Below are 111276 nucleotides of genomic sequence, written 5' to 3' on the forward strand. Positions count from 1 at the left end.
GTTCCCGGTGTCGTTTATTCGTACGACAACTACGCGGCCAACACGCGCACGACGGTTACCGCGACGGGCACTGTAACCAAAAGCGCGGTGCGCATCAGCCCCGATCACACCTATCAGTGGAATAGTGCCTGGGACGGTCGCCTCATACGTGGGCACTGGACCGAATGGGAGGGCGGCATTCGCCTGATCCATGCTCAGGAAGGTAAAGACTGGCTGATGCATGCGCTCAAGCCGCCGAGCGGAAAGGCGACTGTGGTCCTGTACACGGACTCAGTCCAGTACCACGGCACGCCCATAGACTAGCCGTTCACTAGACTTTCTCGAAGCGAACGGCCCGGTATCGACGCACATATAAGGCTACCCCGCCCTAGCAAAGCTAGCACGGGGTACCCTCAACAGTAGTTCTGCATCCCACACTTTAGCCTGGGCCACCCCACCAGAAAATTCCATATCAGGCTTGTAGTCTAAGAGCGATATCGGGATCACTCGCGACAGCAGATTTCGCCCAAAGTCTTTATCGGAGAGTTCGTACTTTGCCGCTCTTGGCTGTAGCAGTTCGGCACGACCAGGGACGTGACCAGCTTGCTGACAACATCCTTCGGGACCCGCAATTGCCTCTACCACTTCCTTCTGCGAGAGCCCCCAATACTGTATTAGCCATCCTTAGGACGAGAATAATCCGACCGGCGTTAGCGTCGGCGCTGTTTAGGCTTATTGGGTCGAATCTTGGTTGGAAGAGAAAGCAGTAGCAGTTAAAGCTCTGGTAAGTCTTTGAAAAGATTTGGTGGACCTGGTCGGGATCGAACCGACGACCTCTTCCATGCCATGGAAGCGCGCTCCCAGCTGCGCCACAGGCCCACTTTTAAAAGGAAGATCGCGAGCACACACTCGCGACGAGTTGTATTTTCTCGCACTTGCAACCATCAAGTCAAATGCGCTGTTGGAAGCATAGTGCTGAACTTGCTGAAACTCTCCACTTTGATTCCGCAGCCTCAGACCATCTGCGTTCCCCACAGATCGTGCAGATGCAGGATACCTTCCAGTCGATCGTCCTCGGACACTACTGCCAGTGATGTGATCTTTTTCTGCTCCATTACGTCGAGCGCCTGCGTTGCGAAGGCGTCCGGGGAGATCGTCTTCGGGTTGCGCGTCATGCATTCGCCCGCCGTGAGCTCCATAACGTCTTTGCCGCGGCGCTCCAGCAGCCTTCGCAAATCGCCATCGCTAATGATGCCGAGCAACCGGCCATCTTCTAAGACGGTCGTGATCCCCAGGCCTTTGCTGGACATTTCGAATACCACGTCGCTCATGCTTGTCGAAGCCGTGACGCGCGGCACCGCGCCGCCCGTGTGCATCAGCGCACTGACGCGAGCGAGTTTTTTTCCGAGCTTGCCTCCGGGATGCAGGTTCGCAAAATCTTCTTCACGGAAACCGCGCTTCTCGCTCAGCGCCACGGCCAGTGCGTCGCCTAGTGCGAGCATCGTCGTCGTTGACGCAGTCGGCGCCAACCCTAGCGAACACGCCTCCTTATCGATGGAGCAATCGAGCGCAATATCCGCGGCCTGCGCGAGCGAAGAAACGTATCCGTTGCGCGGATACAGTTGGTCGCCCGTGAAAGTAATGAGCGGAACTGCCAGGCGTTTGATTGTCGGAAGCAGCTCCAGTATCTCTGCCGTATCGCCGCTCGCAGAGAGTGCTACGACAACATCCCCTCGTGCGATCATGCCCAGATCGCCGTGCAAGGCTTCCGCCGGATGCAGGTACAGCGCGGGTGTGCCCGTAGAACTCAGCGTGGCAGCTATCTTTCGCGCGATCAGGCCGCTCTTGCCCATGCCCGTGACAACCGCTCGCCCAATACAGCAATAAAGCAACTCAAGTGCGCTGTTGAACGGCGCGCACATCGGCCCTGCAATACGGTCAGCAAGACGCCGAAGGGCCTCCGCTTCGATGCGTACAACGTTTTCGCCTGTGCGATTCATGGAAGAAGGTAATCGTAGCAGAAACAACGATCCGCTTCGCTTCTTTACCCCGCCCCTGTCGGAGCTTTAGCGCGGCTTGCACCGAGGCCGGGAGCACGTCCGGGCCTCGGTTGAATCTGCTATGCGCCTGTCGCGCTGGCCTTCGCCATGCTCGCAAGCTCGGCAGCGAAATCCTGAAACTTCCTCAGAGCGTGGCCCAAGGCTTTCTGCTGCTGGGCAAAATCCTCGGCGCTGGCGCGGAGGCCATGCTTCTGGAAGAAGTCGTACATGATTCGCAAGTCGTCCACAAGCCACTCTGGCATGAACTGTTTCGATTGCGCGGCGAAGGCGTCGAGATCGTCACCACCATAATGGACGGGAGTTCCGAAAGCTTCCGAATAAATCTCGGCCGTTGTCTCGCCCGTCAGCACATCCGGCCCCACAAGCGGATACGTTTGTCCCTCATGACCGCTGCCGGTCAGCACATTCACCGCTGCATCGGCAATGTCCCGCACATCGACGCGGTTCAGTCCCACACTTCCAAAAGGTTGCGGATACACTCCGTGCTTCGTGATCGGGTCCATGTACCAGAAATCATTTTGGTAGAAGTTATTGGCCGCCAGGATCGTGTACGAAAGCCCCGCGCGCTCGATCTCCGCCCTGATGTCGATTTTGGTCTTGAAGTGGGGAATGTGCGGCGCCTTGTCTACATTGTGAATGCCGAGAAATACGACCCGCCGCACACCTGCCTGCTTCATGGCCCGAATCACGTTCGTGCCCTCGTCCGCTTCCGACTGGCTCAGCGCTGTCAACAGGAACACAGCGTCCACACCCTGCACAGCAGCAGAAAGCGTTTCCGGTTTCAGCAAGTCAGCCATTACGGCAGTCGCGCCTGCGGGAAGGTTCCGAGCGCGTTCCGGCGAGCGCGTACCGACGCGCACATCAAGGTCCTCGGCAGCTAAGCCGGCCACTACTTTCGATCCAACCGTTCCCGTACCACCTAGCACCAGAACTTGCATAGCTATCTCCCCGCAAAGACTGAGTCGCAAAATATCCAGTGTTGGATGTAGCTCGACCTCCACCGGTCGCAATAGAAAAGCTCTCGCGATTGCGAAAGCTCTGACCTCAAACAAATTAGAGCGCCATGTCTACCGGAGCGCCGAGGCGCGAAGTGGAGACACCCTGCGTTTCGTGTGGCGTACGCTCACCCATGGTGCGTGTTCTGATTGGCTTTGTCAGCAGTCTCAGCCCTCGCGAGTGCGGGAGCTTTTGGGTAGGGAAGCCTTATTCACGAACGCGCAGAATCCAGAATAAAGCTATTCCGTCCGCATGTTCGCCGCTGCGTGCACGGCGATCAGTTGTTGCAATACGCCGCGTAGATTCTTCAGGTCAAGCGCGTTTGCCCCATCCGACTTCGCCTGCGCGGGGTTGTCATGAACTTCCATGAATATGCCGTCGATTCCGGCCGCAACCGCCGCCCGCGAAAGCACAGGGATGAACTGCGGCTGTCCACCACTCTGGGCTCCATCGCCCGCAGAGGGAAGTTGCACGCTATGGGTAGCGTCGAACACCACTGGCGCGAACTCACGCATGATTGCCAACGAACGCATATCAACAACGAGATTGTTGTAGCCGAAGCTCGATCCCCGCTCCGTCAGAAAAACGCGGTCATTGCCACTCTCGCGGATCTTGGCCACCGCGTGTTGCATATCCCACGGCGAAACGAACTGACCCTTCTTGATGTTCACCGCTCGCCCGGACTTTGCCGCCGCTACAAGCAAGTCGGTCTGTCGGCACAGGAACGCCGGAATTTGCAGCACATCCACCGCTTCCGCCACGCGCTCTACATCGTGCGCATCGTGGACATCGGTCAGCACGGGAACACCAACACTCTTCGCAACGCTGGCGAGAATCCGCAATCCATCATCCATGCCCGGTCCGCGAAAACTGCGAATGGAAGTGCGATTCGCTTTGTCGTACGAAGCTTTGAAGATGTAGGGCAGGTGCAGAGCCGTGCAAACGCCAGCAATAGAATTTGCCATCTTCAAAGCGTGCTCTTCGCTCTCAATAACGCACGGACCGGCAATGAGGAACAGTTCGCCGGAGCCGACAGTAACGTTTCCAACCTGGAAGTTTTCGATCATCTCAAACTCTTGAGTCTGTCACGCATTGCAACTCTTTACCCGTGTCAAGCTGAGCGCAGCGAAGCTCAGCTTTCCATCAGTACGCGAATACGAGAGCCTTACGCTTTTGCCGGCCTCAAGAACATGTCTTCGTGCGCCTGCGCCGTTTCGGTTATCCGCTTCTTGCGATTCTCATAGCTCGCCTTCACGAATGCCAGGAACAACGGGTGCGGCTCCAGCGGCTTCGACTTGAACTCGGGGTGGAACTGGCAGCCGAGGAAGTACGGGTGATCGGCCAACTCTACGATTTCGACGTACGTTCCGTCGGGCGTTGTTCCAGTGATTTTCAGCCCAGCGCCTGTGAGCAGCGCTTCGTACTCGCGGTTGAATTCATAGCGATGGCGATGGCGCTCGCTGATCTCGGTAGCGCCATAAGCGGCGTGCGCCTTGGAACCGGGTTCGAGCTTGCAAGTCCAGGCGCCCAGGCGCATCGTGCCGCCCAGTTCTTCCACGCCGCGCAGTTCGCGCAGCTTGTAGATGACACGATGCGGCGTTGCGGGATCGAACTCGCTCGAGTTCGCATCGTTCAGGCCGCAGACGTTGCGCGCAAACTCTATGCAGGCAGTCTGCATGCCAAGGCAGATACCGAAGAAGGGGACCTTGTACTCGCGCGCGTAGCGGATTCCGTTCAGCATTCCGCCGATGCCGCGCTTGCCGAATCCGCCCGGAACTAGGATCCCGTCATAGCCTTCCAGTTGTGCCCTGTAACTGTCGTCCTTGGTCTCGAGACCTTCAGCTTCGATCCATTGCACAACGAGTTTCAGGTTGTAGCTCAGCGCGGCGTGTACGAGCGCTTCCTTCAGCGACTTGTAGGAATCCTCATACTCAACGTACTTGCCGACAATTCCGATCTTCACTTCGTCTTTCGGGTTGTAAGCGCGGTGGACGAGGTCTTGCCAACTGGTCAAATCCGGCTCGCGCGATTCCATGTGCAGGTACTTGAGAACAAGCCTGTCCACGCCCTCCTGGGAGTAGACAAGCAGCAATTCGTAGATGCTTGCAACATCTTTTGCCGTGATTACGGCTTCGTCTTCCAGGTTGCAGAAGAGAGCGATCTTCGACTTGATGTCCTTCGACAGGAAGCGATCCGTGCGGCACAGAAGGATGTCAGGCTGGATCCCGACCGAAAGCAGTTCTTTCACGGAGTGCTGCGTCGGCTTGGTTTTCAACTCGGCCGCAGCGGCAATCCAGGGCACCAGCGTTACGTGGACGAAGCAAGTGTTCTCGCGTCCAAGTTCCTGGCGCATCTGGCGTATAGCCTCGATGAACGGCAGCGATTCGATGTCGCCGACGGTTCCGCCAATCTCGACGATGGTGACGTCAACGTCCTGGGCCACTTTCTTCATCGCGGCCTTGATCTCGTTCGTCACATGCGGGATGACCTGCACGGTTTTGCCGAGATAATCACCGCGTCGTTCTTTTGCGATGATCTGCTCGTAGATGCGGCCGGTTGTCAGGTTGTTATCGCGCGTGAGCTTTGCGTGCGTAAAGCGCTCGTAGTGGCCGAGGTCCAGGTCCGTCTCGGCACCATCGTCGGTTACGAACACCTCGCCGTGCTGAAAGGGCGACATGGTGCCGGGATCGACATTGAGGTAAGGGTCGAATTTCTGCAGCGTTACTTTAAGTCCGCGGCTTTCCAACAGCCCGCCAATTGAGGCAGCCGAGAGGCCCTTACCGAGCGACGACACAACACCGCCCGTTACAAAGATGTACTTTGGCGACATTCCGTCCTCATTAACAAGTTCTCGGTGGGATCGTGCGTGTAGGAGGGGTGCACGACCAATTATGACTAGAAATTTAGCTGGGCGCAAGGCCACTTCGCCACTTCTGTGCGATGGCCGGACAACCCGCATCTAAAATAGGCAGGAAGAGCAGGGCCTCTCATCTGCTATTTTCTTTTTGCTATGCGCAGGTTTCTCCAATTCGCACTGGCTCTGGCGCTGCTGTTGAGCAGCGTCCTGCTCTTGGCCGAGACCAGCAAACGCCTCGTCCTGAAGGACGGTTCGTACCAGCCGGTCAGCAAGTGGGAAGTGAAGGGCGAGCGTGTCCGCTACTTCAGCACGGAGCGCGCCGAGTGGGAGGAAGTCCCGGTCTCCCTGGTGGACTGGCCGGCTACGGAGAAGTGGAACTCGCAGCGCGCTGCGCTCAACGCCGATACGGCCGCCGCTACCGCAGAGGAAAAAGCAGAGCGAGAAGCCGAAGCTGCCAAGACTCCAACCATCGCTCCCGGCATAACACTGCCCGCTACCGGCGGTGTTTTCGTGCTGGACACCTACAGCGGACAGCAGCAGCTTTCAGAGCTGGTCCAGACCAGCGGAGCGATCAACAAGCAAACGGGCAAGAACATCCTCCGAGCTGCCATCAATCCTGTCGCTTCAGCCAAGCAAAGCATAGAGTTGAAGGGAGCGCGCGCGCGTGTGCAGGTTCACGTGCCGCAACCGGAAATCTATGTCGATATCGACACCGACACGCAGGCGCAACCGTTGGCGCTGACCGACCATTTTCGGCTGGTGCGCTTGGAGCAGAAGAAAGATATGCGCGTGCTCGGGAACGTGAAGATAGCCTTCTACGGCAAGGTGCGCCAGGAGCAAACTTTTATACCGACGCGCGCAGAGAAAGTCTCAGGCGACTGGGTGAAACTGCTTCCCACAAAGCCGCTCACGCTAGGAGAGTACGCCGTTGTCGAGATGCTTGGCGAAAAAGAAATGAACCTGTACGTATGGGATTTCGGCTTCAATCCTGCTGCGCCGGAGAATCCGAGCGCGTGGAAGCCTGAGCCTGCGAAGCAACGAACCTACGAATCTCCTGTCCTAATTCCGCAAAAGAAATAACTCGCACTTCGGCGCCGAGGTGGCGCTCGATCTTGCTTTTCTCCATCCTAACAATGCCTGATGTTGTTGCGCGATAGCTCTGCTCGGCTTCTAAGGAAGGCAGGAGTGATAACGATGAAAGGCTTCGCCGAAAAAGTTGCATTGATTACCGGCGGGAGCGCGGGAATTGGAAAAGCGGCGGCGCTGGCGTTTGCACGAGAAGGCGCAAAGGTCGTGCTGGCCGCTCGTCACGCAAGGCGAGGGAACGAGGTCGTGCGCGAGATTGAAGCTGCGGGCGGGCAGGCTTTGTTCGTGGCGTGCGATGTTTCGCGCGCTGATGAAGTTCGAGAGCTGGTGAGACGCACGGTGGGAAGCTATGGCCGCCTCGATTGCGCGTTCAACAATGCGGCTGCCATCGACGTAATCAAGATGCAGCGGACGGCGGACATCACAGAAGAGGACTTCGACCGCGAGATGGCGCTGAACATGAAGAGCGTCTGGCTCTGCATGAAGTTTGAACTCACGCAGATGCTGGCACAGACACCAACCGGCGGCGTCATCGTGAACACATCATCGGTAAATGGCCTGGGAGCGGCGTCGATGGCGGCACCATATTCGGCAGCGAAGTCAGCAATCCTGGCGCTGACAAAGGCGGCGGCGCAGGAATATGCGTCGGATGGCATCCGCGTGAATGCGCTGGTTCCGGGCGGATTCCGCACGCCTGGTTTGGAAGGCATGTTCGAACGGTTCTCCGGCGGGAATGCCGAAGCGATGCATGCGATCGAGCAACGTTACGCGGAGTTGAACCCGATGAAGAGACTTGGCGATGCGAGCGAAGCGGCAGAGGCTGTGCTGTGGCTATGCTCGGAAGGTGCATCGTATGTAACGGGGCACTCGCTGATTGTGGATGGTGGAATGACCGCTTGGGCGCGGTGAGCGCGGGAGAGGCACTTGCTTCCAGCTTAAACTCTAGGTGAGCATCCCTTGCTGGGCGACGGAAATATTGTCGCGAGTGCTGTTCTTGACTGCGTACATCATCTCGTCTGCCTGCTGGATGATTTCGTGCGCGGTCTTCGCGTCTTCCGGATAGGTGGCCACACCCATCGATGCGCGCACATTTAGATTGAGTCCGTCTTCTGCGAGGAAAAAAGTGTTGCGCAGCACGTCCCGCAGCCTGCGAGCGACAACGAGCGCGGATTCTTTTCCGGTCTGTGGCAGCAGTACGACGAATTCATCTCCGCCGTAACGGAAGGCATAGTCGATCAAGCGCAGATGCGACTTGATGGCGTACCCGATTTCGGCGAGCAACTTGCTACCGACGAGATGTCCGTGCGTGTCGTTGACCTGCTTGAAGCGATCGAGGTCGAGGAAGAGGATTGTGAACTCGTATCCGAAGCGAGCGGAACGGTAGACCTCGGACTCGAGGGTCTTATACAGATGGCGGGCATTGTAAAGCCCTGTGCAGTCGTCGGTGATGGTGAGTTCCTGAATCTTCTCAACCGATCGCGCGTTGTCGATGGCGATGGCGGCGTAGTCGGCGAGCGTCTGCAGGAGCAGGAGTTCGTTTTCGCCGAACCCCTTCATGTCCACATTGACCAGCTGAATGACGCCCAGGACACGGTGTTTGGAACTGAGCGGGATGCAGATGATGGAGCTCGTCTGCCACTTCGTCATCTCGTCGATGCGTTTGGCAAAACGCGGGTCGGTGTAGACATCCGGCACGATGACAGCCTCGTCGTGCTTGGCCACCCAGCCGGCAATGCCTTCGCCCATCTTCAGGCGTACGGTTTTGAGAGTATCGGAAGCGTCCCCGACGGCAATCGCGAAATACAATTCATCGCGTTCCTCGTCCACCATCAGCAGCGACCATGTGTCCGGCCGGAAGTACGCGGCCATCTTTTCCATGATCGTTTGCAGAATGGAGTCGAGATTCAACGACGAGGTGAGCGCCTTCGCGACGTCGTGGAATATCCCCAACTGTTGGACTTGCCGTTTGCTGGCGCCGTTCGACTCAGTCATTGCTCACAGTGTCCCATGTGCGCGTACAGTTAGGAGTGGTTCGAGAAGCCGTATTATAGGGCTCACTCCTTGTCGCGGCAACAAACGTTCGTAACGGCGATGCTATAGGAGGTGCCCGTCGAGCGTAACCTTAAACGGCTGATTACGTTGCTAGTTGCACTTGTTTTCGTTGACTTGGCTGCTGCGGAAACCTATGATGCGACTGGAATTCCCTTACTATAACGAATTGCAGGCTCGGCCTGGGGTTGGTGCCCGTGGGAACGTTTGGCGAAAAACTGCGGCGTGAACGAGAAATGCGTGCCATCACGCTGGATGAGATCGCCGAGGCGACCAAGATTGGAACGCGTTCGTTGAAGGCGCTGGAAGACGAACACTTCGACATCCTTCCGGGTGGAATTTTCAATCGCGGGTTCGTCCGCGCTTACGCGAAATACCTGGGGATTGACGAAGAGCAGGCGGTTTCCGATTACTTGAACGCGGCAGGTGAGCAGCAACCGGAAAAGGTTGTTTTGCCGAGTGAACCAATCACGGCGCAAGCCGAAGCCGTCAAGAGCCGGGAAGCCTTAGAGTCAGTTCGCGAAAAGGGATCGGCCGGAGCCTGGGTCGCCTTTGCGCTTTTTTTGCTGCTGATCACGGGTGGCAGCGCGGGTTGGAAGTATTACAAGCAGCGCCAGGACGCACCTAGACCGATTCCACAGCCGGAGGTGACGTCCACGCAGACAGCTACCCCGAGCGCGACTTCTGTCGCCACTGACCCGTCGGCGGTGGCACCGCAAGACGGCGCGATTGCAGGGCAATCTCCAGAGGGCGCGACGGGTTCTGTAGGCGAGCCTGCGCAAGGCACTGCCACAAATCCACTTACATCGCAACCTGCACCTGGCGCAACGCAAGCTGGCGCGAAAGATAAGGCGCCGATCGAGTTGCAGATCAGCGTAACGCAACCGACGTGGGTGTCGATCAAAGCAGATGGGCAAGCGGCGACGACGCAGACTCTGCGGGTTTCCGACCAGAAGCTCGTACTGGCGCAAGAGCGAGTCGTGGTTACCACGGGTAACGCTGTATTTGTGACCTGCAACGGGAAGTCGCTGGGTATGGTGGGCGAGAGTAACAGGCGCTCCGTGCTTCGCTTCACCTCTGAATGTGTTTTGCAGTAATGTGTGGTGCAGTAATGTTTGGCGCCATCATGATGGTGCAGTAAGAGCGGACAGTCCTACGGCTGCCATAATTTGCCGTTCAATGCAGCCTGCTGCCGTTCGAGCGTTTTCATTGCGGACGCCTGTAGTTCTCTGTAAACTTCCAGTGTTAAGTAGAACGACTGCAGCGGCTTGGCTGTGCCCCTCGCCAAATAGATCGAATGGGTACCCCACACGGGAACCCTACCGAGCGAAATTCGTTGGAATGGCTCCGAGCCCCGTACGTCCCGAATGAACTCCAAGGAGAAGCAACCTTGTCTCGCAACCCTTTTCTATTCACCTCCGAGTCGGTGACCGAAGGTCATCCGGACAAAATCGCCGACCAGATTTCTGATGCCATTCTCGACGCCTGCTTGCAGCAGGACGAGTACAGTCGTGTTGCTTGCGAAACTTTGACGGCAACCGGGTTGGTGGTGATCGCTGGCGAAATCACAACCAAGGCATACGTGGACTTCCAGTCGGTCGTGCGTGGCACGATCTCCGCAATTGGCTACGACAATGCTCTTTACGGCTTTGATTCGAATACCTGCGCCGTTATCTCCAGCATCAACAAACAGTCGGGCGATATCGCCATGGGCGTGGACACGGGTGGCGCGGGCGACCAGGGCATGATGTTCGGTTACGCCTGCGACGAGACAGAAGAACTGATGCCGATGCCGATCCACCTGGCCCACAGGCTGACGGAGCGCCTCTCAGAAGTTCGCAAGAACGGCACACTGCCTTACCTGCGTCCGGACGGAAAATCGCAGGTTACGGTGGAGTACGATGAAAACCTGAAGCCGGTCCGCGTGGATGCCGTTGTGATCTCGACGCAGCACGCAGAGACGGTTGGGAACGAACAACTGCGGGCGGATATCCTGAAGCACGTCATCCAGGCGGCAGTTCCGGCGAACCTGCTGGATGCGGACACGAAATACCACATCAATCCAACAGGCCGGTTCGTGATCGGCGGACCGATGGGCGACACCGGATTGACCGGTCGTAAGATCATCGTGGATACCTACGGCGGTTTGGGTCGTCACGGTGGCGGCGCTTTCAGCGGCAAGGACGCGACCAAAGTTGACCGTTCGGCTGCGTACATGGCGCGCTACATCGCGAAGAATATTGTTGCCGCCGGGCTGGCTGCACGCTGCGAAGTGCAGCTTGCTTATGCGATCGGCGTAGCGGAACCGGTCAGCGTCCTGGTGGATACGTTCGGTACGGGCAAAGTGGATCGCGAGACGTTGCAGGAACTCGTTCGCAAGAACTTCCAGTTGACCCCGAAGAGCATCATTGAGTCGCTGAAACTGCGTCGCCCGATCTTCAAGAAGACCGCGTCCTACGGTCACTTTGGCCGCAACGACAAGGACTTTACCTGGGAAAGCACCGATAAGGCCGCAGCGTTACGCGAGCAGGCTGGCATGGCGAAGGCTGTTTCGGCAAAGAAGTAAGTCAAGTCCGAACAGTGTAGGATTTCGATTATCGGTGGGGCTGAAAGGTCCCACCTTCTCTGTGTGCTGGGCAAAGTGGCAACCCCCGGTCTGGCGCGCACAACATCTTCTCGGCGATGTATCACCTCGCCCATCACATATCGCGCATTGCTCAAGAATTCACTTTGAACAGCACGGAAGCGCGCACACGGGAGAGTATGGCGACGACTGAAACGCAAGTGACTTCCGACGTAAAGAGTTTCGACCTGGCCGACCAAGGACGGAAACGCATCGACTGGGCGAACCAGTCAATGAAGGTTCTTCAAATCATCCGCAAGGAATTCATCAAGAACCAGCCACTGAAGGGGATTCGGATCTCGGCTTGCCTGCACGTAACGGCAGAGACGGCGAACCTGGCGATCACCCTGCGTGATGGCGGCGCGGACGTGGCGCTGTGCGCCTCTAACCCGCTCTCCACGCAGGACGATGTCGCGGCATGCCTGGTGCGCGACTTCAACATTCCGGTGTTTGCCATCAAGGGCGAGGACAACGATACCTATTACAAGCACATTATGGCCGCTCTGGACCACAAGCCGCACATCACCATGGACGACGGCGCTGACCTGGTGACGATCGCGCTGACGAAGCGTACGGACGTGGTCGATGAGATCATCGGCGGCACGGAAGAAACGACGACTGGCGTCATCCGCCTGCGCGCGATGGCGAAAGACGGCGTGTTGAAGTATCCGATCGTGGCCGTGAACGACGCCGATACCAAGCACATGTTCGACAACCGCTACGGAACGGGCCAGTCCACCATTGACGGTATCGTTCGTGCGACGAACTTCCTGCTGGCCGGTTCGAAATTCGTGGTGGCCGGCTACGGCTGGTGTGGCCGCGGATTGGCGAGCCGCGCGCGCGGTCTTGGCGCGGAAGTAATCGTGACGGAAATCGATCCGACGAAGGCGCTGGAAGCCGTGATGGATGGCTACCGCGTGATGTCGATGGAAGAAGCCGCCAGGATCGGTGACGTGTTCTGCACGGTGACGGGCAACAAGAGCGTGCTGCGCAAGGAACACTTCGAACTGATGAAGGATGGAGCCATTGTCTCGAACTCGGGACACTTCAACGTGGAAATCGATATCCCTGCACTGGAAAAGCTCTCGAGCGGCAAGCGCACCACGCGCGAATTCGTGCAGGAGTACTCGTTGAAGGACGGTCGCAAGATCAACCTGCTGGGCGAAGGCCGCCTGATCAACCTCTCGTCAGCCGAGGGACATCCGGCGTCGGTGATGGACATGAGCTTCGCCGACCAGGCGCTCTCGGTCGAATATGTCGTGAAGAACCACAAGAGCCTCGAAAAGAAGGTTTACAAGGTTCCCGACGAACTGGACAAGCGCGTGGCGAAGTTGAAGCTGGAGTCCATGGGAATCAAGATCGATCGTCTGACGCCGGAACAAGAAGAGTATCTGGCGGGATGGTCGGAAGGAACATAAGAGCAGACGTCGGGCGTCGGACAGCAGACGTCAGACATTACGTCGAGACAACAGCTAGACGGGCGGCCTTCGGGCTGCCCGTTTTGTTTGGTGTCGCCGTACAATGCGGGCGGGAGATATGCGATGGCGACGGGGAAGAAATCTTCAGTTTTGGATTACAAGCCGCTGGGACCCGCGACGTGGGCGGATTTTGAAGAGCTGTTTGGGAGTCGCGGAGCTTGTGGCGGGTGCTGGTGCATGTCGTGGCGGCTGTCGCGAGCAGATTTTAATTCAGGCAAGGGCGAGCGCAACAAGGCTCTTATGCGCGGCGCGGTGATCGCCGGCGAGAACCCCGGTATTCTGCTCTATGAAGATGGACAGGCGATAGGCTGGTGTTCGCTTGGGCCGCGCGAGACGTTTCCTGCGCTGGAGCGTTCGCGTGTGTGGAAGCCGGTGGATGACAAGCCGGTATGGTCGATCAGTTGTTTCTTCGTTCGCAAGGGTTATCGCACTCGTGGAGTGTCGGTGACGCTGCTGCAAGCGGCGATTGATTTTGCCCGTAAGTCGGGTGCGAAGATTCTGGAAGGGTATCCGCAGGAGTTGGAAGGGAAGAAGCTGCCGGATGTGTTTGTGTGGACAGGTTTGGCCGCAAGCTATCGTAAGGCTGGATTCGAAGAAGCTGCTCGGCGCTCGGCAGCCAAGCCGATCATGCGATATGAGTTGTAGCGATGCGGTTCTTGGAGTTCGAAGGTGTGCTGGCAAAAGGGATCCTTCGACTACGCGGCTTCGCCGCTCCGCTCAGGAAGACAAGCTTGTTATGTAGCTCAACTGGCGTCTGGCAACTGGCATCTGGCAACTGTTGTCTCAATCTCTGGGGTTACGCCGCGGCTGCTGATGATGGCGAGCACAAGGCTGACAATGGCGACGCTGACCAGCAAAGCTATGCAGGCCGGCCATCCGGCGGCGACCCACGTCCAGCCTGTCAGGGTGGCTCCTGCGCTTCCGCCGAGATAATAACAACTCATGTATAAGCCGGCGGCTGAGGACCGCGCGTGTCCGGCGATGACACCTGTTTGCACGGTCGCCGCAGCTTGCGAAATAAAAACACCAGAAGAGAAGACTGCGAGTCCGATGATGACTGGCGTGAGTGTATGCGCCAGGGTGAGTAGCAGTCCTGACGCGATCATCGTGAACGAGAGCAGCGCTGTCTTGCGGAATCCGTACAGATCGAGGTATTTGCCGGAGAGCGGAGTGATGAAGACGCCGAGCAGGTAAACGAAGAAGACACTGCCGAGCTGCGCGGACGTGAGATTGAAGGGCGCTTTTGCCAGGTAGAAGTTGGTGTAGGTGAACGTTCCAACGAGCGTGAAGAGCACGGCGAATCCCATACCAAACGTGGCAAGCAGGCGGGGATTGCGGAGATGAGTACGCACGCCTTCGAGAGCGTGGCCGAGATGAGGAGCGCGGACGAAGTTCTGTGCGCGCGGCAGCCAGCGACGGACGAGGACCGCTCCGATAAGGTTCAGCAGGCCGATCACAATAAAGGCGGCGCGCCAGTGCCAGTGCGACACGATTACCCCGGCGAGAAATCGTCCGAGGAAGCCGCCTATAACGGTGCCGGTGACGTAGAAGGACATGGCGCGGCCCACGCCTCGTCCGGACCACTCTTCATTGATGTAGGCATGGACGACGGCCACAACTCCGGGTACGAACAGTCCCTGCACAAATCGCCAGACGATCAAAGCGTGCAGGCTTCCGGCGGTGGCGCAGAGTAACGTGGCCAAGGTCAGCCCAAAGAGCGCCGGTACGATAACCTTCTTGCGGCCGATGCGTTCGGCCAGCATCCCGATGATTGGCGCTGTAAGGGCGATGGCAAAGGTTGTGGAGCTGACGGTAAGGCTGACCTCAAGTTCCGATGCATGAAAAAGGTCTTGCAGCAATGGAAGCAGCGGCTGGGTGCAGTACACGCTGAAGAATGTACACATGCCCGTCAGCATGACCGCCATTAGCCCTGTATATGTGACGTGGGTACGATTTTCCGTGGTATTCGATATCACTGCTGATTTGGTCCAGGGCGGAACTTGCAATTCCGCAACTCACCATCATCGCAATTTGCTGGCGCGAACGTCCAATTAATTAACCTGCTGAGTGCGCGAACTTCTGGTTGTTCAAAACGTATTTGCATTTGGCGGCTCGCATCTGACGGTCAGATCTTTGTTCTGGCTGGCAACTGGTATATGCCGTCTGCCTTGAACACAGGGTCCTTCGACTGCGCGGCTTCGCCGCTCCGCTCAGGAGACGAATCTGCATCTAGCTAAGGCCAGCAACTGGCAACTGGCGTCTGGCAACTGGTCGCAGGCACTATTATTATGATTTCCACGCGGGGTGAAATTTGGAACACATTGCTGAGTGGGCACTGAACGCTGCGCGAATGCGCGGCGCCAGTTACGCGGAAGCGCGCCTGGTAGACGACCGCAATCGTGCGCTGGCAACGAAGAACGGCAAGATCGGCAGCGCGTCGGATTCGGAGTCGATGGGCGTGGGCGTCCGCGTGATCGCCGCTGGCGGTTGGGGCTTCGCCGCCACGGAGGACCTGACACAAAGAGGCATAGAACTCTGCGCCTCACACGCGGTGGAAATTGCAAAGGCGTCGGCGCGTGTGAAGGAGCAGGAGCTTCGGCTGGTTGCCGAACCGCCGGCTTTGGTGACGTGGTCATCGCGCTATGAAGTCGACCCGTTCACGACCTCGGTGGAGGAGAACCTCGACCTGCTGCTGCGGGTTGATGCGGAACTGCGCAGCGTCTCCGGCATCACCCTCGCCGAGACGAACATGAATTTTCGCCGTTACGAGCAGTGGTTCTGGAACAGTGAAGGCTCGCGTATTCACCAGACGCGCATCACGAGCGGCGCCGGTTACGCTGCGTATTCCTTCGCAGGATCGGAGATTCAGAAGCGCTCGTATCCAAATTCTTTCGGCGGACAGTGGCAGAACAAAGGCTATGAACTTGTCCGCGAACTAAACCTGCTGGAAAACGCGCGCCGCATTGCGGAAGAGTGCGTGGCCCTGCACTCGGCTCCGCAATGTCCGCAGGGCAGGACGGCCGTCATTCTCGATTCGTCACAGCTTGGACTGCAGATTCACGAATCGGTGGGTCATCCGATCGAACTGGATCGCGTGCTCGGCATGGAGGCGAACTTTGCGGGGACTTCCTTTCTCACCCTGGAAAAGTTGAATGCGCTGCGCTACGGCAGCGAACTGGTGAACGTGGTTGCCGATGCCACCGAGGCGCACGGGCCGGGGCTGGGTACTTTCGCGTATGACGACGAGGGCGTGCAGGCACAATGCGTGCCGATCATCACCCGCGGACTGTTCACCGGATATCTTTCGTCGCGAGATACGGCGGAGAAGATCGGTCGCACGCGCAGCGGCGGACATATGCGGGCGGAGAACTGGAATCGCGTACCAATCGTTCGCATGACGAACGTGAGCATCCTTCCCGGAGAAAAGCCGCTGAGCTTGCAGCAACTGATCTCGGACACGGACGACGGCATTCTCATGCAGACGAACCGATCGTGGTCAATCGACGACAAGCGCTACAACTTTCAATTTGGATGCGAGATCGGTTGGGAAATCAAAGCCGGCAAGCTGGGACGCATGTTGAAGAATCCTTCTTACTCGGGCATTACTACGGAGTTCTGGAACTCCATGGACGCGATCTGCGGGCCCGAAGAGTGGGTGCTCTGGGGCACTCCCAACTGCGGCAAGGGGCAGCCGCAGCAGGTGATGGGCACCGGGCACGGCGCTAGTCCGGCGAGATTCCGTAATGTGCGGATAGGGTCGGCGTACTCAGGATCGTAGAGTTAACCGGGCGCGAAACAGCCCGAACTCCAGGCAAGGTGAGAATGTTCGATCAAAGCAAGGCACACGATGTATTCGATCGCATTAAGAAGCACTCCACCGCAGACGATGTGGAAGTGCTGATCGTTGGCGGAAGGAATGCGCTGACCCGGTTCGCCAACAACACCATCACGCAGAACGTGGCAGAAGAGAACTACGAGATTTCTGTGCGGACGGTGGTGGATGGGCGCACTGCGCGTGCGACAACGAACAAGTTCGACGATGAAAGTCTGCGTCGCGTGGTGCAGGCCAGTGAGCGACTTGCCAAGGTTCAGGATGCCGACCCCGATCTGCTTCCGATTGTGACCGTGGCAGAGGCTACGGGCGGGAATGCGCCAGCGGCGATACCGTCGCGACACTTCGCTCGTACGGTTGCCGTCGGGCCGCAGGAACGAGCTAGCGGTGTTGAGAGCATGGTGGCCGTGGCGCATAAGCACGGGCATACCAGCGCCGGCGTTTATGCCGTGTCGGAGCACGTAGAGGCGTTGCTCAACTCGCGTGGAGTATCGGCGTGGCACACGCAATCGCACGCGGAAGTTTCGGTGACGATGCTGGCGCGCGATTCTTCCGGGTGGCAGAAATCGAATTCGCCCGATGTGGATCAGATCGATCCGGCCCGGCTGGCTGAAGTGGCCGCAGAGAAAGCAAGCTCGTCGGCGGGGCCGAAAGAGATTCCGCCGGGGAAGTACACGGTTATTTTCGAGCCGTCTGCGGTGCAGGACATAGTCGGTTTCATGTTCTGGGACTTCAGCGGATTATCGCTTCTCGATCAGCGCTCGTTCCTGACCGATCGAGTCGGGAAGAAGCTTTTCGGCGACAACATCAGCGTATATGACGACGTTTACCACCCGCTGCAATCGGGCGCGCCGTTCGATGGCGAGGGCGTCAGGCGCGCACGGGTTGAACTAATTCGCAACGGCGTGGTGCGGAATCTTGTGTACTCGCGTGGAAGTGCGGCGAGGATGTGCAAGACAGAACTTGCCGCCCAGGCTGGCGATGTGCGAGCGACGGGACACGGCTTCCCACTGCCGAACGAAATGGGGGAAGCACCGCTGAACATTGTCTTCGCTGGCGACGGGGCGGCAAAGTCCGTGGACCAGATGGTCGCGGAAACCGAGCGGGGAATCCTGGTAACGCGCCTGTGGTACATCCGCGAAGTGGACCCGTACGAGAAGATCGTGACAGGAATGACGCGCGACGGCACGTTCCTCGTCGAGAACGGCAAGGTACGGAACGGGCTGCTCAATTTCCGTTTCAATCAGAGCCTGCCGGAGATGCTCTCGAATGTGGAAGCGATGGGCGAACCGGTCCGCGCAAGCGGAGAAGAGTCATTCGATATGGTGGTGCCGGCGATGAAAGTGCGGGATTTCAACTTCACGGAAGTGACAAAATTCTAGGCGGGCGTTTTCTGGATGAACCAGTCCGGATCGGATGGGAGCACTTTAGTAATTTGACGCGGTTTTTTGCGGCGGTATCCTGATTTTGCTGTGGCTATCTCTGCCTCCATCCCCGACATGCGGAGTTCGGTCCGCTTCCCACTGCGTTTGCCAATGTCCGTGTGGGCGGAGACGCACTGCTTTGAAGCTGAGACAAAAGACATCTCGGCTGGAGGCGTGCTGTTCCGCATCGAAAAGAACATTACGGTGGGCAGTACCATTGAGTTTACAATCTCGATGCCGGCCACCGTCATGGGCGCCTCAAAAGATGTTCTGGTGAACTGCATTGGCCGCGTGGTACGCTGCTGCCCGGACGATGATCGTTGCGCGGTTGCAGCCGTCATCGACGAGTACACGTTCGAACGATAGTTCGAACCGAGTTCGCTGCCGTTCCCCCAACGGCCGAATGCAGAGGGTTGGGCCATGACCGACCAGGCCAGAGATCGCGATCCTGAAGTCCCCGCCGACGAGTCCTCAACGCCGCATTCCATTCGTGTGATTGTTGCCGACACGGAGCCGATCTTCCGCGTCGGGATGCGAAAGATATTCGCGCTGGAAGACGATATCCGTGTCGTCGCACAGGCCGAATCGCTGGGCCAGACGATCTCAGCGGTAGAAAAGTTTACGGCGGACGTCCTGCTGTTTGAAGCTGCCATGTGCCAGAATCCGGGCGAAGCGATCTCGGAAATACTGAGACACGCGAAGCTCAGAATCATTCTGCTGTCGTCCGAGGTGGGCGAAGAGGAAACCGTGGAGTATCTGCGTCGCGGGGTCCACGGCATTGTGACGCGTTCGATCGCGCCGGACCTGATGGTGAAGTGCATTCGCAAGGTTGTCATAGGCGAGACCTGGCTGGACAATAAGGGCGTGAACTGGGTTATCGAGGCCTATCGCGCACAGGCATCGCAGTTGACGGCTCCACGTTCCCGCGCACGCCTGAGCGACAAGGAACTGCTCATCGTCTCCGGGGTGACGCAGGGTTTGAAGAACAAGGAAATTGCGCAGGATGTTGGCACTACAGAACAGGTAGTGAAGAATTACCTTCGCAAGGTGTACGACAAACTTGGCGTTTCAGACCGCCTTGAGCTTGCCCTGTACTGCATGCATCATCGCCTGCTGGAAGGCTTGAACAAACCAGCGGAGGCAGATGCCCCAGCGGGATCGGCGGGGCAGAAAGCGCAAGCGGCGGCTGCCGCGGCCAGCGCTGCGGTACCAGTGATTCCGCCCAAGCTCCAGAGAAACTGATCGAATCTGGTAGAATTACGGCTCCCAGGCACGCTGCTGAAGCGATTCAAGCCAGCGAGTATCCCTGTATTCCAGTCCCACTTGAGAGGCAAACGTGAAGGGCGACCCGAAAGTCATTGATCTGCTCAACCAGGTGCTGAAGGCGGAACTGACGGCCATCAACCAGTATTTTCTGCACGCCGAGATGTGCGAAAACTGGGGCTACGAGCGGCTGGCAAAAAAGATCCGCAAGGAATCCATCGAAGAGATGCAGCACGCCGAGAAGTTGATGGAGCGCATTCTGTACCTCGATGGCACTCCGAACATGAGCGACTACTTCAGAATCAATATCGGGCAGAGCGTGGAGCAGCAGTTCAAAAACGACTTGCAGGTTGAGTACGACGCCGTGAAGCGCCTGAACGACGGCATCAACATTTGCAACTCCGTGAATGACGGCGGTTCGCGTCAGCTTGTTGAAGATATTCTGCGGGATGAGGAAGAGCACATCGACTGGCTCGAAGCCCAGTTGCACGCAATCAGCGAAACTGGAATTCAGAATTACCTCACGGAGCAGTTGAAGGAAGACAAGTAGAAATCTGGAATCGGGGAATTGCGAATCGGGTAATTCAACTGCAAGGACTTCAAGGCTCGCTGCTGGCGGGCCTTTTGTCTTTAGAGCGGGCGACGACTTCCGGCGCGAAGAGCGTAGCTACGCCGGCTCCAAGCGGGATGGTACAATCGACGCAAGCGTTCGAAAACGACGCGGAGAGATGGCCGAGTGGCTGAAGGCGCACGCTTGGAAAGCGTGTATACTCGAAAGGGTATCCAGGGTTCGAATCCCTGTCTCTCCGCCATCATCCCCACCCGCAAACCGTATCCGCTCCTATCACTGTTTATCTTGCCACCGGCTTTTTTTTCTGACGTAAGGCCACACGCTGGGCTTTCCCTGAACCGTCGACGCCGAACAGCAGGTCGCGCCATTGCTTGTGGCCGAATCACCAGTCGAATCCGCAACTCTGAAAACGACCATCAACGTCGCAGTATGCCGTCGTGTCTGGGCAATAAAGCAGGTTTCTTCGCACCGGGTGTTGTCCAGATTGCGGTAAGCAGCATCGAAATTGAAGTCAGAGTTTGTGTGCGGCGGAGTCCTATAAGGCACGGGGTACCATCTATTCTCTTTCAAGTCATCCGTATTTGCATTCGCCTCCGCAGCACAGCCACACTCTGAGGTGGCGCATGGCCCTCTCGAAGAAGCCTCGAGCGTATTCAGCCGCAGATCGTGACCGCGCTGCGCGTGCTCTCTTGCACAAATATCAATTGATTATCGAAAACGCTCCGGAGATATTGGCGCTGATTGGCTCTCAAGGGATCATTCAGTACGCTAATCCACAAATGTCAAAGGTGCTTGGCTATACCGCGGGCGAGGTTGAAGGCCGCAACATCTTTGAGTTCATCCATCCGGAAGATGCGCCCCGCGCCGCCCAGGAGTATACCGATACGGTTCAGCATGAAGGCGAACGTGTTCCCTCGGTTTTGAGGCTCCGAGATAGTTCCGGTACCTGGATCCCATTTGAAATCATTGCGAACAATCGATTGGATGACCCGCATATTCAAGCCGTAATCTTCACAGCTCGCGACCTTAGATTTCGCAAAGACATTGTAGATGCCATCCGCCAGTCCAATGCTGATATAGAGAGAGAAGTGGAGCATCGCACCACAGAGTTAGCAAAGATAAATGCCGCGCTCAGGATTGAAGTTCAAGCTCGGCGTCAAGCCGAAAATGAGTTGCAGGGTAGCATCTCTCTGCTAAACGCCACACTGGACTCCACGGCCGACGGAATTCTGGTGGTTTCGAACGAGAGAAAGATTACGAGTTGTAATAGGAAATTCCTGGAGATGTGGCGTTTGGCTTGCGACACTTCCATCGGCCGCGATGATCAGAAATTGCTAGAGTACGTAACAGATCAATTACGGAGTCCGAACGACTTCCTCGACAAAGTGTGTGCGCTTTATGCCAACCCTTCCGTCAGCAGCTTCGATATTTTGTACCTCAAAGACGGGCGCATCTACGAGCGTTATTCCCAACCACAACTGCTCAACGACGAGATCGTGGGACGTGTGTGGAGTTTTCGTGATGTGACGCAGGCAAAAATAATAGAGCTAGAGTTGCGACAGTCCCAAAAGATGGAGGCACTTGGGAGGTTGGCGGGAGGTATTGCTCATGAGTTTAACAATCTCCTGATGCTTATCTCCGGTTACGCTACCGAGTTGATCGAAAACGCTGCTTTGGCTGAAGGCCGCGATACATGCGAGCAGATCCTTACAATTACGAAGCGGGCGACAGCAGTGACAAGACAGCTTCTCGCATTCAGTCGCAAGGGTCCGGACGCCCCGACAGTCGCGGACCTTAATCTCATCGTTCTGGGCATGGAACGAATGCTTCGGCGGTTACTCTCCGATCAAGTTCAGCTGCAAATTTCGGTGACAAGCGACCCTCACCCGGTCTATCTAGATGTTTCGCAAATCGAAGTCATGCTCATGAACCTGGTTATCAACGCTCAGGATGCGATGCCTGAAGGAGGACTGCTTTCGATAGCGACCACCAGCCAGGTGCAATCTTTCGGCACGCCAGAACGAGAAGACAAAAAGCTGACTTTTGCTGTTCTTCAAGTTAGTGACACCGGACAGGGTATCGCCCCGGATGTCCGCTCGCATATCTTTGACCCTTTTTTTACAACAAAACAGCTGGGCAAGGGCACAGGCCTTGGGCTATCGACTGTTTTCGGGATCACTGAAAGCGCTGGAGGGCATATCGAAGTTGATAGCGAGCCACACAACGGAGCGACTTTTCGAGTCTATTTACCGCAGGTAAGCGTCGCCCCCGCGGTGCCGTTTGACGAGCCGCCCGCACTACCGCCAAGAGGCGGGAATGAAACCATACTGCTCGCCGAAGATGAGAGTGGAATACGGACTATGACACGAGCATACCTGGAAAGTTTAGGTTACCAGGTGATCGAAGCTAAAGACGGTCCAGAGGCGATCAGGTATTCACATGAGTACGGCGGTGTGATTGATCTCGTGCTCAGTGACATCTTAATGCCTGGAATTCGTGGAGATATCGCTGTGAACGAAATACGAAAACACCGACCGGCGATTAAGTCGATGTTCATGTCCGGCTACTCGGATCAAGGCGGAGAGAGCGGCGCCGATAACATCTTGTACAAGCCGTTCGAGTTCCCGGAGCTTGGCCGGCGATTGCGCGCGATTCTGGACGCCGCCCCGAAAGCTGAGGACTCACTCGAATCTAACCGCGGAAGTAGTGCTGCGTAGTTGCGCAACCGGGGCAGTCGAAACCCTGCCCCAACCTGCGTGTCTTGTGCCTAGCTGCGCCTCTGAGGCAAAGTGCGAAAACCCTTGGGCGCTACCCCAATTTGGTCACGGCTTCCCTCACCAGCTTCCACGCAGTTTGCAGGTCCTCTCGCGTTGTTCCCAGGTTGCCAACTGCAACTCGCAGCACGTATTTCCCGTTCAGGGCCGTGTGCGAAATGTATATCTTTCCCGAGGCGTTTACGGCGTCGAGGATGGCTTTGTTCTCGTCGCCGGTGCCGCGATAGCGGAAGCAGACGACAGAGAAAAGGACAGGCGCGGAGAGTTCAAAACGTGGATCGGACTGTACCCAGTCGGCGAATTCACCGGCGAGGGCTATGTGCTTGCGGACGATCTGCTGGATGCCTTCGCGTCCGAAGTAGCGCAGGATGAACCAGAGCTTGAGCGAGCGGAAGCGGTGGCCGAGGGGGACGCCGTAGTCCATCAGGTTGACGGCGCGTGGGTCCTCGGAGGCGCGAAGATACTCGGGTACGAGCGAGAAGGCGCGGCGCAGGATGTCCGGACGCCGGCAGTAGAAGGCGCTGAGGTCCATGGGCGTGAGCAGCCATTTATGCGGGTTCATTACGAGCGAGTGCGCGCGCTCGGCTCCGGCGAGAATGTGGCGGTACTCGGGCAAGATGGCGGCAGTGCCTGCATAGGCGGCGTCAATGTGCAGCCAGAGGTTGTGCCGTTCGGCGATGTCCGCGATCTCCGCGACAGGGTCAATGCTGGTGGTCGATGTAGTGCCGACGGTCGCAACTATGCAAAAAGGCTTTTTCCCGGCAGCGATGTCGTCCTCGATCATGCGTGCGAGCACGTCTGTGCGCATGCGGAATTCGGCGTCGACCGGGGCCTTGCGAACGTTTCGCTGTCCGATGCCGACGGCGATGGCGCCCTTCTCGATGGAGGAATGCGACTGCTCGGAGGTGTACATGACGAGTTCCGAGCGTGAGCCATCTTCACGGGCGGCGGGGTCGGCAAGTTCGCGTGCGGCGGCGATGGCGTGCATGCTGCTGACGGACGCTGTGTCGTAGATGATGCCGAAGAATTCAGGCGGGAGTCCCAGCCACTGGCGCAGCCATCCCAGCGTGACCTCTTCCAGTTCGGCAACAGCGGGAGAGGTCTTCCAGTGCAGGCCGTTGGTGTTGAGAGCGGCGGCGATCATTTCGCCGAGAATGCCGGGCGTGGAGCCGGTGGTACCGAAGTAGGCGAGGAAGCCGGGATGGTTCCAATGCGTGACGGCCGGCATGACGATGCGGCGGAAATCGGCGAGCATGGCTTCGAGCGGCTCGCCCTTTTCGGGTGCCGAGGCAGGCAGCGCGTCGACAAGGTCGCCGGGACGCAGGTTAGGCACGACGGGGTACTGGCGCGTGTCCTTCAGGAACTCGCAAATCCAATCGACCGTGCTGTGGCCGGCGCTGCGGAATTCTTCAACATAGGCATTCCAGTCGCGCTGCTCGGGAACAGCGGTGAAATCTCTCGTTGGCTGCGGTGCGGGGCGGGACTGAGACGTATCGCGCATGAAGTTCTCCCAGAGTTATGAAAGAGAATTCTACTCGCCGTGCCAGTGTGTGTGCCTTCAACTTCCGCGCAGGAGCTAGTAAACTCGCTTCGCCATGAAAGCGATGTTGCTGCACAAAGCGAGGCCGATAGAGGAGCATCCGCTGCGGCTGGAAGATGTTGCCCTGCCGGACCCTGCCGATGAGCAGGTGCGAGTGCGCGTTTCCGTTTGCGGGTTGTGTCGTACGGACCTGCACACGGTGGAGGGCGACCTAGCGTTGCCGAAGCTGCCGGTCGTGCCCGGTCATCAGGTGGTGGGCGTCGTGGACGCGGTGGGCAAGCGCGTGCGCACGCATAAAGAAGGTGACCGCATAGGCGTGCCCTGGCTGTACTGGACGTGCGGCGAGTGCACGTTCTGCCGCTCCGGGCGGGAAAACCTGTGCGAGCGCGCGAAGTTCACGGGATTGCACGCAAACGGCGGATATGCTGACGCCCTGGTGGTGGATGAGCGATTCGCGTTTCGGCTGCCGGATGCCTTCACGGATGAGAACGTTGCGCCGCTGTTGTGCGCGGGAGTAATTGGGTATCGGTCGTACAAGTTGAGCGGGATTTCGTCGGGCGGGCGGTTAGGCTTGTTCGGCTTCGGCGCGTCGGCCCACATCGTTCTGCAACTGGCGCGATTTCACAAGTGCGAGGTGCACGTATTCACCCGGACTGAATCGCATCGAAAGCTGGCGCGGGAACTGGGAGCGGCGTGGGTGGGTGGTGCCGATGAATCCTCATCGGCGGAGCTGGACAGCGCGATCGTCTTCGCGCCGGCTGGAAAGGTCGTCCCCGAAGCTCTGCGCCATGTGCGAAAAGGTGGAACGGTGGCGCTGGCTGGAATCGCTATGACGGAAATTCCGCCGATGGCATATTCGCTGCTGTATTACGAGAAAGTGCTGCGAAGCGCGGCGAACAGCACTCGCGACGATGTTCGGGAGTTTCTGCAGCTTGCCACAGACATACCAATAAGAACCGCGGTGCAGAGCTTTGCCCTCGAGGACGCGAATGAAGCGCTATCGGCGATGAAGCACAGCAGAATCGAAGGAGCAGGAGTGTTGCGCGTGAACAGATAGTGGCGGTCGAAAGCATCGCCGCAATATTTGAAACCAGATCAAACGTTGGATACTGGCCCGACAGTCAGGGCAAACGGCAAACCGTACGAGCACGCCACATCGTGACCTCACGGTTTAGAATCAAGGCTTGGAGGCAGCGTGCACGAACTGAGCATTGCCACCTCGATTCTGGAGACGGTGGAAGCAGAGGCGGCAAAGCGCCCGGGATCGCGATTCGTCAAGCTCGGGCTCCGCATCGGCGAACTGGCGGGGATCGATCCCGACGCTCTGACCTTTGGCTGGGAAGCATTGACCCGCGATACCGAGTTCGCCAACCTCGCGCTCGCGATTGAGGGCACGCCGTGGAAGAACCGATGTCCCGTGTGCGCGTCGGAGTTCGTGGTGAAGGACTACCAGAGTCAGTGCCCGGCTTGTGGCGAGGCGAATACGCGCTGCATCGGCGGCGAAGAGCTGGACATTGCATATATAGAGGTAGATGAACCATGACCCAGATACAGGTTGAGAAGAAGGTACTGAATGAAAATCAGAGGCTAGCCGAAGAGTTACGCGCGAAATTCCGTGAGCATAACGTGCTGACGCTGAACATCATCAGCTCGCCTGGTTCTGGAAAAACCTCGATCCTGGAGCGTACGCTGGAGTCCTTCGACAAGAGCAAGCGTGTGGTCGTCCTGACAGGCGATATCCAGACGGAGAATGACGCGAAGCGGTTGGCGCGCTTCGGCTTTCCGGTGAAGCAGATCGTGACCGGCGGAACTTGCCACCTGGACGCGAAGATGATCGAGAAGCACCTTGCCGACTGGCCGCTGAAAAATATCGATCTGCTGTTCATCGAGAACGTCGGGAACCTCGTCTGCCCGTCTTCGTATGACCTTGGCGAGCACGCGAAGATCGTGATGCTGAGCGTGACGGAGGGGGAAGACAAGCCGCTGAAGTATCCGTCGATCTTCGCCAAGTCGGAGTTGATGATCCTGAACAAGGTCGATTTGCTCCCGTACGTGCCGTTCGATGCGGAGTTGGCGAAGCAGAATGCGCGTGCGGTGCATCCGGGCATGGAGATCGTGGAGGTTTCCTGCACGAAGGGTGACGGCCTGACACAGTGGATGGAATGGCTCGACCGCAAAGCGGCGGCCACGTTCAGAGCGCAGGAGACGACGGCGTAAGCAAGCGAGAGACTTTGGGGCCGGACAGGCGAAAGCTGTCCGGCCTTTGCTTTTTAGCCGAAACTTCAACTCGCTTCATCCTCGGGCTTGCACAATCCACGTTGCAGCAGATAGAAACGTACAGAGATGGTGCCGTGCGCCGGAGGAAAGCTTTGGTCTGGCTGAAGCGAACACGTTCTTATCTTCTTACTGTCGCACTTTTACTGGCGGCTACGCTGGGCAGCGTTGCTCAGCAGGCGGCCGTGTCTGCGACCGAACCGCTGCCGCAGGACAGCGGCGATGCAGGCCTTCGGCAGATGCTCTTACGCCTAAGCACGACCGGACGGCTGCTGCATATCACGGCGCATCCTGACGATGAAGATGGCGGAATGCTCACGCTGGAGTCGCGCGGCAAGGGCGTGACGGCCATGCTGCTCACGCTCAATCGCGGCGAGGGTGGACAGAACAAAACGGGCAGCAGCTTCTTCGACGAACTGGGTGCGCTGCGAACGCTTGAGTTGCTCGCCGCTGATCGTTACTACGGAGTGGAGCAGCGGTTTACGCGAGTGGCTGACTTCGGCTTCTCGAAAAGCGCGGCGGAGACATTCGAGAAATGGCGCGGGCACGATGTGGCGCTCGCGGACATAGTGCGCGTCATTCGAACCTTCCGTCCGGACGTGATCGTAAGCCGATTCCAGGGATCGACGCGAGACGGGCACGGACATCACGAGGCGGCCGGCATCCTCTCGCGCGAGGCGTTCGATGCGGCGGGTGATCCGAAGCGATTTCCCGAGCAGATCAGCGAAGGTCTCAGGCCGTGGCAGGCCAAGAAGCTGTACGTGGACAACGTCCGCGAGAGCGAAGACTGGACGGTGCGCTTCGATACGGGCGAAATGTCTCCGGCGCTGGGAATGAGCTATCGACAGTTCGCAATGCAGGGGTTGCGACATCAGCTGTCGCAAGGTGCGGATGCGTGGCGCGCCACGGCGGGCCCGCACATGACCTTCTACAAACTTGTCGCTTCAACGCTCCCATCCACGACTGGCCCGGATGGACATGAGCGCGATCTGTTCGATGGCATCGATACCAGCGTGAAGGGCCTCGCATCGGCTGCGGGACCGGAAGCTGCGCGGGTTGCGAATCTTTCGAGGACGCTGCAGCAAATCGACGACTTAGTACGACAAGCGTCGTCGGCAGGGGACCAGGTGAGTGCCGCCTCGCACTTGCTCACGGGATTGAAGCTGACGAATGAACTTATGGACGGCGTGCGGAATTCGGCGGTGTCGGTGGGCGTCCGCCGCGAGCTCCTGACAGAATTGGCAACGAAGCAGTATCAGTTCGAAGAGGCTGCGCAGTTGGCACTGGGGATTTCGTTGCGAGCGATGCTTGACCCCACGCGCGGGACGGAAATCGTCGTTCCCGGCGAGACGTTCACGGTCCGCGTGATCTTGGAGCCGGGACCGCAATCACAGTCTGTGCGAGCGACAGACATGCGTCTGGAACTGCCGGATGGATGGCGTTGGAACCGCCTTGCATCTACCGATGGCAATGCGAACTCGGCTGTATTCGAGGTGAGCGTGCCGCGCGATGCGGCCTTTACTCGGCCGTACTATCACCGCACGGACCCTGAGCGCGACACGGTGTACAGCCTCGACGACCCTGAATACGTGACTTTGCCGATGATCCCACCCCCGGTTCGAGTGCGTGCCGTGTACGAGTTCGCTGGGCAGGCTGCTGCGCTGAGCAGCACATTGCAGGCTCAAGTCACGGCCGCAGACGGCACGAAGGAGCTGCGGACGGTTGCAGTCGCGCCTCCGTTTTCGTTGACCGTAGAGCCCGCGATGCTGGTCGTGCCGCTCGGTTCTCAAGGTCCTGTAGAAGTCTCGGTCGATGTTCGCAGCAATCTGGAGAACGTTGCCGATGCGGTGCTCAAGCTGCACGCGCCGCAGGGGTGGCGTGTTCAACCCATTTCCCACGGCGTCACGTTCGAGCGTCGCGGCGAAAACAAGCGTTTCAGATTCTATCTTTTTCCGGAATCTGAGCGCGAGGCGCGCTTCGACGTGCGAGCTACGTTGGAGCACCAGGGACGCGATTACGAGCAGGGATACACAGTGCTGGGCAGGGCCGACATCGGCACCGCGTACTACTATCACCCGGCCGTACAGCGAGTCAGCATTGTGGATGTGAAGCTTCCGAAGTATCTGCAAGTGGGATACGTAATGGGGGCAGGCGATGGCATTCCGGAGGTGCTGCGGCAGGTCGGCATGGATGTGAAGATGATTTCTCCCCAGGAGCTTGCTGGCGGCGATCTGCACAAGTACGGAACCATCGTACTGGGCGTGCGTGCTTACGACACACGCGATGACGTGCGCCGAAACAACAAGCGCCTGCTGGACTACGTTGCGAACGGCGGCACTCTGGTGGTGCAGTACAACTCCGGTGTCGCAGATTTCAATGGCGGCAACTTCACTCCTTATCCGGCCAAGCTCGGGCGTGATCGGGTTACCGTGGAGGAAGCTCCCATGGAACTGCTCGACCCCGGGGACGACGTGTTCGATTTCCCGAATGAACTGACGCAGCGCGATTTCCAGGGATGGGTTCAGGAGCGTGGCTTGTACTTCATGTCAGAGTGGGATGAGCGGTTACATCCGCTACTCGCGTCACATGATCCGGGCGAGCAGCCTCTGCAGGGTGGCTTGCTTCGCGCATCCTACGGACACGGAACGTACATCTACACCGGATTATCTTTCTTCCGTCAATTGCCGAGCGGAGTGCCCGGCGCGGTGCGTCTCTTTGTGAATTTGATGAGTGCCGGACACGAGAGCGGCAGGTAAAGGACTACATGCCAACACACACCGCCGAGCCTTCACCAGATAAGAATCTTGTTCGTGGCGTCGGACTGGGCAGCGCCACAGCGCTGAACATGATCGACATGATCGGCGTCGGCCCGTTCATCACGATCCCGCTAATCGTGGGTGCGATGGGCGGCCCGCAAGCAATGCTGGGCTGGGTGCTGGGCGCGGCATTCGCCATGTGCGACGGGATGATATGGGCAGAGCTGGGCGCGGCCATGCCAGCGTCCGGCGGATCCTACGGCTATCTGCGCGAAATCTATGGCGGGCAGAAGTGGGGAAGGCTGCTCTCGTTCCTCTTTATCTGGCAGTTGTCTTTCAGTGCGCCGCTCTCGATTGCATCCGGCTGTATAGGCCTTTCACAGTACGCTGCGTACATCTGGCCAAGCGTAGGACGAACCTTCTTCGCGCGCGACATGCAGGTGATGATCCCTTTCCTCGGGCCGTTTGAGCTGCGGATCGTGGTAACGGTTGCGACGCTGGTCGCAATCGGCACGTGTTTGCTCGCCGTGTTGCTGCTATATCGTCGCATCACCACCGTTGGCGCTTTTTCCAAGCTGCTTTGGGTTGGCGTGATCGGGACGATCGTATGGATTATCGCCTCGGGGCTTGCGCACTTCGATTCCAAACTGGCGTTTGACTTTCCGCCACATGCATTCACGCCGGGGTACGAATTCTTTACCGGGCTGGGCGCCGCGATGCTGATCGCGACCTACGATTACTGGGGCTATTACAACGTCTGCTTCTTCGCAGGAGAAGTGAAAGACCCGGCCCGCAACATCCCGCGTGCGCTGCTCATCTCAATCGTCGCCGTGGCCTCGATTTATATCGTGATGAACATCAGCATTCTGGGCGTGTTGCCGTGGCGCGAACTGGACCAGGCGGCGAAGGCCGACCAACGCTTCTACGTAGTTGCAACGTTCATGCAGCGTATCCACGGCGCATGGGCAGGAACGCTCGTATCGGTGCTCATCATGTGGACTGCGTTTGCGAGCGTCTTCTCCCTGCTGCTTGGCTACTCCAGGGTGCCGTACGCTGCGGCACGCGATGGCAACTACTTCAAGGTATTCGCAAAAGTCCATCCAACCGGACACTTTCCGCACATCTCGCTGCTGGCGCTTGGCGGCGTGGCGGCGGCATTCTGCTTCCTGCGACTGGCGGATGTGATTGCCGCGCTGGTAGTGATACGCATCATGATCCAGTTCCTGGTGCAGGCCGTGGGAGTCATGGTGTTGCGCAAGCGGCGTCCGGATATGCCCAGACCCTACAGAATGTGGCTCTACCCGCTTCCGGCGCTGTTGGCCATCGTCGGCTTTCTTTACGTGATGATCTCCCGCAAGAACTTCCTGCGGGAAGTGCGCTACGGATTGGCTATCATCGTCGTCGGCGTTATCGTGTACCTCATTCGCAGTTACAAACGTCGCGAATGGCCGTTCGAAGTTACAGACGAGAGCGCAATCATCGCAGCCTCAGAGCGATGATCCGTTGTCTTTCTTCGGCTATGGTCTCTTTATCTCGGAATTTGCTTTGCACGGAGGATTGAATGAAAGATCGAAAGTGGATATTGGCAGTTGTGCTGTGCGCCGCGTCCGCGTTTGCGCAGCAACAATCGACCACGCCGTCTGCCGGAACTGCCACACCCCAGGCGCAAACGCAGCAGGGACCGCCAACAGTCAGCATGGTCTTGAACCGGCAGATGTCCGGCGTAGAGAGTGAGATTGTTTCCGCAGCAGATGCTATGCCTGAGACGAAGTTCAACTTTGTGCCGACGAACGGCGAGTTCAAGGGAGTACGTAATTTCGGTGAGCAGGTCCGCCACGTCGCGACTACGAATTACATGATCGGAGCGGCGATCATGGGCGAGAAAAACCCGGTTCCGGTTGGCGACAACGAGAACGGCGATGCCAAGTACAAGACAAAAGCCGAAATCGTACAGTACCTGAAGGATTCTTTCGCGTACGTTCACAAGGCGTACAACACCATTGATGAAAACAATCTGACGCAGTTCATCGCCAGTCCGTTCGGCAGCGGCAGGACCACACGCCTCGGCGTGGCCGTTTTGAACCAGGGACACAACTTCGATCATTATGGCCAGATCGTCGAGTATCTGCGCATGAACGGCATCATTCCGCCCGCCAGCCGTCCGCGGTAGAGTCTTTCGAGAAAGCCAGGCGAGCAGAGTCCACTGCTCGCCCGGGACTGTTGACGAGCCGATTCAGAACACGCGTGATGGTGAGCCTATCGCTTATTTTGGGCGCGTGGTCGACATGACGCTGTAATTAGGCACCAATCTAAAGTGAGCAGAGTCCATCTGCTCGCTTTTTCATTTGCAGGTACAATCCCGGGATGTCGATCTTTCGTGAAGGACTACTGAGCGGCAAGGTTGCGGTCGTGACCGGTGGAGGCAGTGGGATCAATCTGGGTATCGCCGAGCGAATGGCTCAACTCGGCGCGAAGACGGTCCTGATCGGACGCACGCAGGAAAAGCTCGATAACGCGTGTGCTGGCATCCGCAGCAGCGGCGGTGAAGCGATGGGCCTTTCAGCCGATGTGCGCGACTTTGATGCGATGGTTCGCGTGCTGAAGGTGGCGTACGAGGCGAGGGGAGCGTTCGACATCCTGGTGTGCGGGGCCGCTGGAAACTTTCCTGCGCGTGCGGCTGATATGTCGGCAAACGGATTCAAGGCAGTCATCGACATCGATCTGCTTGGCAGCTTTCACACATGCCGCGCTGCTTACGAATACTTGCGCAAGCCGGGCGCGTCCATCGTCAACATCTCGGCGACACAGGCGTTCGTGCCAACCGCATTTCAGTCGCACGTTTGTGCCGCTAAGGCCGGCGTTGACATGATCACGCGCACGCTCGCGATCGAGTGGGGGCCGGAAGGTGTTCGCGTGAATTCGATTGCACCGGGCCCAATCGCCGAAACCGAAGGCATGCGCCGGCTTGCGCCCACACCGGAAACCTCAAGCCGCTTGCAGAGCAACATTCCACTGGGCCGCTATGGTCGCAAGGACGAGATCGGAGACTTGGCGATATTCCTGTGCAGCGATGCAGCAGAGTACATCACCGGCGCAGTGATGGTCTGCGATGGCGGCCAATCGCTTGTGGGCTCGGGCGTGTGGGTGGAAGCTCTAGGCGCGGGCGCGGATATGAAGAAGGCCGGCAAGGGCGCTAGTCAGGCCATCACACGACGCGTAGGAAACGAATGAGCGTACTTGTTTCAGAATGGCAGCGCAAACTCCAGGTACTCGGGCCGACGCTCTGCGTCGGCCAATTTCATTTCAGCCCCGTCTCCCTGGATGCAAGCTAAAGAACCGGAGACGACGAGAGTAATCGCAAAACCCAGAGTCTCCCACGCAAGGCAGAGTTTCCGGATGAGCGGATCGCACCTTGGTTTCTAGAGAAAAAGCGGTTTACTGCTCAATTCAGGGCAAACGCATAGTCCCTACGCTCGCATCTACTTACCCTGTGTAAGTAAGTAAAGGGTTCGCCGCACACGGCCAAGTTGGTCCCATTTACATCTAACTTCCGGGTCCGGTTGCTCGAGAGCCCTCCAGACTTGTTTCCAGGCGGTTACGTGCGTCAGGCCGAAGCCGTTTCGAAAACCTGAATCGAAATGGGAGTCTGGACTATTCGTTCGGCTTTGAGCAATGGAGATGAGCAAAGATGGGGATTAAAAAGGAAGGTTTTCGCTCGGTGCTGATCTTCGGTGGGGCGGGGTTCATCGGTTCGAACTGGGCACAGCGGCTCTTGGAAAGCACCGAGGCCAAGATACACATATTCGACAACCTCTCACGTAAGGGCTCTCGCCACAACCTTGAGTTTCTTCAGCGGCTGGCTGGCAAGTCGGGACGCCTGCAAATTACGATTGGCGACATTCGCGAGCAGGCGAAGGTTCAGCGGGCAGTGAAGCACGCGACCGAGATATACCACTTCGCGGCGCAGGTCGCCGTCACTACTTCGGTTGTCGATCCGCGGCAGGATTTCGATGTCAATCTCGGAGGTACGTTCAACATCCTGGAAGCGGCGCGGTCCGGGGGCAACAATCCGTTTTTGCTGTTCACTTCCACAAACAAGGTTTATGGCGATCTCTCCAGCGGTACGGCGGTGGCGCAGGGGACGCGGTATGTGTCGCGCGAGAGCGCAAGCGGAACGCGCGAGGACCAACCCCTCGACTTCCACTCTCCTTACGGATGCTCGAAGGGCGCAGCCGACCAGTACGTGCGCGATTACGCGCGCATCTATGGCCTGCCCACGGTGGTGTTCCGCATGTCGTGCATCGCGGGGCCCCGCCAGTTCGGCAATGAAGATCAGGGCTGGGTCGCGCACTTCCTCTACTCTGCGCTGCTCGGAATCCCTGTCACGATCTTCGGCAGCGGATTGCAAGTTCGGGACGTGCTTCACGTCAATGACCTGCTCAGAGCTTTCGACGCTGCCCGTGAGAACCGCCTGACGACGCATGGACAGATCTACAACATTGGCGGAGGTCCGCCGAACGCCGTGTCACTCATTGAACTGATTTCGAAAATCGAGGAGCTCACGAGTTTGAACGTGCATTGCGAAAGCAATGATTCGCGGCCTGGCGATCAGCTTATTTACATCACCGACCACTCCAAGTTGACGCGCGACACAGCCTGGAGGCCAGAGATTAACGTGCGAGGAGTACTCGAATCTCTGCATGCCTGGTTCAAGCGCAACCGCGACTTCTTTGCCGCAACGCGTGCCCCGGAGCTTCCTTCGGCCGTGTCGCTGGCTGCCGCGGAACTCGGACGTTCGGCGTAGCCATGAGATACGCTCTGGTAAATCCAAACTGGAATTTCGAAGGTTCCACGTACTTCGGCTGCCGCGATCCCCATACTCCACTCGAACTGCTATTCGCGTTTGACAAGGTGCGCGAAGCCAGGAACGACGCTGTGCTCGTGGATGCCCAGACGGACGATCTCACACTGGAGCAAACGCGAGAGCGCGTGGGTGCCTTCGATCCTGACTTCCTGGTCATCCCCTCGGCTCCTTCGTATCTGTTCTGGCGTTGTCCTCCCCCTGAACTGCGTGTGCCGATCGAGTGGTTTGCCGGAATCGGTGGTCGTGCGAAGAAAGTGCTGATAGGACCTCATGCGTCGGCGACGCCCTCGTCGGCGCTTCGCAAGACCGGTGCCGATGTGGTGCTTCGCGGTGAACCGGATCAGGCGATTGCCGATTTGGCTTCGATGCCATGGAGCGCCATCGATGGTTGCTGCTATCGCGACGAGAGGGGCGAGCACATCAGCGCAAGCCTCGGCGTGGTGGACATGAGGACTCTCAAAGCGCTCGACTTCGACAATTACAACGTGGAGGCGCACCGGCATCGCCACCATGTGTTCTTCGGCCAAGGTCGCGGCGCGGAGTTGGAATTCGCCCGTGGATGTCCGTGGGCCTGCACCTTCTGTAATAAAACGCTTTTCCGCAACAAGTTTCGCGAACGCGACGTGAGTGAAGTCCTGATTGAGGTGGACCGGCTGATTGCGCGCGGCGTTGACTACATCTACTTCATCGACGAAATTTTCGGCGTTGGCAAGAACGTGCGCCGCCTGCTGGAAGGCATTGCCGAGCGCAACGTGCAGATAGGCTTCCAGACGCGCATCGATCTCTGGGACGAAGAAACGCTGGATCTGCTTGGACGCGCTCGCTGCATTTCGATGGAGTGCGGCATAGAGTCCATCACCGAGGAAGGGCGCGACGAACTCAACAAGAACTGCCGCATGGGTACCGAACGGATCACGGAGTTGCTGATATATGCCAGGCAGCGCATTCCCTGGGTGCAGGCGAACTTGATCCTTACGGAAAAAGACGACAAGGAAGAAATTCGCCTCTGGCAGGAGAACCTGAAGGCACATGGCGTGTGGGTGAGTGAACCGGTTCCCATGTTCCCGTTCCCCGGCAGTCCTCTTTACGTGCAGACCTTTGGTGCGCTGCCAGACGATGACGCGTGGGAACGCGCGCACTCGTTTTATACATCGATCTTCAACAACAAGGGGTATAGCGACATTCAGGAACAGCGTCCCGTTCCGCTCGTGCAGTTGGAGACGAGTGCTGCGGGCGGGTACGAACGTGAGTTGACGCAATCCGATTCTTAGGGGAAGGGACGAAAGCTCAGATGAGAATTGCGATCATTGGCTCCGGGTATGTTGGTTTGGTGGCGGCTGCCTGCTTTGCGGAACTCGGCCATAACGTAACTTGCGTTGACAATGATGCCGAGAAAATTGCGGCGCTGGACGCAGGCGAAGCCACCATCCACGAGGAGTTTCTTCCCGAACTGCTTGCGCGGCATAGGGGCAAGCGCCTTACGTTCACGACATCTCTTGCTGACGCCGTTCGCGTAAGTTCCGTGATAGTGATCGCCGTCGGAACACCGCCTGCCGATAGCGGGGAATCTGACCTGTCGGTGCTGGAGTCGGTGTGTCATGACATTGCACACGAGGTGGATAGTTTCAAAGTTGTGGTTGTGAAGAGCACGGTACCGGTCGGTACAAATCAGTGGGTGCGCCGCATCATGATTCGTTATGGAGCGCCGCAGGGCTCGTTCGATGTCGCTTCGAATCCCGAGTTTTTGCGTGAAGGCAGCGCGGTGACGGATTTCCTCTACCCCGACCGCATCATCGTCGGCTCGGACCACGAGCGTTGCACCATGATGCTCCAGGCCTTGTATGAGCCGCTAACCAGCGGGCGTTATGCCCGCCGCAAGGATGCCATTCCGCCGCCCGACGAAGCGCCTATACCGGCGAACCTCCTTGTGAGCAGTGCGCGCAGCGCGGAGATTGTGAAGCACGCTTCGAATGCCTTCCTTGCCATGAAAATCTCGTTCATCAACGCCGTTGCCAATATCTGCGAGTCGGCCGGCGCCGATGTACAGGAAGTGTGCGAAGGCATGGGTGCGGACGCACGAATTGGTCCGCGTTTCCTTCGTCCCGGCATAGGCTATGGCGGATCGTGCTTCCCAAAAGACTTGACGTCGTTCCGCTCGGTGGCCCGCGAGTGTGGCTATGACTTCCGGCTGCTCGAAGAAGTGATGCGCATCAACGAGGAGCAGCGGCGCGCTTTCCTTCGCAAAGTGCGTAGCGCGCTGTGGACATTGAAAGGGAAGCGGCTCGCAGTTCTCGGGTTGGCGTTCAAGGGCGGCACTGACGATATCCGCGAGTCACCGGCCATCGCGGTCATTCAGATGTTGTTGAAGGAGCGTTGTGAAGTCATTGCCTATGACCCGGCCGCGACGGATCGCGCACGACTGGAGTTCTGCGCGGACGCGAAGATTCGCTTCGCGGATAGCGCCTACGACGCTGCAAAAAATGCGGACGCTCTGCTAATTCTTACGGACTGGGAGGAGTTCGGCTCCCTCGATTTCGAGAGGCTTCGAGTGGAGTTGCGCCATCCCATCATCATCGACGGACGCAACATGTACACCAGGGAAGCATTGGCAGCGCAGGGCTTCTCGTATTTCAGCGTCGGACGGCAGGAATGTGTGCCGGCATCGACGGCCGCCAGCGCCAGCTCTGCGGTAAACCCAGCCAACTTGTCCCCGACCGCGAAGGACACGACCGAAGCCGCTTAGGTTGTGATCTAAGAGCTTACCGCCGAATCCGCTTCGAGGATCCTGCCGAGTCATTCGCCTGCCGAGCATCCCCTCGCTTTTACAAGCCACAAATTGGACCACTTTCGTCCACCGGTTCTAATGGCGTGACTGATTCGCGCTCCCAGCGCCAAATCTAGTTCTGGCGATGCGATTGAAAGGGAGTCCCGGGACGTAGAGGAAGACGGGGATCTTTTCGTCTTGTGTGACTCCAACCCGCTGTTACACAACGCATTGCGCCGCAGTCGAGCTTCCGAACCAATTCAGTTAACCCAATGCATTGTGGCTGCTGGAGTGAGAAGCACGAGATAACGGGCTTACTGCCAGAGAGTCAGAGCGGACGGGGGTACCTAAAAAAATCCTGTTGACATGCAACCATTTAGGTATAGGATGTGGTCCAAAGTGGTAAGAAGTGGAGTGGACGTGGTCGGTTGTGGGAGCCGGTACTAAAAACCGAGGGCTCCAGCAAATATGGCAACGAACACCAACAAGCCGATCCGGACGCTCGTAGTCAGGCCAATAACCTCTTGCTCCTTCTGCTGGCTGGAAAGCCAGGTTTTTGAGTTTCTAGGCCCCAAGTAGCAGGGTCATCACAAATGTTTCGTGGAAATCACCCAACTCGAGTCGACGATAAGGGCCGTTTGAAGGTCCCCGCGGAATTCAAGCGCGTCATCGAGGAGAAGTATGGGGCGCAATTTTACATCACTTCTTTAGACGGCAAAATTGCCAAAGTTTATCCCTTTGAGGAATGGCAACAGATCGAGCAGAAGCTGGCTTCGCAGTCGGACTTCAATGCCGCGAAGAAGAGATTTTTGGATCGGACCAACTATTACGGTCAGGTAGTGGAGATGGATGGGCAGGGAAGGTTGTTGATCCCCGGCCTGCTGCGTGACGCAGCCGAACTCAAGGGCGAAGTGGCGGTGGTCGGCAACCTTAAGTACCTCGAACTGAGGAACATGGAAGCCTATCGCAAGCAACTTGACGAGGAGCCGTTCACGGCGGAAGACGCAGCAGCTCTCTCTAACTTGGGCATTTAGTGACGGACGGAAGCGAATTCAACGACAGTGCCCTGCGGGGCACGCATGGCGAAGAACGACAGTTTGGCCATGTTCCAGTTCTTTTACAGCAAGCGATCGACTTCTTGGCCATACGGCGCGGCGGAACCTATATCGACGCGACCCTGGGTCTGGGCGGACACAGTTACGAAATTGCAAAACGCCTCGGACGACAGGGTCATTTGATTGCCTTCGATAAGGATACGAAAGCGCTGGAGTTGGCCCGTAAGCGTCTCGCAGAGCCGCCAGTCGAGTTGAAGGATGACTGGCCGGAGATCACGTTGCTGCATGCCTCGTACGCGGAGGTTGCAGAGCGAGTCCCGGCCCGCTCGACAAACGGGCTTCTGGCTGACCTGGGTGTCAGCTCGATGCAATTCGAAGACGCTGCGCGCGGATTCAGTTTTCAGGCGGAAGGACCACTCGACATGCGGATGGATCCGCTGGCCGAGTTATCCGCCGATCAAGTGGTAAATCAGTTCGACGAAAAAACACTCGCCGACCTGATTTACGAATTCGGTGAGGAAAGGAGGTCGCGGAGAATCGCCAGAGCCATTGTACGGGCGCGGCCGATAAGAACAACCGCTCATCTAGCACAAGTTATATCGGCCGCGGCCCGGCCAATGAATCCCTCTGAAAAGCGAATTCATCCGGCGACGCTCACGTTCCAAGCACTCCGAATTTTCGTAAACCGCGAACTCGATGACCTGAAGGCGCTGCTCGCTGGCTCGCCACGGGTGATCAAGCAGGGTGGAAGGCTGGTAGTGATCAGCTTTCATTCCCTGGAAGACCGGCTCGTGAAAGATGCGGTGCGCGATGGCGCGCACGAAGGCACATGGAAGGTGCTCACGAAAAAGCCGGTCACCGCAGAAGAAGAAGAGATCGATGCAAACCCGCGGTCCCGCAGCGCCAAGATGCGCGCGGCACAGCGGCTGTAGGCAAAAGCGTTCACGGCTTCGCACAGCATGTGCAAAAGCCTGTGAACAATGTGAATAAGTTTTTGACTGAAGAGCAAAGTTGCGGCGTGAGCGCATTGTGCGCTCCGTTCGATATTTCGACCCCAGGGAAAAAGCAAGGTCGGAGGAATTATGTACACAGGAACGATGATTAACGATTTGATCGCCGTTGTTGCCAAGGCAGAGGCTCACGCCGAAACCATGGTGCTCATGCGGGAAGAGCTCGAGCGGGTGCCGTTCTATGCCATGGCGCCGTACGAGCGCACAGTTCGTGAAGCAGTTCTTATGGGAGTTGCGTAATGTCTGTCGGGGCCATTGCGACGCCGTCGGGTCGTGCACAGCAAAATCGATTCTGGTTCGCGAGCGTTGAAGAGCGCTTCTTCGCGGCGCCGCAGCCTGCGCGCAAGCCTGTGCTGGGTACGCCGGAAATCTTCTTCACGAAGCCAATCGATAACTCTCGGCTGGTGAAGGTTGCGGACCCGCGCCGCCGTCGCGACATGACGCTGTTCACGGTGGCGCTGAGCATATTGTTCGTGCTGGTGATGGTGTACTTGTGGCAGCACTTCAGCGCGATTGAGTACGGATACAAGATCGAAGCCCTCAAGCAGCAGCGTGATGCGATTGTCGAAACCAATCGAGCGCTGCGGCTGGAAGAGGCCTCGCTTAAGAATCCGGAGCGCATCGACGCACTTGCCCGCAATATGGGCTTGCAGTTGCCGCTAGCCGGCCAGGTTCAGCAGATGGACGCGGAGATGGAGGTGGGTGCGCCAGTGATGGCACGCGCCGCCGGTGTTTCTGTAGTTTCTTTGACGCAATAATGTTTGTTTGCCGGACTTCAACCAGAGTCCCTGGCGAGCATGGCGGTCCGTTGTTCAGGACCGCCATATCCGTCTCAGTTATCAGGCCCTGCGTATTCGCGGTCGAAGGTGTGTGAGTAGATGCCGCCCAGCGCGCACACAAATAGCGCACCACGACGCCTTTACTACTTTGCCGCATTCCTTTTGTTTTGGCTGCTCGCGATCAGCGCACGCCTGATCTTCCTGCAAGTCGTTCAATACGGCGACTTCGTTCAACGCGCGCAACGCCAGCAGCAGCGCACGGTTGAGGTAGCTCCCAAGCGCGGAATCGTTTATGACCGCAACGGACACGAGCTTGCCATGTCCGTGCAGGTGGACTCGGTCTTCGCCGTGCCGAGCGAAATCCCTGACCAGGCAAGTACCGCGTCCATCCTCGCCCGCGTTCTCGGGGCTGAGCCCAACGACCTGCTCGCGCGCATGAAAGCGCAGCGCAACTTCGCGTGGCTGGCACGCAAGATAGACGCAGAAACCAGCCAGCGCATTCGCGCACTGAACCTGCGCGGCATTTACTTCCAGAAGGAATCGAAGCGCTTTTATCCGAAGCGCGAACTGGGCGCGCAAGTGCTCGGATACGTCGGCCTTGATGATGAAGGGCTGGCTGGGGTCGAACGCGCGTTCGACGACCAGTTGCGCGGAAATCCCGGACGGATGCTCGTTTCGCTCGATGCCCGCCGCAAGTCGCTGGGACGCGTAGAGCGCGAGCCCGAACCGGGCGAGAACGTGGTCCTCACCCTCGATGAGAAAATTCAGTTCATCGTCGAGAAAGAGCTCGACCAGGCCATGCAGGAGACCAGGGCCGAGGCGGGCACGGTTGTCGTGCAGAATCCCAGGACCGGCGAAATCCTGGCGCTGGCAAATCGTCCGACATTCAATCCGAACCTCTCGCGTGGCGTGACGCCCGCAATGCTGAAGAACCACGCCGTCAGCGACGTGTACGAGCCCGGCTCCACGTTCAAGGTTGTGACCATTGCTGCGGCACTCGAGGAGAAGCTGACCAAGCCAGAAGAGGTGATCGATTGCCAGATGGGCTCGATCATCGTGAATGGGTTGCGCATCCGGGACCACAAGGCCTACGGAATGCTCACCGTCGCACAGGTGCTGGCGAACTCGTCGGGCGTGGGCACGATTAAGGTCGGCATGCGCCTCGGGAACGAACGCTTCGATCACTACATTCGTGCCTTCGGTTTTGGGTCGCAGACGGGGATCGAACTTCCGGCTGAAACACGCGGGATACACAAGCCTGTGAGCCGCTGGTCAAAGGTTTCCGTTGGTGCAATCTCCATGGGGCAGGAGATTGGTGTAACCCCGCTGCAAATCAGTTCCATGATTTCGACCATCGCCAACGATGGCGTGTGGACCGCGCCGCGTGTCGTCGCCGGTGTCACGCCCCCGAGTAACGCGTACCAGACGGTCGTCTACAAGCCGGAGCAGCAGCGCCGCGTCCTTTCGCCGCTTACAGCAGCCGAGATGAAGAAGATGATGGAAGGCGTTGTCCTGTTCGGAACGGGGCGCAGGGCACTGCTTGACGGATACACGTCGGCCGGCAAGACCGGGACGGCGCAGAAGGTCGATCCGGCAACGGGCGCTTACTCCAGGACGAAGTACGTCGCTTCCTTCGCGGGATTCGCACCAGTTAACAACCCGGCCTTGACCATTGTCGTCATCATCGATTCCGCAGTTGGAGCGCACCAGGGAGGGATAATCTCAGCGCCGGTTTTTGCGCGCATCGCGCAGCAGGTGCTGGCATACATGAACGTGCCGCACGATGCGGAAATCAAGAATGACCCGCGCCGGGCGCTTTTGCGCGCTTCCGTGAATGACGAGGATCTGGATGACAGCGCGCCGGACCACATCGGCGCTACGCTCGAAATGGGAGACTCGCAACCGGCGCAGCCGGTGGGCGGCCCGCGGGCTCCGGTGTTGGCGCAGGCCGGTTCCGCAAAACTTGTGAACGCAGCCTTCACGCCGCCTGCCACGCGCGTCCTTGCGTCCGAGACTCAGATCGTGTTGCCGACACCTTCACCGGCATCGCCTGTAACCACGACGGGCACGGTTGTCCTAGACGTGGAGGGCGGTACGGTTGTACCGCTTCTGGTTGGGAAGTCCTTGCGCTCGGCGATCGAGACAGCGCAGCGCGCAGGTATCGAGCTGAACATTATCGGCAGCGGCATCGCCCGTGAGCAGTCTCCAGCGCCGGGCAGTCGTCTTCCCGCTGGGGCTAAGGTCGCAGTGCGTTTCACGCGTTAGGTGCAGACGTAATCTCTCGTATCCGGCCTCATTTGTTTACATTTTCCACAGCGTAACTACGGCATTCCGCTGAGCTACACGTGCTGTCTGCCTCGCTATAATGTTGGTGCGCATGAATTTCCTTGAAACGCTGGACGGCGCAGAGGTCTTGTCGCAGAGCGGCAACCCCCTGGTGACCGGTATCGACTACGACTCACGGCGCGTGCAGCCCGGTTTTGTCTTCGTCGCCATGAAGGGCGAGGCAACGGACGGCAATCGCTACATCGATCAGGCGATTGCGGGCGGCGCTGTCGCCGTAGTGAGCGATTCCGCTAGTGAGAAGTCCCGCCCAGGAGTGGCGTGGGCGCAGGTTCCTCACGGTCGCAGGGCGCTGGCGCGCCTGAGCGCAAACTTCTATAAGCGGCCTGCCGAAAAACTTCGCATCACCGGCATTACCGGCACGAACGGCAAGACCACCACGACTTTCATTCTGGAGGGCATGTTACGTGCCGCCGGGCGCAAGAATGTACTGATTGGAACCGTGGAATACCACGTCGGCGATGAAGTGCTCCCGGCACCGCACACTACACCGGAATCGCTCGAACTGAACCAAATGTTTGCTCGCGCGGTGGGGAATGGAGCCACAGAGGCCGTGATGGAAGTTTCCTCGCACGCGCTCGAACAGCAGAGAGTCTTCGGCGTGCCCTTCGATGTCGCGGTGTTTTCGAATCTCACGCGCGATCATCTCGACTACCATGGCACTTTCGAAGAGTATTTCGCCTCCAAGCGCATTCTGTTTCAAGGTTGTGGCACAGAAGCGCCGCGCGTTTCCGTGCTGAACGCCGACGACGCTTACGGTGTCCAACTAGCAGATTTCAGCCGCAAACAGGGCTCGCAGGTGCTGACCTATGGTGTTGAGCAGGGCGACTTCCATACGCAGAAGCTGGATATCAGTCCCGCTGGGAACCGGTTTGAGCTGGTGACGCCCGCAGGCACATGGTCCATCTGGTCGCCGCTGATTGGACGCGTCAACGTTTACAACGTGCTCGCTGCGTCAGCCGCAGCATTCGCGCGAGGATGCACGGAGCAACAGATCGTAATCGGCATCGCCCATATGGAGCGCGTGCCCGGCCGTTTCGAACGCGTGAATGAAGGCCAGCCATTCGCTGTCGTGGTCGATTACGCTCATACGGATGATGCTCTGAAGAACCTCACCGCGCTAGCGCGTGAGTTCGTCAACCGTGGCGGGGGCCGTGGCCGCGTCATAACCGTGTTCGGATGCGGAGGCGATCGCGACCGGAGCAAGCGTCCGCTGATGGGTGAGGCCGCCGCCCGGGGCAGCGACTTCGTCGTTGTTACCTCGGACAACCCGCGCAGCGAGGATCCGTTGGCTATCATTAACGATTCCGTCCCCGGCTTGCAGCGCGTAGGCGCGCGGTATGCCCTGGAACCGGACCGCCACAAGGCAATTGCCTTGGCGCTTTCGGAGGCCAACGCAGATGACATCGTGCTCATCGCGGGCAAAGGTCACGAGCGTACGCAGACGACACGCGAGGGCGTTTTCCCGTTCGACGATTTCGAAGTGGCGAGCGAAGAAGTTAAAAAGCTCGGATACAAAAAGGCAGAGTCGGCCGGGAAGGGAATGCGATGAAGCTTTCTCTGTCCCGTATCGCCGAATTCACGCAGGCCAGTGGCGAGTTCGAGGGCCATTCCGTCGCACATGGGTATTCCATCGACTCGAGAACCGTGCAGCCGGGCGAGATTTTTTTCGCCGTTCAAGGTGAGCGTCTCGACGGACACGACTACGTGGAAGCTGCCCTGCACGCCGGCGCCCTTGCGGCCATTGTGCGCAAGGATGCCATCGCGCGTTTCCCGGACAAGACTCGCCTGCTCGCCGTGGACGACACCTTGCGTGCCCTGTCGTTGCTTGCCGCCGCCGTTCGCCGATTGTGGGGCAAGCCGCTGGTGGGCGTCACCGGATCGGCAGGCAAGACGACCACCAAGGACGCCATCGCGCACGTACTGGCATCGCGCAAGCGGGTGCTCAAATCCGTGGGCAACCTGAATAACCACTTCGGGATGCCGCTGCAGCTTCTGCGTTTGGAGCCCGAGCACGACATCGCCGTCATCGAGATAGGGATGTCGCACCCAGGCGAGATTACCGCGCTGGCTGCGCTGGCCCTGCCCGATATCGGAGTGGTGACGAATGTCGGCCCAGTCCACCTGGAATTCTTCGGTTCCGTTGCCGAGATTGCTCGCGCGAAATACGAACTTGTTGCCTCGCTCCCTTGCGGCGGAGTCGCCGTGCTCAACGCAGATGACGAGTACGTGTCACAATTTGGCCGCAACTTTCACGGACGAGTTGTCACCTACGGCATTCACAAGTTTGCCGACGTCCGTGCGCAGAATATAGAAACGCGCGGCGCACTGGGATCAGCCTTTGACGTTATCGTCGGTGGATGTTGCGAGCAGGCCACGTTGCCGCTGGTCGGCGAACATAACATCTTGAACGCATTGGCGGCTGTTTCCGTTGCGCTGCAACAGGGCATTACGCCGTCAGATGCCGTGAGCAGCCTGGCATCGCTCGCGCCGCCGGAAAAACGTGGCGAAGTGCTCCATTTGTGCGGCGCTACTGTGGTGAACGATTGCTACAATTCCAATCCTAAGGCTCTCAAAGCGATGGTCGATGCGCTGGCTTTGGCCCCCGCAAGCCGGCACATTGTGGTTGCAGGCGAAATGCTGGAGCTCGGCGCGACCGGTCCCGATCTGCATTACGAGTGTGGCGTACACATGGCCAGGCGCGGTGTGCAGGTGGTGGTGGGCGTGCGCGGGCTGGCGGAGCACATCGTCCGCGGAGCCGTGGACGCTGGGGCGCAGGCAACCTTCCTTGCCACACCTGAAGAGGCTGGCGAGTGGCTGGCGCGCGAGGTGTGCAAGGGGGACAGCGTCCTCCTGAAAGCATCGCGCGGAGTACGCCTGGAACGGGCATTGGACACGTGGAAAGCGCGAACCGGCTTCCGTGAACCGGCTTCAATGTGAAGAAGTGATCCTGAGTCAATTTGCGTAGCTGCACACGTTGCGGCGGGCCTGAAGTGGCGACAGCCCCGTCGTATGTTTTCGGAACGGAGATCGTTTTGCTTTACTGGCTTCTTTACGAACAGATATTTCGACATTTCGATATAGGACCATTCCGCATCTTCCGTTACCTCACGTTTCGGACGGCGTTTGCCAGCCTTACGGCGCTATTCATGGGCTTGATTGTCGGCCCGGCAATCGTGCGCCGTCTGCGCGAATTCCAGATCGGCCAGTACATTCGCGAGGATGGCCCCAAGGCGCACCAGAAGAAAGCGGGTACGCCCACCATGGGTGGGGTGTTGATCGCCATCGCGATCGTCGTACCAACCATTCTCTGGGCAGACTTGAGCAACAAGTTCGTCTGGATCGCTGTCTTTTCGACGCTTGCATTCGGCGGCATTGGCTTTGCCGACGACTATCTGAAGATCGTTCACCGCCGCAATCTTGGCCTTACTGCCCGCAGCAAAATGACGCTGCAGATTCTTTTCAGCGTCGTTATTGCCGTTGTGCTCATCATGTTGCAGGCGCACGGCGAATACTCGACGCATCTCATCGTTCCGTTCCTCAAGAAGTTTCGCCCGGACCTCGTGATCCCGGGCCTGCTCGACAAGCCGCATCTATGGCCAATCGCATTCTTCCCATTCATCGTTTTCGTGACGCTGGTGATTGTGGGCGCAAGTAACGCCGTGAATCTGACCGACGGCCTGGACGGGCTCGCCATCGGTTGCACTGTAATTGCGGCCGGGGCCCTCACGGTGCTCACTTACGTCAGCGGCCACGCAATCTTTGCCGATTACCTTGAACTCTCGCGAATGCCGCAGATCGGAGAACTAACGATCTTCTGCGGGGCGATGGTTGGCGCGGCCATAGGCTTCCTCTGGTACAACGCGCATCCCGCGGAAATCTTTATGGGAGATGTGGGCTCGCTCGCTCTTGGCGGCGCTATCGGCACGGTTGCCGTGCTCATTAAGCAGGAACTGTTGCTGCCTTTCATCGGCGGAGTTTTCGTTATTGAGGCACTTTCGGTGATCCTGCAAGTTGCGTCTTACAAGCTCCGCAAGAAACGCATCTTCAAGATGGCGCCGTTGCATCACCACTTCGAACTGCTGGGATGGTCGGAGTCGAAGATTATCGTGCGCTTCTGGATTGCGTCCCTGGTTTTCGCGCTGTTTGCACTTACCACCTTGAAGTTACGTTAGCCGCGCGTCGGCATGGACAATGGCGGGAATGCCCGCAGGATAGAAGGCAATGGACGTTAAAGGAAAACGCGTACTTGTGGTGGGGCTTGGGAAGTCTGGTGTCGCCTCGTCTTTGTTCCTTCAGGCGCGCGACGCTCGCGTAACCGTCTCGGACGCGAAGTCAGAGGAGCAACTGCGGCAGGAAATTCCCGCGCTGCTCGATAAAGGCATCGTCGTCGAAACTGGAAAACATGGCGAGCGCACATTTCGTGATCAGGACATGATCGTCATCAGCCCTGGCGTCCCGTTCGATGTTCCGCAGCTTGAGCAAGCGCGCCGCCTGGGCGTTCCTGTAATCGGAGAGATCGAACTGGCAGCTCGATACCTGCAGGGCCAGATCGTCGCCATCACCGGATCGAACGGCAAAACAACGACCACCACGCTGACCGGTGAAGTTATCGCCGCAGGCGGGGGCAAGGCTCTCGTCGGCGGAAACATTGGAACCCCCGCCATCACCTTCGTCGAGCAATCTTCGCCGGAAACCTGGGTTGTGCTGGAAATCTCCAGCTTCCAACTGGAGACAATCGAGACCTTCCGTCCGCACATTGCGGCCGTGCTCAACGTTACCCCCGACCATCTCGACCGCCACGGTTCCATGGAGAACTACATCACGGCGAAGGCGCGAATCTTCGAAAACCAGGGTGCAGAAGATTTTGCAGTCCTGAACGCCGATGATCCTATCTGTGTTGCGATGGCGCAGGGACTCAGGCCGCAGACGTACTGGTTCAGCCGTAAGCGCGAGGTTGAGCGCGGAGCATTTGTCCGCAATGGCGGGATCGTGTTCCGTGGCGCGGATGGCGAACACGAGATCATGCCGGCTTCGGAGATGACGTTGAAAGGCGCTCACAACCTGGAGAATGTACTCTCGGCGGTTGTCATGGGCATGATTGCCGGAATTGAGCCTGCGAAGATTCGCCGCGCCGTGAAGGACTTCAAGGCCGTCGAACATCGCCTGGAGTACGTAACGACGATCAGGGGCGTGCAGTACTTCAACGACTCAAAAGCTACGAACGTGGACGCCACGATCAAAGCGCTGGAGTCGTTTCCCGGAAACATCCACATCATCCTGGGCGGCAAAGACAAGGGTTCCGACTACGCGGTGCTCAGCGATTTGCTACGCGAGCGCGTCAAGAAGGTGTACACGATCGGCGCGGCGGCGCAGAAGATCGAGTCCCAGATTGCGGGCGTGGTGGAGATCGTAAGCGCAGCAACTCTTGAGAGCGCGGTGCGGCGAGCCGCTGAGATTGCCGAGGCCGGAGACATCGTGCTGCTCGCTCCCGCTTGCGCCAGCTTCGATCAGTTCCAGAGCTACGAGCAACGTGGTCGTGCCTTCAAAGAGACGGTGCACGCGCTGGCCGCGCGCGAAGCTGCGGGTAAGCAGGGAGGCCGCGTCTAGATGGCCAAGCGCGTCAGTGCAGACAAGTGGCTGTTCTCGGTCACACTGCTGCTCGTCTTCATCGGCTTGGTCATGGTCTTCAGCGCCTCGGCCGTGATCGCCAAGGAGCGCTTCGGTTCGCCGTACAACTTTCTCCTGCGCCAGTTCGTTTGGGCTATTGGCGGCATGATCTCCATGTTCATCCTGATGAATGTGGACTACAAGCGCTACAAGGCCCCGGCGGTCGTCTTCAGTTTTCTCGGGATCACCACGATCCTGCTGTTGGCCGTGTTTGCGCTCGACCGGTCACACAACACGCATCGCTGGCTCAAGCTCGGAGCATTTTCGTTTCAACCGTCGGAGCTTGCGAAACCGGCGCTCATCCTTTTTCTCGCTTACTTCCTGGAGACACGCACAAAGACCATCAAGGATTGGCGACATACCCTGCTGCCGGCCGTCATTCCTACCGTGATTTTTACCGCATTGATTGTCGCCGAGCCTGACCTGGGTACGGCGATCATGTGCTGGGCGATCACCGGGGCGGTGCTGTTTGCGGCAGGCATGCAATTCCGATACTACGGTTATGCCGCGCTGGCAGCGATGCTGCCGCTCTGGGTGCTGATCTTCCGCACTCCATGGCGTTACAAACGCATCCTCGCCTTCATCGATCCTTATGCCGATCCGCTGGGAACGGGCTTTCACATAATCCAGTCCCTCATCGCTGTCGGAACCGGCGGAGTGACCGGCCTGGGCCTGATGGAAGGGAAGCAGAAGCTCTTCTATCTTCCTGAACCGCAGACCGACTTCATCTTCGCCGTGATCAGTGAAGAGTTCGGGCTGATTGGCTCGGTTGCCGTCGTCCTGCTGTTTGGGATCTTCTGCTGGCGCGGCTTGCGCGCGGCGATCAATACGCGCGACAACTATGCGCGTTTCCTTGTCAGCGGCATCACGGCGATGGTGGTCATACAGGCATTCTTCAACATCAGCGTGGTTCTCGGGCTGCTACCGACTAAGGGCATACCGCTGCCGTTCATTTCCTCCGGAGGGTCATCATTGTTTGTGACATTGGCAAGCGTCGGCGTATTACTCAACATTACGCAGCAAACGGATTAATATGCGCGCGATTCTGGCAGGCGGAGGAACCGGTGGACACGTCATTCCCGCACTCGCTATTGCGAACGAGTTGCGTGAGCAATATAACGCGCAAGTGATCTTCGTGGGCACGGCTCGCGGCATGGAGACGCGCCTGGTTCCGGCTGCCGGCTATGAACTTAAGCTGGTGGAAGTCGGTGCGCTGAAGCGTGTCAGCCTGGCAACCCGGTTGAAAACCGTGACCGCCCTGCCGCGTGCCATTGCCGCCGCGTGGCGCATTATTGACGATTTCCGCCCTGATGTCGTTATCGGCGTCGGCGGTTACGCCTCAGGGCCAGCCATGCTGGCTGCCTCCTTTAAGGGCCTGCCGACTGTGGTGTTTGAGCCCAACGTGGTTCCCGGCTTCGCCAACAAGCTCGTCGCGCCAATGGCATCGGCGGCGGCCGTGCATTTCGAGGAAACTTGCCGCTGGTTCGGCCATTGTGAAGTGACGGGCGTTCCAGTTCGCCAGGAGTTCTTCCGTGTGCCTCCCCGTCCGGCGGGCACGCCTCCTACGCTGCTACTCTTCGGAGGCAGCCAGGGGGCACATGCATTGAATCGCGTTCTGGCAGATTCGCTTGCGTCGCTGAACCAACGCGTGCCCGGTATCCACATCATCCATCAAACTGGGGAACGCGATTACCTGGAGGTCCAGGCCGAGTACGTCAAGGCCGGCATCTCCGCCGAGGTCGCACCCTTTATCGACAACATGCCCTGCGCATTTGCTGCGGCTGATGTTCTGGTCTGCCGTTCCGGTGCGAGCACTGTGGCCGAGGTCGCAGCCGCTGGAAAGCCGGCAATCTTTGTGCCGCTCCCTACCGCAACCGACGATCACCAGCGCCGCAACGCCGAAACCCTGGCGCGCGGCGGGGCGGCCATGCTGATCCCCGAGAAGGAACTCACGCCCGGGCGCCTGGTCGATGTTGTAGCGGGGCTGCTTCGTGATCGCAAGTGCTTGCAGCATATGTCCGAGGCCGCACGACGCATGTCACACGCGAATGCGGCGGCGCACATTGCGCGCATTGCCGCTCGCGTAGCCGGAATTCCTGCGGACGTACAGAGCCAGCACGAATAGCAGGATGCGCTCCGCATCCCCCTTACGGACGTGCTATCTTCATTTTTCGGCACTCCCATGTTCGCGAAAATTCAACGCATACATTTCGTAGGAATCGGCGGCATCGGCATGAGCGGCATCGCCGAAGTGCTGCTCACGCTCGGCTACAAGGTTTCTGGCTCTGACCTGAAGGCGTCGCCTGCGGTCAGCCGTCTTGCTTCACTTGGGGCAATCACCTCCGAAGGGCATCGCGCAGAGAACGTGCATGGCGCGGAAGTTGTCGTGACCAGCTCTGCCATCTCCCGCGAAAATCCTGAGGTCAGGGAAGCTCGCCGGCTGCATTTGCCCGTCATCCAGCGGGCCGAGATGCTTGCCGAACTGATGCGATTAAAGTACGGAATCGCCGTCGCGGGCATGCACGGAAAGACAACCACGACCAGCATGGTTGCAGCCGTCCTTGCCTCTGGAGGACTTGATCCGACGGTCGTTGTCGGAGGACGCGTCGATGCCATGGGTTCCAACGCCCGGCTTGGCAAGTCGCACTATCTGGTCGCGGAAGCCGACGAGAGTGATCGCTCGTTCCTGAAGCTGTCACCGATCCTCTCAGTCATTACCAACATCGATCGCGAGCACATGGATTGCTATCGCGACATGGAGGACGTGGAACAAACGTTCCTCGACTTCATGGATCGCGTACCCTTCTACGGCACGGTCGTCGCCTGCAATGACAACGATGCCCTTCGTGCGATTCTGGCGCGAGCGGAACGCCGTATAGTGACCTACGGCACGCGCGAGGGCTCGGATTTCCTGGTTGAGTTGCTGGCACGCCCGGCGGGTTCCACTGGGATCAGCAACGAGTTCCGCGTCAACTTCAAGGGGCAGGATTTGGGGAAATTCATTCTGCGCATCCCCGGTCTCCACAATGTTCTGAATGCGACGGCTGCCATTGCGGTCGGCATTGGCCTTGATGTCGCCCCCGATCACATTCGCGAGGCATTGGCCAACTTCCGCGGGGTGGACCGGCGCTTTCAGTTACGGGGAAACGCTGCAGGTGTTGACGTCATTGACGACTACGGACATCATCCGACGGAGATTCGCGCGACGCTTGCGGCCGCGCGCGGTTGCGGTTATAAGCGGATTCATGTCATCTTCCAGCCTCACCGTTACAGCCGAACACAGCTTTTGATGTCGGATTTCGCCGACGCGTTCCGGAATGCCGATACCGTTTGCGTGCTTCCGATCTACGCGGCAAGCGAGCAACCAATTGAAGGCGTGAGCGCTGAAAGCCTGGCAGCGCGCATACGTTGCGGCAACGAGCATCCGGCTGACTTCGCCGATTCCTTCGCAAGTGCAGTCGAGTCCGTCGTCGAGTCTGCGCGTGCCGGGGAGATGATCCTGACGCTCGGCGCAGGCAGCGTCTCCCAGCTTGCGCCACAAATTCTGGAGAAACTTGCTGTTCCTCGCCGTACCACAGGAGCTGCGGCTCCGAACCAGAATTGATCCGGCTTAACAAAAAAATAAGGAACCAGCACTAACCATCGGCTTCTGACTCCGTCTGTATATCAGGCGAATTGAGGAGCAAGAGATGGGACGCAACACGTTGATAATCGCGGTTCTGAGTTCGGCAATAGCGATGGGCGGAGCGGCATACCACAATGCGCTTTACACCGTGACGAACAATCCCGCGGTGTTGTACATCGCTGGTCAGCTAAAGATGATTTCCGGCGACACGAACGCGGGCCTCAACCTCATCAGTCGCGCTGCGTTGGCAGGTCGAAAACCTTTGGCCGAATCCACGCCGCAAGCCCAGACGCCTGTTGCGGCCGCCTCCGCCAGCAAGTGTATGGAGTGCAGTTCCGGGCCGCCCCAAGCCAACGTGGTGCCGAGCGATTCCAACTCGATCCTCGCCGCGCGCAAGGACGCTTCCAAAACTCGCATGGCTGACGCTGTCGTCGTCGAGGTCCCAGACGTCGAGGTGCTCGCCGCGGCCGTATCGCCGACGGTAATCCGCGAGGACTTGGCGCAACTACGTGAAGTAGCTCAGGTGCAGGTTGATCTTGAGCCAGTACTCCGCGCAAACGCGGTCATGGCGCGCCTGCAAAATGCGAACTTCCCAGACCATCACATGCGCGTTTATATGCGCCATTTTCGCGGAGCAAAGATCATGCAGTAATCCATTGCGCGGCGGCCTATCCCGGCCGGAACGGTTCTCGTACAATGAACTATTCTTTGGAGCCGAATCGTCAGTGATGGAAGCCTGAATTCAGAATGACCTTAAGTACAACTTATGCCGCCCGCGCCGCTGCGCGTTTATTCGCCTGCGTTTGCCTGCTCGCCGCTATGGCGTCGGCAGCTACTACGCCCGAGCAGCTTATTGAGCATGGCCGCTGGAAGCAGGCGCGTGTCATTGTCGAGCAGAAGTACAAGTCGAATCCGCAGGACGCGCACACTCTCTACTTGCTTGCACGCATCCGGTTCGCCTTCGGCGAGACGAATGCTGCCCTTGACTTCGCAAAACGGGCCGTGGCATTGAACGGGAACAAGGCGGAATACCACCTTGCGCTTGCTGAGATACAGGGAGAAATCGCGCAAAAGGCCAACCTCTTCAGGCAGGCTATGCTGGCGCGCGGCATCAAGAAGGAACTTGAAACCGCGGCTGCGCTCGACCCGAAGAATGTCGATGCCCGCATCGGACTCATGGAGTATTACCTTCAGGCGCCCAGCATCGCCGGGGGCGACCGAACGCGGGCCCGGGCCATAGCTGAGGAGATTTTCCGTCTCGACCCGGTTGAGGGCTATATGGCTCAGGCGTCGATTGCGCGCTATGAGAAGCAAACAGACAAGCTCGAAAAACTTTACCTGAAGGCCATCGAAGCCAGTCCGAAAAGTTCTGCCGCACACCTCGCGCTGGCGCGCCTTTACGCCTCCGAGTCGCAGAAGGCCTACGACCGAGCCGAGCAGCAGTTGCGCGCCGCCCTCAAGCTTGACTCTGGCCGCGTGAACGCCTATGTCGCGATGGTTTCGCTGCTCGCGCTCCGCAACGACTGGGTCGCCTTGGATGCGACTCTCGTTGCAGCCGAGAAGAACGTCGCCGATAACCTTGAGCCCTATTTCCAAGCAGCACGCGTGCTTGCCGGTAATGACAGAGATCTGCCGCGCGCCGAGCGTTACCTGCGGAAGTATCTCTCGCAAGAGCCCGAGGGCGGCGCGCCGTCGCTTGCTTTCGCGCACTGGAAGCTAGGGCAGGTGTACCAAAAGATGGGTCGCAAGCAGGAGGCTGTCGCTGAACTGCAAACCGCATTGCGCATGAACCCCGAGCTGGACGAAGCGCGTAAGGAGCTCACCCGTCTGCGCTAAGCTCGCACACGATTTTCGCGGGTTCCCGATGCACAGTCACGCATACGGCTGGCCGGACAACAGAGAAGAGCAGTTGTGACCAATGGCTGCATTGGCATCCTCTTGGGCATGCCGGAAACCAGCGGGAATTGCGATCGTTCATCAATCCTGGCAGCGCGATTCCACGGGATCATCGTGCGTGAGACAAGCGTTTCGTTCATTTTTTCTGTACTTCTTCGTATCGCGAGTGATTTTTGACCAGCAATTCTCCTATAATAGTGAGTATGGCAAGAGGTTGGGAAAGTAAGTCCGTTGATGAACAGCAGAGTCTAGCAACCGAAACATCCGTAACCCAAGAAGAGCAGGATCGCATTCGTCACCTTGAGAACGCGACAAAGCTGCGCAGCATCCAGGCATTGAAGATGACGCGCGCGCGAGTGGTGGAGCAATTAGAGCGTTCCGCGAACGAGCGTTATAACGAACTGCTCAAGCGCGAACTGGCCCACGTTGACGCACGGCTCGCCGAATTTAAGTAGCGCGTTCCGAGTCTTCTGTTCCGTTCCAGCACGAGCTTGGCGTGTGTGTGGCGCTTACGGCGTCCTGTATACACGGTTCAAACTGTGCTAGTGTGCAGTAAGAAATGCATCCAACGCGAGAACAGGCCGTTCATTTTAGCGAAGAAATCGCCAATAGCGTCACTCATGGTATAGGGCTTCTGCTTAGCATCGCGGGCCTGGTCGTCTTGGTGGTGCTTGCCGCCTTGCGTGGCACCGCTTGGCACGTCGTTAGTTGCAGCGTGTACGGCGCAACGCTTGTGCTGCTCTATCTTAGTTCTACGCTCTATCACACCGTTCAAGGGCCTCGCGTTAAACGTGTCTTTCGCGTTTTCGATCACTCCGCAATTTACCTGCTCATCGCAGGAACCTACACGCCTTTCACCCTGATCCATCTGCGCGGTCCGCTGGGATGGTCACTGTTCGGCACCATTTGGGGGCTAACCATCCTGGGCATCGTGTTCAAAACTTTTGCCGTGGACGCCTTCGCGATACTCTCGACCGCTCTCTACATTGTCATGGGTTGGCTCGCCGTCTTGGGCATAAGGCCGTTGCTTCATGCACTCAATTGGCACGGGTTCCTCTGGCTGCTAGGCGGAGGCATGTTCTACACGATCGGCGTGATCTTCTTTGCCTCGCAGCGCCGGTACGCGCACGCCGTCTGGCATCTATTTGTGCTCGGCGGAAGCGTCTGCCACTACTTCGCAATCGTCTTCTACGTCATCCCTCCACGCGCCTGAGGTTCATCTCCTAGCGCCGCCGCAGATAGGTATGTCGTCTGCGGTCACGAGTACCGGGGTGGCCGGTCCCCTTAGTGTCACGTGTGCTAGTGACAGGCGTCACGGCTCGCAGGTAACCACGGGGACAGAATCGCTAGGTGGGGGTGTCAGTATGCCAATCCTCGTAATAGCTTTGGCCGTCGCTTTGATTTTTCTCGTCATGGGAGTGCTCGGCATCTCGGCCGTAATCTCGGAGCAGCGCCAGGAGCGTCGCGCCGACCAACAGGCCAGCAAGCCGAAGGGTATGGTAAAGAGCGCTTAAGTCTTCGTGCGTTAGCCTCCGGCGCGGCTGTTGGTTCTGAGGTAAGGCTTGTAAACCACAGCGGCGGAATGAGACCATAAGCAGAGTCGTTCATTCCTTAGCTTCAGCTATCGGCTCTGCTAAGTCATCCAATTGGCGCGTACGTCCTTATGAGTCCTCGTAAGCCCTTGTTCCTTCTGGTCTCTGCCGCCATTGTTGCGGCCCTGTTGTTTGCGTATGCGTGGCGGGAGGAACCTCGGCACGCAGTCCCTCGCGGAACGCCTGTGGCTATTGTCGCGCCGCTGGGCTTGCCTCCTGTCCCGATCCCGGCCGACAATCCGCCGACAGTCGAAACTATTGCTCTCGGGCGTCGCCTGTACTACGACACATCTCTCTCGATCGATAACACCGTTTCCTGTGCCACGTGCCACGATCCGGAGCGCGGCTTCGGCGATCCCAAGCCTGTCTCCACGGGCGTAAACGGCAAGACCGGGGTGCGCAACTCGCCCACGGTATTCAACTCGGCTTACTACACGACGCAGTTCTGGGATGGACGCGCTGCCTCACTCGAGAAGCAGGCGGAAGGTCCGGTTGAGAATCCTGTCGAGATGGCTCACACGCTGAAGGGAGTTGAGCGCCGCCTCTCCGCCGATCCCGAATATCGTGCGGAGTTCGAGAAAGCCTTTGGTTCCGGCCCTATCACGTTCGAGATGGTTGGAAAAGCTATCGCCTCATTTGAGCGCACGGTTGTGAGCGGCGACTCTCCTTTCGATCGCTGGTACTACGGACACGATGAGCGCGCGGTCAGCGATTCCGTGAAGCGTGGGTTCGCGCTTTTCCGCGACACGAAGAAAGGGAACTGTGCTAACTGCCACACGGTCGAGGACAAGCACGCTCTCTTTACGGACAACAAGTTTCACAACATCGGCGTTGGTGTGGATGGCGAGCGCCTTACCGATCAGGGGCGTTTCCAGATCACGAACCAGGACGCGGACCGCGGCGCATTCAAAACGCCGTCGTTGCGTAACATCGCGCTTACTGCTCCTTACATGCACGATGGAAGTCACCAGACGCTGAAAAGCGTTCTCGACTTCTACATAGGTGGCACAAACTCCAATCCGCATCTCGACAAGCAAATTCACCCGCTCGGCTTCCTGACGGGACAAGAGCGCGCCGATCTGCTGGCCTTCATGGAGGCTCTCACCGGAACCCTTCCGCCCAATGTGGGGCCTCCGCCCAAGCCGCAACAGACGGTGAAGAAGTAGCGAATTTGCTTGAGAGTTGATGAGTAAATTGCGCTCCGCTGAGGTTGATCTGCTCCGGCAGTTCCAGCGGCGATCTGGCTGATGCTTTGGCGGCGTGAAAAGCTAGACGCAGGGTAGCTGGCCAGAATTGAAACCTGCGGGCGCCTGCACGCGTGGTCACAAAATCGTGTGTACCCGGCTATCCTGGCCCGTGCGGCAACCCCCACCAACTCTCTCCCGCCGCGCAGAATCTAACTTGCCGAAGCTTCATCCCACCCGAAGGCGTTTGTATGTCGTTGTCCCAGTCGCGCAAGCTGTTCGTCGCGGTACTGTTTGCGGCTCTGTATTCCAACGCAGCCGTCGCGCAGGACACGGCCGACGCGCCAGCAGAAGAGCCTGCGGCACGCGCTTCCGCTCACGAAGCAGCCTCCGTCGCCATCGTGGTCGATACGTCTCGAACGGCGCGCAAGCGAGCCGGCGAACTTAGGAAAAGTGTCGCAGCCCTCATAACCAATCTCACAGCCGAAGACGAGTTCTGCGTTTATTCAACCAGCGACAAGCCCGTCCTGGTACAGGATTTCACGGGAGACGCTTCCGTCGTGCTAAACGCTTCCAAGCGGCTACGGCGCGACGGTCGATTTGCACTGTTCGATACCATCGCGGTCGCGGCAGATCATCTGCGCAATGACGCGGCGAACGAAAACATCGCAATTGTGGTATTCGTGGCCGGAATGGATTCGGCGAGTAAGATCTCCCCAGCTACGCTCGAACCCAGTTCGCGGGCAAAGCAACCGGTGGCGCTCTACTTCGTCGCCACCCCCGGTAGCGATGTGGCGTTGCAGGAGACCTTGCAGCAGCTTGCATTCCGCACTCGCGGTGCCGCTTACTTCCCGCCAACAGCTAAGCAGATGATCGAGGCGTCAAACGCCGTGGGAAGGCAGTTGCGGCCTGGCGATCCTGTCGATGCCAGCAGTGGCGCAACTTCGCGTCGTGGGGCCAAGTCGAAAAAGCCCATTGCTACATACAAGCTGTTGGTCGTGCGCAGCATCCCTGTGGTAAATAGCAACGAGACCACAGAGTTCCCGGGCGGCGACAATCTGCTTCTGCATCGCGTGCTCGTCTCTCGCTTGCAAAAGGCGAAACTCTTTTCCGAAGTCATTGATGCCGGCAGCACAAACGCGCAAACTGTTCCTGCAACCGGTAGCGAACCTGGTGAGAAGCTTGAGCTTCTTGCCACTATCGTGGGATACAGGCGCGGCAATCGCCTCCGGCGCCAGTTTACGTTTGGAGGGGCCGCGCGGATCAAGGTTCAGGTTATATTGCGCGATGCCGCCACAGCCGAGCCGGTTCTGGCCTTCACCGAAGAGGGCTCAGCCTCTGCCGGACTCTTTGGCGGCAGCAACGAGCAGATGCAGACGCGCGCCATCATGACTGTCGTTAACAAGATCATCTCGAGGCTTCGCGAATCGAGGTAGCAGCTTTTGCGAGTCAACAGTCCTGTACCAATTCGACATGTGCGAATGAGTTTCCGGCGCCAGTTCGCCATCGTGACGCTTTTTTGCTTTTTCGCCGCGTCGCTCGGGAGCGACGCCGCCGAACGCCAGCCGTCGAAGTTGTTGCCGCTTTCACAGCAGATCGCTATGCGGGAAAGCTGGTTGCCCAAGCGTTACGAAATGCTCTTACAGATGATGCGTACCCGTGGGATCGACATGTTCATTGTTTTGAATGAAGAGTTTCACAACGATCCGCTTACGGAATTCATTGCGCCGCCGCGTCCCTACGTAGGCAATCGGGATATTTTTGCATTTCTCGACACAGGGAAAGAGGGATTGAAGAAGGTCGCGGTCGTGCGCTTTGGGGATGAGAATCTGCGGCCCTTCTTCGAAATTTCCGAAGAAGACAAACCGGCTGAACGGGTCCTGGCGGAACTCTATGCAAAGTACCGGCCGAAGAGGATTGCTTTGAGCATCGGTGGCAAACGGGGTGTCACACGAAGCCTCACTCACGACAGTTACCAGTTCCTATCGGCGGCGATGGGTTCGGAGGCGACGTCACGATTCGTCAGTGCTGAGGACCTGATCGAGGAGTATCTCGACACTCGCATTCCAGAAGAAATGGCGCCATACAACGACGTCCTTTATTTGACCGATCTGCTGACCCGCCGCGCGCTCTCGAATGAAGTCATCGTGCCTGGCAAGACTACGGTCGGCGACATTCGCCGATGGCTCTACGACCAGCTGTGGGCTCACGGAGTGACCACCTGGTTCCAGCCGGACATTCGCGTGCAGCGAAAGGACGTGCCGAACGAGACCTCGCACGGCTTCCTCGCCGTAGCGAAAGAGGCAACGGTCATCCAGCCCGGCGACGTCCTTCACGTCGACTTTGGCATCACCTACATGGGGTTGAACACTGATTGGCAGAAGATGGCCTATGTGTTGCGGAAAGGCGAACGCCGAGCGCCTGCCGGCCTGGAGCGCGCCCTGCATAACACCAACATGCTGCAAGATGTGCTCATGCTCCGCGCTTCGCGCCCGGGCCGTCCGGCAGGTGAGGTTTACAACGTTACGATGGAAGAGATGAAGCAGAAGGGAATCGAGGCCAAGATATATAGCCATCCCCTCGGCAATCAGGGCCACGGATTGGGCGCAAGCATCGACTTCCGCGCCTCGCAGACAAAGGATTCCTCGGCCGATGCCAAGCGTCTGCGCAAAGGTTCATACATCTCGATCGAGTTGAATACGCAGACTGCTGTGCCGGAATGGGGTGGCCAGAAGGTTTACATGATGGAAGAGGATCCCGCATACCTGACCGACAGCGGTTGGAAGTTCTTCTGCCCGAGGCAGGAGAGGCTGTATCTGGTGAACTGGAAGCAGCAATGAATCAGGATGAACGTTGATGTGATGGGATTTACCGAGCGCTGGTCGCAATAACGCGGGAGGTCTCCAGACACGATAAACGGAAAAGAATAAATGGTGCGCCCGGAGAGATTCGAACTCCCGACCTATTGCTCCGGAGGCAATCGCTCTATCCAGCTGAGCTACGGGCGCGCGAGAACATTATAACCTGATGCACAGCCGAGCGGCGCGTCTCAAGCCGTATATGGTAGTGAGAAATGCTCATGGAAGATGCGGATTGAGCCGTCGTGGTCCACGGCAAAGACCTGTGTCGCGCGGCCATGCAAGATGTGTTCGTCGGAACTCTTTGCGGTCGCAGTCGCTATCCTGGAAGCGTGGAACTGAAACGTATAACTCGCCACTGCCGCCGTATCGCCCAACATGACAATGTCTATAAGGCCCACTTGCGAGCGAAGTTGGGAATTTGCGGTGAAGTACTCACGCTTGCGTCGCGTCGCCGCAAGGCGTCCCGGCTCAGGCCGGGTTGCCGTGGAGCCGAAAACGCTTGACTCGTGCGCGTAGAACTCCTCCAGCGCCTCGGCAGATTTACTTGTGAATGCGTTCCAGAATTTCTCGATTTCGGCTCGTACCGTCTCGGGGGTCAACGTTGTCATGGGTTGCAGGCGACACTTCATAGCAACTTCTACTTCGCCCTACAGCTTACCACTCAGAATGTAATTTGTTTATTTCCGGCCATTTCCCGGAGTCGCGCATCCTGCACTCCGGCCTCGAGTACCGGTCAAACAACCGACTTCGGTGGTATCTTTGACTGACTTGGCGACTGGAGTTGGCCGTGGATTGTCTTGGCGTTGCAAAGGGTACGCGGCACACTTGTAGAGTGCAATGCCCAAGGCGGGTCTTTTCCTCTGCCGGGTGCAACGGCTCAGCTGCTGAGTTGCTCTAAGTATCGTTGACGTTGCACGCATGCCCATTGCGGCTGCTACCCGCTCACGTGACCGGAGGACGAATATGCAGAATTGGAAGAAAGCGCTGGTGTTTGGATCGCTTGGAGCCGGCGCAGTGCTGTTCATGACCGGACGCCGCCCAGTTGGCGTAGCGATGGCCGCGGGCGGACTCGCCTTGCTCGCCTCGGAATATCCAGAGAAGTTCGAAGACGTCTGGGAGAACGCGCCCGAGTACGTCAATCGCGCTACCCAGATCTTTGCCGTGCTATCCAAACTCAGCGAACGTTTTGCCGAAGAAGCGGAACGCCGCAGCATGGCCGCCTACAACGAGATGCGTCAGGAATACAGCTAAAATCCGCGACTATGCAGGTCTATACAGAAAAGCCCCGCTCGATTCCAGCGGGGCCTTTGATTTTGTATTCTTTGGCTATTCGATTCCCAACTGCTTTTTCGCGGCGTCGCTCAATCTCTCCGGAGTCCATGGCGGGCTCCACACAACATTTACATTTGCGTCCTTGATGCCTGGCAGTGAGAGCAATCTGTGCCGCACCTGCTCGCTGATCATGGTGTGCGCGGGGCACCCGGGCGCGGTGAGCGTCATATCCACTTCTACGTCCTGTCCGTCGCTGCCCGGCAGAGCCGTTGGTTTCAGGCGAACATCATAGATCAGTCCGAGGTCTACAAGATTGACCGGGATCTCTGGATCGTAGCAATCTTTCAGCGCTGTCATTACCTCTTCGTTCGTAACCATCTCACCCCCTGCGTCCAGTCTAGCGCACCGATGCCGCAGGCGCACTGCCGCGAGCAATTTCCAGAGTCAGGCGCTGTCGCTCCGCGTCCTCGATTTGATTAGCGAAACTGCTGAACGATGCGTATTGCGCAGTCTCGATCACCTGCGTCGGAATGTAAAACTCGCGCCGAATCTCCAACTCTGAGGGCGAGAGCAAGCGGAAGGTCACTCCATAGCTGCCGAACTCGGTTGTTAGCGCGAAGTCCGGTGCCGTGCGTGCTACCTTCACGCCTTCGGGCAGGCGCACTCGGAAGGTAGAGGTCTCAAACAAGAGCGAGTCTATGTACATAGGGAAGCGTCGCTGTGCGGACGTCGCGTACATGCGCCGCAACCCTAGTGCAGGAGCGAGTTGGTCGATATCGATTTGCTGCCTGGAGAAGTCCAGATAGTGCGGTGAGCGGCATGTCACCGTAATGGTCAGCGGCTGGTCCGCATCCAGTTCGTTGCGCACTTCGCCCGCCGTGCCGGTCGCACCGGCGAATAGTCGCATGGCCAACTGCTCGTAGAAGCGCGGGCGCTCCGCCGGTGCGATCCCGCGCAGAACGTTCCTCATCTGTGCCCCGCGCCACGGCGACATCGTGATGATTACGCGCGCCGTGAATGTACCCGTCCGGTCGAAGTTCACTTCCGCTTGTGCCACGCTGCGCTCGTCGAAAGTAGAAGGGGGAAGTGGTGCCAGGGTGGAAGCATTTTGCCGGCCGAGCGCACTCAAGCGGAACTGCAGGGCCTTGCTGCGGTCCACATCCGGCATCGTCGCGCCGAAAGGCATTCCATCCATTTCGGCGTCAACGACCACATCGCCCGTGGAGAATCGGAACAGCACCAGCGGCTTGTTGAACGCCGTTGCACTCGTGCCTGCAGAGCGAGCCATCGCCAGGTCGGCATTAAGCCCTGCAGCCCTCGCTACAGCCAGCAGCGTGGCCGTGCGGCTCCCCTCTCCACTCGCCAGCGACTCCTCGGCGTCCGTCACTTCGCCCTTGGCGAAGCTGCTGTTATCGGGCTTGACCTTCGCCGTGACGTAACGCAACGCCGCCCGCGCCGTCTCCCGCTCATCGTTTTCCCGCCCGTGGGCGCTTGCCGGCTTCTTGGCGACCATTTCCGCGCGAATGCCGACGCGAGACGCCTGGAGTACAGCTTCCATGGCATTGCCGCGTATCATTGCCGTCTCGTCTTCCGGCGTCTCCGGGCGAACCGTCGCCAGCAGAGCACGTTTCGGCAGCGACGGCTCCTGTGGGAACTGCGCTATTTCGTTCTGTTCCCATACGCGCGTCAGAACTCCGTCTACCGTAGCGGACGACTTCATCGTGGGCGCGCCGTTCACCTCGGAGACTCGCATATAAGCTGGACTTATCAAGACAAAGCGTGAGTACAGGATCGGCTCCGTGAATGAGCCAAACGTAAACTCAAAATCGGCGGCGTGCGAGATCAGCGCTTCCGGTGCGGAGAACGGAATCACGTACTCTTGCTCGATAGCATCGCCGGGCGCGAGCGCCGGCATCGAGATTGTTGCCTTGTGCTGGTGGAATTCCGGCTCGGCTATCGTCAGGTCGCTTTTAATCGTGCGTAACTCGAGGAGACGTGCGCCCTGCGGAATCTTTACCTCGCCGTGACGCACAATGCCGTCGCGGTTCAGCACGCGCGTGATCTTGTGCACGTAAACCGCGCCGCTGCCGTCTTCGCGCAGCATTGAGACTTTGTCGTTCAGCAGCAGGACCGCAGGACCGCCCGAGTACGTCCTGGCTGCCGCATCGCGCACCAATGCCGAACCATCTCGCCTGTATTTTGCAAAGAACTCCGACTCCGTGTCGAAACCTTCTGCGCGAGGCTGCGCATTGAGAATCCCGTCCGCATACGACTTCGCGAGTGCCGCGAATGGCGCGGAGTTCGGGGCCAGATCGGCCAATTCACGCGCCAGTTGCTGTGCCTTTATCTGTTCGCCCGCGAGCGCTCTCTCGCGCATTTCCAGCGCCACGGCATCGCGGTTCAGCTTGCTTTTGTGCCTCACGCGCGAGGCCTCGTCGGCCGCTTCATTGTGCCGGCCCGCATCCGCTAGCCATCTCGCAAGCGTTAAAGAGGCCGGCGCGCAGCCGGCCATTTTCGGTTCCAGGGCTGTCGCTCTTCGGAACTGCTGTGCTGACGAAAAGTACAAGGCAGCTTCGCGAACCGTGTCGCACGAGGGATGCATCCGCGCGAGTTGATCGAAGGCGCCAATCGCCTCCGCCGTCCAGTTCATGCGGACGGCAACGCGCGACAGCAGGGCAAGCGCTCGCTCCGATTTCGGCGCTCTCGTCAGTGCTTCCTTGAGCTGCGCTATCGCCTCATCGTTTCGCTCCGCGTCAAATGCGTGCGACGCCAGCTTCACGCGAACGGCCGTCGCGGAAGGTGCCAGTTTCAGCGCTGACGTTAAAGCAAAGCGTTCCTCCGTCCCAACCTCTTCCTGATGCGATGAGCCTGCCCAGGCGTTCGCCAGAGCGAACTGTACGCTTGTGGAACTGCGTGTCGCGGCCAAAGCCGTCAGTCGCCGCAGAGCCTCCACGGAGTCTCCGCGCCAGTGGGGCAGACTTGCCATGACGTATTCGGATTCAGGGCCGGCGTGCATCATCGGCTTGTTGTTGCGCCGGCGCAAGCCGCCCGAAGGCGCCATGATGGCGACACGAAACGGGGCCGCTGTCCCAACGAACTTCACCAGAACGCGATGTGTGCCGAGCGACAGGTGCTGCGGCTGAATGATCACTTCCGGCTGCGCTCTGCGACGGTCGTCGCGCGTCACCACCAACCGCCCATCGATCCATACCTGAAGCGTTCCCGCGCTTTCTACCCGCACGCGCCATTCTCCGCCGGAGCGTACGCTCACATCCGCAGCGGCATAGAACACTCCCTGCTGGGTCATGTACTCGGGCAGCAGCACTTTGCCGTTTGCGAACTGGAAGAACTCGCTTCGCTGGTTTCCGTAACGGCTCTTGTTCAATCCGTCAGTCTCGGGCTCGAACTTCCGGTCGAAGTCCGCATGTGGCCGCTTTCCCAGCGGACCTACAATCTTCCAGTCCGTAAGCAGGCCGGAGTCTCGCGATTGCAGCAGCAGGTCCAGTTCCGGCGCTCCATCGGACGCCGCATTCACCAGCGCGAAGCGCAATGAGTCGCTTTGCGGCCCCGCTCCCCGCGCGAGCCTGCGTACCTGCGGCATCACCCGCCGAAAGTCCTTCGTGTTCGCCGCAAGGTCACGAATGCGTGCAGCGGCAATCTCCTTCACGTCTGGGCCTGCTGCTCTGCTTGCGCACAGGCGCACCGCGGAATCCAGCACAGTCGCGTCGTCAGCCTCGAGCGCGGCGGCTTCCATGCGTACGAAGAGCGCACGCGCATCGCCGGCATTCCTGCGCAGCGCGGCAGCCGCCAGGCGCTTCGCCTGCTCGATATCTGAGCGCACGAACAGAGCCTCACTCGCCTTTTGGGACTGGCTCCGCGGTGTACGTTTCGACGGGGCCTTGCCTGCGCCTGCGCCAGACTGCGCCATGGCCGCCAACGAAATACACAGCGTGATTACCGTCACTATCAGGCGGCTTCTCATCGCAACGTCACCTTCACCTCCTGCCGGAACCCCCGTTCCACGGCGGCACAGAACTCACGAAACTCGGCGTACTCTGCGGGCGTGATTCGAATCTGCCGGAACTGAACCAGCGTGCGTACTATCACCTGCGAGCCACGCCGGTCATACCTCAACACCGCCGAACCGAACTTGCTGTCCAGTCGCGTCTCCTGCGGAAGTTCCACTCGCACAGTGCCCTCGGGCAACGCGAACTGCAACTCTTCTTCTGTGGTCCACGGTGCCGGCAGCAGAAGGTCTTGCGTGCGCTCGCCCAGCGGAGCCAGCGTTTGCAGATACCCTCGCCGCATCCACGTACCAGTCAATGCCATCGATGAGCGTCCGGAGAAAGCATCAAGCGCGCCGCTGAATTTGACTGTGACGTCTTTCTCGAGGTCAGCCGCGCCGTCCACTTCCACGTTCTCCACTTTCACGGTCGGAAATACTTCGGCCAGTGAGGCGCGTATCGATTCTCGCTGTCGCTCGGCAACTTCGTATTCGCGACGCAAGCCCGGAGCGTCCTCGCCACGTGTGTACACCGTTCCGGAAAACTGCATCGTTCCGTCGCGCCGAATTTCCGCCCGTATCGCGCGATGCGTGTAGTTGTCCTCCGGTGTTGTCACCGGAATCCGGTGCATCTGCGTGCGGCCATCGGCGCTCACCGTCAGAGCCATCGCACCCTGGTCTTCGAGCGGAAGCTCGCGCGCGCCGGAATATTCCGCCGTGCCGTCCAGCCACAGTCCGTACTTCGGCAGGTAAACGATCGCGTGATTGAACGGCGCGATGGACGCAACCTGCTCGTTAATCTCTCCCATGCGCCGAGTGCGCACCATCGCCAGTTCGGCGTCGACGCCTACCGCCCGCATCAACGCGATCATCAGGCTAGCCTTGTCTTTGCAATCGCCAAAACGCCGCGCGTAGATCTGGCTCACCGGATAAGGCTTGTAGCTGTATATCCCGAACTCGAGAGCCACGTAGTGCGTGTTCCGAAGCACCAGTTGATGGATGGCGTGAATGCGCGCCAGTTCTTCGGGGTTCTCAGCAGAGATTCGCTTCGCCACCTCGCGAAGCGCAGCATCCAGCGTGAACTGCGGACGCACAAGTTCCGCGTACCACTTGCCCAGTTCATCCCAATTGCTGAAGGTTGAAACGGAGATGTAGGGCGCGATCTCCGTTGCAGATGGGCTGCGTGGCTCGTTGGGCAGAGCCGCAAGATCTCGCGCTTCCCACGTGTAAATGCGTTCGCCGCCCGCGACCGTCACGCTCGCCGAATGTGGCATGCGAGTTTCCACTACGTGGAAATTCCGCTCGGCTGGAGTCAGGAGCACGTAGCGCTTCAGCTTTGTCGACATGGTGCCCCGGAATAGCGTCAGCCCGCCGTAGTAGTCGCCATAGGGATTTGTCTCGCTCTCGGGCGACACTCGGTAATCCAATTCGATTAGGTCGCCTGCTTCCAGCGAAGGGAAGCGGAGCACTCGCGAGCGCACGTCGTAGTACATCGAAACGCCCGTGTCTGCCACCGATGTTTCGCCACCCTCCTCGGCTTCGATCATCCGGCCATCCTGTTTGTGCACTCTCGCTCGCAGGATTTCCAGCGACTCCGATGCTGGCGAATATTGCACGGCCCTCGTGCCGAACTCTCGCGCGCCTTGCGCGTTCATCACCTTGAATATCTGCTGGACACGCGCCGAGGCCAGGCCATTCTGCTGGACGCGGTCGACACGCACATCGGCCAGCGCGATCACGTTGTCTAGCGCAACCACGCTGTCATGCGGGCCGCTCATGCCCTGTGCGTTCGACTTCACCTGGTCGAAGTCTGCGAGGTAAGCCGCCTCTGTGTCTTCGACGCTGCTCACCGCACCGAGCCAGGCGATCCGTTCGCGTAAGCCCACGGCATTCGGATTCGTCAGGGCCGCGCTCTTCAGTTCCCGTTCGGCCTCACGGTTGCGCCTTTGGAGCACCAGTAGTTCCGCCAGTTCCTGACGAAGCAAGGCGTTGTCAGGATGCGTTGCCACCCCGGCCCTCAGTTGCCGCTCTGCACCGGCAGCATCTCCCTCGTCCAGACGCAAACGTGCCATCTGCGATAGTGCGCTGGCGTCTGAGGAGTCCATCAGCGCGATGCGTTCATAAAACTTCCGTGCGCCGGTCGCGTCGCGACGGTGCTCATAAAGGCGCGCCAGTAAACTACGCTCAACCGCGCCCTCGCGGTTTTCGGCGAAAGCTGCTTCGGCCAACCGCGTTGCGTGCTCGAGTTGTCCAGCTCTCTCGAATGCGATAGCCAGTTCCCGATGCAGCCACAGCGGCACAGGAAAGTCGCGCGCCAGCCGTTCGTATTCCGCCAACGCCTGCTTAAACAAACCCACGCTGCCATAAATGTCGGCCAACCGTTTTCGGGCGACGAAGTCGTTGGGCTCAGAGCGCAGAGCGGCGGCCAGCAGGTTTCTGGCTTTTTCCACCTGCTCCCGCGAGATGTAGTACTCGGCGGTCGCCAGCTGCACCTTCGGATTATTGGGCGCCAGCCGCGACGCATTCTGCAGGGCAGAGAAGCGGCACAACTGATTTGCGCAAACGCGCGCCACTGATAACCATCGCTCTGGCGTGGGAGCCATGTGCGCCGCAGCCTCAAAGTGATGCAACGCTTCGTTATCGCCGGACGCCTGCTCCAGGTGACCCAACGTCTCCAGCGTCTCAGCCGACTTCATCTCCTCGACTGCTTTTTTTGCCACCAGCAGGATCGACGGCGAGCGCTTTTCTACGTCGCGGCGCTCGCCCCTTTGGCGTGCCGCCAGCAGAGCCAGTCGCTGCGCTTCGTCGCGTACCAGCGCCTCTTCATTCCCGGTGGCGACGGATTGCAACCACCGCTCCAGTGCTGTGCGATCGCTTACCAGTTCGCGAAGTTCGTACCCTCGGGCCAGCAGCACGGCCTTGGTCGCCACGCCGGCATCCGAAGCGAACTGCTTCTGAATGGTTTCAAGTTCTTTGTCGTAAGGAGTGCGAGATGCGTTCTGCCCGAGTGTCGTGAGCCCTGAGAGCAATAAAAGAACGAGCGCCAAGGTGGATGCGACAAAGGAGCGTCGAGGCTGCGGGTGGCAAAGCATCTGTGTTGCTACACCCTTAAGCATTCAAACGCTCGCCGGCCAGGTTCGGTCGTTTTGAAAACCTGCTCTCCCCGAAGGCCGTTTAGCCGTCGGGGAGATAGGTTCTCCAAAACCTGACTTCGCTCTCTCCGTTGCATCAGTCCCCCAGGATTTTGTGCAGAGCAGCGAACGAACTCAGTTGCTTTGGGGTAAAAGGTAATGGCAGTTTGCGCTGGAATCGGCACATCGCATATGCGCAAGAAAGCTTAGACTGGCGGACAATAAACCCTTAGGGCGCAGCAGGATAAACTGTTACGTGCATCTCACGTTTGGGGAACCGCCGCAAGCGCCATCAGGGGGAAGAAAGTTGGAAATTACCACGAAGCGACTGATTCAGATCGTGCTGCTCATTGCGCTCATTTTGGCAGCCGTAAGGGTTCTCATCATCTTTCGCAGTCGGCATCCCGCCGAGCCGGCCAGGCAAACCTCAGGCGCACTCAATCCCGACTACTATGTCGTTCCCAAGAAGCTGCATGCCTACGATCTGAAGTCGGCCAGGGAACTGACCAAAGGGCCCGCCTGGGTGCGTGAAGGCTATCGCTACGTATTTTACCCATACGCGAGCCGAACAGATTTCCAGCACCCTGCCGGGACGCTCGGCCCCATCGAAAAACTCAACTTCGTAGCCGTGGTGAACGAGCGCGGTGTCGGCCAGACACTCACAACGCCAAGTGGCCAGCGCATAAAGGTCGTCGAATACCAGGTCATGGCCGTCTTCGAGAAGGATGGTCGCCGATTCAGTATTCCCATCGGTATTCGTCGCGGGGATGACTACAACATTTATGCTGATGAAATCCTCTTCCTGCAGGACCCGCACGACTTATACAAGCATTGGTCGTCCGAGGTGTGGGACGCCATCGCCCGTCACGAAGTCAAGCCTGGTATGAATGAGCTTCAGGCCAGTTTCGCCGTTGGCTATGGCACGCTTGGCAAGAACGCTGCAGGGGACCGGGTGCTCAGTTATCCCAATGGCGGAAATCCCGTCACGGTCACCTACCACGATGGTAAGGCCACAGACATCAGCCTCGGCACGCCGCAAGCGAGAAGCCGTGCTCGCCGGAGTCTCCGAATGGGTTGACACAGTCGGCCCGCGTGACATCTAGCTCAGGGATTCCCACATCTCAAGAGCAGGAGATTCGCCGTGTTCTGCTTGCGGTTTCGTTGTCTTCCCGGGCTGCTCGTCCTGGCGCTACTGCCCCTGCCTTGCAGCGTGGCCCAAGAAGATTCACATCTCACACTGGACCCCGCCAGTCCCATCTACCGCCGCTCCGCTTTTGCGCACGGTTACATTCATGGATACGAGCGTGGCTTCCACTTCGGAGACCTGGATTTGCACATGGGGCGCGATGCCCGCGACGTGCAGAAGATCAAAGATTTCAAAGCGGCGCACTCACATTTCCAATCTAATTTTGGCAATCGCAATCTTTTCGATCGGGGATACGAGCAGGGCTTTCGAGTAGGCTATTTAGATTCTCGTGGCGGTCGTGAATTCCGCGCCGCCAGAGAGTCTCGCGGCTTAGTCCGCGAACTCGCCGGTGTCACGGGAGACCCGACCCGTCCCGATAGCAATTTCGATCAGGCGTTTTTTGCCGGATACAACCGGGGGCGTGATGTCGGACTGAACGATGGCCGAGCGGCTGCCAACTTCCGCCCTGAAGGCGCGACGTGCGAAGCGCCCCAACAGGTTCAACAGGACACAGCCAACCCCTACTGCAGGGCATTTGCGCTCGGATACGAACTCGGCTATTCCGATGGCTACAACAATCAGCGCCCAGCCGAGCGGGAGATGCGCACCGCGAGCGGCAGATAACTTCAGCGCTTCACGGCCTGCGACTCCGCCGTAGCTGCCTTTTCTTCCTCGGCACGAATCGTGCCACGTTCATCGACGATGAACGCCCGATGTGTCGCGTCAATCTGTGCCTTAGGCGTCATAGATAGCGAGAAATCCTTCCCGCTCGACTTGAACCTCGCAAGGTAATCGCCACGGTTCGGGTCCGTCATCCGTTTGGTGAATGATCCCTGGCCGACCAGGCCGGTCAGCGAAGTCGCATACGTGTTGTGGCGCTTTTTGTATTCGCGTTGCGCGTTCACCACCACGCGCATGTAGCCCAGCGCAGCAGCCTCGGAATTGGATCGTGCCGGATCTCCGGGGAATTTCGCCGCGTATTCCTGCGCTACCGCCAGACTCGCCAATACAAGCACAATGGCGACTGCCTTCACCTTAAGAACCATGCCTCACCCCTCCAAACAGCAGCTTAGATGCACATTCGCGACTGTGAATGTGGCACCGTCGCGATAGTACATGGACCATCGATCATTGGCCTAAGGCATACACCTTCTTCCCAAATAGGCACGGGAAAGGCTATGCTAACGCGCACCTGAGGCACAACATGAAACCGGCTACCGCTAAGAAACCGCAAATCCGCATCGCAGTCGTCGAAAGTGATCCCCTGCGCTTCATCGGTTTCCGGGCGCTCTTCGACTCCGAGCCTGAGTTTGAACTCGTCGCATCCACGATGGCCGAAATCGCCACGCGTGTGAATGTCGATTTAATCCTTGTCGGCAGTCGCGGCGCACAGAATCTGTTCGACGTGATGGCATCGCTCAAGGCCTCGCGCCCCGATCTGCGTATCATCGTCACCGGATCAGGCGCAGAGGATGAAATGATTCTCAAGGCCTTAGCGGCTGGCGCAAAGGGCTATGTCGATGAGGCAGCGACCCCGGCTGAGTTTGTGCAGGCCATGAAAATGGTCCACCAGGGGTCTGTCTGGGCGCCACGACGCGTGCTATCCACCTTCATCGAGCGTGTCACGACGTCTCCCGGTCGAATCTTTCCCGCCGGTCGCGTCGTCTTTACCGACCGCGAAAAAGAAGTACTCGAACTTCTCGTCGCTGGGCGCTCCAATAAAGAGATCGGCTCCTCGCTTGGGATCGAAGAACGCACCGTCAAGGCGCACGTTGCCAAACTGATGCGCAAGGTCGGCGTGCAGAATCGCATAGCGCTCTCCGTTCACGCCATCACCCATTCCCTGGTCACTTCAAAATAAGGCGTTCTCCCCCTGTGTGCCGCGTTCGCGCGGCACACGCCTTGTTTCAGGAGGTTACTTTTGTTCCATAGTTCCCGTGTACTTGCAGGCAGCGTTCTTAGTTACCTTGTGGCAGGGCACTCCATGCCCCATACTCGCTTCACCTACCACAGAACCTGGGAGATGGGGTTGCGCCGGTAACGAGGGTCACCGGTGCAACCCTTTCGCGTTTCTGCGCCAGGTCTCAGAAGAGTAAACGTAACGCTCGCTAACGTCTTCCCACCCAGCGCGGTCTAATCAACGTAAGATGGGTAAGAGGCTCGTTCCGTCAGATTCAACCCTTCGAGCCGAGCAGAGTTTTTTGGGGTGTCGTAAAAATGAAAAGATGCATTCTGTTATTCGCCGTCCTCCTCATCTCCGCCAACCTCTTTGCCGCCGACCGCGTTGACAATGTTGAACGACTTGAGTCCGCAGTCACAATCCTGAACGAGATTATGGGTGCTCCGGATGCGGGGATTCCTGAGGAAGTCCTCGGCTCCGCCGAGTGTGTCGCCGTGGTTCCATCCCTGATGAAGGGAGGCTTTGTGCTTGGCGCTTCCTATGGCAAGGGCGTGGCCAGTTGCCGCACGGCCAAGGGCTGGAGCGCACCGGCATTCTTCAAAATGGAGGGCGGAAGCTTCGGTCTTCAGATCGGCGGACAGGCGGTCGATCTCGTCATGCTCATCATGAATGAGAATGGCATGCGTAACCTGCTTTCCAGCAAGTTCAAGCTTGGCGCGGACGCGTCCGTCGCTGCCGGTCCTGTCGGACGTCACGCCGAGGGTGCCACCGACTGGAAATTACGGGCGCAGGTGCTTACCTATTCGCGCGCGCGCGGAGTCTTTGCCGGCATCACGCTCAACGGCAACGTGATCAAGCAACACCAGGACGACACTCGCGCCTTCTACGGACGCATGGTTCCGTTCCGCACACTACTAACCGGAAACCTGCAACCGATTCCAGCCGACGCACAGCCGTGGATCGATACGCTGAACAAGTACGCGCCAATCAGCGTAGCCAGAACACCCCCGGCGCCAGCGCAGCCAAAGTCATAGCGGCACGGTTCCTGCGACGAGAGAGGCGGCACAGACGCCGCCTCAGATTGCTGACAAGTCAATTCAGAACACGCGTCATGGTGAGCGTAACGGCGTCTGATTTTCTCTCGCCGTCCTTCCATAGATTCGCTTTTGCGCTGCGATGGGCGACCCGCTTACGGACGAGCCCGTGAGTCTCGCATTGACATTGTTTTTTCGCGAGTGCTACCGTCAACTTTCTGATGCGACAACGTCTCGAATACGCGCCTGTATGGCTGTTCGTGCGCCTTCTCGGGGTGCTGCCTCGGCCGATGTCGCGCGCCGTAGCCATTACAATCGCGTTTCTGATCTACGCACTCCACGGACGTCTGCGCCGTGTAGGCCTGCGCAACCTCGAACTGGCGATGCCGGAGAAGCCGTTGGCCGAGCGCAGGCGTATCCTTCGCGGCGTATTCCGTTCGCTGGGGCGCCTGCTGGCAGAGTTCTGCAAGTTCCCGAGTTACACGCGTGAAAACGTGTCGCGCGTTGCGGTTTATCAAGGGTTTGAGAACTTCGAAGCCGCGCACAACCGAGGCAAGGGCGTCATCTTCCTGACTGCGCATCTTGGCGGATGGGAGATTGGATCGTTTGTCCATTCGCTGTACGGACATCCACTCAACGTTGTGGTTCGCGGACTGGACAATTCCTATCTCAACACGCTTGTCGATCACTATCGCACACTTCACGGCAACCGCACCTTTGATAAGGGCGACTTCGCACGCGGACTCATCGGCGCCATGCGCAAGGGCGAAACTGTTGGCATCCTGATGGACACCAACATGACGCCACCGCAGGGCGTATTCGTGGATTACTTCGGACATGCGGCCTGCACCGCCGCCGGCGCTGCACGTGTAGCGCTACGCACAGGCGCCGCCGTCGTCCCCGGATTTACCGTCTGGGATGATGAACTCGGCAAGTACCGCATCGAGTTCGCACCGGCCATACCGCTCGTCAACTCCGGTGATGACGAGGCCGACGCCGTCGCCAACACGCAGACGTTCACCAAAGTTATCGAAGACTTCGTTCGCCGCCATCCTGACCAGTGGCTCTGGGTCCACCGCCGCTGGAAAAGCCGCCCGCCCGCCGAACCTCCGCTCTACTAGAACTCCGATTCAAAAATCTTTCGCCTGCACCAATACTTCCGGCCCGCAGGAGAAGTCATCCAGTGCGGAGCGAAGGGCTTGCTGTTCACGCAATCCCCGAGTTGAAGCAAGCGTCTCGTTCGTATATACCCTCTCCATGCGACTTCAAGACCTTGCCGACGCGCTTGGCCTACAACTGCTCCACCCGAATGACGCCGAAATTACCGGCATCGCCAGCATGGCGTCCGCCCAATCGTCCGATCTCGTCTTTGTCGAGGATCCCCGCTACCTCGAATCTGCTCTCGATTCCGGAGCCGGTGCCATCATTGCGGCAGCGTTCGCGGCCGAGTCGGTCTCGGCTCGCCCTATGCTCATCGCAGCCAATCCGCGTCTCGCGTTCGCGCTTTCGGCCTCTTTGCTGGCGCGTGCGGGCACTCGTGCCACCGGCGTGCACCCCAGCGCCGTCGTGCATCCGTCCGCCATTCTTGGCCCGGGTGTCTCCGTGGGAGCGCAATGCTACATCGCGGAAGGCGTTCGAATCGGACAGGGTACGCAGATTGGTCCCGGTTGCGTGATCGGCGCCGATATTTCCATCGGGGAAGATTGCGAACTCGTTGCGCGTGTCACGATCCATTCGCATACGACGATTGGCGATCGCACGGTTATTCACGCTGGGGCTGTTCTTGGCGGTGATGGCTTCGGATTCGTGCCAGATCCCGCCACCGGACGCTTCCACAAGTTTCCCCAGATCGGTCGTCTCGACATCGGCAATGACGTCGAGATCGGCGCGAACGTAACCATCGATCGCGGCGCACTCGAAGCAACCGTTATCAGCGATGGCGTGAAGCTGGATAACATGGTGCATGTTGGCCACAACGCGTTTCTGGGACGCAATGTCGTCATCGCCGCGCAGAGCGGCGTCTCCGGCAGTTCCCACATTGCTGATAACGTGCTGATAGGCGGGCAGGTCGGTATTGCCGATCACGTGCGCATCGAAGAAGGAGCGATCCTTGGCGCGCAAGCGGGCATCCCAAGTAAGAAGGTTATCCGTGGGAAGGGCGTCGTCTTCTGGGGAACGCCCGCGCGCCCCATCAAGGAGTACCTGAAGGAACTCGCCGTTCTCGCGCGTTTAGCCAGCAAGAAGTGATTGTGAGCGAGAGTTAAACTTATACGAAGCATCCGGCGAGACGATCATGGCGACTCTAGTCATCGGCGGCCACTCTCGCAGTGTCGGAAAGACCAGCTTGGTCGTGGGTCTCATCCGCGCCTTGCCCCGCCACTGGACAGCCATCAAGATCACACAGTACGGTCACGGCATCTGCTCTGCAGATGGAATGCCGTGTGACTGTGTCACCAACGATCATGCCTCCGCGATCATGGAGGAGCGCGATCGCAGCGGCGATACCGATACATCCCGCTTTCTTATTGCCGGTGCCGAGCGCGTTTTGTGGGTGCGGACGCGCCAAGGCTATCTCGCTGAAGCCATGCCGCGCTTGCGCAAGGAACTCGGCGACGCGCAGGACGTCATCATCGAATCCAACAGCATTATGAAGTTTCTGCGCCCGGACCTATACCTGACGGTACTCGATTACGCGACTGCCGACTTCAAAGCTTCGGCGCGCAACTTCCTCGACCTGGCCTCCGCCGTCATTCTTCACGACACGGCTTCGAACGTGTTTCCGGCATGGGAGGGAGTCTCACTGAGACTCATTGCCGGTAAGCCAACCTTCCACATTTCACCGCCAGAGTATGTCACACCTGGCATCATCGAGTTCGTGCGCCAGCACCTCACAGTTTCAGCAGATTAATTCGACACTGGCGAGAAGAGAAAAGCCTTTGAACATTTTGACAGTAGCTGTCTTGTGTCGCCTTGTATCCGTGCTCGACCAAGTCAGGCGGCCCGAGTTGGCGAGGTTGCCGGCACGGGCTTTCGCTTTCCGTGTCCGCGCTGTTGCAGGTTGCCGCCCTCCATGCCGATTTTTGCAATTGCGATATTGAGAACAAGACCGCTCAGCCCGCCAACGAATAACTCGGTGATACGTACCAACGATGCGAGATCGTCGTCGTCCATGCCTGCTTCGCTCAGTTGAGCGACCGTCAATTCGATTGGGCCGGGCAAATCTCTAGAGAGTGAGAAGGCGCTCTCGCGAATTGAATATCGACACTGCTGAAATAGCGGAGACTCGGATGTTGGCTTCAATACTTCCCAGTACGTCCGCAGAAAATCAGGCCAGCGCGCCAACGCCTGATAATCAGTATTCACGACCGGCATGCCGAAAGCGCGTTTCATTTCATCGCAAATCTTGCGAACTGGCGCAGGTTGCTGATCTTCCTCGATGAGGATGGGTTTATTTTGAAACACTGGATGCCGCGCGGGTTTGCGGACTGCGTTCGCATCGCCGATTGGGCCATCGAAGCTTTGCATCTGGGCGGCCGCGAGCAAGAGCAGCAGCGGGTTGTTGTACTGAAACAGTTCGATAACCTCCGCCAACTCCTGCTGCGCCCCGGTGCTGAACTTCATGTCCGCCGTTCGTTCGCACAGGTCCGGCACGTCGAAATAATTATGTATCCGGGTATAAGCATCCGCGCGCAATCTTTCCGCGAAGTCGAAGAAACCTTGAGTTTCCGCAACTGGCTTCGTTGTGCGCCAGAACAAATCCAAAAATGTCGGGAATGCGGCATACACCTGAATCACTACGTTGACATGCGGCACACCCAGCGCGTGCTTGAATTCGTCGTAGATCTCGCGTACGCGCCCTCGCGCTTCGCTTTCTCTAACCATCGAAAGCCGATTGCCCTTTTTCCACGACATGCGCATTTTGATGTGAGCCGTACCTTGGCAGATGCAACCTGATATCACCTAGTCGTTTCCAGTACACAAATTGCGCTTTTAGGTTTCCATGCTGGTTTTGAATTCGCATATCTCGCAGGCTCTCTTATCGAGACGGCAACTTACCGATCGCTCTCAATGATCTAGTTAGTATTCGGGCTGGTATGCAGGTGCGCTAGTATTTCAGGTGCGGTCGCCCTGGTGTACAACTTCACTCTACTGGTACTGAGCCAATGAAAGACTTCGAAATCCTTTTCGACCACGGTGAACGTTCCGAGTTGCTCGATCCTGTGTACTCACCCTACGGGCGGCTCGGCTTTCCGACTCCACCGGCCAACCGGCCCTGGATCTACGCCAACTTCGTCCAATCGCTCGACGGCATTGTTTCGCTACTCGGTTCCAGCGCGTCCGGTGCAGACATCTCCCACTCAGAGGAGGATCGCTGGCTTATGGACATGCTCCGAGCGCACGCCGACGGCGTGTTGCTCGGTCTCGGCACGCTGTTGCAGGAAACTGCGCTAGGACGGCCACGTAAGCGCGGCCCTGTCTTCCGCATCATGGAAGAGCCGCTTCAGCAGCTCCGCGCCAAGCTGCATCGCGGTCGCGAGAGGAACATCTTTGTGACCGCCTTCGCCAAATTCCAACTCGATGATTTTGCCGTCTTCGACGCCGAGCGCGTCGATCCCATCATCTTGACGACGGCCGAGGGCGCGGATCGCCTGGCCCCACAGCTAGCCTCGAAACCGGGTGTGAAGATTATCGTTGCAGGCGGGCAGGGAAGGGTGGACCTCCCCCTTGCCATGCAGAAACTCCGGCACGACCTGAACATACGTTACTTGTTGTGCGAGGGCGGTCCCATTCTCTACGGAAATATGATTCGCGCCGATCTGATCGATGAGAAGTTCCTGACAGTATCTCCGGTTGAGGTTGGCCAGCAGGTCCCCCCGGATCAGCCACGTCTTGAGGGTCAAACGGCCCAAATCCGCCCGACGATTCTTGACGGCCCGGGCTTCCGCTCCGATGAACTCCGTTGGTGGACGTGGGTGAGCTGCCGCAAGGTAGGCGACCACCAGTTCAATCGCTACCGTCTCAAGCGAAGAGCAGCGGATATCAGCAGCAGTGAGTAGACAGGGTGTTGAGCGGCCCGAGGAGCCAGGAACAGTGGTGATAAGGGTTAATGGATTCTAAAACAAACGCCCGCGATCGTCGCAGGCGTCTCCCCAAGCGATTCACTAGACTGCTTTAAGGCTCTACGACCGGCGGCTCTTCATGTTCTTTGCCATCGCTTGCCGGGACGGTTCTGCCCGGTAACACTCCCTGCCCGAGTACATGTCTGTGAGTACGCTTGTCTTCCAGCTTCTTCAACTCACGGACAATGCCCTCGCGGTCGTTGGAGGTGTAATCCCGTGCGAACCGCGTCAGTGCCATCGTTACCAGGTCGGAGTGGTGAACGCCCTCCAATCCCTTAAGTCGAGTAACGTCCAGCCAGATCCTGTGGACCAGATGTACATCTTCCGTCCGCATCGCGGGCGTGTGCGGGCCAATGCGGAAGGTATCCACCTCGCCGTCCGGACGCACCACCTGGAACAGCATCTGCCGCTTCGGTTCCGGCATAGCTTCCCAGGCGCGACCGAGGTAGAGAGCCTGCTCCTGTGCGGTCATCTTGCTCGACAGTCCCGCCACGATTGCCGACGACTCCAGCGCATTTGCCGTCTGTACAATGGCCGACCACACATCGCGCGCCGGAACTACCAGCAGGTCGATATGTTTGCCATAGCTCTCGGCCACGCTCACGGCCCGGGTAAAGAGTGTCTGCTCGTAGTCGCTGAATATCTGATCCATCGAAAGATCGAACTCGGCGGAACCGGGTCCGGTCAACCTTGCCGCGAGAACGACGACGTCCTGGCCCTCGGAACTTCTGTTCGTGAGCACCCACTTCAGGTGGTTGAGCGTGTTGTAATCGCGCACGGCCACCAGGGTGCTGCCCGGGCGAATACCGACGGTTTGCGTATCGACACTGTCCCGATGCAGCAACTGGAAGTGTTCCTTCATGCTTGCCTTGTTATCAGCAAACTTCCGCATGTTGATCCGCTCGGAAACCGTAAAGATCACCAGGAAAACGCCTGTAAAGATCAGGCCGGAAACTGTCGCGATCGACTTTGTAAGCAGATTCGTAATTGCTATCGCCAGCAGAACCAGGAACACCGAAGCCAGTCCGACCGGGATTTCAACGCTGCCGATGCGCAAGTTCGGCGGCATCTTCCAGCCGCGTTCGCCCTTGTACTTGAAGCGCAGCACCAGCATGGAGAAGCTGTTGAACGTGAAGCTCCAGATCACGCCAAATGCATACGCTTCGCCGAGCAGGTAAACGTCGCCTCGACTGCCAATGATCGTGAGTATCTGCATTATCACGATCATGTTGATGATGCGGTAACTTGTGCCAAACCTCTTTTGGGGCTTGCGGAACCAGTCGGTCAGAACGCCGTCTTCCGAAATGCGGTTCAGCACGCCATTGGCGCCGATGATTGACGTGTTGATCGCGCCAGAGAGCATCAGGAAGCCAACGACCACCACGAAGCCCTGGAAGAAGAGCTTGAGCAGTTGCGGCCCCCACATGCTCATCGCGAGGCCGCTAATCAGGTTGTCTTTGTATATCGTGAGCCGAAGGTCGTCGGGCACAAGCATTACGCCCAGCAGCGTTACCAGTCCCGTAAACATAAGGCTGTAGACGCCAATAACGATTGCAGCCTTTTTGAGGTTTAGAAGCTTTGGATGGGCCAGTTCACGGTTCACCTGCGCCAGAGTCTCTTCGCCGCTCATGGCCAGCACAGAGTGGCCGAACGCCACCAGGATGCCGAACAGCCCTATCGTCTTTGCCCAGTCCGTATGCTTCAGGAACCCAAGCGATTCCTCACTGAAGTGCAGGTTGGACGGGATCGGCGCCGGCGGCAGGTGTATGCCCACCTTCAGCAGCGTTATGAACGACCAGCCAAGCAGGATGACGATCATCACCGTGACAATCTTCATCACGTTCAGGGCTTTTTCGGTCGACTCCTCGATGCCCTTGGTGTTCTGCCACCAGTAATAGATCGTCATGGCGATAGCGAACGTCATCGCCGCGTAGTTCTCGTTCAACTGCCATGCGTACGGAAAGAAACCGTGCTGGTGTGCCGTATTCAACAGGTCGTTGAACAGGCCGCTGATGTAGTGTCCGGCGGACACGCCCGAGATCGGGCCTGTCAGGATGTAGTCGAACATAAGCGCCGAAACGCTGACCTTCGCTAATCCTCCCCCCAGCGCTTCTTTCACCACCCGGTAAACGCCGCCGCGTACAAACATCGAGCAACTCTCGACGTATACCGCTCGCACCGTGAAAGCGAACAGCATTACTCCCAGGATGAACCAGGGCGCAGCCTTGCCCACCGCCTGTTCGGCGATTGGACCGGCATAGAAAGCAGAGGAACCAAGATCGTTCAGGACGACTGCGGCAGCTCGCCAGAAGGAAATGAAGGTAAGCATTACCGAGGTCGCAACTACAATGCGGACTCGATTCGTCGTATTAGGAGGCGTGGTAGCCTTCGATTCAGCCATGGGGAATTAAAAGCAAAAAAGAAACGCCGGCAACATTCACGGCGCTATCACTTCCGAATCGGCGAGTTTACGACTTCGCCTGCTCTTGGGTCAATGTCGCTTCACGAGGTGACGAGCGCTCGGATACGCCCCGGGGTTCTCTGTAATCTCTCAGATGCGTAAGCCTCAGAAGGATTCCTGCCGGACGTACCTTCCACGACCACATCATCAAAATCTTTGAATACGAAGATAAAGTACAGATATCAGCACGAGCACGTGCTTTGCGTTTTCAGTTAACCCCCTGCACGGTTAGATGTCAACCTTAAGCTATTGCGTGGCTGTGATTCCGCACGTTGGTGCGATCCGTTCCTGGGGTGGCATCCCTGCTTTGCTACACTTGCCCGGTGAAGCGTATTCACAAAAGCGCATGGCTGTTGGCCCTCAGCTCCGGAGTGCTGCAGATACTTATCTTTCCAACTCCGGGCCTCTACATGCTTTGCTGGGTAGCCCTAGCGCCTTTGATCTACGCTATCCTGCGTGCCCGTGAGCAAGATGCCGCCGAACTGCTCGCCAGCGATCCCACTTCGTACCTAGCTCCCGCCACGACTCGACAGGGCTTCATCCTCGGATACGTTAGCGGCGTCATCTGGTACTTCGGAAGCTGCTACTGGGTGTACCACGTCATGCACTTTTACGGAGGCCTGCACCCTGTGATCGCCTTCGTCTTGTTGCTGCTGTTCTCGCTTTACCTCGGTCTGTACCATGGCATCTTCGGCGCGCTGCTTGCGTGGGCAGCCCAGTCCCGCACAGGTTTCAGCCGGCGTGCTCTGGTCCTCGCTCCATTCCTCTGGGTCTCTGTCGAGCTTGCCCGGACCTATATCACCGGATTCCCTTGGGATCTGCTTGGGACGTCGCAGGTTGATAACGTCCCACTCGCCCGGATTGCCACCGTCACCGGTGTTTACGGACTCTCCTTCGAGATCGCACTCGTCAACGCGGCCTTTGCAGCCGCGTTCCTGGTCGTGCGCCGAAATCGAAAGACAATGCTTCTGGCGGCACTCACCGGAGCCATCGCGCTCCAGGCGGGCCGCTGGGTGCAGCCTGAACCTGTGCCAGCGGACTCAACGGCCACTCTCGTTCAGCAGAACATTCCGATCTCGGACGACTGGAACTACGCTTCCTACGATCGCCTGCTGCGGGAACTCGGCGATCTGAGTGTCCCGGCAACAGCACCTGGCGGAACGCCCGGCCTCATCATCTGGCCTGAATCGCCCGCGCCCTTCTTCCTCAACGATCAGCGTTTTGTGGAATCCGTCAGCGATATTGCTAAGCACGGCAATGCGTTCGTCGTTGCCGGCAGTCTTGGCGTCCGCGCTGTTGCGAAGGGCGAGCAACCGAACGATGTGTATAACTCTGCCGTTCTCGTCAGTCCTTCCGGCAACATAGCCTCACGCTACGACAAAGTTCACCTCGTCCCCTTCGGCGAATACGTCCCCTTCGCCTCTTTGCTCTCATTTGCCCAGGCACTCACGCACGAAGTCGGCAACTTCTCCGCCGGAGCCGAACGCATTCCGCTGGACCTCGGCCATGCCAAGGTCGGCGTCTTTATCTGCTACGAGTCGGTGTTTCCGGCCGAGATTCGCATGTTCGCTGCTCACGGCGCGCAGGTCTTCGTAAACATCTCCAACGACGGATGGTTTGGAAACTACGGTGCCCCCGAACAGCACCTCAACATGGCTCGTATGCGCGCCATTGAGAACCATCGCTGGCTGCTGCGCGCTACCAACACCGGCATTACGGCCTCGATCGATCCTTGGGGACGCATCGTCGCCCGCGCCCCACGCAATCGGCGCACCGTTTTGCAGGCGCCCTATTCGCTTATCGGCGAGAACACGTTCTACACCCGCGCAGGCGATTGGTTCCCTATCCTATGTGCGATAATTTCCATCGCAGGGCTGTTCTTCCGGGGCCGTACTCGCGCCGAAATGGCCGAGCCTCAGCCCGTCTAACAGTTCCATTGGGAGTTTTATTTCATGGTTGACGAGCTCGAACAGGAATACGCGGCACTGAAGGACAAGGTTCGCGAGCTTCGGGAGTATCTTTGACGCGCCAAAACTGCGCACCCAGCTCGAAGCAGTAGAGAAAAAAGTCGCCGACCCAAACTTCTGGTCCGACTCTGAAAATTCACAGAAAACCATGCGCGAGCGCAAGCGGCTTGAGGACGGCATCTCGACCGACAGCGAACTCGCGCGCCGTGTAGAAGACATCGCCGCCTACTTCGAACTTGCCGGCGAAGGCGAAGACGTCAGCAGCGAACTCAAGCGGGAGCTCGAGGAGCTTCGCGAGCGCGTGGACAAACTCGAGACCAAGACGCTGCTCTCCGGCCCCACGGACGCCAACAACGCCATCGTGACCATCCATCCCGGCGCTGGCGGAACCGAGTCGCAAGACTGGGCTGAGATGCTTCTCCGCATGTATTTGCGCTGGAGTGAGCGCCAGGGCTTTGAGGCTGTTCTCAACGACTACCAGCCCGGCGAAGAAGCGGGGCTCAAGTCCGCAACGTTTAGCGTCAGCGGCGAGTTCGCTTACGGCCTCCTCAGCAGTGAGATCGGCGTGCATCGCTTAGTTCGCATCTCGCCCTTCGACCAGGCCAAGCGACGCCACACCTCGTTCGCCAGCGTTTTCGTTTCTCCGGAAATCGACGAAAACATAGATATCGTTATCAAGCCCGAGGACATCCGCGTAGATACCTACCGTTCAGGCGGCGCGGGCGGTCAGCACGTCAATACCACCGACTCCGCCGTCCGCATCACGCACTTCCCATCGGGGATCGTTGTGAGCTGCCAGAACGAGCGCTCTCAGCACAAGAACCGCGACCGAGGCTTCAAGATTCTTCGTTCCAAACTCTACGAGTACGAACTTGAGAAGAAGCGCGCAACCAGTCGCCAGATCGAAGATACCAAGCTCGATATCGATTTCGGTTCACAGATACGCTCTTACGTCTTACATCCGTATCGCATGGTCAAAGACCATCGGACGAAGTATGAGGTGGGCGATGTAGACAGAATCCTTGACGGCGATCTCGATGGCTTCATCCGCGCATACTTGCAATTGCGGCGCGCCGAAACAAAAGCATAAGCAGTTTTGCAGGCTGCTGAAAAACTAGATTTTTTCGGTCGTTGAGGTAAGTCGTGGGTCCTAAAACTGAAAACACGAACGCGACTCTCGACTCGCGACTCTCGACTCGCGACCGCGCCATTCACCGGGGACGCCGCCTCGAGTACCTCACGATTGCCTGGAACTCTCTCGAAGCAGTCGTCTCCATCATTGCCGGCTTTATCGCTGGCAGCATCGCTCTCGTCGGCTTCGGTCTAGATTCCGTTATTGAGACCTCTTCCGGGGCAGTCATGCTATGGCGTTTCCACGGCTCCAACGAGCGTGACGCCGTGCGTCGCGAGCGGGCCGAGCGCATCGCATTACGTTTGGTCGGGCTCAGTTTCCTTGCCCTGGCTGCTTATGTTCTGATCGACGCCGGACAGTCGCTCATCACCCGCGAGGCACCCGACTCCAGTGTCGCCGGGATCATCATTGCCGCGCTGTCGCTGGTCGTCATGCCTGTGCTTGCGCGCAGCAAGCGTCGCGTTGCCTCCGCACTCGACAGCGGAGCGATGCAGGCCGACTCGCGCCAGACAGACATTTGCGCGTATCTCTCGGCGATTCTTCTGCTCGGCCTTGGTCTCAACGCCGCCTTCGGTTGGTGGTGGGCTGATCCAGTCGCTGGATTGATTATGGTGCCCATCATCGCGAAGGAAGGCATCGAAGCCGTGCAAGGCAAAACCTGCGCGTGCCACGACGGACTCGACCCGGCCACCTCCATCGCCAACTGCAACTCAAGCTGCGATTGCCACTGAACAGATCGCGACCCTAGACTTCACCCATCAGCGATTTGGTACTATCAGGCGCGCTCTTGCAGTTCCGGGCCGCCGAGGTTTACCTATGGCACGCATGATCGACCTGATTCGGCAATCGGCCGTACCCGCTAACCTCATGCGGACTGCCGCACGGGGCGCGCTTGCGTTGCCCGCGTCCGAGATGGCTGAGATCCTCGTGTACCTAGCCGCCCACCCCATCTTCGGCCAGCAGGCCCGAATGACGCTCGCGGCATGGGACGAGAGTTCCTCGCTTGCTCTCGCCGCCGATGCAACAACGCCTGCTGAGGTTCTCGCGTACCTCATCGCGCCACGGAACGTGCGTCCGCCGCTTCTGCCTGCGTTATTGGAAAATTCCTCGATTTTCGAATCGCAATTGCTCACGCTCGCCCAGGTCGCCTCGCAAGATCTCGTACATGTCATGGTCGCCAGCGCGCGAGTGCGCCGCTCAAGCAACATCCTTCGCGCACTCGAAACGAATCCTGCTCTCGACGTGCCCGAGCGTGAAAGCGTTGCGTCCGCTCTCCATGCGCTCAGCGCCACGCAATTGCCCGCATCTTCAAACGAATCTGCCGACCCGCTTTCGTGCGAAGAACCTTCGCAGTACGAACTCGATCATGCAGCGGAAATCGCGGCCGAAGAAGGAAAACCATTTGAGCTGGTGCGCGGCGATTCAGACGAAGAAGATGAACTCGCGCAGCTTCTGCCAGTGATCCAGGCGACAGCTTCCTCGGTCCCGTCTGCCCGCCAACCTGCGGCCCAGGCGCCCGTCAGTCAACCTGCGCCGGTTCAAGCGTCTCCTGCACACGTTACATCCGCGCCAGTCGTTGCGGCGGAGCCGGAGCGAATATCGACCTTGCAGAAGATTGCGCGTCTCGCCGTCGGAGAACGCGTACAACTCGCAATGAAGGGAACCAGGGACGAGCGTTTCATTCTCGTGCGGGACGGCTCCAAGGTTGTCTGCGTAGCCGTGCTCGAATCGCCCAAGCTGACGGACAGCGAAGTTGAGACGTTTGCTGCCATGAAGAACGTCCAGGAAGCCGTGCTGCGCTCCATCGCCGGGAAACGCAAATTTTTGAAGAACTATGCTGTCATCCGAGCGCTCGTCAATAATCCTCGCGTGCCATTCGATATAACTTTGCCGCTGATCAGTCACCTGCTCGCGAATGATCTGAAAAATCTGAGCATGAACAAGAACATCAGTGACACACTCCGCAAACTCGCGTTGAAGCAGTTCAAGGACAAAACAGAGTCGCGCAAAAGTTAAGCCCATTGAGTCTGACACGCGGCCGGTAGAATAGACTCAACGAGGGGTGAACAGAATGCCGGGAAGCGATCCCATCACCGATGTACTGAAGCGAGCTAAGACCATCGCTGTTGTCGGACTTGCCGACAACCCGTCGCGCCCGAGCTTCGGCGTTTCTTCTTACATGCAGCAGCAGGGATACCGCATCATCCCCGTGAACCCCGGCATTCAGGCGGCTCTCGGCGAGAAGTCGTACGCCTCGCTCCTCGACATCCCAGACAAAGACAGCATCGACATCGTCGATGTGTTCCGCCGTCCCGACGCGGTCCCCGAGATTGTCGATCAGGCCATACGGTTGAAAATCCCAGTGCTCTGGTTGCAGGAAACCGTTGTACATGAAGAAGCCGCGCAGCGAGCTCGCGACGCCGGCATCTTCGTCGTCATGGACCGCTGTATCCTGAAGGAACATCGCGCCCGAATGCGCTAGATCCGCCGCTCCAGGCGCGCGGTTTCGGGATCATTGAAAGTTGGATTCGCTTTATTGAGAACTGGATTGGCCGGAGTCGTCGCGCTTGGCGCGGGCTTTCAATCGCGCAATTTCCTGCATGCGGTCGCGGATGCGTTTCTCCACGCCTTCGTTGGTAGGGCGGTAGTACACGCGGTTCTTCAGATTGTCAGGCAGGCACTGCATGTCCGCCACTTTGTCTTCCAGGTCGTGGGCGTACTGGTAATCCTTGCCGTATCCCAAGCCCTTCATCAGCTTCGTGGGAGCGTTGCGAAGATGCAGCGGTACCTGGTCGGCAGCCGTTTCTTCTACGTCGCGTTGCACCGCGCCATACGCCGTATAGAGCGCGTTGGACTTCGGAGCCACTGCGAGATAAACCGCCGCTTCAGCCAGTGCCAGATTTCCTTCCGGCATGCCGATGAAGTCCACGGCGTCGCGCGCTGCAACCGCTAATTGCAAGGCATGAGGGTCGGCCAGTCCGACGTCTTCGACGGCCATGCGCACCAGTCGCCGCGCAACATAGAGCGGGTCTTCACCGGCTTCCAGCATTCTTCCCAGCCAGTACAGCGTCGCGTCGGGATCGCTGTTACGCACCGACTTATGTAGCGCGGAGATGATGTTGAAGTGCTCCTCGCCAGCTTTGTCGTAGCGCAGAATGCGCTTCTGTAGCGCGTCCTGCACCATGCCCATCGTGATTGTGCCACCGCTTGCGCCACCTGCGGCCTGCACTGCCAGCGTCGAAGCGATATCCAGAACGTTGTACGCGCTGCGCGCATCGCCGCTCGCGTAAGCCGCGATTTTCTCCAGCGTTCCAGCTTCCGGCTTCAACTGCAATTCGCCAAGACCACGCTCTTTGTCTTCCAACGCGCGCTCAAGCAGTATCGTGATTTCCTCTTCGCTCAACGGATTCAGCGTGTACACACGGGTGCGGGAGAGCAGCGCGGAGATGACTTCGAACGACGGGTTCTCCGTCGTCGCGCCGATCAGCCGTATGCCTCCACTCTCTACGTAAGGAAGGAAAGCGTCCTGTTGAGCCTTGTTGAAGCGATGGATTTCGTCGATGAATACGATGGTTCGCGTACCAAACTGCCGGGCCTTGTCGGCATCGACCATCACCTGCTTGATTTCCTTGATGCCTGTCATCACCGCCGAGAACTCAACGTAGTCCGCGTGTGTTCTCCGGGCGATGATCTTCGCCAAGGTGGTTTTGCCGACGCCCGGCGGTCCCCAGAAAATGATGGAGCCGGTGTCATCGCGTTCGATCTGCACGCGCAGCGGCTTACCCGGACCAAGAATATGTTCCTGCCCGACGATCTCGTCCAGGTCGCGCGGGCGCATGCGGTCCGCCAGCGGACGCGACCGGTCCACTGGTTCGTCGAAATCAGGGATTGCGCGGAATAGGCTCATGCTTCCGTGCCTCTGTGTCTCCTGTGCGTGTTCACCCGCGGCGTTGGCGCGCGGCTTCGTACAAGACAATCGATGCTGCGATGCCCGCGTTCAGCGACTCCACTCTCGGCGACTGAGGAATGGCGATGGTCTCATCGGCTGCTCCGATAATGTCCTTCGGGACCCCAGCGCCCTCACTGCCGACGAAGATAGCCAGGCCACCGGTGAGGTCGGCTTCATCGAGCGGCACACCTTTGTGGGACGATGTCGCGAGTATGCGCATTCCGCGGCCACGCATGGTCGCGAGGGCATCGGCGGCCGGTACTTTCAGCACTGGAAGCCGGAAAAGGGAACCGGCGGAGGCGCGTACCACTTTCGGGTTGTAGGCGCTCACGGTCTTCTCGGCGAGGACCACGCCCGCGGCTCCGAAGGCCTCAGCTGAACGAATGATGGTGCCGAGGTTTCCGGGATCTTGAAGTCCGGCGGCGGCCAGTATGAGCGCGTCGTCCGAGCGCAGAACATCCTTGAAGTCGAAAGACTTCAGCTTGACTAGCGCTGCGATTCCTTGTGGAGTCTCGGTAGGTACGGCGCTCTGGAAGACCTCATCTGGAACCAGCAACAACTCGACCTGTGCGGCGAGTTGGGGCAGCAGCTTCTTAGCTCTCTCCTGCGCCGACTCGCTCACGAACACGGCTTTAAACCGCAATCCGCTGCGAATGGCCTCTTCGATGATGCGTACGCCCTCGATGGCGCAGTAGCCGTCTTCCGTGGTCTCGGCGTGCGTAAACGCCTTTCGCAGGTCCTTCACCAGCGAGTTCTGCCGGCTGGTAATAGGCCTCAGGCGGTCTTCAAACCCGGTACTCATTCAGGGAACCTTTCGTCGCGGGCTCTTGCGCGCACTCGCCGAATCATCATACGCTGAAGCATCAGGCTGCGTCGCCGCGCAGCCGCGTTGCGTTCCAGTCGCAGATTCTTGCGGCACACTGTAGGATGTGTTAGTTTGCGCTCGCCGAAGCGACTGATCGAAAAGGACAGAAACGGTTGCATCCCGAAATTATCAAAGTTAATTGCGACACTCCGGAGCAATCGCTGATCACCTATGCAGCCGAGCAAATACGCTCGGGCAGGGTGCTTGGCATGCCGACCGATACGTTTTACGGTCTTGCCGTCGATCCCTTCAACCTCCACGCCGTTGAGCGCGTTTATGAAATTAAGGAGCGCGGACGCCACAAGCCACTGTCTCTGCTCATTGAGAGCATCGAGCAGGCGGAACAGATGGCCGACGACCTGCCCGACGAGCTTTATGGGCTGGCCGAACGCTTTTGGCCCGGACCACTCACCATCATCGTGAAGGCGGCTCCGCGGCTGCCACTGAAGGTCACGGCAAATACTGGCAACATTGCAATTCGCGTCCCTTCGGCGGCGATCCCGCTTGCCGTTATACGCGCAGCAAAGGTGCCGATCACGGCTACGTCCGCGAACCTGAGCGGCGCCAGCGAATGCACCACGGCGGAAGCCGTCAAGGGTCAACTGAAGGACCGTGTTTCCGTCATAGTGGACGGAGGCACATCTCCACGTAGCGTGCCCTCGACCATCGTCCATCTTGATCGTCGCGGATGGAAGTTGATGCGCGAAGGCGCGATAGCCAAGCAGGCGATCGTGGAGTTGCTCGGGACGGAATGATTCTGCCGAGTTCAAAAGCTAAAGGGCGCCCATGGCTGCGGTGGTTTCTCTCCCTGCTTCTGGGCGCTCTTATAATCTTCTACCTCGTTACGTGCCTGCGCATCGTCCACCAATCCCAAATCGACGAAGCGCGCCGAGCCGACGTGATCATTGTGTTTGGCGCAGCGGAATACGCGGGCAAACCTTCGCCTGTATTCCGCGCTCGTCTTGACCATGGCTACAGTCTGTACGAGCGCAAGCTGGCCCCGGTGGTGCTCACGACGGGAGGCGCAGGCAACGATCCCTACTACACCGAAGGTGGTGTTGGTCGTGATTACCTGAATGCGCGCGGCATCAGCGACCGTCACCTCATCGCAGAGACTCAGGGCGACAACACGGCAGAATCGGCCGAGCGCGTTGCCATCATCATGCGCGCCAACGGCATGAAGGATTGCGTTGCGGTGAGCGACGCCTACCACCTCTTCCGCATCAAGCAGCTCATGGCGCGCCACGGGATTACGGTGTACACGTCGCCGCGTCCGCAGATTCCCATGACCACATGGGTTCGCGTACAAACTGTGCTTCGCGAAGCGCTCAGCCTTACGCTTTGGAAACTGCACATAACGTAGCCGCGATTAGCCGCCGAGCCGCGGAGCTGCTCAGCCGCACGCTAAGACAGGAACGCCGGTTCAAACGATGCCATTACTTGCTTTGCGTGGGCTGGACGAATTCCCAGTTGCCGCGTCCGCATAGGTTTTTGCAGGTGGGAAGTTCCTGACCGGCGGTGAACTGCACGGGTGTTTTGCAGACGCTGCACCAATAGATTCCAGACTCGGGGGCGGTTGTGCCAGGCTTGTTTGCCATCAGATATAACTCCGTAAACAGTGATGAATATTAGTCGAGCGAGCGAACGAACCATACTAAATGGCTAGCGGCGTTCGGGGGAACTGTTTCCATTTTGGCGTGCAATAAGTGTGAGTTGTCGAGTTTTGTCTGCAAAAGATCGGAGTCGCGCCTGTAGGTGGGCGCGTCAGGATGGTACAAATGTGAACGGCGCAGCCGGTAGGCCGCGCCGCACAGTTCATCTCAGAGGGTGCCTCCCCCGGCACCGGTTCTTCAAGAACCACAAGCAGAGTACATCAAGTACCTGCCACGTCGCCATAAAACTGATTTCTGTTCTGATTTCGGAACAGGAGAAGCGGATAGCAGACATCAGAGGTCAGACGACAGACCTCGGACGGCAGATCTCGGACGGCAGGACTTATGACGGAACCTTGGTGCAGCCAGTTCATGACAGGATGAGCACTGCCGCGAGGGCGAGGCAAGCGGCGAAGACCGTGCTGAGGAAGTTCACTGAATCGTTGCCGAGCCGACCCGGGCGCTCAAGAGTGGCACCGAGCAGACTGTCGAAAAACATTCCGAAGATGGCGGCGAGGGTGGCAATGAGGAATCCTCGAAAATCAACGAGGCGCAGCCATTCGCAGGTGAAGGCGATGATTACGGCAGCCATGATGCCGGCAACGGAACCGGCGACGCTGATGCCGCCGTTATCACCGATGGGCGCGGAACGGAGATTCGTGATGAGGTAGGCGGGTCGGCGGAGTGCCTGGCCAATCTCGCTGGACACGGTATCGGCGGCGGCTTCGGCGAGGGCGGCGGCCATGGCAATGTAGAGCGCGTCCTGGGCGCGCCAATACAGGGCGGCGGGTGCGGCAACCATTGCGGCTGCGAGAAGATTGGCGAGCACCTGCGATGCTTTGCGTCCGGCGCGAGGTTCGGCCGTTCCAAGCTCCTGCTTTCGGACGTAGCCGAAGCGGGTGGCAACCGTCGTGAGCACGAAAACCATCATGACGGCTAGAAAGCCCGGCGCGCCGGCGGCAAGGAAGATCATGAACGTTACCGCGGCGCCGGCGATGGCGCCAGAGGCGGTGACGGCGCGAACACCGTAGGCCACGAAGGCGAAGGCCAGCGTAAGGCCCAGGGCAGGAAGGGTGCGAGATGCAACCAGCGCCCAGCCCTGTTGCAGGACCGCAACGAGGGTGGAGATGCTGTTGGCGACATCGCTGCGGATGAAGGTCATTGCGAGTTGACGGTCTGTGCTGCCGCGGCTTAACAAGGCAGTACGGCACAGCAAACCGTGCAGCGCATCCTAACAAGAGTTCCCCAACTGTACAAACAGCACACGCCGGTAGGTGTGCGCATGGGGTACGCGCCAAGGTGGACTCGAGGAGAATATGGCAGCTTCGGTTTGGTCCGGTTATCTGACGTTTGGCCTGATTTCAATGCCGGTACGCTTATATTCAGGCGCACGCGGTGAGCGTGTCTCGTTTCATATGCTGCATCGCGACGACATGTCTCGCATCAAGCAGCAACTCTACTGCCCGGCCGACGATCGCGTCGTGGAACGCGACGAGATCGTGAAGGGATTCGAGTACCGCAAGGGCGAGTACGTTGTGATCGAACCGGAGGAGATCAAGAAGATCGAACCCAAGACGGCGAAGGCCATGGAGATCCTCGAATTCGTGAAGGCAGACGAGGTGGATCCCCTCTACTTCGAAAGCTCGTACTACTTGCAGGCCGAGGAGGCGGGTAAGCGTCCTTACGCGCTGCTGGCGCGGGCGCTCGAGGATACCAACTACGTGGCCATCGCGAAGCTGACGATGCACAATCGCGAGTACACGGTGTTCCTGCGTCCCTACCAGGGCGGGATGATGCTGCACACCATGTATTACAGCGACGAAGTGCGGCAAATGGAAAACTTCGGAGCCGACAGCACGGAGCTTAAAGACGCGGAGGTGAAGATCGCGCATCAGCTCATCGAGGCGCTGGCTGCGAAGTGGGAGCCCGAGAAGTATTTCGACACCTTCCAGAAGAATCTCAAGGAACTGATTAAGGCTCGCCTTGAAGGCAAAGAAGTGACCGAGGTCGAGAAGCCGGGCAAACCTGCTCCGGTTGCGGACCTGATGGCGGCGCTGAAACAAAGCCTGGCGCAGATGGAGGGCCAGAAGAAAGGCCCGCAGCGTGTTGAAGCCGCGCAACGGCAGGAAGAAGCGCAAGCGATCGGGAAGAAAGCTCCAAGAAAAGCTTCGCGCCGACGGACGGTGGCTTAGGACGGGAGGCGCGTTCGCGCAACGGCAGCAGGTTGTTCCTCGCTGGATTGGCCTTCCGCCCTGCTTCCTTTACAATATAATTTTCCCGTCTTCTGAACCTATTGAGAGTACCGGGCGGAGTGCGAATGAAACCGATCTGGAAGGCTGCGATTGTGGCCATCCTGTTGTCCAGCATGTTGTTAGTCGGCTGCGGAGATGCGTACCGTCCCGTTGCTATTCCCATCTCGCAGCCCGGAGGGGACCCGGACTTTCCTGACTTCGTGGTTGCCGTGCAGCAGAGCGCGAGTAACCTTGCTGGCAGCATCACGGTAATCAACGTAAGTGGCGACACGAACATGGGCAACAAGCCGATGGGCGTCGGCCCCGTGCAGGGGGCATTCGATGGCATCTCGCAAATCTTTACTGCGAACCCCTCGGACGACACGGTGACGGTCACAGGCGTTACAGCCTTCACGCTCACAACGGTTACGCTACTCGCTGGGTCGCATCCGGTGTTTGTTACCGGCCGAGGCGTCAATATGTTCGCGGCGAACTCGGGCGCGAATTCCGACTGCGGTTCAGGATCTGTTTCAGTGATTAGCGCAACACAGTTGACGGTAACGAAAAATATCTGCGTCGGAAGCGACCCAGTATTCCTGTTGCAATCGGCGGACGCGACGAGGCTCTTTGTCCTGGACAAGACGGATAACAACGTCACCGTCATCAATACCCAAAACAACACAGTGGTCACCACGATTCCGGTGGGTACCGCGCCGATTTGGGCTACGCTCAGCCCGGATAATAAGTTCGTTTATGTACTGAACCAGGGCAGCCATAGCATCAGCACGATCACGGTCGCAGACAACACGGCACTCGGCACTGCCGTGGATACGGGCGGCACGTTGCCGAACCATATGGTGCTGGACAGCAAATTCAATCGCTTGTACACGGTGAACAAAGGCAGCGCTGACGTGAGCGTCTTCGACGTCTCGGTGCCGGTGCCGGTATCGCTACATGCCCCGATTCCGGTTGGCGCATCACCGGTTGCCATCACTGTGCTCGCGGATGGCTCACGTGTGTTCGTGGCAAACTCTGGGTCCGCGACCCTGACGGAGATCAACGCGTCAAACTTCCTCGCAAGCCCGACTCCGCTTACGGCTTCGACCGCCTCCGGTGCGACCGTGACGTGGGTGGCTTCCTCGCGAGACGGCAAACGCGTATACGCTTCGTTTGTAGAGCCCTCGAACCTGACGAACGGAACAGCGGTGTTTCGCACCACGGATAATCAGCTAGCCACGACGATCAATGCAACGCCACAGAACGTGACTTGCGTTCCATCGACAACGACAAGCTGCCCTCTGCAGCGGCCGGTATATCTTTTCGGAAGTAAATAGCTGCAGGGTTAGGTCGAGAGTAAAAGCAAAAAGGGACGGATTGGAATCCGGCCCTTTTTGCTTTTCGCAAAATCACTGGGTCCATTTTAAGGCTGAATGAACGAATCTATCTATCGAAAGAGCTGTTGCCGTGCGGAGTCGCATATCGCGACCACTGCGGGATGCCTCAACTTCCGTTCCGCCGAGATAGCATAGAAATACGTGCGAACTTCATCGGTCATTCCGATGCGTCGAACCCTGTCTTGCCGCTTCAATTGTTTCTCAAATACCGATGGCACGGGAAACACTGCGGTGCCAGCCTCTCCAAATGCGCGGAGCAGGGCGTAGTCTTCGAACTCTCCCACAATCTGCGGGAGAATTCCTTTCGAATCGAACCAGTAATCAAGGTTTCGTCTGAACCCGGTATTGTCGGTAGGAAGAAGCATTGGCACGCCATTCAGGCACTGGGGGAACGTGCCCTTCACTTCTTTTGCGACTGACCCTACGCCGACAAATGTGATGCCACTATCTCCGAGCGGATGGTTGTATGCGCGAACCTTGACGTTAGGATCGGCCGGAGTATCCGAAAGCACCACATCCAACTCAAGAGTTGCGAGGCGAGCGATCAACTGATCCGCGCTGGCTTCACGGCAAACTATTCGCACGGACTCGCGCAATTGCATCGCTGGCTGTATGAGCCAGTGGGCTATCATCTTGGGCAGCACATCGACAATCCCTATGTCGATACGAATCGGCCTGCCAGTCGGCCGATTTCGGACGGTGTCCATCAACTCGTGCCCCAGCGCGAAGATGTCTTCGGCGTAGTCAAATACGGTTCTGCCCATATCGGTCAGCACGAGCTTTCGGCCCGAGCGGTTGAAGAGCGGCTCGCCGAAGCTGCTTTGCAACTCGCGAACCTGTGCGCTCACGGCGGGTGGCGAGATGCGCAACTGCTGCGCGGCCTGGTTGATGCTCCCTGCACGCACCACATTCCAGAAGTAGTACAGGTGGTGGTAGTTAAGCCACTCCATGTGTTCCTCCGCACTGACCGGCAAAGAAGAAACCGTAAACAATATCTTAACCAACAAGGAGGTATTCGGTCATTTTTTCTCATCGTCAATTCCCGTAAGGTTTGGCTTGAGAGAGGTGATACGCATGAATATTGAACTTCGAGTTCACAACAGCGACGTCGTTCAGATGCTTCGGCAATATGTCGAACGCCGCCTTCGATTCTCTCTGAGCAAGTTTGGTGATCGCCTCAGTCACGTTGCCGTGCACATTTCTGAAGACGGTACCGAGGTCAAGAGTTGTCGAGTCAACGTTGAAGCGGTTCCGTTTGGGGCCGTTTCCGCGGAAGCGTCAGATTCGGATGTCTTCGCCGCGATTGATCGCGCAAGCGGCAGGGTGGCGCGACAGATCGGGCACAAGTTCCAGCGCGCGAGGGCGCTGCAAAACGAAGCACCCCGGAGTCAGCACGGCATCAAGGGTGCAGACAACAGAGCTGTCGCTCGCCGCTTGAAATCAGCGTAGCTGGCGCACAACTGCGTTGCGAGGCAGTAGTTGTAACTTCAGGCACCGGTAGAGCCGGTGTTCGGATAAGGAGTCATGGTTATGAATCAGAGGAGAATTGTTGTCACGGAACGCGATATGGAGAAGCTGCAGGGGCTGATCGATGCCTCGCGTCTTTACGGCAAGCGCGACCAGGCGCACTTGGACCAGCTCGAGCAAGAGTTAGACCGGGCGGAGGTGCTGGGGCGCAACAAGGTTCCGAGTCAAGTTGTGACCATGAACTCCCGGGTGCGGGTGACGGACCTGGATTCCGGCAAGGAGTTCCTGTACCAGATTGTGTTCCCGCGTGACGCCGATATTTCGAACAACAAGATCTCCGTGCTGGCGCCGATTGGAACGGCGCTATTGGGTTATCGCGTCGGCAGCGAAATCGAATGGAACGTTCCGGGGGGTACACGGCGCTTGCGAATCGATGCCGTCGAGAAGCAGCCCGCAATCGAAATGAAGAAGGCCGCTGTGTAGGAGGTGTGTATTGATAAGCGCTGAAAAGGCGGCACCGACTGGAAGCGGTGCCGTGCTACGAGCTGTTGATGGATGTCTGCATCAGCACTTGCCAGACGCGGATGCCTTTTTGCTCGATGGTCGAACGCTTGCGTTTTTGCGAGATCGGCTCCAGGGAACGATGAATCTCGTCTTTCTACTGGGGTCCGATCAGTCGCTGGGTGCTGAAGCAAGGGTTAATGCAACGCATTTGCAATCTGAGCTTGCGATGATTGAGCGCCTGCTCCGAACAGAAAGGCGTGGACGGGCCGAACCTAAATCTGCTTAAAAAATCTAAAGTAGTCGCTGTCGGGCGTTTTCCCGATGTCGATACATCGGATGAATGGCTGTGGAGGGGTTGTGCACCAACGCGATGGCACATGCGAGTTGGCTCGTTTCTTTCGAAAGCTGAGCGTGGCGAAAACACGGCTTTTGATCGTCAGCTACGAAGGCCTTGTGGCCGAGGCGATGCGCAAACCCACCCAGCGTTTCGGACGCGAGACTCCGCATCAACTGCTGGACAACATCCAGCAAAGGGCGTCAACCCGCGTCATCATCTTTACGGAGCGGCATTTCAAGCGATTGGCTGAGGAGATTGAATTTCGTCCACTGCCGGAGATTTGGGGAGTTGGCGGCCTCGAACGAGTGATGCCCGATGGCAGCTACGACCTACCGCGTTTCGATGCCTGGCAGCTGCGGGGTCTTGCCGAATCCGACTACATGGTGGACAAGGCCGGACTGCAGCGATGGGTTGAGCATAAGCCGGGAGGCTCTGCCTTGCGGCTGAACGGAATAGAGTACGACGCAGGACTGGAACTGAAACTGAAGATATGGCCAGAATGGTCGGACATCGCGAAACGATACAGCCTGGCACTGTTCGATCTTGGCGACAGTATCGAACTGCGGCTTCCGGCGCGAAGCCGAGCGGAAGCTATCAAAATGATTCTGCTTGAGACACCAACCAATGTTCCCATCGCATATCTTGGGAGCAATCAGTTGGACGCGTTCGGATTCGAGATGTCCAGGTATCGCAGCTTGAACGTGATGGTAGGAGACCAGAGGGCCAACACGTCTGCGAATGTCCGTCTGCGCTCGCAGGACGAACTATTCGCATTTCTCCAAAAGTGGATGGAGTGCTGCACACGCGCGCGAAATGAAGCTATTGGCCATGCGCGCTGCGGACTCGAATGTGCAAAAGTCGAAAGGATCTCTTCAAGCTGGAGTTCCTGATACGTAAATCGGAGCGGCGGCGCGAAGGTTGTTCGCCCGCCGCTTCTGCCTGACCCTGCAATCAACAAGTAATACAAAAGCGATAACGACTGGGACTCTACTCCTGCTATGCGTGACTTTATCGTCACACGCTGCGGGGCATCATTCAGATCGACATCCCCATCAGTTAGGGACAGAGAGCCGCACCTGCTGTTCGCAATGCGCGCCAGCGAATGTAGCTAAGCAACTCTGATTGATCGAGGCACCCGTGGGGATGCTAGGTTGGTTTTTCAGCGTGGGGCTTGTATTGTGCGCGATGGCGATCGCGTCCACGCTCATTCAGCGTCTTCCGCTGTCGACCGCCATGCTTTACCTGCCATTGGGCTGGGCCTTGGGGCCTAATGGCATTTCCGCCGTGAATCTGCACATCGTTCGCGATGCCGCGATCATCGAGCAGGCAACCCAGGTTGTGATTCTCATATCGCTGTTTTCGGCTGGGCTGAAAATGAGAATCCCGCTCACTAGCCGTCTGTGGCTGCTGTCCTTCCGCTTAGCTTTTCTGTCGATGGTTCTCACCGTAGCTTTGATTGCGGTTGCAGGAGTAATTCTGTTCGGGCTTCCATGGGGTTTCGCCATACTGATAGGCGGAATGTTGGCGCCCACCGATCCCGTTCTCGCCTCGGACGTCCAGGTGGAAGATCCCTATCACCTGGGAGCAGTGCGTTTTGGACTTACGTCGGAGGCCGGCCTCAATGACGGCTCGGCTTTTCCATTCGTCATTCTCGGATTGATGTTGCTGACCGGGCCATTCGGACCGGCGGCCGGACTGCGGTGGCTTTTGCTGGACGTCTGCTGGGGAGTGGTTGCCGGTGTTGCCGGCGGATTCGTGGTGGCCATGCTGGTCGGGAATTACATCCTTCACCTTCGGAGGATTCACCACCAGGCATTTGGCCTCGGATATTTCCTTGCACCGGGACTGATCGCACTGAGCTTTGCGTTCGGCAGCCTGCTACACGGGTACGGATTTCTTTCCGTATTCACTTCTGCGGTCACCCTGCGCTGGATTGAAATGAACGAGAGCAAGATCGGCGAGGTCCCTCGGCTTCCATTGGTTTCCACGGACCGTGCCATACAGTTCGAAGCTGCCACCAACGCCGATACTGCGCCGTTGTTTCTCGTCGAGGTTTTGCTTCAGTTCACCAGTCAGTTGGAGCAGATTGGAGAGCTCGTCATCGTAGTCATCGTCGGTGCTCTGCTAACCCGGCAGGCATTCACACTTGATGCCGTCCTTCCCCTGCTGCTGCTCTTCCTGGTGATACGGCCGGTAGCGATCTTCGCCGGCCTGGCGGGATCGCGCTTGGGGTTTGCGGCGAGAGGACTCATAGCCTGGTTTCGTATCCGGGGAATCGGCTCACTGTATTACCTCGCGTACGCCATTCAACGCGGATTGCCCGTGAGTAGCGTTCCGTGGGTAGCGAACAACGTTCTTGCGGCCATTGCAATGTCGGTGGTGTTGCACGGAATCACCGTCACGCCGATCATGAACTGGTGTTCAGCCCGCCCGCGCGTAGGTATGCAGATACGCACGTGAGCGAAGCGCATTGCAGAAACCGTGACAGGCAAACTACGAGGCTGAAAGTACCGCAAAGCCAATATAACGGAGAAACGTCAATGAGCGCGGAATGTACACATCTCGATCATATAAAGATCACGAGCTCAAACAATCATAAGTGTGAAGAGTGCGTTCGAATGGGAGACACATGGGTTCACCTGCGGCTCTGCTTAGAGTGCGGAAATGTTGGTTGTTGCGATTCATCAAAGAACAGGCATGCCACAAAGCATTTCCATCGCAGCAAGCATCCGCTCGTGCGCTCCATCGAGCCAGGCGAGAATTGGGTGTGGTGCTACGTGGACGAGATTGCCCCTGGAGAATTGCGCCCGCAAGGCTTTGTCCGCATGCATGGTTGAATTTGCACGATTGCGCGCGGACGTCCGGCGGTCACGGCTTGCAATCCGCCCTGGTTGAGCGCCTGCATCATGCGAATGATTCTGAGCCTTCGCACCTCCGTGGTCGCAGCCGCATCCTACTACCCGGAGTGCAGCTATGCTTAAACGAAAGAAGCGCGAGCACGATGAGCTTGGACCAGACTCGGCCGGGCAGTCTGGCGATCTTCAAGAGATGCCTGATGTGGCCGAAGCAGATTCCGAGAGCGTGGAAGAACTAGTCGAAGAAGGAAACGCATTCGAAGCCGATGTTGTAGAGGGTGTCGAAGACGCCGAAGACCCGGACGTATCTGAGGTGACTACGCGGGAGATTCCTGAGGACGATGTCCCAGGCGAGTACCGGGACGAAGATGATGATCGCGTCGCATAAGGAAGTCGCGTAAAGAATAAACCGCGTCAAGACTCACACACAAAAACCGCCGAGATTGGCAACTCACATTTGCAGCGGAGGACCCGCTTCTTTCCTATAAGCCGCACAAAGCTGATCCTTCGCTTGTTCGAAAGACGTTGGTTACGCGCCACCGGACTTCAATTGCTTTATCAGCCCCTCTACGCGCTGTCGCTCGGGGTAATCAGGAAATCTCTTCAACAATGACTCCCAAGTTTCTATTGCGCCCTGAACATCTTTCTTCCCTTGCCATTTGACGATGCCGACATTGAACAATGTTTGTGGATGGTTCGGCTCATCCCTCAGGGACTGCTCATACTCCTTCAGCGCTTCGTCGGCATTCCCCTCGTACCACAAAGCCGTTCCGAGATCGGTTCGTACGTCGACGTCACCAGGCCTGACCTCGAGAGATTTGCGGTAGTAATCAATCGCCTTCGGATAGTCTTTGGAGTCGAAGTAATGGTTTCCGATCTGCGCAAGGAGCTGCGGGTCGCGAGGAGTCTGCTGCAGTTGGCGCAGCATTGGTGCGACGGTCGCATTGGCGTTTTGTTCTGTCGGATTTTGCGCCGTGGACGAGACGGACGTAGTGGAGGGCTGACCGGAGCCACGCACGAGATAACCAAGCGCGAACCCAACGACAAGAGTAATCACGGCGAGGATATATGCCTGAGATGCAGGCCAGTAGCCTTGGAGCGTGTTTGTTCGTGCTTGGCGGTTCATACGTGTGACTCCTTTGCAGCTGTGTAAGATATCGTGTTCGTTGCAGTTGCACTATGAGGTTCTTCGCACGGACACTCAAGCCGGCCATCGCGAATGAAGAGACTCCTATGTGCTTCGCGTGCGTTCTCCGGGTTGTGGGTAACCATGAAGATTGTCTGGCCCCCAAGGTTCAGTTGCCGGAACAAACGCATAATGTTCTCTCCGGTTTGGGTATCCAGGGTTCCGGTAGGCTCATCCGCAAGCAACAGCGGTGGATCGTTTACGAGGGCTCGTGCGATGGCAACGCGGCCTTGCTCACCACCCGACAACTGGTTCGGCAATCGTTTCGCTTTGTCGGCCAGTCCGACGCGGTCAAGCAGTTCGAGCGCCTTCTGTCGTTTCTGCCGGGTTGTCTTGCGAATAGGTGCCAGCGGCAACATTACGTTCTCAACTGTGCTGAGGTACGGCATCAAGTGATGTTGCTGGAAAACGAAGCCCAGGTATTCGCGCCTGAAGTCTGCCAGCTTGGCATCGCTCAAACTGTATACGTCGAGTCCATCGATATGAACAGTTCCGACCGTGGGCCTGTTCATCGCGCCGAGCACAGTTAAGAGCGTGCTCTTCCCCGAACCGGATGGACCCATGAGCGCCACGAACTCGCCCTCGGCGATTGATAGATTGACTTCGGACATAACAGTTGTCAAAGACTGTTCTGATCCATAGCTCTTGCCAACGTTCTTCATCTGAATTAATGACATTCGAACCTCTACACGTATCGAACGGCGTCTGATGGCTCCATGCGGGATGCACGAAGAGCGGGATAGATGCTGCTCGACATTCCAACTACGAGCGAGCTGGCTATAGACGCAAGCAATACGATGACGCTCGCACTGCCTTTCATTCCCGAGTCGGTGAAGTAGGGTAATGCCAGGCGGCCGGCGGCCGAACCCACGAACCAACCGAGGAATCCACCGACGAAGCTGATGACCGCGATCTCCGTCAAGAACTGCTGCACGACGTGCATGCGGCGGAAGCCCAGCGCCCGGAGGACGCCGATTTCCTTCGTACGCTCTACGACAGAAGAGGTCATGGTCGTAAAAATGAGTAATGCGCCGATCAGAAGGACGACAGCCGAAATGACAGAAGAGAATTTCGTCAGCCGATCCACCATCTCGGTTCGGGCGCGGACAGCTTGCTGAATAGCGGACACCTTCGCATTGGGTAACTGCTGCTGGATCTGCGCAACGATGTCATCGATGGGGCATCCCTTACACAGGGCGCTCACCTCAATCAGATCCAAGTGGCCCTGCTTGTTGGCTAGTTCCTGGACCTGGCGCAGATCTCCAAAGATCATGCGATCTTCGGGGCCACCCGTATCGCCGATCACTCCGGCGATACGGTGCTGACTTCCGGCGATCATGACCGAACGCCGGAGCAGGTGGAGTTCATCGCCGGGAGACGGCTTCCCGTGTTGGTGGCCGGCGTCGTCCACCTTATCCGGGATGTGAACCGCCCCAAGCCGTCTGGCGACTTCAAAACCAACAAGCAGGTCACCGGCATTGGTGGGTTGATCGCCAGTGATCCGCCACCAACGCTTCAACCTCAGCTCACTCTTGAAATCGACGCCGGCGATCAGTGTCTGCGTGCCCTCAACTTCAGCCACACTCAACACCTTCGGTGCGATGACGCTTAGCCGTGAATGATATGCAATTGAGCGGATGCGCTGCACGTCATCGTCGCGCAGCTCTTGAACGTCGAAGGTCACTCCTGGAATTGCCACGCCGCCGTAATCGAGCGCAATGTTATTGGACTTCGGAGCGATCACAATGTTCGCCCCGAATTGATCGAGCTGTGAGCCGATCTCCTCTTGGATTGCACTCGTCAAAGTAAGCAACGCAACGATAGTAGCTATCCCTATGGCGATGCCAATCGACAGAAACATCGCTTTTCCTGGACGGCGCCGGAGATTAGCGAAGGCGATACTGCTTACACGCATGATTCATGTCCTCGCTAGAACAGCCCGGAATGTGCCTCTAGATCGGCGGCGGCGATCAGCAGGCTATCGCCCTGAATCGTGCGATGAATTGCGCTCGGATTACATCCGCCCGTTACCTCGTTTACGTCCTTCGATGCAAAATGCTGTCCGCACTTCCTGCAAACCATGTCGTCGCCCTGCTGCTGGTATCCCTGCTTGTCTCGGTAGCAGACCTCGCAGGCGTCGGCCGCGGCGCGGTATACGCCATCGGAACTCTTCATAACAAAGAAGCGAACGTTCGTGTTTTTCTCTGTCTGGTATTCGAAGAATGACGCTGTTGGACCGATCTGTGCCAACGGGATACGAACGATTCCGTTCTGGGCAGTTACCTTGGGCGTCGATGACGCCGAGGACGCCGGGCCCGCTAGTACGACGTAAGCAATTAGAGCTATCGCAATCGCCGCGCCGATAGATAAAGCAAGCCAGCGTGACTTGCTAGAAGTCGTTGAAGAAAACTGTTCGCGTTTGTCGGTGCGATTAGACATCCGTTCTCCTTGTCAATGCGGGCCGGCCACGTGCGATGCCAGGCGCCAAAGTTCCAAAATCTCACGAGGGCGGGGAAGTGCAAGCGGGTGCGGTAGCGCACCCGCTTCCAAACTATTGAGCTGCTTTAATCGTCGTGACCGTCAGAGCCTTGCCTGCGAGGTTTCCGGTTACAGTGACCTTTTTGCTGGCAAGCTCGCTGAACTGCTCCTGGTTTCCCTTTAGCTCGATGACCTTGCCACCGGAGACGACAACATACTTGGCTCCATGCTGCACGCATTCACGAACACACTCGGCGTTCGTTTTGCCGGGCATCATGTGCTTCTTCGTACACATATCGTCCGTGAGCACACCGGTGAACGTTGCCTCGGAAGCGAATCCGGAGAGACTGAGAGCAAACGCGAGAGTAGCGAGGGCAAAATATTTCGTTTTCAAAATTAGCTCCTTCGTTGTTTATGTTCGTAATCGATAACGCCTAACTCAACCAACATGCAGCTCTTCCGGCACCTGGGTACGACTGGCGATTGCCGGCTTAACTTCCCAGTTCCATTTCCAGATCGCGAAGACCGGGGGATAGACGATCAGTTCCATGATGAACGAGGTCAGGATTCCTCCAATCATGGGAGCGGCGATTCGCTTCATTACGTCGGCGCCCGCTCCTGTGGACCACATGATCGGTAGAAGTCCAAAGAACATGCAGGCAACGGTCATGATCTTCGGGCGGAGGCGCTTCACGGCACCATGAACGATTGCCTCGCGCAGGTCGTCCCAACTGTTCAGCCGTCCCTTGTCTCGGGCCTCGTGATAAGCGAGGTCGAGATAGAGCAGCATGAATACCGCCGTTTCGGCATCGACACCAAGCAGAGCGATGAGGCCAACCCAAACGGCAATGCTCATGTTGTAGCCAAGCAAGTACAGCAGCCAGACCGCACCAATCGCAGAGAACGGAACTGCGAGAAGGATGATCATCGTCTTCACCGTCGAGCCGGTATTGGCATATAGCAGCAGGAAGATAATGAACAACGTGATCGGCAGTACAAGCTTCAGCTTTTCTCGCACGCGTTCCATGGATTCGTACTGTCCGCTCCACACCAGTTGATAACCGGCCGGAACGTTCACCTTTTGCTGGACCGCATTGCGAGCGTCTTGCACATAGCTGCCGATGTCGCGGCCAGCGACGTCTACGTACACGTACCCGCTGAGGCGTCCATTCTCGTCGCGAATCATTCCCGGACCGCTCTTCATCGAGATGGTGGCGATTTGGCCGAGAGGAACCTGAGCGCCCGAGGGTGTCGCGACCAGTACGCGTTCGAGCGACTGAACGTCACTCCGGTAATCGCGCAGGTAGCGAACATTCACCGGATACCGCTCGCGTCCCTCAACGGTGGTCGTGATTGGTTCGCCGCCGATGGCCGACATCAAAACCATTTGCGCGTCATCAACGGTTAATCCATAACGAGCAAGCTGATCCCGCCTCAAGTCGAAGTCCAGGAAGTAGCCGCCCGTGGTGCGCTCGGCAAAGGCGCTGGTCGTGCCAGGGACGTTCTTTAGCGCCGCTTCCACCTCCAGGCCTATCTTCTCGATTTCGGCCAGGTCGGAACCGAGCACCTTCACGCCAACTGGTGTTCGCACACCTGTTGTCAGCATGTCGATGCGAGCCTTGATGGGCATCGTCCAGGCATTCGCCACGCCGGGAAATGTCAGTGCCTCATTGAGTCCGCCGGCACCGTAGATCAATTCATCGGTTGTTTTGTGGTCGGGCCAGAAGCGTCGCAGCACTCCCTGTAACCAATCAGGCGCTGCATCGGAATACCAGCGCTTCCGCTTGGGCCACTGATCGTGCGGCTTCAGAGCGATGGTGGTTTCCATCATCGAGAACGGCGCGGGATCTGTGGCGCTTTCCGCTCGCCCCGCTTTGCCGAAGACCCGCTCGACCTCAGGAAAGCTCTTTAGAATCCGGTCCTGCTCTTGCAGTATGCCGGTCGCTTCCGCGACCGACACGCCAGGCAACGTGGTCGGCATGTATAGCAAGGTTCCTTCATCGAGCGGCGGCATGAATTCCGAGCCGAGTTTCGAGTAAACAGGGACCGTGATTACCATCAACAAAACGGCCGCGCCTATCGTCAACCATCGGTATTCGAGAACAAACTCGACCACCGGATGGTATAGCTTCATCAGCGGACGGCTGATCGGATGGTTTTCTTCGCTGTGAATCTTGCCGACCAGAACGGCATTTGCGATTCGCGACAGCCATTTCGGACTGAAGTCGTACTGCTTCATGTGCGTGAAAATCAGCCGCATGGCAGGGTCGAGGGTGATTGCCAAAACAGCGGCAATAATCATGGCGAAAGTCTTCGTGAAGGCCAGGGGCTTGAACATCCTGCCTTCCTGTCCTTCCAGCGCGAAGACCGGCAGGAACGAAACGGCGATCACCAGCAGCGCAAAGAAACTAGGGCCGGCAACCTCCTTCACTGCCGACACGATCACTTCCTTGTAGTCGGTCTTTCGACCTTCGGCCTCCCAGTGTTCCAATTTCTTGTGAGTCTGTTCGACGACAACTACCGCGGCATCTACCATGGCACCGATTGCAACGGCTATTCCGCCCAGCGACATGATGTTCGCAGTCATCCCCGACATCTGCATCGGGATGAATGCAAGTAGAACCGTGATCGGGATCGTGATAATCGGGATTGCAGCGCTAGGGAAGTGCCACAGGAATATCAGGATGATGACACTGACGATGATCAATTCTTCTACGAGCGTGTGCTTGAGATTGTCGATTGATCGATCAATCAGGTCAGAACGGTCATAGGTAGTGACCAGTGTCAGGCCCTTTGGAAGTGTCGGCTGCACCTCGGCGATCTTGGTTTTTACGCGCTCAATCACCTTCTGAGCGTTTTCGCCGAAGCGCATGATGACGACGCCGCCAACGACTTCGCCGCGTCCGTCGAGGTCCGCCACGCCTCTGCGCATCTCGGGACCGAACGTTACGGTTGCAACGTCCTTCACCCGCACCGGCGTGCCGGATTGCGGATTCGTCATCACGACGATATTGCCGATGTCATCGAGCGACTTGATGTAGCCCTTGCCGCGTACCATGTATTCGCGGCCCGAGAATTCGACAAGCCGGCCTCCGACGTCGTTATTCGACTTTTGGATTGCCTCCGACACCATGTTGATCGGCAGCTTGTAGGCGAGCAGGCGGTTGGGATCAATGTTGACCTGGTACTCGCGCACAAATCCGCCGACCGGAACGACCTCGGCGACCCCTGGCACTGCCTGAAGCGCATACCGCAAATACCAGTCCTGATAACTACGCATCTGCTCCAGGCTGTACTGGCCGGTCTCATCGACCAGGGCATACTGATAGACCCAGCCAACAGCGGTCGCATCCTTTGCCAGTTCAACGTTGACGCCCTTTGGCAGTCGCGGCGTCACCGAGTTCATATATTCGAGCGTGCGGGAGCGCGCCCAATAAATGTCAGTACCTTCCTCGAAGACGATGTAGATGTATGAGAATCCGAAATCCGAAAAGCCTCGGATGTCCCGCACCTTCGGCATTCCGAGCAGTGCGGAAGTAATCGGATATGTGACCTGGTCCTCGATGATGTCCGGACTACGATCCCACTTCGCGTACACGATGACCTGCGTATCGCTGAGGTCGGGAATGGCATCGATCTTGGTGTTCCGCATCGAGTGCCAGCCAAACACGGATGCCACTGCGACAAGCATCAGCACCATGAACTTGTGATCGGCAGTGAGTTGGATGATCTTGTTAATCACGGGTCCACCTCCGAGGTACGCCGGAGAACGTTGGCCTGGTGAACAGACGGTTTAGTAATTGGCTCATCATGGTTACGCTCCTCACCGTGGTTGCTCGCTGCCAACAGCGGACTTCATCCGGCTCTCCGAATCGAGCAGGAAATTCCCGGAAGTTACAATCGTTTCGCCCTTTTCCAGTCCGAACTCGATGATCGTATTGCCATCCACAGTCGGACCGACCGTCACCTCGCGAGGCTCAAACTTTCCGCCGTCGTGGACGACGAAGACGGTTTGCATCTTGCCGCTGTTCAACACCGCTTCCTGCGGGACAATGACGTGCTTCCCATAGGTGATCTGAAGCTCCACATCAGAGAACATGTTCGGCTTCAGCATCAGGCCGGGATTCGCTACATCGATCCGTACCTTCGCGGTATGCGTCGCCGGATCAAGCATCGGATAGCTGTAGGTGACGCGACCTTTATAGGTTTTGCCTGGGATGTAACTCAGAGTGATCGTTGCTGGCTGGCCAACCTTCACATACGGCATTTCAGACTCGTACACATCCGCCACAACCCAGAGCCGCGAGAGATCAGCGACTGTGTAGATGTCCGTGTCCGGATTTACGGCAATATGTGGAAATGCCTTCCGATCCGTGACATAGCCCGTTACTGGCGAATAGACAGTGACTGTCTTATTCACCTGCCCTGTCTCGTCCAGGCGCTTAATTTGAGCTTCGCTCAAATCCCAGAAGCGGAGTCGCTGACGCGAGGAAGCCAACAGTGACTCGGAGCTGTGTGCCACGTCATGGTAGGGAGAGTTTCCGAGCGACTCTTGTCCGCGTTTGGCGATCAGATACTCTTCCTGAGTTGCGACAAGGTCAGGGCTGTAGATCGTAAACAGCGGCTGTCCCTTCTTGACGAGTTGTCCCACGAAGTCGACATAGACGTTTTCGATCCACCCGGGAGTCTTCACATGGACATGCGCGATGCGCGTCTCGTCTGCCACAATCTGGCCGGAGGTGCGAACGGTGCGTGAAATTACCTGTTCTTCAACTTGCGATGTCCGGACGCCAAGCGCACGCTGACGCTCCGGCGCTACCTTTATCATCCCGTTCTCAACACCGCCCTGGCCTTCATACATTGGCACCAGATCCATGCCACAATCAGGCGCGATGCCAGGTTTGTCGGACTTGTAGTTCGGGTGCATTGGGTCATACCAGTACAGAATCTTTTTGTCGCCCGCTACGGCTTCTGCTTCGGCGTACTTCGGGACGAGGTCCATCCCGTCAGGAGCTTTCCCCGGTTTGTGATACGTGTTCTGGGGATTCATTGCGTCATACCAGTACAGGACTTTGCGCTCGCCACTTTGAGCCTGGTGGTCTGAGTGCGCGCTTGTAGTCCTCGTCTTCAGAACCCGCCCACCAACAAACACGATCGCGACCAGAACCACCACGGCCAGTACCGCGGTTACACGAAGGATCTTCTTAGAATGGCGTTGCATTACTTTGCCTCCTTGCTAATAACTTGGGTCAGATCGCCAGTGAGTGCCTCAATGCGGGCCAGCGCAATTTCGTAGTCCGCGAGTTGGCGGTAGTAGTCGATCTGGTAGCCATGGATGGTCGAGAAGTTCGTTACCACGGTGAGGAAGTCAACGGTACCGACCGAGTACGACGATTGTGCAGAACGAAGTGCGAGCTCCGCCTGCGGGATGATCGCCTCGTCGTATAAATCCAGCATCTTGTCCGCGCTTACCGCCATTGCGTACATTTGCTTCAACTCGTAGCTGAGTTCCAGGTGCCTCGCTTCCCGGCTTCGCTCGGCCGCGGAGAGTTCCTGCTTCGCCTGTGCAATTGCTTCGCGCTGCTTCGACTTGTAGAAGATGGGCAGGTTGATCGTGAACTGCAGGCCATGCATGTCGGGCATCATTGATCGCTGCTGGTACATGTAACCGGCCGAAAGATCAGGAACGTATTCCTTTCGGGCCATGGTGATCGCCACCTTGTTGCGATCCACCATGCTCTGCTCGCGCTTCAGCATCGGGTCGTTTGCTTCCGCAGCGGGAGCAAGGACCGAGAGGTCTGGAAGCGCATCCTTCTGGACTTCGGCCGCTGGAGGTAGTGGTGCGTCCATCGGCCGCCCCATGAGCGTATTCAGGCGGGCAGCGGCAATCTGGCGCTGCTGTTCGAGCGCGACGGAGCGTTGCAGCAGCATCGACACCTCAACCTGCGCTCGCAGAACATCCTGCTGCATCGCTTTTCCGACCTTATAACGAGCTTCGGAAATGTCGGCGATCTGGTTCAGACGAGCTTTGTTGCGATTTGTTATTCCCAGCGCTTTGTCGTTGTAGAAGTACTCATAAAAGGCCGCTCTCGCCTCTGCTGTGAGTCGACGGACAGTCGCCAGTTGGTCGGCCTCGGATGCGCCAACTTCCTTGCGCGCCATCTCCCTCCGCAATTCACGTTTCCCGCCCAGCGGGAACATCTGCATGACTGTGAGGCCGCGATAGCTGGATGGGTCCATGCTCATCGTCTTGAACGGCACTGGGTCGCCCATCCAGGAGACGGTGAGACTAGGATCGGGGAGCGCGCCAGCCTGTACAACGCGACGGCGCTGTGCCTCGACCGTGTTGCGTGCGCCTGCGATTGCAGGATTGGAGGTGATTACTTCGCGGACTACATCGTCCAGAGTCAGCGGTTGCATGGACGACGCACTACTGCCTGAAACAGGCGATTGCGGCTCCTGCGCCACTCCGGCAATTGCCGCAGTAAAAAGGAATGCGAACAATAATTTTCGGAACATGATCCTTCTCTTCTCGTTGAAAAGACCGTGGACGCACAGGCACAAACGAACCTGTGCAGGTCGCTACGCGAGAAGAAAAGCTAGATTAGAAAAGTGCAGAGGAGAGATTGAGAGCCTGTGAGCACCGGTGGGGAGGTGTCCACATCGTGCGCAGTCTCAGGAATAGTGGGCTGGCTGAACTCCACTACAACCAAGGACGGCACAACCGCCACGACGGGAGGCGTGATGCTGGATTCCGTAACCGGAGCGGTGTGCGAGCTTCTTACCGTGCAGCAGGGTGGAGCCTCATTTGCACTCAGCTCAGTTCCGTGCTGCTGTGCCCCTTCGGCCATCATCGGACAATCCGGAGGGCAGTGCATGGGACTGGCGGCGACTGGCGAACAAACGCCCAAAGAGAGCGATGGCAACAATAATGCCATCAGCACCAGGCTTGCAGAAACGAACTTGTGCCAGATCCGCATAGTCTTAACTTCTGAATTATAACGCAGGCGTGTCGTGAAAGTCACGCAGCCCTGTGATTGTTGCCCCACACATGCGCGCCGGCTCGTGGAGCGCGTAGTACTCGCTGGCCAAAGCGAGATGACCCACAAATAGGCAGAGCGCCGCAGAGATAGTTACTGTCCAACTTGTCCCGGAAATCATCTAACTGGAGCCGGTGAAGTCTCGGCCAACGAAACGTATCGGGCACCGGTGCACTCTAAGCCGTGAAGACGCAGCAAGCTATGTGGATGCAGAAGGTACTGGAGGCGGCCTAATGAGCGCAGTCACAACTGGAGCACGAGTCTCCCTGCGTAATATTCTCGTCGCCACCGATTTCTCCGAATATTCCGCAAAAGCATTGGATTACGGCGCACAAATCGCTCAGCGCTATGATTCGACCATTCACCTGCTGCACGTTATACGCCCCGGGATTCCCAACGAGTTGCTCTCGCCGCAGTCGCTGCCTGACGACATTGAACGCGAAAAGCAGGCCGCTGAAGAGCAACTGCAATCATGGGCGCAGCGGCTGAACGAAATCCAGTACAAAACTTGGCTCAAATACGGCGACGTGCCGGAGGTCGTGAAGACCCTGATGGCGGTGGAGAATGTTGACCTGATCGTACTGGGGACGCACGGCAGGTCGGGGTTGAAGAAGCTTGTATTAGGTTCGGTTGCGCAGGCGATCTTTCGCGAAGCCGACTGTCCCGTCCTGACAATCGGGCCCAAGACGCACGACATTGCGTTACCGGGAAAATTGAGGAATGTTCTCTACGCAGTCGATCCGCTCGAGGAGTCTCACTGTGCACTCGACTACGCTGTTTCTCTTGCGGAGAAGAACGGGGCAACGCTTACCCTGTTGCACGTAATGGCGCAAGACACACCTGCACGCCCAAGCCTCGAACGGGAGGCGGAATGCCGGGAACTGGTCGCAGGTCTGATCCCCGGAGACGCACAGTTGGCGGCAGCCGCTAACTGCCGCATAGAGTTCAGCAAATCGCCCACGAGTATGATCATCGCGGTCGCGCATGAACTTCCGGCCGATCTGCTCGTGATGGACGTGCGCCGCGAAGAAGCTTGGACTGCACACCTGCCGGATAATGCCTACGCAGTGGTCGCCCAAGCAGCTTGCCCCGTGCTGACAGTTCACACGGTACGAAAGCGCGAATCTTGAGTGCGAGAGCGAGCGTTGCGATTGAAGTGTCTGAAAGAGGAGCGGATTGGAGCGATGCAAAAACAAACGTCCACAGACTGGACACAACGTACCGAACGCGCAATCCGATTGCGAGGAGAGCACGCCTCGTCCGAAGAATTGCTGAGTTTCTACCTGCAGGTGCTCGACCTGCAGTCACGCATTGCCTGCAATGCGGCTGAATGCAGTACACAGTTTCGTTCCGAAATACCGTTGCGGCAGCAGATCGACATCGAGCTTGCGCTCCCCCACGCGGGCGTCCTCTTCGACATTACGGAGCGGCATGGTCCCACAACTCTTGCCTCTGTGGCGCAGGAGATGCGGAGGCGAGGCATGGGATACCTGCGCGACACTCTGGCAGCGACTGTTCGATTCTCGAATGCGGAGCCATCTGCTCTCGCGTACGGCGGCCCAGAGTGGTTCTTCCCCCGGGTAATCCTCCAGCCAATAGCGGAGAACCTGGCCCAACAATATCCCGAGAAGCTGGCGACCGCGAACCGCTGTACCTTGTGCGACTCTCTTCCGCAGTTGGCGGTCCTGCGTCCGGAAGGCGATGGCGCGAAGCGCCGGCTGCAATGTTCCTTCTGCCTGACTGAGTGGGAATATCGCCGGGTCGTCTGTCCATGGTGTGAAGAAACAGAGGAGGATAAGTTGCCTCGCTTCTCTGCCGAGGAGTTCTCCCACATGCGCGTGGAAGCCTGTGATACCTGCAAACATTACCTGAAAAGCGTCGACCTTAGCGTGGATGGCCGTGCAGTACCTGTGGTCGACGAGGTCGCTTTGTCGGCGCTCGATGTTTGGGCAGCGGAGCAGGGGTACACGAAAATCACTCCCAATCTGCTCGGTTTTTAACCAGCAGAACTCCGATACAAATCGGATTGTGCCGAATTCGGAGCTGAAATTGACAGTTGCTTTCAATCGGATGTAATGTCTCCCACACTTGTAAGGTGGCGCACCCAACGCCACTGTTCCGGGGTGCTCACCTCTGGGGTGCTTTTCGAAGTTGTGATTCAGCGATTGGGGGAACCATGGAACTCTCTCGCCGCTCATTCCTGAAAACTGGGGTTGTCGGAGGAATCGGTGTCTCGATTTTCGGATTCGACCTCCAGCCACTCTATGCCCAGTCGGCAGCTTTCAAGATTTCAAGGACGACTGAGACGCGAAGCACGTGTCCGTATTGCTCGGTCAGTTGCGGAGTCATCATTCACACGATGGGAGATGGCGCGAAGAATGTAACGCCTCACGTCGTTCACGTTGAAGGCGACCCCGATCACCCCATCAACCGCGGAACGCTGTGTCCTAAAGGATCGTCTTTGTTGCAGGACATCGTGAACGACCGGCGTTTGCTTCGGCCGCAGGTGCGGCGTCCCGGCTCCAGCGAATGGGAGTACATCTCGTGGGATCAGGCTATTGACGAGATCGCCGACTGGACAAAGAAGACACGCGACGCGTCTTTCGTGGAGAAGGATGCAAACGGAAAAACCGTGAATCGTTTCGAGTCGATGGCCTTCTCAGGGGGCTGCACCGATACGAACGAATTCAATTACCTGATCGTGAAGACCATGCGTGCGATGGGGGTGACGTGCCTGGAAAACCAGGCACGTGTTTGACACGGACCCACGGTCTCAAGTTTGGGACCAACATTCGGACGCGGCGCAATGACCAACGGCTGGGTCGACATCAAGAACACAGACATGATGTTGATCATGGGCGGTAACCCAGCCGAAAACCATCCGTGTGGCTTTAAGTGGGTTGTGGA

The 111276-nt window shown here is 58.1% G+C and carries 98 protein-coding genes and 3 tRNA genes; 72 read left to right on the forward strand and 29 right to left on the reverse strand.

Going from position 1 to position 111276, the window contains the following annotated elements; genetic code table 11:
* Window positions 1-303, forward strand: a 303-nt coding sequence (locus VN622_15275; GenBank protein ID HWR37223.1) for a hypothetical protein, incomplete at its 5' end; no start/stop codon positions are given.
* 479 nt (window positions 304-782) lie between these two features.
* On the opposite strand, the gene VN622_15280 is transcribed toward VN622_15275, so the two are convergent.
* From VN622_15280 to VN622_15300, 5 genes are all read right to left on the reverse strand, one after another.
* Window positions 783-858: transfer RNA gene (locus VN622_15280), tRNA-Ala, on the reverse strand.
* Between the two features lie 134 nt (window positions 859-992).
* Complete coding sequence (locus VN622_15285) at window positions 993-1979, reverse strand: KpsF/GutQ family sugar-phosphate isomerase (protein ID HWR37224.1); 987 nt, start codon at window positions 1977-1979, stop codon at window positions 993-995.
* 119 nt (window positions 1980-2098) lie between these two features.
* Window positions 2099-2977: an NmrA family NAD(P)-binding protein gene (locus tag VN622_15290; GenBank protein ID HWR37225.1), complete on the reverse strand. Its 879-nt coding sequence runs from the start codon at window positions 2975-2977 to the stop codon at window positions 2099-2101.
* A gap of 297 nt (window positions 2978-3274) precedes the next feature.
* Window positions 3275-4102 carry a 3-deoxy-8-phosphooctulonate synthase gene (kdsA, locus tag VN622_15295; GenBank protein HWR37226.1) on the reverse strand — a complete coding sequence of 276 codons (828 nt, stop codon included), beginning with the start codon at window positions 4100-4102 and terminating at the stop codon, window positions 3275-3277.
* A gap of 98 nt (window positions 4103-4200) precedes the next feature.
* Window positions 4201-5865 carry a CTP synthase gene (locus tag VN622_15300; protein ID HWR37227.1) on the reverse strand — a complete coding sequence of 555 codons (1665 nt, stop codon included), beginning with the start codon at window positions 5863-5865 and terminating at the stop codon, window positions 4201-4203.
* A gap of 180 nt (window positions 5866-6045) precedes the next feature.
* On the opposite strand from VN622_15300, the gene VN622_15305 reads away from it, so the two are divergent.
* Both VN622_15305 and VN622_15310 read left to right on the forward strand, forming a co-directional pair.
* On the forward strand, window positions 6046-6972 hold the full coding sequence (locus VN622_15305; protein HWR37228.1) for a hypothetical protein: 927 nt from the start codon (window positions 6046-6048) through the stop codon (window positions 6970-6972).
* Window positions 6973-7086: 114 nt separating this feature from the next.
* The gene (locus VN622_15310; GenBank protein HWR37229.1) at window positions 7087-7887 is read left to right on the forward strand and encodes an SDR family oxidoreductase; all 801 of its coding nucleotides are present in this window, start codon (window positions 7087-7089) and stop codon (window positions 7885-7887) included.
* A 33-nt stretch (window positions 7888-7920) separates the two neighbouring features.
* Here the strand turns inward: VN622_15310 and VN622_15315 are convergent, their stop codons facing one another.
* Window positions 7921-8970, reverse strand: a complete 1050-nt coding sequence (locus tag VN622_15315) for a sensor domain-containing diguanylate cyclase (protein HWR37230.1) — start codon at window positions 8968-8970, stop codon at window positions 7921-7923.
* A gap of 254 nt (window positions 8971-9224) precedes the next feature.
* On the opposite strand from VN622_15315, the gene VN622_15320 reads away from it, so the two are divergent.
* The 4 genes from VN622_15320 (at window position 9225) to VN622_15335 (ending at window position 13773) form a co-directional block, all read left to right on the forward strand.
* Window positions 9225-10124: a RodZ domain-containing protein gene (locus VN622_15320; protein HWR37231.1), complete on the forward strand. Its 900-nt coding sequence runs from the start codon at window positions 9225-9227 to the stop codon at window positions 10122-10124.
* 293 nt (window positions 10125-10417) lie between these two features.
* Window positions 10418-11593 carry a methionine adenosyltransferase gene (gene metK, locus VN622_15325; GenBank protein ID HWR37232.1) on the forward strand — a complete coding sequence of 392 codons (1176 nt, stop codon included), beginning with the start codon at window positions 10418-10420 and terminating at the stop codon, window positions 11591-11593.
* A gap of 197 nt (window positions 11594-11790) precedes the next feature.
* Window positions 11791-13068, forward strand: a complete 1278-nt coding sequence (gene ahcY / locus VN622_15330; protein HWR37233.1) for an adenosylhomocysteinase — start codon at window positions 11791-11793, stop codon at window positions 13066-13068.
* A 123-nt stretch (window positions 13069-13191) separates the two neighbouring features.
* A complete protein-coding gene (locus VN622_15335) occupies window positions 13192-13773 on the forward strand; it encodes a GNAT family N-acetyltransferase (GenBank protein ID HWR37234.1) in 582 nt (193 codons plus the stop codon).
* 98 nt (window positions 13774-13871) lie between these two features.
* On the opposite strand, the gene VN622_15340 is transcribed toward VN622_15335, so the two are convergent.
* Complete coding sequence (locus tag VN622_15340; GenBank protein HWR37235.1) at window positions 13872-15053, reverse strand: MFS transporter; 1182 nt, start codon at window positions 15051-15053, stop codon at window positions 13872-13874.
* 386 nt (window positions 15054-15439) lie between these two features.
* On the opposite strand from VN622_15340, the gene VN622_15345 reads away from it, so the two are divergent.
* From VN622_15345 to VN622_15375, 7 genes are all read left to right on the forward strand, one after another.
* Window positions 15440-16906: a TldD/PmbA family protein gene (locus tag VN622_15345; protein HWR37236.1), complete on the forward strand. Its 1467-nt coding sequence runs from the start codon at window positions 15440-15442 to the stop codon at window positions 16904-16906.
* A gap of 44 nt (window positions 16907-16950) precedes the next feature.
* Window positions 16951-18342, forward strand: coding sequence for a TldD/PmbA family protein (locus tag VN622_15350; GenBank protein ID HWR37237.1), 1392 nt, complete (start codon window positions 16951-16953; stop codon window positions 18340-18342).
* 90 nt (window positions 18343-18432) lie between these two features.
* Window positions 18433-18750 (forward strand): PilZ domain-containing protein, encoded by a 318-nt coding sequence (locus VN622_15355; GenBank protein ID HWR37238.1) that lies wholly within the window; start codon window positions 18433-18435, stop codon window positions 18748-18750.
* A gap of 54 nt (window positions 18751-18804) precedes the next feature.
* Window positions 18805-19626: a response regulator transcription factor gene (locus tag VN622_15360; protein HWR37239.1), complete on the forward strand. Its 822-nt coding sequence runs from the start codon at window positions 18805-18807 to the stop codon at window positions 19624-19626.
* Between the two features lie 94 nt (window positions 19627-19720).
* A complete protein-coding gene (gene bfr / locus VN622_15365; protein ID HWR37240.1) occupies window positions 19721-20197 on the forward strand; it encodes a bacterioferritin in 477 nt (158 codons plus the stop codon).
* Window positions 20198-20369: 172 nt separating this feature from the next.
* Window positions 20370-20459, forward strand: a tRNA-Ser gene (locus VN622_15370).
* Between the two features lie 382 nt (window positions 20460-20841).
* The gene (locus tag VN622_15375) at window positions 20842-22935 is read left to right on the forward strand and encodes a PAS domain S-box protein (protein HWR37241.1); all 2094 of its coding nucleotides are present in this window, start codon (window positions 20842-20844) and stop codon (window positions 22933-22935) included.
* A gap of 91 nt (window positions 22936-23026) precedes the next feature.
* Here VN622_15375 and VN622_15380 read toward each other — a convergent pair whose 3' ends face one another.
* Window positions 23027-24493, reverse strand: coding sequence for a pyridoxal-dependent decarboxylase (locus tag VN622_15380; GenBank protein ID HWR37242.1), 1467 nt, complete (start codon window positions 24491-24493; stop codon window positions 23027-23029).
* 94 nt (window positions 24494-24587) lie between these two features.
* Here VN622_15380 and VN622_15385 point away from each other — a divergent pair, with 94 nt between their 5' ends.
* From VN622_15385 to VN622_15530, 30 genes are all read left to right on the forward strand, one after another.
* Entirely contained in the window at window positions 24588-25589 is a 1002-nt protein-coding gene (locus VN622_15385) for a zinc-dependent alcohol dehydrogenase family protein (protein ID HWR37243.1), read from the forward strand.
* Between the two features lie 138 nt (window positions 25590-25727).
* A complete protein-coding gene (locus tag VN622_15390) occupies window positions 25728-26075 on the forward strand; it encodes a hydrogenase maturation nickel metallochaperone HypA (GenBank protein ID HWR37244.1) in 348 nt (115 codons plus the stop codon).
* A complete protein-coding gene (hypB, locus tag VN622_15395) occupies window positions 26072-26749 on the forward strand; it encodes a hydrogenase nickel incorporation protein HypB (GenBank protein ID HWR37245.1) in 678 nt (225 codons plus the stop codon). The genes VN622_15390 and hypB overlap by 4 nt, the downstream gene beginning before the upstream one ends.
* Before the next feature lie 242 nt (window positions 26750-26991).
* Window positions 26992-29562, forward strand: coding sequence for a PIG-L family deacetylase (locus VN622_15400; protein ID HWR37246.1), 2571 nt, complete (start codon window positions 26992-26994; stop codon window positions 29560-29562).
* An 8-nt stretch (window positions 29563-29570) separates the two neighbouring features.
* Window positions 29571-31061 carry an APC family permease gene (locus tag VN622_15405; GenBank protein HWR37247.1) on the forward strand — a complete coding sequence of 497 codons (1491 nt, stop codon included), beginning with the start codon at window positions 29571-29573 and terminating at the stop codon, window positions 31059-31061.
* Between the two features lie 62 nt (window positions 31062-31123).
* Window positions 31124-31732: a DinB family protein gene (locus VN622_15410; protein ID HWR37248.1), complete on the forward strand. Its 609-nt coding sequence runs from the start codon at window positions 31124-31126 to the stop codon at window positions 31730-31732.
* A gap of 194 nt (window positions 31733-31926) precedes the next feature.
* Window positions 31927-32793, forward strand: a complete 867-nt coding sequence (locus VN622_15415; protein HWR37249.1) for an SDR family oxidoreductase — start codon at window positions 31927-31929, stop codon at window positions 32791-32793.
* 457 nt (window positions 32794-33250) lie between these two features.
* On the forward strand, window positions 33251-34366 hold the full coding sequence (locus VN622_15420) for a GDP-mannose 4,6-dehydratase (protein HWR37250.1): 1116 nt from the start codon (window positions 33251-33253) through the stop codon (window positions 34364-34366).
* 2 nt (window positions 34367-34368) lie between these two features.
* Window positions 34369-35697, forward strand: coding sequence for a TIGR04295 family B12-binding domain-containing radical SAM protein (locus VN622_15425; protein HWR37251.1), 1329 nt, complete (start codon window positions 34369-34371; stop codon window positions 35695-35697).
* A 20-nt stretch (window positions 35698-35717) separates the two neighbouring features.
* The gene (locus VN622_15430; protein ID HWR37252.1) at window positions 35718-37169 is read left to right on the forward strand and encodes a UDP-glucose/GDP-mannose dehydrogenase family protein; all 1452 of its coding nucleotides are present in this window, start codon (window positions 35718-35720) and stop codon (window positions 37167-37169) included.
* A 614-nt stretch (window positions 37170-37783) separates the two neighbouring features.
* Window positions 37784-38224 (forward strand): division/cell wall cluster transcriptional repressor MraZ, encoded by a 441-nt coding sequence (locus tag VN622_15435; GenBank protein HWR37253.1) that lies wholly within the window; start codon window positions 37784-37786, stop codon window positions 38222-38224.
* Window positions 38224-39177, forward strand: a complete 954-nt coding sequence (rsmH, locus tag VN622_15440) for a 16S rRNA (cytosine(1402)-N(4))-methyltransferase RsmH (GenBank protein ID HWR37254.1) — start codon at window positions 38224-38226, stop codon at window positions 39175-39177. The genes VN622_15435 and rsmH overlap by 1 nt, the downstream gene beginning before the upstream one ends.
* 150 nt (window positions 39178-39327) lie before the next feature.
* Window positions 39328-39495 carry a hypothetical protein gene (locus VN622_15445; GenBank protein HWR37255.1) on the forward strand — a complete coding sequence of 56 codons (168 nt, stop codon included), beginning with the start codon at window positions 39328-39330 and terminating at the stop codon, window positions 39493-39495.
* On the forward strand, window positions 39495-40013 hold the full coding sequence (locus VN622_15450) for a cell division protein FtsL (protein ID HWR37256.1): 519 nt from the start codon (window positions 39495-39497) through the stop codon (window positions 40011-40013). Before VN622_15445 ends, VN622_15450 begins: the two co-directional genes overlap by 1 nt.
* Before the next feature lie 120 nt (window positions 40014-40133).
* Window positions 40134-42299, forward strand: a complete 2166-nt coding sequence (locus VN622_15455) for a penicillin-binding protein (protein ID HWR37257.1) — start codon at window positions 40134-40136, stop codon at window positions 42297-42299.
* Window positions 42300-42411: 112 nt separating this feature from the next.
* Window positions 42412-43929, forward strand: coding sequence for a UDP-N-acetylmuramoyl-L-alanyl-D-glutamate--2,6-diaminopimelate ligase (locus tag VN622_15460; protein ID HWR37258.1), 1518 nt, complete (start codon window positions 42412-42414; stop codon window positions 43927-43929).
* The gene (gene murF, locus VN622_15465; GenBank protein HWR37259.1) at window positions 43926-45317 is read left to right on the forward strand and encodes a UDP-N-acetylmuramoyl-tripeptide--D-alanyl-D-alanine ligase; all 1392 of its coding nucleotides are present in this window, start codon (window positions 43926-43928) and stop codon (window positions 45315-45317) included. Before VN622_15460 ends, murF begins: the two co-directional genes overlap by 4 nt.
* 95 nt (window positions 45318-45412) lie before the next feature.
* On the forward strand, window positions 45413-46552 hold the full coding sequence (gene mraY / locus VN622_15470) for a phospho-N-acetylmuramoyl-pentapeptide-transferase (protein HWR37260.1): 1140 nt from the start codon (window positions 45413-45415) through the stop codon (window positions 46550-46552).
* 49 nt (window positions 46553-46601) lie between these two features.
* Window positions 46602-47987 carry a UDP-N-acetylmuramoyl-L-alanine--D-glutamate ligase gene (murD, locus tag VN622_15475; protein ID HWR37261.1) on the forward strand — a complete coding sequence of 462 codons (1386 nt, stop codon included), beginning with the start codon at window positions 46602-46604 and terminating at the stop codon, window positions 47985-47987.
* Window positions 47988-49079 (forward strand): putative lipid II flippase FtsW, encoded by a 1092-nt coding sequence (ftsW, locus tag VN622_15480; protein HWR37262.1) that lies wholly within the window; start codon window positions 47988-47990, stop codon window positions 49077-49079. It abuts the gene before it with no gap.
* A 1-nt stretch (window position 49080) separates the two neighbouring features.
* Window positions 49081-50172: an undecaprenyldiphospho-muramoylpentapeptide beta-N-acetylglucosaminyltransferase gene (murG, locus tag VN622_15485; GenBank protein ID HWR37263.1), complete on the forward strand. Its 1092-nt coding sequence runs from the start codon at window positions 49081-49083 to the stop codon at window positions 50170-50172.
* Between the two features lie 57 nt (window positions 50173-50229).
* Window positions 50230-51651 carry a UDP-N-acetylmuramate--L-alanine ligase gene (gene murC, locus VN622_15490; protein ID HWR37264.1) on the forward strand — a complete coding sequence of 474 codons (1422 nt, stop codon included), beginning with the start codon at window positions 50230-50232 and terminating at the stop codon, window positions 51649-51651.
* Between the two features lie 85 nt (window positions 51652-51736).
* Window positions 51737-52324 carry a hypothetical protein gene (locus tag VN622_15495; protein HWR37265.1) on the forward strand — a complete coding sequence of 196 codons (588 nt, stop codon included), beginning with the start codon at window positions 51737-51739 and terminating at the stop codon, window positions 52322-52324.
* 95 nt (window positions 52325-52419) lie between these two features.
* Complete coding sequence (locus VN622_15500; GenBank protein ID HWR37266.1) at window positions 52420-53508, forward strand: tetratricopeptide repeat protein; 1089 nt, start codon at window positions 52420-52422, stop codon at window positions 53506-53508.
* Between the two features lie 263 nt (window positions 53509-53771).
* On the forward strand, window positions 53772-54023 hold the full coding sequence (locus tag VN622_15505) for a hypothetical protein (protein ID HWR37267.1): 252 nt from the start codon (window positions 53772-53774) through the stop codon (window positions 54021-54023).
* Between the two features lie 104 nt (window positions 54024-54127).
* Window positions 54128-54781: a hemolysin III family protein gene (locus VN622_15510; protein HWR37268.1), complete on the forward strand. Its 654-nt coding sequence runs from the start codon at window positions 54128-54130 to the stop codon at window positions 54779-54781.
* 151 nt (window positions 54782-54932) lie between these two features.
* Window positions 54933-55082 (forward strand): hypothetical protein, encoded by a 150-nt coding sequence (locus tag VN622_15515; protein HWR37269.1) that lies wholly within the window; start codon window positions 54933-54935, stop codon window positions 55080-55082.
* A 263-nt stretch (window positions 55083-55345) separates the two neighbouring features.
* A complete protein-coding gene (locus VN622_15520; protein HWR37270.1) occupies window positions 55346-56326 on the forward strand; it encodes a cytochrome c peroxidase in 981 nt (326 codons plus the stop codon).
* A 269-nt stretch (window positions 56327-56595) separates the two neighbouring features.
* Window positions 56596-57780 carry a VWA domain-containing protein gene (locus VN622_15525; protein ID HWR37271.1) on the forward strand — a complete coding sequence of 395 codons (1185 nt, stop codon included), beginning with the start codon at window positions 56596-56598 and terminating at the stop codon, window positions 57778-57780.
* Window positions 57781-57825: 45 nt separating this feature from the next.
* Complete coding sequence (locus VN622_15530) at window positions 57826-59184, forward strand: M24 family metallopeptidase (GenBank protein HWR37272.1); 1359 nt, start codon at window positions 57826-57828, stop codon at window positions 59182-59184.
* 91 nt (window positions 59185-59275) lie between these two features.
* On the opposite strand, the gene VN622_15535 is transcribed toward VN622_15530, so the two are convergent.
* Window positions 59276-59352, reverse strand: a tRNA-Arg gene (locus VN622_15535).
* A gap of 41 nt (window positions 59353-59393) precedes the next feature.
* On the reverse strand, window positions 59394-59813 hold the full coding sequence (locus VN622_15540) for a nuclear transport factor 2 family protein (protein HWR37273.1): 420 nt from the start codon (window positions 59811-59813) through the stop codon (window positions 59394-59396).
* Between the two features lie 355 nt (window positions 59814-60168).
* On the opposite strand from VN622_15540, the gene VN622_15545 reads away from it, so the two are divergent.
* Window positions 60169-60456: a hypothetical protein gene (locus VN622_15545; protein ID HWR37274.1), complete on the forward strand. Its 288-nt coding sequence runs from the start codon at window positions 60169-60171 to the stop codon at window positions 60454-60456.
* 75 nt (window positions 60457-60531) lie between these two features.
* On the opposite strand, the gene VN622_15550 is transcribed toward VN622_15545, so the two are convergent.
* Genes VN622_15550 through VN622_15560 form a run of 3 tightly spaced genes read right to left on the reverse strand, consistent with a single transcriptional unit; the run spans window position 60532 to window position 67596 of the window.
* The gene (locus VN622_15550; protein HWR37275.1) at window positions 60532-60855 is read right to left on the reverse strand and encodes a metal-sulfur cluster assembly factor; all 324 of its coding nucleotides are present in this window, start codon (window positions 60853-60855) and stop codon (window positions 60532-60534) included.
* 19 nt (window positions 60856-60874) lie between these two features.
* A complete protein-coding gene (locus tag VN622_15555; protein ID HWR37276.1) occupies window positions 60875-64459 on the reverse strand; it encodes a hypothetical protein in 3585 nt (1194 codons plus the stop codon).
* Window positions 64456-67596, reverse strand: a complete 3141-nt coding sequence (locus tag VN622_15560) for a DUF3857 domain-containing protein (GenBank protein HWR37277.1) — start codon at window positions 67594-67596, stop codon at window positions 64456-64458. Before VN622_15560 ends, VN622_15555 begins: the two co-directional genes overlap by 4 nt.
* 322 nt (window positions 67597-67918) lie before the next feature.
* Here VN622_15560 and VN622_15565 point away from each other — a divergent pair, with 322 nt between their 5' ends.
* A complete protein-coding gene (locus tag VN622_15565) occupies window positions 67919-68689 on the forward strand; it encodes a hypothetical protein (protein ID HWR37278.1) in 771 nt (256 codons plus the stop codon).
* A 72-nt stretch (window positions 68690-68761) separates the two neighbouring features.
* Window positions 68762-69421, forward strand: coding sequence for a hypothetical protein (locus VN622_15570; protein ID HWR37279.1), 660 nt, complete (start codon window positions 68762-68764; stop codon window positions 69419-69421).
* A 2-nt stretch (window positions 69422-69423) separates the two neighbouring features.
* Here VN622_15570 and VN622_15575 read toward each other — a convergent pair whose 3' ends face one another.
* Window positions 69424-69843 carry a hypothetical protein gene (locus VN622_15575; protein ID HWR37280.1) on the reverse strand — a complete coding sequence of 140 codons (420 nt, stop codon included), beginning with the start codon at window positions 69841-69843 and terminating at the stop codon, window positions 69424-69426.
* Between the two features lie 158 nt (window positions 69844-70001).
* Between VN622_15575 and VN622_15580 the strand changes: the two genes are divergently transcribed.
* The 5 genes from VN622_15580 (at window position 70002) to VN622_15600 (ending at window position 74639) form a co-directional block, all read left to right on the forward strand.
* Complete coding sequence (locus VN622_15580; protein ID HWR37281.1) at window positions 70002-70658, forward strand: response regulator transcription factor; 657 nt, start codon at window positions 70002-70004, stop codon at window positions 70656-70658.
* A gap of 356 nt (window positions 70659-71014) precedes the next feature.
* Window positions 71015-71731, forward strand: a complete 717-nt coding sequence (locus VN622_15585; protein HWR37282.1) for a lipid-binding SYLF domain-containing protein — start codon at window positions 71015-71017, stop codon at window positions 71729-71731.
* A gap of 221 nt (window positions 71732-71952) precedes the next feature.
* Window positions 71953-72852, forward strand: a complete 900-nt coding sequence (locus tag VN622_15590; GenBank protein HWR37283.1) for a lysophospholipid acyltransferase family protein — start codon at window positions 71953-71955, stop codon at window positions 72850-72852.
* Between the two features lie 136 nt (window positions 72853-72988).
* Complete coding sequence (lpxD, locus tag VN622_15595; GenBank protein ID HWR37284.1) at window positions 72989-73978, forward strand: UDP-3-O-(3-hydroxymyristoyl)glucosamine N-acyltransferase; 990 nt, start codon at window positions 72989-72991, stop codon at window positions 73976-73978.
* A gap of 46 nt (window positions 73979-74024) precedes the next feature.
* Window positions 74025-74639 (forward strand): hypothetical protein, encoded by a 615-nt coding sequence (locus VN622_15600; GenBank protein HWR37285.1) that lies wholly within the window; start codon window positions 74025-74027, stop codon window positions 74637-74639.
* Window positions 74640-74722: 83 nt separating this feature from the next.
* On the opposite strand, the gene VN622_15605 is transcribed toward VN622_15600, so the two are convergent.
* The gene (locus VN622_15605; GenBank protein HWR37286.1) at window positions 74723-75643 is read right to left on the reverse strand and encodes a halocarboxylic acid dehydrogenase DehI family protein; all 921 of its coding nucleotides are present in this window, start codon (window positions 75641-75643) and stop codon (window positions 74723-74725) included.
* Window positions 75644-75894: 251 nt separating this feature from the next.
* Here VN622_15605 and VN622_15610 point away from each other — a divergent pair, with 251 nt between their 5' ends.
* The gene (locus tag VN622_15610; GenBank protein HWR37287.1) at window positions 75895-76788 is read left to right on the forward strand and encodes a dihydrofolate reductase family protein; all 894 of its coding nucleotides are present in this window, start codon (window positions 75895-75897) and stop codon (window positions 76786-76788) included.
* 115 nt (window positions 76789-76903) lie between these two features.
* Here VN622_15610 and VN622_15615 read toward each other — a convergent pair whose 3' ends face one another.
* On the reverse strand, window positions 76904-79252 hold the full coding sequence (locus VN622_15615) for an APC family permease (GenBank protein ID HWR37288.1): 2349 nt from the start codon (window positions 79250-79252) through the stop codon (window positions 76904-76906).
* A 431-nt stretch (window positions 79253-79683) separates the two neighbouring features.
* Here VN622_15615 and lnt point away from each other — a divergent pair, with 431 nt between their 5' ends.
* The 5 genes from lnt to VN622_15640 all read left to right on the forward strand — a co-directional run bounded on the left by lnt (window position 79684) and on the right by VN622_15640 (window position 84893).
* Window positions 79684-81240, forward strand: coding sequence for an apolipoprotein N-acyltransferase (gene lnt / locus VN622_15620; protein ID HWR37289.1), 1557 nt, complete (start codon window positions 79684-79686; stop codon window positions 81238-81240).
* Window positions 81241-81264: 24 nt separating this feature from the next.
* A protein-coding gene (gene prfB / locus VN622_15625; protein HWR37290.1) for a peptide chain release factor 2 occupies window positions 81265-82369 on the forward strand; the annotation gives its coding sequence in 2 pieces (ribosomal slippage) (window positions 81265-81333 and window positions 81335-82369; 1104 coding nt in all).
* A gap of 53 nt (window positions 82370-82422) precedes the next feature.
* Window positions 82423-83142 (forward strand): cation transporter, encoded by a 720-nt coding sequence (locus VN622_15630; GenBank protein HWR37291.1) that lies wholly within the window; start codon window positions 82423-82425, stop codon window positions 83140-83142.
* An 85-nt stretch (window positions 83143-83227) separates the two neighbouring features.
* Window positions 83228-84427 carry a hypothetical protein gene (locus VN622_15635; GenBank protein HWR37292.1) on the forward strand — a complete coding sequence of 400 codons (1200 nt, stop codon included), beginning with the start codon at window positions 83228-83230 and terminating at the stop codon, window positions 84425-84427.
* 55 nt (window positions 84428-84482) lie between these two features.
* Entirely contained in the window at window positions 84483-84893 is a 411-nt protein-coding gene (locus VN622_15640; protein HWR37293.1) for a CoA-binding protein, read from the forward strand.
* Between the two features lie 51 nt (window positions 84894-84944).
* Here VN622_15640 and VN622_15645 read toward each other — a convergent pair whose 3' ends face one another.
* Window positions 84945-86318, reverse strand: coding sequence for a replication-associated recombination protein A (locus tag VN622_15645; protein ID HWR37294.1), 1374 nt, complete (start codon window positions 86316-86318; stop codon window positions 84945-84947).
* A 31-nt stretch (window positions 86319-86349) separates the two neighbouring features.
* Window positions 86350-87162, reverse strand: coding sequence for an RNA methyltransferase (locus VN622_15650; GenBank protein ID HWR37295.1), 813 nt, complete (start codon window positions 87160-87162; stop codon window positions 86350-86352).
* A 176-nt stretch (window positions 87163-87338) separates the two neighbouring features.
* Between VN622_15650 and VN622_15655 the strand changes: the two genes are divergently transcribed.
* Complete coding sequence (locus VN622_15655) at window positions 87339-87980, forward strand: L-threonylcarbamoyladenylate synthase (protein ID HWR37296.1); 642 nt, start codon at window positions 87339-87341, stop codon at window positions 87978-87980.
* Window positions 87977-88588, forward strand: a complete 612-nt coding sequence (locus tag VN622_15660; protein ID HWR37297.1) for a YdcF family protein — start codon at window positions 87977-87979, stop codon at window positions 88586-88588. The genes VN622_15655 and VN622_15660 overlap by 4 nt, the downstream gene beginning before the upstream one ends.
* A gap of 73 nt (window positions 88589-88661) precedes the next feature.
* Here the strand turns inward: VN622_15660 and VN622_15665 are convergent, their stop codons facing one another.
* A complete protein-coding gene (locus VN622_15665) occupies window positions 88662-88823 on the reverse strand; it encodes a hypothetical protein (GenBank protein HWR37298.1) in 162 nt (53 codons plus the stop codon).
* A 424-nt stretch (window positions 88824-89247) separates the two neighbouring features.
* Window positions 89248-90039 (reverse strand): DUF92 domain-containing protein, encoded by a 792-nt coding sequence (locus tag VN622_15670; GenBank protein ID HWR37299.1) that lies wholly within the window; start codon window positions 90037-90039, stop codon window positions 89248-89250.
* Between the two features lie 154 nt (window positions 90040-90193).
* Here VN622_15670 and VN622_15675 point away from each other — a divergent pair, with 154 nt between their 5' ends.
* Both VN622_15675 and VN622_15680 read left to right on the forward strand, forming a co-directional pair.
* Window positions 90194-91069 (forward strand): Ku protein, encoded by an 876-nt coding sequence (locus VN622_15675; protein ID HWR37300.1) that lies wholly within the window; start codon window positions 90194-90196, stop codon window positions 91067-91069.
* 125 nt (window positions 91070-91194) lie between these two features.
* Entirely contained in the window at window positions 91195-92442 is a 1248-nt protein-coding gene (locus VN622_15680; protein ID HWR37301.1) for a YncE family protein, read from the forward strand.
* Between the two features lie 110 nt (window positions 92443-92552).
* Here VN622_15680 and nhaR read toward each other — a convergent pair whose 3' ends face one another.
* The gene (gene nhaR / locus VN622_15685; protein ID HWR37302.1) at window positions 92553-93452 is read right to left on the reverse strand and encodes a transcriptional activator NhaR; all 900 of its coding nucleotides are present in this window, start codon (window positions 93450-93452) and stop codon (window positions 92553-92555) included.
* Window positions 93453-93576: 124 nt separating this feature from the next.
* Between nhaR and raiA the strand changes: the two genes are divergently transcribed.
* The 6 genes from raiA (at window position 93577) to VN622_15715 (ending at window position 98053) form a co-directional block, all read left to right on the forward strand.
* Window positions 93577-93951 (forward strand): ribosome-associated translation inhibitor RaiA, encoded by a 375-nt coding sequence (raiA, locus tag VN622_15690; protein HWR37303.1) that lies wholly within the window; start codon window positions 93577-93579, stop codon window positions 93949-93951.
* Window positions 93952-94032: 81 nt separating this feature from the next.
* On the forward strand, window positions 94033-94452 hold the full coding sequence (gene rnk, locus VN622_15695; GenBank protein HWR37304.1) for a nucleoside diphosphate kinase regulator: 420 nt from the start codon (window positions 94033-94035) through the stop codon (window positions 94450-94452).
* Window positions 94453-94884: 432 nt separating this feature from the next.
* Window positions 94885-95700: a hypothetical protein gene (locus VN622_15700; GenBank protein HWR37305.1), complete on the forward strand. Its 816-nt coding sequence runs from the start codon at window positions 94885-94887 to the stop codon at window positions 95698-95700.
* Between the two features lie 253 nt (window positions 95701-95953).
* A complete protein-coding gene (locus tag VN622_15705; GenBank protein HWR37306.1) occupies window positions 95954-97270 on the forward strand; it encodes a cation:proton antiporter in 1317 nt (438 codons plus the stop codon).
* An 80-nt stretch (window positions 97271-97350) separates the two neighbouring features.
* The gene (locus VN622_15710) at window positions 97351-97647 is read left to right on the forward strand and encodes a UBP-type zinc finger domain-containing protein (protein HWR37307.1); all 297 of its coding nucleotides are present in this window, start codon (window positions 97351-97353) and stop codon (window positions 97645-97647) included.
* 136 nt (window positions 97648-97783) lie between these two features.
* Window positions 97784-98053 (forward strand): hypothetical protein, encoded by a 270-nt coding sequence (locus VN622_15715; protein ID HWR37308.1) that lies wholly within the window; start codon window positions 97784-97786, stop codon window positions 98051-98053.
* 141 nt (window positions 98054-98194) lie between these two features.
* Here the strand turns inward: VN622_15715 and VN622_15720 are convergent, their stop codons facing one another.
* The 8 genes from VN622_15720 to VN622_15755 all read right to left on the reverse strand — a co-directional run bounded on the left by VN622_15720 (window position 98195) and on the right by VN622_15755 (window position 107848).
* The gene (locus VN622_15720) at window positions 98195-98791 is read right to left on the reverse strand and encodes a tetratricopeptide repeat protein (protein HWR37309.1); all 597 of its coding nucleotides are present in this window, start codon (window positions 98789-98791) and stop codon (window positions 98195-98197) included.
* Window positions 98788-99528 carry an ABC transporter ATP-binding protein gene (locus tag VN622_15725; GenBank protein HWR37310.1) on the reverse strand — a complete coding sequence of 247 codons (741 nt, stop codon included), beginning with the start codon at window positions 99526-99528 and terminating at the stop codon, window positions 98788-98790. Before VN622_15725 ends, VN622_15720 begins: the two co-directional genes overlap by 4 nt.
* 8 nt (window positions 99529-99536) lie before the next feature.
* Window positions 99537-100712: an FtsX-like permease family protein gene (locus VN622_15730; protein ID HWR37311.1), complete on the reverse strand. Its 1176-nt coding sequence runs from the start codon at window positions 100710-100712 to the stop codon at window positions 99537-99539.
* A 68-nt stretch (window positions 100713-100780) separates the two neighbouring features.
* Window positions 100781-101290 (reverse strand): DUF2318 domain-containing protein, encoded by a 510-nt coding sequence (locus VN622_15735; protein ID HWR37312.1) that lies wholly within the window; start codon window positions 101288-101290, stop codon window positions 100781-100783.
* A gap of 112 nt (window positions 101291-101402) precedes the next feature.
* Window positions 101403-101723: a hypothetical protein gene (locus tag VN622_15740; protein HWR37313.1), complete on the reverse strand. Its 321-nt coding sequence runs from the start codon at window positions 101721-101723 to the stop codon at window positions 101403-101405.
* A gap of 45 nt (window positions 101724-101768) precedes the next feature.
* Window positions 101769-105071, reverse strand: a complete 3303-nt coding sequence (locus VN622_15745) for a CusA/CzcA family heavy metal efflux RND transporter (GenBank protein HWR37314.1) — start codon at window positions 105069-105071, stop codon at window positions 101769-101771.
* Window positions 105072-105152: 81 nt separating this feature from the next.
* Window positions 105153-106550, reverse strand: a complete 1398-nt coding sequence (locus VN622_15750) for an efflux RND transporter periplasmic adaptor subunit (protein ID HWR37315.1) — start codon at window positions 106548-106550, stop codon at window positions 105153-105155.
* On the reverse strand, window positions 106550-107848 hold the full coding sequence (locus tag VN622_15755) for a TolC family protein (protein ID HWR37316.1): 1299 nt from the start codon (window positions 107846-107848) through the stop codon (window positions 106550-106552). Before VN622_15755 ends, VN622_15750 begins: the two co-directional genes overlap by 1 nt.
* A gap of 135 nt (window positions 107849-107983) precedes the next feature.
* Here VN622_15755 and VN622_15760 point away from each other — a divergent pair, with 135 nt between their 5' ends.
* The 4 genes from VN622_15760 to VN622_15775 all read left to right on the forward strand — a co-directional run bounded on the left by VN622_15760 (window position 107984) and on the right by VN622_15775 (window position 111127).
* Window positions 107984-108331, forward strand: coding sequence for a hypothetical protein (locus VN622_15760; protein ID HWR37317.1), 348 nt, complete (start codon window positions 107984-107986; stop codon window positions 108329-108331).
* A gap of 271 nt (window positions 108332-108602) precedes the next feature.
* Window positions 108603-109499, forward strand: a complete 897-nt coding sequence (locus tag VN622_15765) for a universal stress protein (protein ID HWR37318.1) — start codon at window positions 108603-108605, stop codon at window positions 109497-109499.
* A gap of 54 nt (window positions 109500-109553) precedes the next feature.
* Window positions 109554-110369 carry a formate dehydrogenase accessory protein FdhE gene (locus VN622_15770; protein HWR37319.1) on the forward strand — a complete coding sequence of 272 codons (816 nt, stop codon included), beginning with the start codon at window positions 109554-109556 and terminating at the stop codon, window positions 110367-110369.
* Between the two features lie 176 nt (window positions 110370-110545).
* On the forward strand, window positions 110546-111127 hold the full coding sequence (locus tag VN622_15775) for a hypothetical protein (GenBank protein HWR37320.1): 582 nt from the start codon (window positions 110546-110548) through the stop codon (window positions 111125-111127).
* Window positions 111128-111276 lie beyond the last annotated feature (149 nt).

Source organism: Clostridia bacterium (genome assembly GCA_035561135.1).
Taxonomy (GTDB): domain Bacteria; phylum Acidobacteriota; class Terriglobia; order Terriglobales; family Acidobacteriaceae; genus DATMYA01.

Excerpts from the sequence above, each read along its gene's own strand:
- VN622_15460 (HWR37258.1), top strand. The coding sequence starts at position 42,412 with ATGAATTTCCTTGAAACGCTGGACGGCGCAGAGGTCTTGTCGCAGAGC.
- murC (HWR37264.1), top strand. The coding sequence starts at position 50,230 with ATGTTCGCGAAAATTCAACGCATACATTTCGTAGGAATCGGCGGCATC.
- VN622_15610 (HWR37287.1), top strand. The coding sequence starts at position 75,895 with ATGAAAGACTTCGAAATCCTTTTCGACCACGGTGAACGTTCCGAGTTG.
- VN622_15575 (HWR37280.1), bottom strand. The coding sequence starts at position 69,843 with ATGGTTCTTAAGGTGAAGGCAGTCGCCATTGTGCTTGTATTGGCGAGT.
- VN622_15495 (HWR37265.1), top strand. The coding sequence starts at position 51,737 with ATGGGACGCAACACGTTGATAATCGCGGTTCTGAGTTCGGCAATAGCG.
- murF (HWR37259.1), top strand. The coding sequence starts at position 43,926 with ATGAAGCTTTCTCTGTCCCGTATCGCCGAATTCACGCAGGCCAGTGGC.
- VN622_15755 (HWR37316.1), bottom strand. The coding sequence starts at position 107,848 with ATGTTCCGAAAATTATTGTTCGCATTCCTTTTTACTGCGGCAATTGCC.
- VN622_15385 (HWR37243.1), top strand. The coding sequence starts at position 24,588 with ATGAAAGCGATGTTGCTGCACAAAGCGAGGCCGATAGAGGAGCATCCG.
- VN622_15600 (HWR37285.1), top strand. The coding sequence starts at position 74,025 with ATGGCGACTCTAGTCATCGGCGGCCACTCTCGCAGTGTCGGAAAGACC.
- VN622_15340 (HWR37235.1), bottom strand. The coding sequence starts at position 15,053 with ATGGCGGTCATGCTGACGGGCATGTGTACATTCTTCAGCGTGTACTGC.
- VN622_15305 (HWR37228.1), top strand. The coding sequence starts at position 6,046 with ATGCGCAGGTTTCTCCAATTCGCACTGGCTCTGGCGCTGCTGTTGAGC.
- nhaR (HWR37302.1), bottom strand. The coding sequence starts at position 93,452 with ATGGAGTGGCTTAACTACCACCACCTGTACTACTTCTGGAATGTGGTG.
- ftsW (HWR37262.1), top strand. The coding sequence starts at position 47,988 with ATGGCCAAGCGCGTCAGTGCAGACAAGTGGCTGTTCTCGGTCACACTG.
- VN622_15585 (HWR37282.1), top strand. The coding sequence starts at position 71,015 with ATGAAAAGATGCATTCTGTTATTCGCCGTCCTCCTCATCTCCGCCAAC.
- VN622_15765 (HWR37318.1), top strand. The coding sequence starts at position 108,603 with ATGAGCGCAGTCACAACTGGAGCACGAGTCTCCCTGCGTAATATTCTC.
- VN622_15715 (HWR37308.1), top strand. The coding sequence starts at position 97,784 with ATGCTTAAACGAAAGAAGCGCGAGCACGATGAGCTTGGACCAGACTCG.
- VN622_15285 (HWR37224.1), bottom strand. The coding sequence starts at position 1,979 with ATGAATCGCACAGGCGAAAACGTTGTACGCATCGAAGCGGAGGCCCTT.
- VN622_15545 (HWR37274.1), top strand. The coding sequence starts at position 60,169 with ATGCAGAATTGGAAGAAAGCGCTGGTGTTTGGATCGCTTGGAGCCGGC.
- VN622_15720 (HWR37309.1), bottom strand. The coding sequence starts at position 98,791 with ATGAACCGCCAAGCACGAACAAACACGCTCCAAGGCTACTGGCCTGCA.
- lpxD (HWR37284.1), top strand. The coding sequence starts at position 72,989 with ATGCGACTTCAAGACCTTGCCGACGCGCTTGGCCTACAACTGCTCCAC.
- VN622_15650 (HWR37295.1), bottom strand. The coding sequence starts at position 87,162 with ATGAGTACCGGGTTTGAAGACCGCCTGAGGCCTATTACCAGCCGGCAG.
- VN622_15525 (HWR37271.1), top strand. The coding sequence starts at position 56,596 with ATGTCGTTGTCCCAGTCGCGCAAGCTGTTCGTCGCGGTACTGTTTGCG.
- VN622_15375 (HWR37241.1), top strand. The coding sequence starts at position 20,842 with ATGGCCCTCTCGAAGAAGCCTCGAGCGTATTCAGCCGCAGATCGTGAC.
- VN622_15675 (HWR37300.1), top strand. The coding sequence starts at position 90,194 with ATGGCAGCTTCGGTTTGGTCCGGTTATCTGACGTTTGGCCTGATTTCA.
- VN622_15405 (HWR37247.1), top strand. The coding sequence starts at position 29,571 with ATGCCAACACACACCGCCGAGCCTTCACCAGATAAGAATCTTGTTCGT.
- VN622_15775 (HWR37320.1), top strand. The coding sequence starts at position 110,546 with ATGGAACTCTCTCGCCGCTCATTCCTGAAAACTGGGGTTGTCGGAGGA.
- VN622_15725 (HWR37310.1), bottom strand. The coding sequence starts at position 99,528 with ATGTCATTAATTCAGATGAAGAACGTTGGCAAGAGCTATGGATCAGAA.
- VN622_15555 (HWR37276.1), bottom strand. The coding sequence starts at position 64,459 with ATGAGAAGCCGCCTGATAGTGACGGTAATCACGCTGTGTATTTCGTTG.
- VN622_15665 (HWR37298.1), bottom strand. The coding sequence starts at position 88,823 with ATGGCAAACAAGCCTGGCACAACCGCCCCCGAGTCTGGAATCTATTGG.
- VN622_15290 (HWR37225.1), bottom strand. The coding sequence starts at position 2,977 with ATGCAAGTTCTGGTGCTAGGTGGTACGGGAACGGTTGGATCGAAAGTA.
- VN622_15430 (HWR37252.1), top strand. The coding sequence starts at position 35,718 with ATGAGAATTGCGATCATTGGCTCCGGGTATGTTGGTTTGGTGGCGGCT.
- VN622_15770 (HWR37319.1), top strand. The coding sequence starts at position 109,554 with ATGCAAAAACAAACGTCCACAGACTGGACACAACGTACCGAACGCGCA.
- VN622_15445 (HWR37255.1), top strand. The coding sequence starts at position 39,328 with ATGTACACAGGAACGATGATTAACGATTTGATCGCCGTTGTTGCCAAG.
- VN622_15415 (HWR37249.1), top strand. The coding sequence starts at position 31,927 with ATGTCGATCTTTCGTGAAGGACTACTGAGCGGCAAGGTTGCGGTCGTG.
- VN622_15505 (HWR37267.1), top strand. The coding sequence starts at position 53,772 with ATGGCAAGAGGTTGGGAAAGTAAGTCCGTTGATGAACAGCAGAGTCTA.
- VN622_15705 (HWR37306.1), top strand. The coding sequence starts at position 95,954 with ATGCTAGGTTGGTTTTTCAGCGTGGGGCTTGTATTGTGCGCGATGGCG.
- VN622_15730 (HWR37311.1), bottom strand. The coding sequence starts at position 100,712 with ATGTTTCTGTCGATTGGCATCGCCATAGGGATAGCTACTATCGTTGCG.
- VN622_15540 (HWR37273.1), bottom strand. The coding sequence starts at position 59,813 with ATGACAACGTTGACCCCCGAGACGGTACGAGCCGAAATCGAGAAATTC.
- VN622_15500 (HWR37266.1), top strand. The coding sequence starts at position 52,420 with ATGACCTTAAGTACAACTTATGCCGCCCGCGCCGCTGCGCGTTTATTC.
- VN622_15455 (HWR37257.1), top strand. The coding sequence starts at position 40,134 with ATGCCGCCCAGCGCGCACACAAATAGCGCACCACGACGCCTTTACTAC.
- murD (HWR37261.1), top strand. The coding sequence starts at position 46,602 with ATGGACGTTAAAGGAAAACGCGTACTTGTGGTGGGGCTTGGGAAGTCT.
- murG (HWR37263.1), top strand. The coding sequence starts at position 49,081 with ATGCGCGCGATTCTGGCAGGCGGAGGAACCGGTGGACACGTCATTCCC.
- VN622_15310 (HWR37229.1), top strand. The coding sequence starts at position 7,087 with ATGAAAGGCTTCGCCGAAAAAGTTGCATTGATTACCGGCGGGAGCGCG.
- VN622_15735 (HWR37312.1), bottom strand. The coding sequence starts at position 101,290 with ATGTCTAATCGCACCGACAAACGCGAACAGTTTTCTTCAACGACTTCT.
- VN622_15645 (HWR37294.1), bottom strand. The coding sequence starts at position 86,318 with ATGAGCCTATTCCGCGCAATCCCTGATTTCGACGAACCAGTGGACCGG.
- VN622_15750 (HWR37315.1), bottom strand. The coding sequence starts at position 106,550 with ATGCAACGCCATTCTAAGAAGATCCTTCGTGTAACCGCGGTACTGGCC.
- VN622_15590 (HWR37283.1), top strand. The coding sequence starts at position 71,953 with ATGCGACAACGTCTCGAATACGCGCCTGTATGGCTGTTCGTGCGCCTT.
- ahcY (HWR37233.1), top strand. The coding sequence starts at position 11,791 with ATGGCGACGACTGAAACGCAAGTGACTTCCGACGTAAAGAGTTTCGAC.
- VN622_15380 (HWR37242.1), bottom strand. The coding sequence starts at position 24,493 with ATGCGCGATACGTCTCAGTCCCGCCCCGCACCGCAGCCAACGAGAGAT.
- VN622_15640 (HWR37293.1), top strand. The coding sequence starts at position 84,483 with ATGCCGGGAAGCGATCCCATCACCGATGTACTGAAGCGAGCTAAGACC.
- VN622_15635 (HWR37292.1), top strand. The coding sequence starts at position 83,228 with ATGGCACGCATGATCGACCTGATTCGGCAATCGGCCGTACCCGCTAAC.
- VN622_15515 (HWR37269.1), top strand. The coding sequence starts at position 54,933 with ATGCCAATCCTCGTAATAGCTTTGGCCGTCGCTTTGATTTTTCTCGTC.
- VN622_15710 (HWR37307.1), top strand. The coding sequence starts at position 97,351 with ATGAGCGCGGAATGTACACATCTCGATCATATAAAGATCACGAGCTCA.
- rnk (HWR37304.1), top strand. The coding sequence starts at position 94,033 with ATGAATCAGAGGAGAATTGTTGTCACGGAACGCGATATGGAGAAGCTG.
- VN622_15435 (HWR37253.1), top strand. The coding sequence starts at position 37,784 with ATGTTTCGTGGAAATCACCCAACTCGAGTCGACGATAAGGGCCGTTTG.
- VN622_15315 (HWR37230.1), bottom strand. The coding sequence starts at position 8,970 with ATGACTGAGTCGAACGGCGCCAGCAAACGGCAAGTCCAACAGTTGGGG.
- VN622_15530 (HWR37272.1), top strand. The coding sequence starts at position 57,826 with ATGAGTTTCCGGCGCCAGTTCGCCATCGTGACGCTTTTTTGCTTTTTC.
- VN622_15410 (HWR37248.1), top strand. The coding sequence starts at position 31,124 with ATGAAAGATCGAAAGTGGATATTGGCAGTTGTGCTGTGCGCCGCGTCC.
- hypB (HWR37245.1), top strand. The coding sequence starts at position 26,072 with ATGACCCAGATACAGGTTGAGAAGAAGGTACTGAATGAAAATCAGAGG.
- VN622_15420 (HWR37250.1), top strand. The coding sequence starts at position 33,251 with ATGGGGATTAAAAAGGAAGGTTTTCGCTCGGTGCTGATCTTCGGTGGG.
- VN622_15550 (HWR37275.1), bottom strand. The coding sequence starts at position 60,855 with ATGGTTACGAACGAAGAGGTAATGACAGCGCTGAAAGATTGCTACGAT.
- VN622_15350 (HWR37237.1), top strand. The coding sequence starts at position 16,951 with ATGTTCGATCAAAGCAAGGCACACGATGTATTCGATCGCATTAAGAAG.
- kdsA (HWR37226.1), bottom strand. The coding sequence starts at position 4,102 with ATGATCGAAAACTTCCAGGTTGGAAACGTTACTGTCGGCTCCGGCGAA.
- VN622_15510 (HWR37268.1), top strand. The coding sequence starts at position 54,128 with ATGCATCCAACGCGAGAACAGGCCGTTCATTTTAGCGAAGAAATCGCC.
- VN622_15605 (HWR37286.1), bottom strand. The coding sequence starts at position 75,643 with ATGTCGTGGAAAAAGGGCAATCGGCTTTCGATGGTTAGAGAAAGCGAA.
- VN622_15615 (HWR37288.1), bottom strand. The coding sequence starts at position 79,252 with ATGGCTGAATCGAAGGCTACCACGCCTCCTAATACGACGAATCGAGTC.
- VN622_15300 (HWR37227.1), bottom strand. The coding sequence starts at position 5,865 with ATGTCGCCAAAGTACATCTTTGTAACGGGCGGTGTTGTGTCGTCGCTC.
- VN622_15425 (HWR37251.1), top strand. The coding sequence starts at position 34,369 with ATGAGATACGCTCTGGTAAATCCAAACTGGAATTTCGAAGGTTCCACG.
- VN622_15450 (HWR37256.1), top strand. The coding sequence starts at position 39,495 with ATGTCTGTCGGGGCCATTGCGACGCCGTCGGGTCGTGCACAGCAAAAT.
- VN622_15335 (HWR37234.1), top strand. The coding sequence starts at position 13,192 with ATGGCGACGGGGAAGAAATCTTCAGTTTTGGATTACAAGCCGCTGGGA.
- raiA (HWR37303.1), top strand. The coding sequence starts at position 93,577 with ATGAATATTGAACTTCGAGTTCACAACAGCGACGTCGTTCAGATGCTT.
- VN622_15560 (HWR37277.1), bottom strand. The coding sequence starts at position 67,596 with ATGCTTAAGGGTGTAGCAACACAGATGCTTTGCCACCCGCAGCCTCGA.
- VN622_15360 (HWR37239.1), top strand. The coding sequence starts at position 18,805 with ATGACCGACCAGGCCAGAGATCGCGATCCTGAAGTCCCCGCCGACGAG.
- VN622_15660 (HWR37297.1), top strand. The coding sequence starts at position 87,977 with ATGATTCTGCCGAGTTCAAAAGCTAAAGGGCGCCCATGGCTGCGGTGG.
- VN622_15680 (HWR37301.1), top strand. The coding sequence starts at position 91,195 with ATGAAACCGATCTGGAAGGCTGCGATTGTGGCCATCCTGTTGTCCAGC.
- VN622_15670 (HWR37299.1), bottom strand. The coding sequence starts at position 90,039 with ATGACCTTCATCCGCAGCGATGTCGCCAACAGCATCTCCACCCTCGTT.
- VN622_15580 (HWR37281.1), top strand. The coding sequence starts at position 70,002 with ATGAAACCGGCTACCGCTAAGAAACCGCAAATCCGCATCGCAGTCGTC.